Raw genomic sequence first — 112389 nt, 5'->3', positions numbered from 1 at the left:
CCCTAGCCGATCAGCCGCGCGGGGAAAACTCATATCTGGCCAAGCCGGAGGCGGGGCGATAGGGTCCGGCGGAACAACGCCCGGAGGTCTTTTATGAGCGCGCCCGTCTCGATTGAATTCGTTGCCGTCGATTTTGAAACCCTGAAGGCAACGGAGGGTCGGATTGCGGTTCTTCTCGCCCCGGAAGGAGCGCTTGGCACCGTCGCGCGGCGGCTCGACCGGCAGATGAAAGGTGCGTTGGTTCGGGCGACGGAAAGCAAGGCCTGGGGCAAGCTGAAGCCGGGGCAAGCGATGGACCTTGCCTATCCAGCCGGGATCAGTGCCGAAGCGGTGCAGCTTGTGAAACTGCCGAAGAAGGCCACCGTGGAAGAGGCGCGCAAGGCGGGGGGCGCGATCGGCAAGGCGCTCGGCGAATCCGGGGTGACGGTTCTGGCGGCCGGGCAGACGAAGGCGGCCGATGTCGCGATGGGCGTTGCGCTTCGCTCGTATACGTTCGCCAACTATCTCAGCGAAAGGAACAGCGACCGGGGTGCAGTCACCGTGATGGCCGACAAGCCGGTGGATGCCGGTGCGGCCTTCGCGCCGATGGCCGCCGTGGCGGATGCGGTCTGTTTTACCCGCGATCTGGTCAATGAACCCGCGAACGTGCTGACCACGACCGACTTTGCCAACCGACTGGTGGAGATGAAGACGCTTGGGCTTGAGGTCGAGGTGCTGGAGGAGAAGGACCTCGAAAAGCTCGGGATGCGGGCGCTTCTGGGCGTGGGTCAGGGTTCGGAAAGCCCTTCCAAGGTCGTCGTGATGCAGTGGAAGGGCGGCGAGAAGGGCGAGGCGCCCTTTGCGTTTGTCGGCAAGGGCGTGGTCTTCGATACCGGCGGCATCTCGATCAAGCCCGCGGCGGGCATGGAAGAGATGACGATGGACATGGGCGGCGCGGGCGTCGTGTCGGGCGTTATGCGGGCGCTCGCGCTCAGGAAGGCCAAGGCCAACGTCGTCGGCCTCGTGGGGCTCGTCGAAAACATGCCCGACGGCAAGGCGCAGCGGCCGGGCGACATCGTGAAGTCGATGAAGGGCGATACGATCGAGGTGGTGAACACGGATGCCGAGGGGCGGCTGGTTCTGGCCGATGTCCTTTGGTATGCACAGGACCGGTTTAAGCCCACCGGCATGATCAACCTCGCCACGCTGACAGGTGCGATCATCATTGCGCTGGGGCATGAGAATGCCGGGGTCTTTTCGAATGACGACAAGCTGGCGGGCGCGCTTCTGAAAGCGGCGCAGGCCGAGGGCGAGGGCGCCTGGCGGATGCCGATGGGGCCGGGCTATGACGAGTTGATCAAGACCCGGCTGGCCGACATCAAGAATACCGGCGGGCGGCCTGCGGGGTCGATTACCGCGGCGCAGTTCCTCAAGCGGTTCGTGAAGGACGAGACCCCGTGGTGTCATATCGACATCGCGGGCGTGGCGCTGCCGCCGAAGGAAACAGCACTTGCGCCCAAGGGCGCGTCCGGCTGGGGGGTGATGACGCTCGACCGGCTGGTGCGCGACATGCTGGAAGGCTGATGGGCAACGCGCTCTTCTACCACCTCACGCGATCACCGCTTGAGGCGACTTTGCCGATGTTGCTGACCAAGTCGCTTCAGGCCGGCTGGCATGTGGTGGTTCGGGGGCGCGATGCGGGGCGGCTCGACTGGCTCGACCAGAAGCTGTGGGCCGGGCCGGAAGAGGGGTTTTTGCCGCATGGGATTGCGGGCGGCAAACACGATGCATTGCAGCCGATCCTCTTGACGACCGGGACCGAGGCGCCAAACGGCGCGGCCTGTCTGATGGTTATCGACGGGGCCGAGGTTGATCCAACGGAATGCGCAAGGCTGGAACGGGTCTGCATTCTCTTTGACGGCAACGACCCCGCGGCGCTCGACCATGCGCGCGGCCAGTGGAAGGCGCTGACCGGCGCCGGGGTCGTCGCGCAATACTGGAGCGAAGAGGACGGTCGCTGGCAGAAGAAGGCGGAAAGCGGCCCGCAGAAGGCGTGATTTTTTCTGCCGTGGGCGGTGGTCAGAAAACCTTAGCGCACTCGGACCTTGGTTGGTGGCGGCGGCGAAACCTTCAGCGTGTGTTCCGCATCGGTGGCGTGACAAAGCCTTCTCAATAGATCAGCGATTCCACCACTCAGAGGGTGTGTGGTTTTCCGCACCTTCATTGATCTCCTTGTGCGAAGTTCCGCACGCGCATTTGAAGGCGCTACGTCGATATGATTTTAAGTTGTTGTAAATAATCATAAAAATGCCGTCTTTCCTCAAAAGTAACAAATCGTTGATTGTGGGGTCGCCGATCGCTTTTCTGTCTGTGAGCGTCACGTGCTGTGACGTGCCAGTTCATAAAGACGACGGGAGGTTACCAATGAAAACTCTGACGACCACGATGACCGCGATCGCGCTTGCGTTGTCCGCCGGCGCCGCTGTTGCCAGCGCAGGCTGCGACGAGGGCGAGATCGTGATGAAATTTGCCCACGTGACGAACTCCGACAAACACCCGAAGGGTATTGCCGCTTCGCTCTTCGCTGAGCGCGTGAATGCCGAGATGGACGGCACCGCCTGCATGGAGGTCTACCCGAACTCCACTCTGTACGATGATGATCAGGTTCTGGAAGCGATGCTTCAGGGTGACGTCCAGTTCGCCGCACCGTCGCTGTCGAAATTCGAAGCTTTCACCAAGCAGTTCCAGATTTTTGACCTGCCGTTCATGTTCAAGGACATCAAGGCGGTCGATGCGTTCCAGGCGTCCGAGACCGGTACGGCGATGAAGGACTCGATGGTCCGTCGAGGACTGCAGGGTCTGGAATTCTGGCATAACGGCCTGAAGCAGATGTCCGCTAACAAGCCGCTTCTGCTGCCGACCGACATGTCCGGACTGAAGATCCGCGTTCAGCCCTCTGACGTGATTGTGGCGCAGATGGAGGCGCTTGGTGCCTCGCCCCAGCCGATGGCCTTCGCCGAGGTTTATGGCGCACTGCAGACGGGCGTTGTCGATGGGCAGGAGAACACCTGGTCGAACATCTATGGCCAGAAGTTTTATGAAGTTCAGGACGGTACAACCGAAACCAATCACGGTGTGCTCGATTACCTCGTTGTCGCCTCGGTCGACTGGCTCGAAAGCCTCGACCCGGCGGTGAAGGATCAGGTCGTGACCATCCTCGCCGAAGTGACTGCCGAGCGGAACGCGGCTGTGAACCAGGTCGATGCCGAGGCCCGACAGGCGATCCTCGACAATGGCGGCGTGATCGTCGAACTGACCGACGAACAGCGTCAGGCCTGGGTCGACGCCATGAAGCCGGTCTGGGATCAGTTCGCCGACGGCATCGGGCAGGACAATATCGACGCGGCGCAGTCGTTCAACACCGGCAGCTGAGCCAATATCACCACGGTGATCCGGTAACGTGGGCCCGGCCGTAAAGGCCGGGCCCGACTAAAAAGGGGGGGAGGAAATGAGCGGAAAATATGAACCCGCGACGCCGCTGGGCCGCGTCGTAAATGAATTCGAGGAGACCGTGATCGCGGTGATCCTCGGTCTGATGACGGTCATCACATTCGTCAACGTCATTCTGCGCTATGTCTTCAACTCCTCCCTGATCTGGGGGCTGGAACTGACCTCGGCGCTTTTCGCCTGGCTTGTGCTCTTCGGCATGTCCTATGCGGTAAAGGTGACGGCTCATCTTGGCGTGGATGCGGTGATCAACATCCTGCCTCATCGCGGGCGTCGTATCCTCGCGCTGGCCGCGGCGGTCTGCTGCCTTGCTTACGCCTTCCTGCTGATGAAGGGGGCCTGGGATTACTGGGCGCCGTTCGGCGGGTTTGAACAGACCGGCGGGCGCTGGTTCCCCGAAGGCTTCATCAAGACCCGCGATCAGGCCTGGTATGAGACCGAGCAGATTCCGATGCCGGAATGGCTCAGGTTCATCGAGCCGATCTTCAATCAGGGCGAAGCCTACGAAAAGCTGCCGCGCTTTATTCCCTATGCGATGCTGCCGCTTGGCTGTGCATTGCTGCTGTTCCGCCTGATCCAGGCCACCTGGGGCATCGTCACCGGTACGCGCGAAAGCCTGATCGTCAGCCACGAAGCCGAGGACGCCGTCGACGATGTCCGCCACATGAACTACGAGGAGTGAGATAAATGGAAGTCGTCCTTCTCTTTTTCATGGTGATCGGATTCATGCTGATCGGCGTGCCGATCGCCATTTCGCTTGGCCTGTCGTCGACCCTGTTCCTCCTGTGGTTCTCCGACACCTCGCTCGCCTCGATCGCGCAGACGCTTTACAACGCGATGGAGGGGCATTCGACGCTGCTGGCGATCCCGTTCTTCATACTCGCCTCAAGCTTCATGTCGACGGGCGGCGTGGCGAAACGGATCATCCGCTTTTCCATCGCCTGCGTCGGCCACCTGCCGGGCGGTCTGGCGATCGCCGGTGTCTTCGCGTGCATGCTCTTTGCCGCGCTGTCGGGGTCGAGCCCGGCAACCGTGGTTGCCATCGGTTCCATCGTCATCGCGGCGATGCGGCAGGTCGGCTATTCCAAGGATTTTGCCGCAGGCGTGATTTGTAATGCCGGTACGCTCGGTATCCTCATCCCGCCCTCGATCGTCATGGTCGTTTATGCGTCCGCAACCGACGTCTCGGTCGGCCGCATGTTCCTTGCCGGCGTCTTCCCGGGGCTGCTTGCGGGCGGCATGCTGATGGCCACGATCCTGATCTGGGCCATCTGGAAGAACCTGCCGAAAGGCGAGTGGCTTGGCTGGGGTGAAATCCTGGAAAGCTTCGGCGAGGCGTTCTGGGGCCTGATGCTGATCGTCATCATCATGGTCGGTCTTTACGGTATCCCGGGCATCACCGCGGCGATCTTCACACCGACCGAAGCGGCCGCCGTCGCCTCTGTCTGGGCCTTCATCGTCGCAACCTTCATCTACCGCGACATGGGTCCGCTCTCACGCGACGGCAGGAACCTGACGCTGATCCAGAAGCCCATCGCGCTGGTCACCGCCTTCATCCACCGCGATACCAAGGCGACGCTCTTTGAGGCAGGGAAGCTGACCGTCACGCTGATGTTCATCATCGCCAACGCGCTGATCCTGAAGCATGTGCTGACCGATGAGCAGATCCCGCAACAGATTGCGGCGGCAATGCTCGATGCGGGTTTTGGCAAGATCGTGTTCCTGATCATCGTCAACGTGATCCTGCTGATCGGTGGCCAGTTCATGGAACCTTCGGGGCTGATCCTGATCGTGGCGCCGCTGGTCTTCCCGATCGCGATCTCGCTGGGCGTCGATCCGATCCATCTCGGCATCATCATGGTGGTGAACATGGAAATCGGCATGATCACCCCGCCGGTTGGCCTCAACCTCTTCGTGACCTCTGGCGTTGCGGGCATGTCCATGATGCGGGTCGTGAAGGCGGCGGCACCCTTCCTGGCCGTGCTCTTCGTCTTCCTGATCATCGTGACCTATGTGCCGGTCCTGTCCACATGGTTGCCGACACAGGTCATGGGGCCCGAGACGATCATCAAGTAGCGGCGGGTCGGAAAAGTTTTGTTTCAAAACTTTTCCGGGGAAGGATTTTGAACCAAAATCCTTCCCGTCCGGCGTGCTAGCCTAACCCTGCTGCCGGGTCAGACGGCTCGACAGCAGGTCGCCGGTTTCCGACAGGATCGGATAGGCGATCATGGTGAAGGCCGAGTTGACCTGTTTCAGCGCCCTCAGCGTTTCCTGATGGATGTTCGAGGTTTCGATGCTTTCCGTCAGGCCCTGTTTCAGGCGGTCGAGATGAGAGCGTTGAAGTCTTTGCTCCATGTCGCGGACGCGGTCCTTCTCCTCGACCAGCGCCCGGGCGGCATCGGGGTTCATCGTCATCAGCACATTGAGCCCCGACTGCGCGTTTGACAGGACCCGGTCGTGGAAATCGCGGATCTCCTTCCAGCCGGTTTCCGAGAAGGCGCTGCCGCTCTGGTCGCGGCGGCGGGCCAGCGCCAGCATCACATCGGAGATCGTATTGCCCGCGCTTTCAAGGTTCACGGCCATATCTGCAAGCTCCAGGCTCTTCTGCGTTGCCTCCTCGCCATCCGCAGTCCTGTGCAGCTTGGCAAGATAGAGCTTGATCGCGATATGCATCTTGTCGAGCTCGGTTTCCTTGGCACGGATCGCACTGGCCGCCGTATCGTCCCATTCATCATAAAGCCCGATGACGGACCGCAGCATCGCCTCAACCCCTTCGCCCATCTGCAGGATCTCACGTGTGGCGCAGGCCAAAGCCCGGTCGGGTTGCGTCAGTGCGGCGGGGTCGAGCGCGCTGATACGCGTCAGGTTCGACGATTGCGCAGGCGCTGTAATCCAGCGTGAGACAAGGGCCAGTACCGGGCGCGTCACCGGCAGGGCGATCAGGAGTAGCGCGAGATTGAATGCAAGATGCAGGTTGATGACCTGCCGTGCGGGCGTGGCTCCGAGATAGTCGAACGGCAGGGCAAATGCGGAGAGCGCGAAAAGCGCGAGCGCGGCGCCGCCACCCCTGAGCGCGAGATTGGCCACAATGACCCGGCGCGCCTCAATCTCGGCCCCGAGTGTCAGAACATAGGCGATGATCGCGCCGCCGAGATTGGCGCCGAGCACCATCGCCACCCCTGCCGTGACCGGCAGGACGCCCTGCGCCGCCAGCGTGACGAAGAGGAGGACGGCGGCGACCGACGAATGCACCGCCCAGGCGAAGAGCGCGCCGATGGCGAAGGCCGTAACAGGATCGCCGCCCAGATAGGTCATCGCGGTGACGAGCCCCTTGCTGTCGCGCAGCGGTTCGGTCGCGTCCCGAATCATGGTGAGCGAGACGAAGATCAGCGCGAGCCCGATCAGCACCCGGCCTGCCATTCGGTAGTCCCGGCTTTGCGATTTCAGGAACATCGCCACGCCCGCGACCAGAAGCACGGGTACGAACCAGTCGGCCCGCGTGAGCAGGATCTGCGCCACGATGGCCGAGCCGAGATCGGCGCCAAGCAGGATCGCCAGGCCCGCCGCTGCCGCCAGCGTGCCTGCGGCGACAAAGTTCGAGGTAAGAATCGCGACCGCTGTCGAGCTTTGCAGGACAATGGCCGCGCCTGTTCCCGACAGCGCCGCGACCATCCGCCGCTCCGCCCCCTGCCGCAGAAGCCGTCTCAGCGGCACGGACCAGCCGCGCTCCACCCCCGTCCGCACCAGCCGCACGGCCCAGATCAGGAGCGCGGCCGCACCCGCGACATGCAGAAGGAAGAGGAGCGGGGAGGATTCTGACAAGATTATTTCCTTTGTTTTGCTCGAGTCTCAATTTTTACGAAACTGTCATGAAACTGTTACATAAGCTGGCGGGGCAAGTCGATGCCCGCTGAAAGGGTACGTGCTGTTGGTGAAGAATATGGTGTCTTGCCGTGAGTGTTCCCGGCACATTGGCTGGCTATGACGCGTCAAGGATCGTTTTTGCGATCAGGGCAGGAACGTCCGGATGGGTGCCAATCGGATCAAGCAGGTGTCCGGTGAAGCCTGCGGTTTCTAGGGCTTCGGGGATGTCGCCGATCACATGGCCCCAACGGGCAACGAAAAGCGGCAGGCAGAGCGCCTTATCGCCCGCACCTCGTGCCGCGTGGGCGAGCGAAGGCTCTTCTTCGATGAAACCGGTTCGGACCCTAGCGAACACTGATTCAGCGGCGAACGTGTGTTCGATGGCTCGCGCGGCTTCGGCCGGGTAGTTGCTGCGGCCGGAACCGTGCGCGGCGAGGATCAGCGTGGTGTCCGCCTCGGCCCAGCCTCGCTCCGCGGTCGCCCTGCGGGCGGCTTGCAACGAAAGGACTTGCGTTTTGGTCAGAAGCCCGAAGGGCGTCAGAACAGAAAGCTCTTCATGCCCGGCCTCGGAGAGGCGTTTTGGCAGGAGCGTGCGGATGAACCACCCGTCAGCCATAAAGAACGGAAAAATTATTGGATTATCAAGCGTGTCGAGTGCGATCTTCAGAGCGTCTGGAGCCGCGAGTGTTGCTGCGCTGACTTGCCAGTCAGGAAGATAACTGGCGACGGACTTGGCAAGCCGGGCCATGTCGGCCTCAGCCGGGTCGGGGTCGGAAGGTTGGCCATGGGCCACGATGAGGGCGGATCGGGTCATGGGCAAACCCTAGCGGGGTTCACGGCGATGGCAATGCTTCCCGCGCTAAAGCGACGGATTTCAGGATCGCGTGGCAACTTGCTCCGGGCACGAGTTCAAGCGCCGCGACCGACCGCATCGTGATCCGCGCGGCAAGGGCGGTTCCGCCGCAATCGAGGCCGATATGGGCGGAGGCAGCGCCGACGGGGACCACTGAGGTGACGGTGGCAGGCAAGATATTCAGGGCCGAAAGACCCACGGGCCGGTCGCGCGAAAGCATAACGTCGCGCGCGCGAATGATTAGCCGCACTTCGGCGCCGTCCGGCCCGACCCGTCCTGGCGAAAGGATGGTGCCGCCGGAGAAATGCAGTTCGCAAAGCCCGTCATGGCTCATGCCCGCAACACGGGCGGTGATCAGGCCGCCCGGTTCTTCGCCGGGCTGGTCCGGGGTTGCGGCGAGGTGGGGCAGGATCGTGCCGGCCGGGCCGTGACCCGTGACGCGACCCTCTGCAAGGGTCAGGATCTGAGTGGCAAGCCGGGTCACCTCTGCGAGCGAATGGCTGACATAGAGGATCGGTACATTTGCTTCGTCGCGCAAGCTCTCGATAAACGGCAGTATTTCGTTTCTACGTGCCTGATCGAGTGCCGTGACGGGTTCGTCCATCAGCACCAGACGCGGCGCGGTCAGAAGCGCGCGTGCCAGTGCCACGCGCTGCGCCTCTCCGCCTGACAGGGTCTCCGGGCGCCGGGAGAGGAGCGGATCGAGGGCGAACCGCTCGACCATCCCGGCCACGGCGCCCATCTGCCCGGCGCGTCGTGCGGCATAGGCAAGGTTGCCCGCCACGTCGAGATGGTCGAAGAGCCGGGGTTGCTGGAACACGGTCGCTACGCGTCGGTGATAAGGTGGCGTGAAGTGGCGGCCCTGCTGCCAGACTTCGTCACCGAACCGCATTTCTCCGATTCCGCGTTCGAAACCGGCGATGAGGCGCAGCAGCGTGGTCTTTCCAGCACCGCTTGGTCCGAAGATCGCGGTGAGGCCGGACAACGGCAGTCGTTCATCAATTTCAATTTTTAAATCATCGCGTTGCAGCGCGACATTGATAACCAGCTCTTTCATGCGTGCCGCCTTCCGTTCAGCGCATAGAGTGCGAGCAGGATGAGGAAGGAAAGGCCAAGCAGCAGGCCCGACAGGCGATGCGCGCCGGCATAGTCGAGCGTCTCGACCTTCTCATAGATCGCGATTGAGATGACGCGGGTTTCGCCGGGGATATTGCCCCCCACCATCAGGACGACGCCGAATTCGCCCAATGTATGGGCAAAGGTGAGAACAGCGGCGGTCAGGTAGCCCCTGAGCGACAGGGGTGCGGCGACCGTCAGGAAGGCGTCAAGCGGCCGTGCGCCGAGGCTGGCCGCCGCCTCCAGCGGCGCGGGGCCTAGCTGGGTAAATGCGGATTGCAAAGGCTGGACGGTGAAGGGGAGCGAGTAGAGGAGCGAGGCGAGGACGAGGCCGGTGAAGGAGAATGTCAGCGTCGTGCCGGTGACGTTCAGCCAGAACTGACCAAGCGGGGCGGTGGGGTTGAAGGCGATGAGCAGGTAGAAACCAAGGACAGTCGGCGGCAGCACCAGCGGCAGGGCGGTCACGGCCTCGATCACGGGAGCGAGGCGCGAGCGGGTGCGGGCGAGCCACCAGGCCAATGGCGTGCCGAGGATCAGCAGCAGCACGGTCACGATGGCCGCAAGCCGTAGCGTAAGCCAGAGAGGGCCGAGATCCGTCATTCGTCTGCCTCATAGCCGTGACGGCGGATGATGGCCCTTGCAATGTCACCCCGCAGCCAGTCGAGGAAGGCGCGGGCGGCTTGGTTGTCGGTTCCATGGGCCAGCAGGATGGCGTCCTGCAGGATCGGGTCGTGCAGGTCTTGTGGGACCGGCCATGACCTGCCGGTTGCGGGCAGCGCGGAGGCAGCGATGAAGCCGATATCGGCCGCGCCGGAGGCGGTCAGGGCATAGGCTTGGCCGATGTTTTCTCCGGTCACGATTTTGTCCCAGACGATCGTCGAAATATTGAATTTTTCAATAGCCTGCATCGCGGCCTTGCCATAGGGCGCAAGGGCAGGATTAGCGATTGCGACATGGCGGGCCGCTTCGATTGCGGCGGCGGGGTCCGAAAGGTCGCGGGCAGGATCGGCAGACCAGAGAAGAAGTGCGCCGGTTGCATAGGTGAAGCGTGTTTCGGCCAGTGCTTGGCCGGTAGACGCCAACCGCATAGGCGTTTCGGTATCGGCAGAGAGAAACGCGTCAAAGGGCGCGCCGTTTGCGATCTGGGCGGCGAGCTTGCCCGTGGCCCCGGCGGTCAGGCGGATTTTGTGCCCCGTCTTAGCTGTGAAGGCCTCGGAAAGCTCCTCGGCAGCCGGACGGAAATTGGTGGCGACCGCGACCAAAGCCGATTCCGCCCGCGCGGCGGCGGTGACAAGGCAGAGGGCGAGGGTCAGGATCAGGCGCATGCGGTTCCGTTATATCCCGACGGAGATAACGGGGTCTTTGCGCGTCTTGCAAGCGTTATTTCCGGTCGGGAATATCGGTCAGTTGCATCAGTTGTGCGATTTCGGCCTCGGTCGCACTGACGGCATTGGCCTGCATCCGCCGGTAAAGCCGCAGTACCGCGTGGCCGGTTTCCGTCAGTTCCGCGCCGCCATGTCCGGCGCCGCCCCGGCTTGAGGCGACAAGCGGTTCGCGGAACATGCCGTTCAGCACCTCCACAAGACCCCAGGCGCGCTTGTAGCTCATCTTCATCCGTTTGCCCGCGGCAGAGATGGAGCCGGTTTCGGCGATGCCTTCCAGGAGGTCGGCCTTGCCGGGGCCGAGCCATTCGCCGCCCCTGAGCGTCAGGCGAAGTTTGAGTTCGGGATGGTCCTTGCCAGCCATCACAGCACCGGCGGGCGCTGAGACGGCCAATCGGTCGCGCGGTGATAGGCATGGCCCATGGCGAGGATCCTTGCGTCAGAGCCGGTTGGGCCAAACAATTGTACGCCCATGGGCAGGCTGTTTGCCCCGAACCCGGCGGGAATGGACAGGCAGGGCAGGCCGATCAGGCTGACGGGAATGACGATCTCCATCCAGCGATGATAGCTGTCCATTTGCCGTCCGGCCACATCACGCGGCCAGGTCCAGTCAGTTGGGAAGGGCCAGACCTGAGCGGATGGCAAAGCAAGTGCATCGAAGCGGTCGAAGAGGCGCGCCGCGGCGGCATACCAGCGCGAGCGGATTTCGCTGGCGCGGAAGAGATCGGCGGTCGTCCGGGTCAGACCGGTTTCGATTTCCCAGAGCGTTTCGGGCTTGGTCAGGGCACGTTTTTCCGGGTCCTCCAGCAAGTCGCGCTTGGCATGGGCGTTGATGGCAGAGCGGAGCACCGTCCAGCTTTCCCAAAGCTCCTCGGCAGGCAAGGGTGCCTGAATGGGTTCTACCCTTGCTCCGAGATCTTCAAAGACAGACAGCGCGGTGCGGCAGAGATATTGAATGCCATCCTCGACCGGATAGGCTCCGTCCCAGTCGCCAAGCCAGCCGATCCGCTTGCCCTTGATGTCGGTATCAAGGAGCGAAGAATAGGCTTCTGCCGCGCGCCCGAGCGGTGTTTCGGGGTAGGGACCTGCCAGGATTTCAAGGAAATGCGCGATATCCTCGGGGCTGCGCGCCATCGGGCCGTCGGTCGTGATGGTGTTGATGAACGTGTCGCCGACGGCGTCCTGCGGCACCAGCCCCCAGGTCGGACGAAAGCCGTAGACATTGCAGAAGGCGGCCGGATTGCGCAGAGAGCCCATCGTATCGGAACCATCGGCCACCGGCACCAACCGCGCTGCAAGCGCCGCCGCAGCGCCGCCGGAGGAGCCACCGGCGGTACGGGTCGGGTCATAGGGATTTCGGGTGACGCCTTGGACGGGATTGTAGCTGTGCGACCCATGTCCCCATTCCGGCGTGTTGGTCTTGCCGATGAAGATCGCACCCGTAGCCCGCATCCGTGCAGCGATGAGGTCGTCGGCCTCGGGCACGAAATCGGCGTGCAGGGGGGAGCCGTAGGTCGTCCGAAGCCCCTTCGTCGCGACAACGTCCTTCACTGCCAGCGGCATTCCGTGCAGCCAGCCGCGCCGGGGCGACCGGTCGGCCGCGTCGGCCTCGGCCAGCAGATCCGCAGCGGGGCGGAGCGAAATGATGGCGTTCAGGCCGGGATTTACCGTGGCGATACGGTCGAGATAGGCTTCCATCACGGCCCGGGCGGTCCAGGTAGCCGAGGCCATCCGGCGCGAAAGCTCCGCTGCGGAAACAGCGCATATGTCCATGTCGACCTCACGACCTTTTCCGACGCAGAACTAGCCTGCGCAAAGCGACCGGTCCAGCGGCGTCGGCGTCGCGTTTCCTCCGGTGCAAAAATCTTCGAAAGATTTTGCCAAGAAAACTTGAATTTTCTTGGCCCTGCCTCTGAACGGGGCACTTCGGGCGCGCCAGCCCTTGCAGCCCCCGGAACGCGCTACTAAGACTCGGTCAAGGTTCCATACGTAAGCATGGGATCAGGGAACAGCGAGAGGCGGACGAGCATGAAAGACCCATTGGACATCTACATGAACACCCTCGTTCCGATGGTGGTCGAACAGACCTCGCGCGGGGAACGGGCCTATGACATCTTTTCGCGGCTGCTGAAGGAACGGATCATCTTCCTCTCCGGCCCTGTCCATGACGGCATGTCGACGCTGATCTGCGCCCAGCTTCTGTTCCTTGAGGCGGAAAATCCGTCGAAGGAAATCGCGATGTATATCAACTCACCGGGCGGCGTGGTGACATCGGGTTTGTCGATCTACGACACGATGCAATACATCCGGCCGAAAGTGTCGACGCTGGTGATCGGTCAGGCCGCGTCGATGGGTTCGCTTCTCCTCACAGCGGGCGAGAAGGGCATGCGGTTCTCGCTGCCGAACAGCCGCGTCATGGTGCACCAGCCCTCGGGCGGCTATCAGGGCCAGGCGACGGACATCATGATCCACGCGCAGGAGACCCAGAAGCTCAAGGACCGCCTGAACGAGATCTATCACAAGCATACCGGCCAGGCGGTCAAGAAGGTCGAGGCGGCGCTGGAGCGCGACAATTTCATGTCGCCGGAAGAGGCCAAGGATTGGGGCCTGATCGACGAGATTCTCTCGGCGCGGACGGGGGATGACGAAAAGAAGTGATGCCTGGTACCTGAATCCGTGATCCGGGTCGGGTATTTTGGCATTGTGATGACCCCATGGCTGCCCTAATCTTGTCCAAAAGGGCAGCCAATAAGACGACAAACGCGAGTTAACAGGCCGCAGAGGGTGACGATGGCGAACAATTCAGGCAGCGACAGCAAGAACACGCTCTACTGCTCTTTCTGCGGAAAGTCGCAGCATGAGGTGCGCAAGCTGATTGCCGGCCCGACCGTGTTCATCTGCGACGAATGCGTCGAGCTGTGCATGGACATCATCCGCGAGGAAACGAAGTCCACCGGGCTCAAATCCTCCGATGGCGTGCCGACGCCGCGCGACATCTGCAAGGTACTGGATGACTACGTGATCGGGCAGGTCCATGCCAAGCGTGTTCTGTCGGTCGCGGTTCACAACCATTACAAGCGCCTGAACCATGCGGCGAAATCGGCCGATATCGAACTGGCAAAGTCGAACATCCTGCTGATCGGGCCGACCGGCTGCGGCAAGACCCTGCTGGCGCAGACTTTGGCCCGTATCCTCGATGTGCCCTTCACCATGGCCGATGCGACGACGCTTACCGAAGCCGGCTATGTCGGCGAGGATGTCGAGAACATCATCCTGAAGCTACTTCAGGCGTCGGAATACAATGTCGAACGCGCGCAGCGCGGCATCGTCTATATCGACGAGGTCGACAAGATCACCCGCAAGTCCGACAACCCCTCGATCACCCGCGACGTGTCGGGCGAGGGCGTGCAGCAGGCGCTTCTGAAGATCATGGAAGGCACGGTTGCGTCGGTTCCGCCGCAGGGCGGGCGCAAGCATCCGCAGCAGGAGTTTCTGCAGGTCGACACAACCAATATCCTCTTCATCTGCGGCGGCGCTTTTGCCGGTCTCGACCGGATCATCGCGCAGCGCGGCAAGGGGTCGGCCATCGGGTTCGGTGCCGAGGTCAAATCCCCCGATGACCGCAATGTCGGCGAATTGTTCAAAGAGCTGGAGCCCGAAGACCTCCTGAAATTCGGTCTGATCCCGGAATTTGTCGGTCGTCTGCCCGTGCTCGCGACGCTGGAGGATCTGGACGAGGACGCGCTTGTCACGATCCTGACCGAGCCGAAGAACGCGCTGGTCAAGCAATACCAGCGGCTTTTCGACATCGAAGGCGTAAAGCTGACCTTTACCGCCGACGCGCTCTCGGCCATCGCCAAACGTGCAATCAAGCGCAAGACCGGCGCGCGGGGCCTGCGTTCGATCATGGAAGATATCCTCTTGGATACCATGTTCGAACTGCCCGGCATGACCTCGGTCGAGGAAGTGGTGGTCAACGAAGAGGCGGTTGACTCGGGCGCGAAGCCGCTTCTGATCCATGCCGACACCAAGGGCGAAAAGACCGCGACGGCGGGGTGAGATATCGCGCCGTTTCGTCCCACCGCTCCGGCCTTCTTTAAACTCCCTTTCAGGCCTTGCAACTGGTGAAACAGTAGCCGGGTCGGCGCTCGCCCGGCGCGCTTCGCGCTTGATTCCGGGCGAACGGACGGATTGTTAAGTTTCTGTTCGTTTCCCGCCTATTCGACTCCCCACTGGGTCGGTCTTGTCTCTGGACCTCGCCATCCCCTGCGTTATAAGGGGGCAGGACTGCCCGGAGGTTGCCGATGAAATTCCTGCTGCGCCTTTTGACCTGGTGGAATGGCCAGACGCTGGGAACCCAGCTGTTCACCGCCCGCAAGGGGGTGAAGGTCGGCGAGGATGCCGAGGGTAACTGCTTTTATGAAACCCGTGACCGCAAGCGCCGCTGGGTGATCTATAACGGCGAATGCGAGGCATCGCGGATCAGCCCCGACTGGCATGGCTGGCTGCATTTCACCTGGAATGAGCCGCCGACCAAGGCTGCACTGCCCCACAAGTCCTGGGAAAAGCCGCATGAGGCCAATCTGACCGGCACGGCGCTCGCCTATGCGCCCGCCGGGTCCATCCGTCACGCGGCCCCCGCCGACCGGCGGGATTATGAGGCGTGGAGCCCGGAATAGTGGCCGAGAATGTCACAGAGGTTCTGACCGGTGCGGGCGTTCTGGCTGCGGCGCTTGGTTTTCTTGTTTACGCGTCCGAGGGCGGCGGGCTTTCGCGCGCGACCGACAGCTATGACCTGACGGCCAGCTTCCGATCGGTCGAGGGCGTGACCGTGGGTACCGATGTGCGGCTGGCGGGAGTCAAGGTCGGCACTGTCACCTCGCTTGCTCTCAATCCGCAAACCTTCTTCGCCGACGCGACCTTTACCGTCGCGAACGGTGTTGAGATCCCCGATGACAGCACCGCGATCATCGCTTCCGAGGGGCTTTTGGGGGGGGCGTTCCTCGAACTGCAGCCGGGCGGCAGCCCGCTGAACCTCGCCTCAGGCGCCGAGGTGGAAAACACTCAGGGTGCTGTCAGCGTCATCGCGCTGATGATGAAATTCGCCGGTGGCGGCGATGACACAGGCGCAGGGACAGACGCGCCATGAAATCCCTGTTGGTGGTGGCTTCCATGCTGGCCCTTTCCGGCGGGGCGTTTGCTCAGGATGTCGAAAGCGCACCGGGTGCACTCTTGCGTGGCCTCGACAAGGTCGCCGGGACGACGACCGATCTCGACCTTGGCGTTGGTCAGACCGCAGAGTTCGGTCGCCTGAGTGTGACGCTGGGGGACTGCCGCTACCCGGTAGCTGACCCATTCTCGAACGCCTATGCTTTCGTGACCATCGCCGACGCAAAATCGGGCGCGGTGGCGTTCGATGGCTGGATGGTCGCCTCCAGCCCGGCGCTCTCGGCAATGGATGATCCGCGTTATGACGTCTGGGTCATGCGCTGCAGCATCCCCTCGGCCGAAGGATCTGAGACGGCACAATAGTCCGCTTCACGTTCAAGCGCGTCAGCCAGCCTTGCTCTGTATTCGGCGCGCGGGATCTCGATGCCGCCCAGCGAGGAGAGATGCGGAGTCAGGAACTGGGTGTCAAAGAGCGTGAAGCCACCCTGACGCAGCCGGTCGACCAGATAGGCAAGCGCGATCTTGGAGGCATTGGTGCGTCTCGAAAACATGCTCTCGCCGAAATAGGCCGCGCCGAGCGTGATGCCGAAAACGCCTCCTGTCAGTTCCCCTTGCTGCCAGACCTCCAGCGAATGCGCGTGTCCCATATCGTGCAAACGGTCATAAAGATCAAAGAGCGGGGCATTGATCCAGGTTTCCTCTCGGTCGGCGCAGGCGCGTATGACGGCGGAGAAGGCGGAATCTATTCGTATTGAATAGTCCTTGCGCAGGATGGCGCGGCGTAGCGACCGTGAAACATGAAAACCGTCGAGGGGAATGACACCGCGCAGCCGCGGATCGACCCAATGCAGGTCTTCTGAGTCACGGCCGTCGGCCATCGGAAAGATGCCATGCGCATAACCCGACAGCATCACTTCGGGCGTCAGCATGGCCACCCCGTGCGGCCATTCCTGCCGATTAGCCGAATTCCTTCGCCAGCCACTTTTCCAGCCAGTGGATGGAGTAATTGCCGCTCTGGATGTCGGGCTCCTGCAAAAGCGCGTGGAAGAGCGGGATCGTGGTGTCGATCCCGTCCACGATCAGTTCGCTGAGCGCGCGGCGCAGCCGGGCCAAAGCCTCGGGCCGGTCGCGGCCATGGACGATCAGCTTGCCGATCAGGCTGTCGTAATAGGGCGGGATGGAGTAGCCGTCATAGAGCGCAGAATCCATCCGCACGCCAAGGCCGCCCGGTGCGTGGTATTGGGTGATCTTGCCCGGGCAAGGCGAGAAGTTCGGCAGTTTCTCGGCATTGATCCGGACCTCGATCGCATGGCCGTTCACCACCAGGTCGTTCTGCGTGAACGACATCGGCAGGCCTTCGGCGACGCGAATCTGTTCACGGACGAGGTCGACACCGAAAATCGCCTCGGTGACGGGATGTTCGACCTGAAGGCGGGTGTTCATTTCGATGAAATAGAACTCGCCATCTTCGAACAGGAACTCGATCGTGCCCGCACCGATATAGTTTATCTTGGCCACGGCATTGGCGCAGATCGCGCCAATCTCGGCGCGCTGTTCGGGGGTGATCACAGGGCCGGGTGCCTCTTCGAACACCTTCTGGTGGCGGCGCTGAAGCGAGCAGTCGCGTTCGCCCAGATGCACGGCCTGACCCTTGCCGTCGCCGAAGACCTGAATCTCGATATGGCGCGGCTTTTGCAGGTATTTCTCGATATAGACTTCGTCATTGCCAAAGGCGGCCTTGGCCTCCGACCGGGCGGTGCGGAAGGCGATCTCCAGCCCGTCTTCGTCCTTCGCCACCTTCATGCCGCGTCCGCCACCGCCAGCGGTCGCCTTTATGATGACAGGATAGCCGATCTCCTTGGCGACCTTCTTTGCAGCCGCCGTGTCGGGCACACCGCCATCCGAGCCGGGAACGACCGGAATCCCAAGCTGCTTTGCGGTTTCCTTGGCCGTGATCTTGTCGCCCATGATGCGGATATGTTCCGCGGTCGGGCCGATGAAGGTGATCCCGTGATCCTCGAGCGCCTGAACGAAATTGGCGTTTTCGGATAGGAAGCCGTAGCCGGGATGGATGGCCTGCGCGCCGGTGATCTCGCAGGCCGAGATGATGGCGGGGATCGAGAGGTAGCTTTGCGACGACGCGTTCGGGCCGATGCAGACGCTTTCGTCTGCCATCCGCACATGCATCGCGTCGGAATCGGCGGTGGAGTGCACCGCGACAGAACGGATGCCCATCTCGCGGCAGGCGCGGATGACGCGGAGCGCGATCTCGCCCCGGTTGGCGATCAGGATTTTTTCGAACATCGCGCCCTCACTCGATGATGAGCAGCGGCGCGCCGTATTCGACGGGGCTGCCATCCTCGACGAGGATGCGCTTTACGGTCCCGGCGCGCGGCGCGGGGATATGGTTCATCGTCTTCATCGCCTCGACGATCATCACGGTCTGGCCTTCCTTGACGGCGGCGCCGATGGTGATGAACGGGTCCGCGCCCGGTTCGGGCGAGAGATAGGCGGTGCCGACCATGGGCGAGGTGACCGCGCCCGGATGGCTTGCCGGATCGGCGGGCGCCGAGGAGGCGGGTGCAGCGGCCGGGGCGGCAGCAGGGGCCGCAGGTGCGGCGGCCGGGGCTGCCATCTGCGTAGGCGCAGCCGGTGCCGCGGCCTGAGCCGCGTATTTGGAGACCGTAACGTTCAGCCGGTCATTGTCGCCATATTCGCGTTTCACGCTGATCTCGGCGAGGTTCTTGGTGTTCAGAAGTTCCGCAAGCGCCTCGATGAAGGCCACGTCGCTGTCATGGGATGGTTTTGTCATCGATGTCCTCGATCGGTCCTGTCCGGGGGCCCGTCTTTACCTCGCGGGCCTTGTTCTCTGGCGGTTATACGCGGTTGGGCGGGCGGTGGAAAGCGCGACTTTCCCGTCTGCATGACGCAGGTTCTGGCGCGCAAGGTGGGTTTAAACCCATTTTACTTATGGGAAAAACGGCCGATGCAATCCAAAAAATTTACCAGTTGATAAAAAAATGATTCGGTGGCAGCCTTTTTAACAAGAACGGATCAGGGAGGCCGTCGATGACGAACAGCCAGCTTACCCCCGGCATTGCCGCCGGGCGACTTGGGGCGGGGGACTATGCCCGTAACTTCGATGATATCGCGCCGCGCTACGATGCGCATGAGGCGCGGGTGGCGGCGGATCGCTGCTACTTCTGCCATGATGCGCCCTGCATGACGGCCTGTCCGACCTCGATCGACATCCCCTTGTTCATCCGCCAGATCGCGACCGGCACGCCCGAGGCGGCGGCAAAGACGATCTTTTCCCAGAACATCCTTGGCGGCATGTGCGCCCGCGTCTGCCCGACCGAGCAGCTGTGCGAAGAGGTCTGCGTGCGCGAGGTGGCCGAGGGCAAGCCTGTGGAGATTGGCCGCCTGCAGCGTTTTGCCACCGATACTCTGATGGAGAAGGGCGTCCATCCCTTCGCGCGAGGCAAGGCGACGGGTAAGCGCATCGCCGTTGTGGGTGCTGGACCTGCAGGTCTTTCGGCGGCGCACCGCCTTGCGATGAAGGGGCATGACGTTACCATCTTTGATCCGCGTCCCAAGGCTGGTGGCCTGAACGAATACGGCATCGCCAGCTACAAATCGCCGGGCGGGTTTGCGCAGGCCGAGGTTGACTGGCTTCTGAAGATCGGCGGGATCACCGTCCAGAACGGCAAGGCGCTCGGGTCGGGGCTGACGCTTGACGGGCTGAAGAAGGATCACGATGCGGTCGTGTTGGCCATCGGCCTTGCCGGGGTGAACGCTTTGCGGGCTGAGGGTGAGGGCCTGAAGAACGTCCTCTCCGCCGTGGATTTCATCGCCGAGCTGCGCCAGCAGCCGGACAAGGCGAAACTGCCGATTGGCCGCGATGTAGTGGTGATTGGTGGCGGCATGACGGCAGTCGATGCCGCCGTGCAGTCGAAACTGCTGGGCGCTGAGAACGTCACCATCGTCTACCGGCGCGGGCCGGAGCGAATGAGCGCCTCGGAACATGAACAGGAACACGCGACCTCGGTCGGGGTGCGTATCATCCACCATGCGGCCCCCGTCCGGGTCATCGGCAACGGTGCTGCGCAGGAGATTGAGTTCGCCTATACCGAGGACAGCGCCGACGGGCTGAAGCAGAAGGACGAAACCTTCCGCCTGAAGGCCGATCAGGTGATGAAGGCGATCGGCCAGACGCTTGAGGGCGTGCCCGAGGGGCTGAAGGTCGAAGGCGGCAAGATCGCCGTCACCGGCGCGGGCCGGACGTCGGTCACAGGTGTCTGGGCGGCTGGCGACTGCGCATCGGGCGGCGAGGACCTGACCGTTACGGCGGTGGCCGAGGGCCGTGATGCGGCTGAAGACATTCATGCAAGCCTGATGGGCTAGGGAGGCACCAATGGCTGATCTGACAAGCAACTTCATCGGGATCAAATCCCCAAACCCGTTCTGGCTGGCTTCGGCACCGCCGACGGACAAGGAATACAATGTCCGCCGCGCCTTTGAGGCGGGCTGGGGCGGGGTCGTGTGGAAAACGCTCGGCTCTGAAGGTCCGCCGGTCGTCAACGTCAACGGACCCCGATATGGCGTTGTCTATGGCGCCGACCGACGGGTTTTGGGCATCAACAATATCGAACTCATTACCGACCGGCCGCTGGAGGTAAACCTGCGCGAGATCAAGTCGGTGAAGCGTGACTATCCCGACCGGGCACTGATCATCTCGCTCATGGTGCCCTGTGACGAGGAAAGCTGGAAGGATATCCTGAAACGCATCGAGGATACTGGCGCGGACGGGGTGGAACTCAACTTCGGCTGCCCGCATGGCATGGCCGAACGCGGCATGGGCTCCGCCGTTGGGCAGGTCCCGGAATATATCGAGATGGTGACGCGTTGGGTAAAGAAGTACTCCCGCATGCCCTGCATCGTGAAGCTGACCCCCAATATCACCGATATCCGCAAACCGGCGGAGGCCGCCAAGCGCGGCGGGGCGGATGCGGTTTCGCTTATCAACACCGTCAACTCGATCACGTCCGTCAATCTCGATAGCTTCGCGCCTGAACCGACGATCGACGGCAAGGGCAGTCATGGCGGTTATTGCGGCCCGGCGGTCAAACCCATTGCGCTCAATATGGTGGCCGAGATCGCGCGGACGCCGGATCTGGCGGGCCTGCCGATCTCGGGCATCGGCGGGGTGACGACATGGCGCGACGCGGCGGAGTTCATGGCGCTTGGCGCGGGTAATGTTCAGGTCTGCACTGCCGCCATGACCTATGGGTTCAAAATCGTGCAGGAGATGATCTCGGGCCTGTCGCAATACATGGATGAGAAGGGCTTTGCCTCGACCGCCGATATTGTCGGCCGCGCGGTGCCGAATGTCACCGACTGGCAGTATCTGAACCTCAACTACGTCACCAAAGCCGAGATCAATCAGGATCTCTGCATCAAATGCGGCCGTTGCTATGCGGCCTGCGAGGACACGTCACATCAGGCCATCGCGATGGGCGATGACCGGACTTTCTCGGTCAAGGACGAGGAATGCGTGGCCTGCAATCTCTGCGTCGATGTCTGCCCGGTCGAAAACTGCATCACCATGCGCGAGCTTGCGAAGGGTGAGGTTGACGCCCGCACCGGCAAGAAGGTTGGTGACTATGCCAACTGGACGACCCATCCGAACAACCCCGCCGCGCAGGCGGCTGAGTGAGGGGTCAGCGGATCAGGTCCAGCCGAGGGTCTGCGAGGGCGGGAAGCCCGGAATAAGGTCCGGTGCCGGTCTTGTCCGGCACCGGTTGGCTGTCGGGCCCTTCCGCTGATCGGCCCGCAATGGAACCGGCGTCCAACGTGTCATGGTCCGAGCGTACCTCAGACAGGTCCGTTGCAGTCTTGGTGGTCTTCGAGCGGCGACGCTCCGCTTGGGCTTCCAGAACATTCGCCTCGAAAGCGGGTGGCGGACCTGTCGGCCGGTCGGTGTCCGGCTGCGGCGGCACCACGACGGGGTGGCGCGTCTGTGCGTCGGACTGCGAGTGACGGTTTTTCGTGTCGTTGCCGATATTACCTGAATCCGCCGGGGCGATGACCCGCTTCGCGGCCGTCTGCTGCGGTAAACGCATCATGGCCGTCGCGACAGCGGGCGGCGGTATGAGCGCGGGCCAGTCCGTCATCGTCCAGCTCCTAAAACGGAGCCCCCACGGGACGAGCCTGCCACGAAACCGTTAATTCAAGTTGAATCGCCGAACCTTCCTTCGGCTGTTCACCGGATGGTGCGTTGACCTCTGGCAGAGGGGGATGTTTTCTGTACCCGCACCGAAAGGATTCCAATGCGCACCATCGTCATCGCCCTCCTATTTGCCTTGCCTGCCCACGCCGCCGGGTGGGAGATGCGGGATGGCGATGAGCCGCTCGGCACGACCGATGTCACCGCGTTTCTCATGGAAAATGAGGTGCGGTTCTACGATGGTGGCCAATCCGAATACGGCCCGGACGGGGCCTATGCCTATATCTACGAAGGCGGCGACCGGGCCGAGGGGCATTACCGGATCGAAGCCGATGGCGCGGTCTGCGTCGATTTCGTCAACGGATTTTCGCGCTGCGATCTTTATGTCCGCAATGGTCAGCGGGTGCTGCTGATCGACCAGAATGGCAACCGGTATCCGCTGCGCTGAGCTATCTCAGCGCCGCCGTGCCTGCCGCACCATCGACGCGGTATAGACCACAAGCGCCGCCCAGATCAGCGGAAAGGCGATGGCCCTTGCGGTTCCGAACGGCTCATCGAAGACGAAGACGGCGGTCAGGAAGATCATCGTCGGCGCGATGTACTGCATGATCGCGATGGTTGAGAGCCGCAGCAGCTTTGCCCCGTTGGCATAAAGGATGAGGGGCACCGCCGTCACCAGACCGCAGCCGACAAGCATCCATGTATCGAAGGCCACACCTTCCATGAAATGACCCGTTCCGTTTCGCGCCAGCCAGATCGCGTAGACGAGCGCCGGAGGCGTCAGCAGCAGCACTTCCAGCATGAAGCCCTGATTGGGACCGATGGGCAGTTTTTTCTTGAAAAACGCATAATAGCCCCAGGTCAGGGTCAGTGCCAGCGCCACCACGGGCAGCCGTCCCGCCTCCCATGTCAGGATCGCGACGGCAAGGGCCGCGAGGCCGATGGCGAACCATTGGGAGGGCGCCAGACGTTCGCGCAAGAGAACCGCGCCAAGAAAAATCGAGAAAAGCGGGTTGATGTAATAGCCAAGCGCCGCATCCAGCGCATGGCCCGAGCCGATGGCCCAGACATAGATGCCCCAGTTGATCGAAATAAGCGCCGCCGTCACCACCGCCATCCCGAGCATACGCGGTGTCCGAAGCGCCCGCGCCAGATCGGCTGTCCGCCCTGTTGCAATCAGGATCACCCCTGCGACTGGCACCGACCAGAGCACCCGGTGTGCGATGACCTCCACCGGCGGGACATGGGCAAGCGCTTTCATATAGAGCGGCAGGAAACCCCAGAGGAGATAGGCCGAGAGCGCGAAGAAGAACCCCGGCAGGGTGTCGCCGGTCGTGGGTTTCGAGGGCGCAAGGTCGGTCATGGCCGGTCCGGTCTGATATGTTGCGAATGCCTGAAACCCAGTAACCGATCGGTCCGGCAAGGGCCACGCCGGGATTGTGACGGGTACATTGACCCGGGCGATTTACACCCGGCGTTGCAAGTAGTCGCGGGTAAAGGCCGCGTAGCCTTCCGCCGTGACCTTCAAGTCCTCTCGCATCAGACCGTGCAGCTCTGGCAGGTGGTGAAACGGCACCGCCGGATAGACGTGATGCTCGACATGGTAGGGCATGTTCCAGGCCAGGAACCGCACGATGCGGTTGGTGAAGGTCGTCCGCGTGTTTTCGAACATGTTCGTGACAAAGGGGCAGTCGCCGTGTTCGGCCAGAAGATAGAGCCGGAGAAACGGCTGGCCCAGAAGGACCGGGACGATCCAGACCCAAAGCAGCAGGGGCGACCAGATCAGTGAGAATGCCGCCAACGCATAGAACGCCAGCAGAACCCGCGCCTCGCGCTCCATCCGGGGCAGGGCGCGTTCTGAAAGATAGCGCGCGCGTTCGCGCCGTGCCGCCAGACGCAGGATCAGCGCGGTATTAGCACTCCAGACCGGCAGGCCGGATATATGAATCAACCAGCCGTGCAGATTTTCGGGCTTGGATCCGTCCAGTTCAGGGTCTTCGCCCGGGATATTGGTGAAACGGTGGTGGGCGAGGTGAAAAGCCCGGAACCACTCAAAGGGCAGGAATACAAGAAGGCCGCAGGCCCGGCCTACCCAGTCGTTCAGCCAGACTGCGCGAAAGGGTGTTCGGTGGGTGCATTCATGTTCAAGTGTGAAGAGGAAGATCAGGACGATACCCTGCAATGGCAGCAGCAGACCCCAATAGGGCACGCGCATCGCGATGAGAGTGCCGAATACAAAGATCAGCGAAGCGTGACCGGCGAGATGCGCGAGGCCCGCTCGGTCGCTTGTGGCGGTCAGCCGCGCTTTGACCGGCGCGGGCAGGGATGTGAGAAAGGACTTGTGATCTTTCATGCACGCAGCATTGCCGGGGATATAGAGCGCGACAAGAGCGTTAAACTGTCGGCGACACGTTCACTGACCGGTCGGCTTACTCGTTCGGACCGTCATCGCCATAGCGGGCGTCGTCGTCGTATTCATCCTCTCCCTCGGGCAGGTATTTGCCCGACAGCCGGATTGACTGGTCGTCATGGCGTGGATCCATCACGACGTCGGAGGGCAGTTCACCCGCGAGCCATTCGCGAATCTCTTCGCGTGCGTCGCCCGTCTCCTGTTCGGTCAACTCGGCGATGTAGAGGATGAAGGCGCGCTGGTCGCCGTCGATCTCATCCAGTTCGGCCTCATCGGCATCGGGCCATTTGTCGATGATCGCCTCGTAGAAGGCGGACCAGTTTTCCTGAACATGATGCCATTTCATCGTGCGACCTCCGGTATTTCCGGGGCCCAGTCTGCACCCGTTCGCTCAGGCAGAAAAGAGCCGGGGCAAAGAAAATGCGGCGATCACAGCGCCCACGATCTGGGCAGCGATATAGGCGGCGATATGGGTCGGATCGATCCCAGCGAAGGTGTCGGTGAAGCCGCGTGCGATGGTGACGGCGGGGTTGGCGAAACTTGTCGAGGCGGTGAACCAATAGGCCCCGGCGATATAGGCGCCCACGAGCGCAGGCACCTGCGCAGGTGCCTGTTTGAGTCCGCCCATAATCGCGAAAAGAAGGCCGAAGGTCGCGACGATTTCGGCGATCCAGAGGCCGGTACCGTTACGGGCGGTCGTGGAGGCCTGAATGATGTCTTGCGCAAACATCGCATGGGTGATCCAGACCCCGGCGATCCCGGCGAGGATCTGCGTGATCACGTAAGCCAGCGCCATTGCCGGCGTGATCTGCCGCATCAGCGTGAAGGCGATCGTGACGGCAGGATTGAAATGCGCCCCTGAAACCGGGCCGAGCGCGGTGATCAGCACGTAGAGCGCGAAACCGGTCGCGGTTGAATTGGCCATAAGCGCCAGCGCCACGTTCCCGTCCGCAAGCGTCTCGGCCATGATGCCCGATCCGACGACGGCGATCAGCAGAAAGGCGGTGCCGATGGCCTCGGCGGCAAGACGGCGCAGCATTCAGGACGCTCCGATTAACCGCAGGGTTCTGCCAAGCTGTTCAGGCTCCATCGTTTCAAATGGCAGCTTGAGAAGCGCGCGCGCATAGGCCCGCAGTTGCGAATAGGCCTCTTCGAACGCACGAGGTTGGTCATCGGCAGCTGCAGCGGCCGGGTCCTCGACGCCCCAATGGGCGCGAATGGGTGTGCCGGGCCACATCGGGCAGGCCTCTGCCGCCGCAGAGCCGCAAACGGTGATAACCGCATCCATGGCCGGAGCGTCGGGGCCCGAAAACTCATCCCAGGATTTTGATCGCAGGCCGGTTGTCGACAGTCCCTTTCGGGAAAGCAGCGCCAGGGTTTCGGGGTGAATATCGCCCTTCGGCTGCGATCCGGCCGAAAACGCCTTTATCCGGCCATTGGATTCGGCGTTCAGGATCACTTCGAGAAGAACCGACCGGGCAGAGTTGCCGGTGCAAAGGACGAGAATGTTCATTGGTGTTTCCTGACGCTGGTAATCGCGCACGCGATACACACTGAGTGTAACGGGATTACGACGGGCGCGCGCCGGATCAGAACCAGCTTTGCACGGTGCGCGCGCCGCCCGAGACGTCGTCGCCGACACCCGCGACGGTGTTGCAGCCCGCCAGAGCGGTCAGCAGCGCGACAAGGACCAGTTTCTTCATGCTCTTATTCCTCATACCACCATGTTTCAGGCTGAAAGCCCGGCCAGTCCCCGTATAGCGGAATTCGGTCCGGGTAGTGAAGATGCGAGGAATGGGCAATGCGCGAGACGCGCGAGAACCAAACCGGGATGACATAGCGCCCCGCCGTCAGCACACGGTCGAGCGCCTGCGTGGCGGCGATAAAGTCTTCCTGACTGCGGCTTTCGACCATGGACTTGATCATCGCCTCGGCTGCGGGCGAGTTCATGCCCATCCAGTTGCGGCTGCCGGGTTCGGTGACACCCTTGGCACCCCAATAGAGGAATTGCTCGTTGCCGGGCGACAACGACAGTGCGCGGGTGTACCAGGCCATGCCGAATTCGTAGTTGTTGGTGCGCTCCTTGTACTGGGCGCTATCGACCGTGGTTACGGTCGGGAAGATGCCGAGGTTCTTCAGGGCCTCGACATAGATATCGGCGATGGACTGGGTTTCCGTCGCGCCCGAGGCCAGCAAGAGTTCAAAGGTGAAGGGTGTACCCTCGGCGTTTGCGAGCGTTCCGTTCTGAACGGTCCAGCCCGCCTCCTCCAGAAGCTTCGTCGCTTTCCTGAGATTGCCGCGATCGACGGCGCGCTCGGCATTGCCGTCGGGCAGGGCATAACCCTCGATCGTGCCCGGGGGCAGGTCGGCGGCGAAGGGGGCGAGGAGTTCGGCCACCTTGCCCGTGGCCGGACCAGTGCCCATGGCAAGGACCGAATTCGAGAAATAGGACGTGATGCGCGGTTCGGTTCCGCCGTTCAGGGTCTGGTTGATGAATTCGAAATTGAAGGCCAGAAGCATCGCCTCGCGCACCCGCCAGTCGGCAAAGACGGGTTCGCGCGTGTTCATGACGAAACCGGTTATGCCCGAGGGGCGCTGGTTTTCGATCTCGGACTTCACCACCTCGCCCGACTGGATCGATGCGAAATCGTAATGGCTGGCCCATTTCGCGGAGTTGGTCTCGCGATGGCTGGAGGTTTCGCCGCCGGTGAAGGCCTGAAACACCACGTCGCCATCGCCGAAATAGTCGTAACGGATCTCGTCGAAATTATGCTGGCCCCGGTTGAAGGCCAGATCCTTGCCCCAGTAGTCGGGATTTCGTTTGAAGGTTATGTAACGACCCGGCTCGAACCCGGCGACCACATAGGGGCCGGTACCGGTCGGCACGTCGAGCGCGGCATCCTCGAAGGTCTTCCCCTCCCACTGCGCTTTTTTCAGGATCGGGCGCATGCCCATCAGCAGGGCCAGTTCCCGATCCTCGGTGTTGAAGGTGAAGCGGATGGTCCGATCGCCGGTCTGCTCCATCTTCGCGACCTTCGCCCATGCGGTCTGGTAGCGGGGATGGCCCTTGGTTCCCAAGGTCTCATAGCTCCACATCACGTCGTCGATGGTCACGGGAGAGCCGTCGGAGAAACGCGCCTCGGGCCGGAGTGTGAATTCGACCCATGTCCGCGCCTCATCCGTCTCAACCGATTCGGCGAGAAGGCCATAAAGCGTAAAGGGTTCGTCGATCGAGCGGCCCATCAGGCTCTCGACCGTATGCAGCCCAAGGCCCCAGGGAGCGGTGCCTTTCAGGATGTAGGGATTGAGGGAATCGAAGCCGCCCGGTTCACCGAAGACGATGCGCCCGCCCTTTGGCGCGTCCGGATTAGAGTAAGGCAAAGACACAAAATCAGGTGGCAGGGCAGGGCGCCCATACATAGCTATGCCATGCTGCGGCTCGGCAAAGGCGGATGGCGGCGTAAGGACCAATACGGCGGCGAAGGTGATCCAATGCAGCCATTTGAACAAAACCGGTCTCATTTCGTAGACAATCCCCGCTGCCCGTTCTTCGTTGGCGGCGAAGCTAGCCGGGCTTTCCTGCCTTTTCAAACTTTTAGCTTGGCCAGTGGCGGTGAACCGCGTATAAAGTACGCACTGCTCGATAGGTTTCTTGCCTGTATGAAACCTGCCTCAATAACTTAACGCCCGCTTCGTGCGGGCGTTTTTTTTCTTGGGTTTTCGGCGGTTCGGCGAAGCCTTGCCCGTGACGCGGGAATCACCCTGTTCTTTGCTGTCGCAGCATGTAGTCTTGCCGCGACGCAACAACCTACGGGGCCAATCATGCAGCTGAAGGGTAAGACCGCCATCGTTACCGGATCAAACTCCGGCATCGGTCTTGGTGTCGCGCGGGAACTGGCGCGGGCCGGGGCGGATGTGGTGCTGAACTCGTTCACCGACCGGGATGAAGACCATGCACTGGCGGCCAGGCTGGCGAAGGAATTCGATGTCCGTGCGCGCTACATCAAGGCCGACATGTCGGATGGTGATGAATGCAGGGCGCTGATCGCGGCTGCAGGGAATTGCGATATCCTCGTCAACAATGCCGGGATCCAACACGTGGCCCCGGTCGACGAATTTCCGGCCGCGAAGTGGAATGCGATCATCGCGATCAACCTCTCGTCGGCCTTCCATACCACGGCAGCCGCCCTGCCGATGATGCGGGCGGCGGGCTGGGGGCGCATCGTCAATATCGCCTCGGCCCACGGATTGACGGCTTCGCCCTACAAATCCGCTTATATTGCCGCCAAGCACGGGGTTGTGGGTCTGTCCAAGACCGTGGCGCTGGAGACAGCGGGGCAGGGGATCACCTGCAACGCGATCTGCCCCGGCTATGTCCTGACAGCTCTGGTCGAGGCGCAGATCCCCGACCAGATGAAAGTGCATAACATGGATCGCGATACGGTGATCCGCGAGGTGATGTTGCAGCGCCAGCCGTCCAAGCAGTTCGCGACGGTGGAAGAGATCGGCGGCACGACCGTGTTCCTGTGTTCGAAGGCCGCAGCACAGATCACCGGCACGACCATTTCGGTCGATGGGGGGTGGACCGCGCTCTGATCCGGCTTCGCCCCGGCTAATGCCGGGCCGACCCGCCGGAGGCGCTGCCCGTCGTCCATTGGTTCTTGAACCAATGGCGCACCAATTGACGACCCCCGGAGTATTTCGGCCAAGAAGAAGGGAAATGGCGTCGCGATGTCTGTCAGACGGATCAATCTTGCTTTGCAGGGTGGCGGGGCGCACGGGGCGTTTACCTGGGGCGTGCTCGATCGGCTGTTGGAGGACGAAACGATCGAGATTGCCGGGATATCGGGAACCTCGGCCGGGGCGCTGAACGGAGCCGCGTTGAAGGCAGGGCTGGCCATGGGCGGGCGGCAGGCCGCGCGGGAGAACCTCGACTGGCTCTGGGCGCAGGTGGGCGCGGTCGGCGATATGCGGCTGGCGGGCTGGTTCCGGGCGTTTCTGCCTGCGGCCAACGTCTGGGAACAGGTGACTGATCGGTTCGTTCCGTTTTCTCCCGCCGAGACCTTCACGCGGCTGTTCAGCCCCTATGATTACGGTCCCTTCTACAGCAATCCGCTGGAACGGGTCGTTGAACAGTTTCGCTTCGACCTCGTCTGCGGTGCGTTCGGCCCGGCGCTTTTCGTCGCCGCGACGAATGTGAGGACTGGCAAGATTCGGGTGTTTTCTGGCGCAGAGATTTCCACCGCGTCGATCCTCGCCTCGGTCTGCCTGCCGACTATTTTTCAGGCGGTGGACTTGCCGGACCCGGAGACGGGGCGGGTGGAGGCTTATTGGGACGGCGGCTATACTGGTAATCCCGCGATCTTCCCGCTCTACGCGTCGGATCTGCCGGACGACACCGTGGTGGTCAGCATCAATCCCCGGCAGCGCGAGGATCTGCCGAGGTCAGCGCAGGATATCCTCGACCGGATCAACGAGATCAGCTTTAACTCATCGCTTCTTAGCGAGTTGCGTGCAATCCGCTTTGCCAAGCGGCTTATCGCAGAGGGGCGAGTGAAGAAAGGCGCGATGAAGGACGTGCTGCTGCATATCATCGCAGACGACGGTTTGATGAACCGGCTGAATGCGCGCAGCAAGCTTGCGCCCCATCCGGGTCTCCTGTGGGAACTCAAGGCAGCGGGTCGGGCAGCGGCTGAGTATTTCCTCGAGTGCCATGGTGACAAGTTGAACCGCGAGTCCAGTGCCGATCCCGGGATCCTCATCGCCTGAGACGGTTACTGTCCTTGGGGCGGCGGCGCCTTGTCCTTGCCGTTGGGATAGACCAGCCCCGCCGAGATGACGAGTTTCGCGGCGTCCTCGACCGTCATGTCAAGGAATTTCACGTCGCGCTTGGGCAGGTAGAGCAGGAAGCCCGAGGTCGGGTTCGGCGTCGTCGGCAGGAAGACGGTCATCACCTCGTCATCGGGCAGCTTCGCCAGCACTTCGCCCTTGGCGGCGGTGGAGACGAAGCCGATGGCCCAGATACCCGGCCTCGGATATTCTATAAGACAGGCCTTGTCGAACTTGGACTCCGTCTGGCTAAGCACCGTTTCGGCGACCTGCTTCACACCGGAATAGATGGAGCGGACAACCGGCATACGGTCGACAAGGCTTTCCGCCCAGCCGATCAGCGAACGGCCCATCAGGCCCTTGGCGACCCAGCCGACAAAGACGGTGAAGATGAGCGCGAGGATGACGCCGATGCCACGCAGGTTGATCTCGTAGTCGATACCGAAAAACGTATAAAGGATACGGTCCGGTTGATACTTGTCCGGAACGAAGGGCAGAACCCAGCCGTCGATCCAACCGGTTACGGACCAGATCAGCCAGAGCGTGAACCCGATGGGTGCGATCACGACGAGGCCGGTCAGGAAATTCGCGCGGAACCGCGCGAGCAGGCCACGCCTGCGCGGCGGCTGGATCATGCCGTGTTCGTGTCCGTCTTTGTCCGCGCTCATGGTTCCTGTCCCCGTGCCCACGCGAATGTAGGGGCTTCGCACCCTGCCGACAATGGGGGTCAGGTGGCGCGGGCGATTTCGGCTGCGATGGCCGCGCCGAGGCGGGCATTGTTTAAAACAAGGGCGATGTTGGCCTTGAGCGAGCGGCCTTCGGTCAGTTCAAAGATGCGCGCCAGAAGGAACGGTGTCACCGCCTTGGCGGCAATGCCCTGCGCTTCGGCTTCCCTGAGCGCGGTCTCGATGACCGGTGTTATCTGATCTCGATCGATTTCATCCGGCTCAGGGATCGGGTTGGCGATCAGTTGCCCACCGTTGAGTCCGAGCCTTGCGCGCATCAGGTGGGCGCTGGCGATCTCTGCGGCGCTGTTCATACGTAAGGGAGCGGCAAGCCCGGAGAATCGCGACCAGAAGGCCGGGAAATCATCCTGCCCGTAGGCGATGACCGGCACGCCGAGGGTTTCCAGCACTTCCAGCGTGTTAGGCAGGTCGAGGATCGCCTTGGCGCCAGCAGCGACAACGCTGACCGGGGTGCGGGCCAGTTCGTGAAGATCGGCTGAAATGTCGAAGCTGGTTTCGGCCCCGCGATGCACCCCGCCGATGCCGCCCGTGGCGAAGACGTGGATGCCTGCCAGATGTGCCGCGATCATCGTCGCGGCGACGGTTGTGGCCCCCGTCCGGCCCTGCGCGAGGCAGGCGGCGATGTCGGCACGGGAGAGTTTCATCACGTCGCTGGCCTGCGCCAGTCGATTGAGTTCATCCGGGGTCAGGCCGATATGCAGCTTGCCCGCCATCACCGCGATGGTCGCGGGCACAGCACCATGGGCGCGGATTTCGGCCTCTACCCGTTGCGCCGTTTCCAAATTCTGCGGGTATGGCATGCCGTGGGTAATGATTGTCGATTCGAGCGCGACAATGGGGGCGCCATCCGCGCGGACTTCGGTCACTTCGGGTGAGAAGGCGAGGGGCAGGTCGGTCACGATCCGATGTCTCCGGACACATAATGGGCGGCCGCATCCAACGCGGCGCGCAGCGCGTCCTCGCGGCTATGGCCCTGGGTTTCGGCGACGATATGGGCCGCCATGAAGGTGTCGCCCGCGCCGGTGACGCGAGTGACGAGTACAGGGCGCGGATCGGCGGTGACGATGCCGTCCGCAGTGCCGTCGGCTGTGGTCCGGCCGCCATTCGTGACCAAAACCCGCGCTGCGCCCCGGTCGATCAGCGCTTCGGCCGCCTCGGGCGCGGTGTCAAAGCGTCGGTGACAAAGCAAACCGGCTTCTTCGAGATTGACATAGAGCGTCGCGTTCCGGACCGGCAGGAGCGGCAAGAGCCGTTCGGCCTTGCCGGGAGAGGCGGGGGCGATGCGCAGATCGGCAGCGGCAAAGGCTTCCGACCGGGCGATGTCGGCCAAAAGCCCGGTGGTGAGGTTGCCGTCAAGCGCGATGGGCCCGGACCAGGGCGCGGTTTTGCCGCCAAGCGTGCCGTTCATAAGAGGGCGTAGGATCTTGTCTCCCGCCGCTTCCAGCGAATGGGCGTCGGCAATCGCCGCGATCAGCCCGTTACCGCCCTCGACCGCCATATAGCGGTCGGTCGGCAGATCGTCGGAGCGGTAGATGTGATCGATCACCAGCCCCATCCGGGCGCAGGCGGCGACCAGTTCGTCGCCCTCGGGATCGCGGCCGATGGCCGTCAGGAGCGCGGGACGCAGCCCGAAGCGGCCGAGCGTCATCGCGATGTTCATCGCCACACCGCCGGGCAGGCGGGTGATCCGGCCCGGCACATCGGCGCCCGCGCCCATATGGGCAGGCGTGCGGCCGATGATGTCCCACAGGACCGAGCCGATGCAAAGGATGTCGGGGCGGTTTGTCATTCCCGTCCTTTGCCGCGAAAGCCCGGACACTGCAAGCCGGGCGTGACGTCAGGCGCGCAGCGAGTAGCGGTCAGGCTCTTCAAAGACGTCAAGAACAACCGTACCTGCCACGATCCGCGCGGAGTGAGTGGCGCCCGAGGGGATCGAATAGGTCTCTCCAGGGCGGTACGAGCGGGTGTGGCCTTCGATGGTCAATTCAATCTTGCCCTGAAGCACCGTGCCCCATTGGGCCTTGTGGAAATGGGCGGGCAGATCGACCGTCTTGTGAAACGTGAAGAACACGGCCAGCCCGTCGTCAGAGCGGATCACGTTGGTGGAAACCACGTCGTCCGGAAAGGGGATATCGATAGCCGGAAGGTTGCGCATGAATTCGGCGATTGGCATCGCGGGCTCCTCTCTGGGGCGAAAAAGATGATATGCATAGTGTCGATGGCATAGTCGCAATGCAACTCGAGGAGGCAGCCGTGCCGCGCTTCAATGGGTTTTCCCCGGAGACCTTTTCATTTCTCTCCGACCTGAAGGAGAATAACAGACGCAGCTGGTTCGAAGCCAATCGCGATCGCTATGAGGCACATTGGAAAGCGCCCGCGCTGGCATTCATCGAGGCACTCGGGCCCGGCATGGCGGCGATGGAGCCGGGCATGAAGGCCGAGGCGAAGCTCAACGGGTCACTGCGCCGGATCAACCGTGATGTTCGGTTTTCGGCTGACAAGTCACCGTATGAACCGATGGTGCACCTGATCTTCTGGCCCGGGGAGCATCCCAATCGGGGCGCTGGATTCCACTTCGTGCTGAATGCCGATGGTGTTGGCTATGGTGCAGGACGCTGGAGCTTCGACAGACCGGTGCTTGGGCGCTATCGCGAGCGGCTCACGAACCCGGCTGACCGTGAGGCGCTTCTGGCGGCGCTGGGGCAGGCGGCCTCGGTCGGATGCCATCTGGACGAGCCGCATCTGAAGAAGCTGCCGAAGGGTTTTGAACCCGCGCCCGAATGGGATTACCTCCTGCGCTACAAGGGTATAGTCGCCCGAACGATGGAGGGGCGGCTCATGCCGGACTGGATCGGCACGGAGAAGGCCATTGACGAGGTTCTGGACCGCACCCGCGCACTGATGCCGCTGATCGGCTGGCTCCACGCGCTTTAGTGTGCCAGGCGTTACTGCCAGCGCGATCGCGGAATGCGGACGGTTCCGCAGGGGCTTGCGCCCGGGCGATTTCCGAACTATACGCGCGCCACTTCACAGGCGAGGCTTGGGCCCTCGGGGGAGACATCCCCGAATGGTCCGCCGGTTGGGAGAGATCCCTGATTGGCTTCGCCGAGGCGCAAACCGGAAAGGAACATGGACATGGCGCTCCCTGAATTTTCTATGCGTCAGCTTCTGGAAGCTGGCGTTCACTACGGCCACCAGACCCAGCGCTGGAACCCGCGGATGGGCGAATACATCTACGGCGACCGCAACGGCATTCACATCATCGATCTGACGCAGACCGTCCCGATGCTGGACGCGGCACTGAACGTGATCCGTGAAACCGTCGCCAAGAACGGCCGAATCCTCTTCGTCGGAACCAAGCGTCAGGCCCAGAAGCCGATCGCCGAAGCCGCCGAGAAATGCGCACAGTATTACATGAACCACCGCTGGCTTGGCGGTACGCTGACCAACTGGAAAACCGTTTCCCAGTCGATCAGCCGTCTGAAGAACATCGACGAGGTTCTGGGTTCGGGTGCCGAAGGCCTGACCAAGAAAGAACGCCTTGGCATGGAACGCGAGCAGGCAAAACTTCAGGCCTCGCTCGGCGGTATCCGCGAGATGGGTGGCGTGCCCGATCTTCTCTTCGTTCTCGACGTGAACAAGGAAGACCTCGCCATTCTTGAAGCCAAGAAATTGGGTATCCCGGTCGTGGCCGTCGTCGACACCAACTGCTCGCCGGAAGGTGTGGACTACATCATCCCGGGCAACGACGACGCCGCCCGCGCCATCGCGCTTTACTGCGACCTCGTCAGCCGCGCCGCGCTCGACGGCATGACGGCCCAGATGGGCGCTGCCGGTATCGACCTTGGCGCGCTCGACGAAGCGCCGGCCGAGGAAGCTGTGGCTGAAGAAGCCGCCGAAGCCTGAGGCGAGAGCAGGGGTTACACCCCTGTTGTCACATGACTTTCATCGGGCGGGGGTAGGCCCCGCCTGATCCGTTGATAAATCTTCGAAGGAGAGCCGACATGGCTATCACCGCACAAATGGTGAAAGAACTGCGCGAATCCACCGGCGCGGGCATGATGGACGCCAAGAAGGCGCTGACCGAGGTCAATGGCGACATGGACGCCGCCGTTGACTGGCTGCGCACCAAGGGTCTTGCCAAGGCCGCCAAGAAATCCGGCCGCGTTGCTGCCGAAGGCCTCGTCGGCGTTGCCGTCGCGGGCGGCAAGGGTGTTGCCGTTGAAGTGAACTCGGAAACCGACTTCGTTGCAAAGAACGAAGAGTTTCAGTCGATGGTGTCGTCGATCGCCAATGCGGCGCTCAGCGCCTCGGACCTCGATGCGCTGAAGGTGACCGAAGTTGATGGCGCAACGGTCGACGAGAAGGTGACCGCCGCCATCGCCAAGATCGGCGAGAACATGACGCTGCGCCGGATGGTTTCGGTCACGGGCGACTCGGTCGTGTCCTACGTCCACAACGCGGCGGCCGAAGGCATGGGCAAGATCGGCGTGCTGGTCGGCCTGAAAGGCGCGGATTCGGGCATCGGCAAGCAGATTGCGATGCACATCGCCGCGACCTCGCCTGCCTCTTTGTCTGAAGCCGACCTCGACCCGGCACTGGTCGAGCGCGAAAAGGCTGTTCTGACGGAGCAGGCGCGCGAGTCGGGCAAGCCCGATGCGGTCATCGAGAAGATGATCGTCGGCCGGATGGCGAAGTTCTTCGAGGAGGTCACCCTTCTCGGCCAGAAATTCGTGATCAACCCGGATGTGACCGTCGCTCAGGCTGCCAAAGATGCCGGCGTCGAGATCACTGGTTTCGCCCGCGTTGCTGTGGGTGAGGGGATCGAGAAGGAAAAGGAAGACTTCGCAGCCGAAGTCGCCAAGACCCGCGGCGCCTGAGCCGAAATCGCATTATTGGAAAAGGCCGGGGATACCCCCGGCCTTTTCTTTTGCAAGACGGAATGCGTACGCGTATCAGCCCGATGCGTCTCACTGCGCGGCGACGGGTTCCAGTACCGTGATCCCTGTAGCAGCGGCCCGGGCCAGTTCAGGGTCAAGGGACATCGGCACATATTCCCCACGCCGCCACAGCACGCTCAGGTCGTCATAATGACGCGAGAGCGGATGGCCCGACTGGCCCGTCGATATGATGAATACCGAGCTGTCGGGATCGGCGAAATCATAGACCCCGCGATAGCCTGCGCCGTTGACGTTCTGAAAGGGGTCCGGTCCGGTGCCGGCCGTTAGGCCACGGTCGAGCGTATGGTCGCCGCCGCTGGTTGATTGCCGGATATTGACGAACCAGTTCAGCACCGGCGTTCGTCCGAGCACAGGATGATCATGCGTTGCCTGATGGGCGTCGCCCCAGCGCCAGCTTTCCACATTCGGCCCGTAGCGCTCAGACAATTCCAGAAGGGCGTCATCAAGCGACATTCGCGCGATGTCCGTGCAGCTTTCCGTGGACGCCGACTGCATCACGTCGCACCAGCGCGCTGCGCCGTCGATATCGCGGAAGACCCGTTCGATGAACAGCGGTTCGACATGGGTGAAGGCGTCGGCCAGAGGGCCAAGCTCGTCCTGGATCAAACGGTTCTGCAACGCCCGTACCCAAGCCGCATAGATCAGCGGTTCGGGCAGATGCTCGTTCATGTCGCCGTCCCATTCGGCCAGTATTTCCAATGCACGCTGGCGTAGCCGCTCGGGCGTGCCAGCCGGCGCCGCCTCGCCTGTAAACCAAAGATCGGCGGCAATCAGCGGTAGGATTGTACGCGCGGCGGGTGAGACTGTGTCGAGCTGAGCGGCGATAAAGCTTTCGCGGCTATGGACTTCGCGTTCCTGCATCAGCCGGGTCCAGCGCTGCACCCGCTGGGTGTCGCCCCAGTTGAAACTCACATGGCGGGGGAAGGGGCGGTCAACGGTTTTGTTGTTGGTATTGCCGACAATACCGCCCGACGGGTTAACAAAGCGGGGATTTGAAGCATAGGGCAGATAGCCCTGCCACCGGTTCTGCACCATCCAGCCGAGCGACGGCAAACGACCCTGTCCGTTCATGCCCTCGTTGCGCGCCGGCATCTTGCCGAACATCACCATTGCGACGCCGTCCTGGTCGGCCATGGTCACGTTCATCGCCGGGGCGACATAGTCCTTACCGATGGCGATGCCTTCGGCCACCGAGCGGGCCTGCATCAGCCGGATCGCGGCGCTCATCGTCGTATCGGCGGGGTCAAGCGCCGTCCAGCTCAGCGCTGCGACGTGGTTGCGCGGTGTGATCGTATCGAGGTCCATGTGGCTGCCGGGCAGGATCGGGCCGTTATCGCTCCAGCGCAATGTGACGGTGATCGGCGCGGCATCCTTGATCTCGATGATCGTTTTCCGGTTCTCGAAGGTCTTCCACCCTTCAGGCGTGCGGTAGCGCTCGGTGTCGGCAGGGTTTAGCTCTTCCAGATGGATGTCCTGATCATCCATCCATGCCGCGCTGATCCCCCAGCCAAGGTTTGCATTCCGGCCGGTCAGGATTGCGGGAATGCCGGGGATGGTCGCGCCGATCACCCCGCCCGATTCCAGGTCCAGCCGGGCCAGATACCACAGAGAGGGAGCGGAAAAGTCGAAATGCGGGTCATTGGCCAGAAGCGACCCTCCCGCCGCCGACCGGTCAGGTGCCGCGGCCCAGGCATTTGAAGCACCGGAAAACACCGGTTCCTTCAGGGGAGAGAGGGGGTCGGTCATCGGGCTGATCGCCGCGTAGGACCGCTTTACACCTGGCACGAGGCTGGCATAGGGCGGCAGCGCAGCTACGCCGTCACCCGGTACGTCTGGCAGCAGGTCCTGCGCCCAGTCGCTGGACAAGAGCGATAGCCTTGCGCGCAATATCTCGGCTCGGGCCTGCGCTGTGGCCCTGAACGCCATGAGTTTCAGGATCGCGATGGAATCGGCAGGTTGCCAATAGGCGATTTCGTTCGAGAAGAGGAAAAGTTCCGGGGCGCCGCGCCCCTTGGCCTCCTCGTTCACGATGCTGATCCAGGCATTGACGCCGCGCGAATAGGCCTCGAGCGCCGCCAGCGTCTCGTCGTCTTGCGCGGCAAGCGAATGGCTCGCCAGACCGTTGAGATCAAAGCGGCGCATCAATTCATCGGTCTTCGCGGTGCGGGTGCCGAACACCTCCGACAACCGCCCCTGCGCTGTCCGACGCTGCACGATCATCTGCCAGAGCCGATCCTGTGCATGGGCAAAGCCCAGCGCGAAATACACGTCCCCGTCGGTCGTGCCGAAAATATGCGGCACATCGGCAGTGTCGCGCACGATTTCGATCCTGTCAGAGATATCGTCGAGACGGAAATCCTCGTCATAGTCGGGCAACGACCTTGCCGCGAAATAATAGGCGAGCGTGACCACACCCACGGACAGGAGCAAGAGTCCCGTGAATATCCGCAAGAGCCAACGAAACGCGGTAAGCATGACACTCCGAAAGGACAGGCAGGTCCGGCGCGCCCGCAGACGCCGGAGCTCGCAACCGGTTGACGGCACGGGCAGGGCGGTTAACTAGGGCAGAACGGGCCGAACCGCAATGATCTTGGGAGGATAGGATGGCGAAGCTGGCATTTCTTGGCTTGGGTGTGATGGGCTTTCCGATGGCCGGCCATCTGGCAGCGAAAGGTCATGATGTAGCGGTCTATAACCGCACGGCTGCAAAAGCCGCGTCATGGGTGGAAAAGCATGGCGGCCGGGCGGCCGCGACCCCGGCCGAAGCGGCGCGCGGGGCAGAGTTCGTGATGGCCTGCGTCGGCAATGACGACGACCTACGCTCGGTTTGCCTCGGCCCCGACAGTGCGTTTGCCGGGATGGAAAAGGGATCCGTCTTCGTCGATCACACCACGGTTTCGGCGGCCGTTACCCGTGAACTCGCCGCCGCTGCGGCAAAAGACGGGATCGGTTATGTCGATGCGCCAGTCTCCGGCGGTCAGGCCGGCGCGGAAAATGGTGTTCTCTCGGTCATGTGCGGCGGCGATCAGGCGAGCTATGACCGGGCCGAGCCAGTGATTGCGGCCTATTCCCGTATCTGCCGCCGCCTCGGCGATACGGGCGCGGGCCAGCTCGCCAAGATGGTCAACCAGATCTGCATTGCCGGACTTGTCCAGGGCCTTTCCGAAGGGCTGCATTTCGCGGAGAAGGCCGGGCTTGATATTGAGGAACTCGTCGAGGTGATCAGCCAGGGGGCTGCCGGGTCCTGGCAGATGGTCAACCGCCACAAGACCATGAAGGACGGCAAGTTCGATTACGGTTTCGCAGTAGACTGGATGCGCAAGGATCTTGGCATCTGCCTCGCCACCGCCGAGGAGAACGGCGCCAGCCTGCCGGTCACGGCGCTGGTCGACCAGTTCTACAAGGATGTCCAGAAGATGGGTGGCGGCCGCTGGGATACGTCGAGCCTTTTTGCCCGGCTCCGCAAGCTCGGATAAGCCTCCTCGGCGGGTCGGCCCGCCCCCGGGCGGGTCGGAACCGGCTCAGGGAATGATGCGGCTGTACTTCGTGCCGTTCAGTGTCGCGCCCGCGATGAAACCCGACTGGCCGAAGACATAGGCCACGACGGGCGACAAGGTGGTTGTCGTCTCGATCCCGGCTGCGGCGCCGCCATCGGGCAGCGCGTAGACGATGTCGGTGCCTGCGGCCCAGCCATCGGCTGCGCGGAATTTGGACAGAGCCTCCGGCGTGCGAAACACCAGTACATGCGAGTACTGCTGGGCGCCGATCTGCAAGCCCCAGCTCGCCTGTGTCGCCGAGTAGTAGTCCACCGTCACATCGTTGATCCGGAGCGCGCCGCGCCCGTAAGCCCCGCCGAAGCCAAAACCCGCCTCGGTCACGACCGGCATGTAGAGAACACCGGCCGCATTTGCGATTTCGGCTGTGGCGCCCGGAAAATTCGCGCGCACGTAATCGCGCGTCGCGTCGACCCGAGCATCGAGGCGCGCGCCGCCCTGACCACCGACGCCGTTGCCGCACGCGGCAAGTCCCAGCACCGCGCCGCCCGATAGGATGATGTTGCGACGGGAAAGTCCGTTCATGTTACTGCTCCGCTCTCAACTGCCTATGCCGACCTTGTCTGGCCGGTTCACTACCATCTATAGGGCAGAATACCCGCCATGTCATTAAGTGTTGTGCCGGGGCACGAGAAGATGAGCGTGCTTCAGCCAGCCAAGGCCCGTGCCGCATCGGGGGCGAAATAGGTCAAAATCCCGTCGCAGCCTGCGCGTCGGAAGGCCAGAAGGCTTTCCAGCATTACCTCCTCCTTCACCCATCCATTCAGGATCGCACCCTTAAGCATCGCGTATTCGCCCGAGACCTGATAGGCGTAGGTCGGCACACCGAACGCATTTTTCACATCGCGGCAGATGTCGAGGTATGGCATGCCCGGCTTGACCATCACCATATCCGCACCTTCGGAAAGGTCGCGGGCAACCAACCGCAGCGCCTCGTCCCGATTGGCCGGGTTCATCTGATAGGTCTTCTTGTCACCCTTGAGCGCACCCGAAGCACCGACCGCGTCGCGGAACGGACCGTAGAAGGCACTCGCAAATTTCGCCGCATAAGAGAGGATCGTCACATCCTTGTGGCCGTCGGCCTCCAGCGCCCGGCGCATCGCACCGATGCGGCCATCCATCATGTCCGAAGGACCAAGGATATCGGCCCCCGCCTCGGCCTGCGCCAGCGCCATCCTGACCAACGCCTCGATCGTCTCGTCGTTCAGGATCACTCCGTCGCGCACCAGCCCGTCATGGCCATTGGCGTTGTAGGGGTCGAGTGCGACGTCGGTCATCACCGCGATCTCGGGCACGGCAGCCTTGATCGCCCGCACGGCGCGGTTCGATAGGTTTTCAGGGTTCCAGGCCTCTTCGCAGGTTTCGGTCTTCAATGCGGGATCGGTATACGGAAACAGGCAGATTGCCGGAATTCCAAGCTTTGCCGCCTCCTCGGCGGCGCGTACCGTGCCCTCGACGGTCAGGCGTGACACGCCAGGCATCGAGGCCACCGGTGCATCCGCCCCGGCGACATCGGTCACGAAGAGCGGCCAGATCAGGTCCTTTACGCTCAGGCGGTGTTCAGCCACAAGGTCTCGCAATGCTTGCGTCCGTCGCAGGCGGCGGAAACGGGCGGCGGGAAAGCTCGCATCTGTCGGGGTCATGGCAATCGCTCTTTCGTCAACTTAACAAGCGGTTCGCACGGATCGGGATACATCTCAAGGGTGGAAACCGTCGCAGGGCGGCGATAGCATCGGCGACGGCAGAAGGGCGAGGGGCAGGAATTGGATTGGACGCGGCTGATTTTGGACCTTATTGACCTGAGGTCGTTTTCCAATCTGTGGTACTGGATCGCACTGGCCGTTACCTGGTCAACTGCGTCGCACTGGGTGCTCGGGGTGCCCTATGACATGGTGCTGCGTGCCCGGCGTGTTGGTGGGCAGGCGGAAACTGACCTCGAAGACCTCGTCCGTATCAATGTCAACCGCATTCTTTATATTGTAGCTGAGGCGGGTTTGTTCCTGATGATCCTTTTGTCATTCACCCTTACCACGCTGGCGCTTTTGGGGTTTGTCTACAAGGTGGAGTTCTGCCAGGCCCTGTTCCTGATCGGCGCGCCCATGACCCTGGTCGCCTTCATGACCGTCATGACGGCACGGCACATCGACAAAAACGGCGACCGGGGTGAAGTCCTGCGGCGGCGGTTGTCACTTCACAGACTGGCTGTTCAGGTGCTCGGCATGATCTCGATCTTCGTCACCGCGATCTGGGGGATGCTTCAGAATTTCAACATCTCGGTCCTGCCCGGTTGACACCGGCCATGGGGCGGATAGGTGAAGGCGGATGACAATGCCCGCCCATATCACTTTAACCGGCGCCCCCGAGGGTTATGACGCCCGACTCCTCGCCGCGGAGTTGGCCAAAGGCGTGTCTGTCTGCCACATCGCCCGCGATGACAAGCGGATGGAGGCAATGCGGGCAGCTTTGGCCTTCTTTGCGCCCGATGCGTTGGTGCTGACCTTTCCGGCATGGGATTGCCTGCCTTACGACCGGGTTTCGCCGAATGCCGATACTTCGGCCACCCGCATGGCAACGCTAGCCGCGCTGACACAGGGTCTTCCGGGTCCGTTCATCCTGCTGACCACACTGAATGCAGCCACGCAGAAGCTGCCCGCGCGCGAGGTGTTGCAAGCGTCCGCTTTCACCGCACGGGTAGGTCAACGGATCAACGAAGGTGCTCTGCGCGACTTCCTTGTTCGTATGGGGTTCAGCCAGAGCCCCACTGTGACCGAACCCGGTGATTATGCGATCCGGGGCGGCATCATCGACATCTATCCGCCGGGCGAGGGCGGTCCGGTCCGGCTTGATCTTTTCGGTGATGTGCTGGACGGCGCGCGGCGTTTCGACCCGGCAACGCAAAGGACGACCGAGAAACTGACGGTTGTGGAACTTGCGCCGGTCTCCGAGGTCATCCTGGACGAGGCGTCGATCACCCGGTTCCGCCAGAATTACCGGATCGAATTCGGCGCTGCTGGCACCGACGATCCCTTGTACGAGGCCGTCAGCGCAGGCCGCAAACATGCGGGCATGGAACACTGGTTGCCCTTCTTCCACGAGCGGCTTGAGACGCTCTTTGACTACCTGCCCGGCGCCTCGGTCATGCTGGACGATCAGATCACGCCTGCCCGCGATGCACGGTGGGTCGGGATTGCGGATCAATACGATACGCGTCTGGAGGCCATGAAGCGTAGGGACCGGCTGGATTCGGTCTATAAACCCGCGGCGCCGGGGCTGCTTTACCTTGATGATAGCGCATGGGATGCGGCGCTTGGCGGGCACCGCGTGATCCAGCTGGTGGAGTTGCCGCAGGCCACAGGGCCTGGCGTTCTGGATGCGGGCGGGCGCATCGGTCGGAATTTCGCGCCCGAACGCCAGCTTGAGAATGTCAATCTTTTTAGTGCGCTGGCGGACCACCTGAATGCACGCCGTGCCGACGGGCAGGTTGTCGTCGCATCGTATTCCGAAGGCGCGCGGGAGCGTTTGAAAGGCTTGCTGGAGGATGAGGAGGTCCATGGGGCCAAACTCATCCGTGATTTCCGCGATGTTCCCGAAGGTAAGGGCGGGCTTTTCCTTGTCGTCTGGGCGCTCGAACACGGGTTCGAGGGCAAGGGCCTGACCGTCATTTCCGAACAGGACGTTCTGGGAGACCGGCTGATCCGGGGCGCAAAGAAAAAGCGCAAGGCCGAAAACTTCCTGACCGAGGCGCAATCGCTGTCACCCGGCGATCTCGTGGTCCATGTCGACCACGGAGTCGGCCGCTACACTGGGCTTGAAACCATTCTGGCGCTCGGCGCGCCGCATGATTGCGTGGCGCTGGAATATGCGGGCGGCGACCGGCTGTTCCTGCCGGTCGAGAATATCGAACTCCTCAGCCGTTACGGCCATGAAGAGGGCCTTCTGGACAAACTCGGCGGCGGGGCCTGGCAGGCCAAGAAGGCCAAGCTCAAGGAACGCATCCGCCAGATCGCCGAACGGCTGATGCGGGTCGCTGCTGAACGGCTTCTGCGCAAAGCGCCGATCCTTGAGGCGCCGCACCATGAATGGGACGCGTTTTCGGCCCGCTTTCCCTATCAGGAAACCGACGATCAGCTTTCAGCGATCGACGAGGTGGTGGACGATCTGGCCGAAGGTCGGCCGATGGATCGGCTGATTGTCGGCGATGTCGGCTTCGGCAAGACCGAGGTCGCGATGCGCGCCGCGTTCATCGCGGCGATGTCGGGCGTACAGGTCGCCGTGATCGCGCCGACGACACTGCTCGCGCGGCAGCATTTCAAGACCTTCTCCGAACGCTTCCGAGGCACGGCGATCACGGTCCGGCCCTTGTCCCGCTTTGTCTCCGCCCGCGACGCACAGGCCACACGCGAAGGGCTGGCCGAGGGTACGGTAGATATTGTCATCGGCACCCATGCGGTTCTGGCCAAACAGGTGAAGTTCCGCAATCTCGGTCTGCTGGTCATAGACGAGGAACAGCATTTCGGCGTCACCCACAAGGAACGCCTGAAGGAGATGCGATCCGAGATCCATGTCCTGACACTGACCGCCACACCGATCCCGCGGACACTTCAACTTTCGCTCACAGGTGTCCGTGATCTTTCGATAATCGGCACTCCGCCAGTCGACCGTCTAGCGATCCGCACCTATGTCAGCGAGTTCGACTCAGTCACTATTCGCGAGGCGCTTCTGCGCGAACGGTACCGGGGCGGGCAGTCCTTCTATGTCGTCCCGCGCATCAAGGATCTGCCCGAGATCGAAGACTTCCTGAAGACCAATGTCCCTGAGGTCTCCTATGTCATCGCCCATGGTCAGATGGCGGCGGGCGATCTCGACGAACGCATGAACGCCTTCTATGACGGCCAGTATGATGTCCTCTTGGCGACCACCATCGTCGAAAGCGGTCTGGATATCCCGACGGCGAACACGATGGTCATCCACCGCGCCGATATGTTCGGGCTCGCGCAGCTCTATCAGATCCGGGGCCGGGTGGGGCGATCGAAGCTGCGCGCCTACTGCTACCTGACCACCAAGCCCCGCACGCCGCTGACACCGAATGCGCAGAAGCGGCTGCGCCTTCTGGGCAGCCTCGACAGCCTCGGCGCGGGATTCTCGCTGGCCAGCCAGGACCTCGACCTGCGGGGTGCCGGTAACATTCTGGGCGAGGAGCAATCCGGCCACATCAACGAGGTCGGCTATGAACTCTACCAGGCGATGCTGGAAGAGACGATTGCCCGGATCAAGGCGGGTGATATTGCGACGCCGACCGAGGATGACGGCCAGTGGTCGCCGCAGATCAATCTCGGCGTGCCCGTGATGATCCCAGAAAGCTACGTCCCGGACCTTGACGTTCGGCTCGGCCTTTACCGGCGCCTGTCGTCGCTGACGACGAAGGTCGAACTGGAAGGGTTTGCGGCCGAACTGATCGACCGTTTCGGGCCGGTGCCGAAAGAGGTGAATACTCTCTTGCTGGTGATGCGGATCAAGGCGATGTGCCGCCGTGCCCATATCGGACGGCTTGATGCAGGGCCGAAGGGTGCGACGATCCAGTTTCACATGGATAAATTCCCGTCCCCCAGCGGGTTGGTCGATTATCTTCAGGCGCAGAATGGTCTTGCGAAGATCAAGGACAACAAGGTCATCGTGCGCCGCGACTGGGCCAAGGACAGCGACAAGGTCAAGGGCGCATACGCCATCGCCCGCGATCTGGCGGAGAAAGCGAAAGTTGTGGCCGCAAAGTAATCGAAAGGCGGTGACCCGGGGATTGGGCCACCGCCTTTCTGGCCAAAGGGCAGGGACAGACCCCGGCCGTTGGCCCGGTTACCAGACACACCCGTCGACATCGCACCAATAGCCGACGCTGCAAGACATCACTAGCTAACCACCTGGCGCGATACGTGACGACATGCCACGAACCTGACCCGAGTATTGTGATACCCCACCGGACCTTTTGCGGCGTCACAAGAACACCGCCGGATTTAGGATTGAGTTATCGCTGCTGGCTAAACAATCGCGCTCCGATGTTATCCGATAACATCCGCACGCGGGACCAGCCGCATCAGGAGAAGGGCCGTCAGCGAACAACCCAAAACCCCGGCCATCAGCGGCACTGGTGTGCCATCAAAAGCCAATCCGATTGGCACCGCGACAAGAACGGAAAGAACCGTTGCCAATGCCGCCACGATGGAGCTCGCCATGCCGGCGATATGGCCCATCGGTTCCAGTGCCAGCGCGTTGAGATTGCCGATGGTCAGGCCGATCATGAAGAAAACTGTTATTGTCCAGTAAAGATAGAACCAGAAGTTCATGTAATCCGGAACGAGACCAAACATGAAAATCGCCAGAATGACGGTGGAATTCGCAACCTGTGCAGCAAAGGTCGCCTTTACCATGAACCGCATGCCGAGATGGGGGACCAACCGCGCATTCAAAAGGCTCGCCGTGCCAGCAATGAGCGCGATCACCGCGAACCATTTCGGGAAACCCTCTGCCCGGCCAAAACTCTGGTCGAAGACCTGCTGGGTTGACGAGAGCGTCGTGAAGAGTGACGCGAAGGCCAGCGTCTGGACCAAAGTTACCGACATGACCAACCGATGGGTCAGCACCTCCCGCGCGGCCTCAATTAGCGCGGTGGAGGAGAATGGGCGGCGATTACTGACCGGTAAGGTTTCGGCCTGACGCAGCATAAACCATGTCATCGAAATCGCGACGAAAAGGACGAAGGCGATGAAGATTCCGCGCCAGCCGAACCCGTCGATGATGAACGCACCAAAAAGCGGCGCCACGGCGGGCACCAGCGTGAAGACCATCATCACGAAAGAGACGAGCCGCGCCATGTCGCGGCCCGCATAAAGATCACGGATCAGGGCCACTCCGGCGATGCGGGGCCCGGCAACACCAAGCCCCTGCAACAGTCGTGCCGCAAGAACCAGTTCCAGCGTCGGCGCAGCCCAGGCCAGCACCGCGCCGATGGAATAGAGCACTGCGCCCCCAAGGATCACCGCCCGCCGCCCGAACGTGTCCGACAGGGGGCCGGTCACGAAGGTGCCGATGCCCATGCCCAGAACAAAGCTGGTGATGATCAGCTGCGCCCGGTTCGGCGAGTCCGGTGTCAGTTCGGCCGCAATTTCCGGCATCGCGGGCAACATTGCATCAATCGAGAATGCCGTCATCGCGAACAGCATCGCCAGAAGAGCGACAAACTCGATGGTGGGCAGGCGGCGGATAGCAGCGGTGTCGGGAATGGCCGTCATCGCTCCGCGTCCCGCTGCATCTCCGCGATGCGATCTGTCAGTTCCTCGATGATCTTGCCCCAGGTCTCGGTCGGTTGCGCCCCCTGAAGCACATGCTGGTTGGCGATGACGAAGCACGGCACGCCGGTCACACCCCGCTCGCGGGCATGGGCATCGCGGGCGCGGATATCCTCCACATCGCCGTCACCATCCAGCAGGCGGCGCATCATGGCGCGGTCCAGCCCAACCTCTCCGGCGATATCGGCCAATACATCGGCGTCGCCTACGTCGCGCCCGTCACGCCAGAGCGCGCGGAAAAGCGCCGCAACCATCGGCGTCTGCCGCCCCTCCAGCCCCGCCCAGTGGATCAGCCGGTGCGCGTCGAGCGTATTTGGCGTTTTGGCAATCTTTTCGAGGTTCAGCTCGACCCCCGCCTTTTCGGCATGTTGGATCAACGGCATGTAGGCGCGCACCGCGCCCTCCTTGCCGCCGAATTTTGCCTCCATATAGGCGCGGCGGTCCATGCCTTCCTTCGGCATTTCCGGGTTCAGCTGAAAAGGATGCCATTCGATGGTGAAGGGATGATCGGCATGCGCCTCCAGCGCCCGGTCGAGATAGGCCTTGCCGACATAGCACCAGGGGCAGGCGATATCTGATAGAATATCAAGCCGGATCATCGGGTTTCCTTCCATTCTTCACGTAAAGCGCGCCGGTTGATCTTGCCGTTCGGCGTCACCGGTATGGCATCGCGGCGGATATAGAGGCGGGGTTGCTTGTAACGCGCAAGGCAGGTTTCAGCATGGGGGATGAGCGCGTTTTCCTCGGCCTCGCCCGTGTAGAAAAGCGCGATGACCGAGGTATCGGCCCTGACCGGCACTTCCACCGCCGCGCTGGCGGCCACGCCGGGATGCGCGTTCATTGCCGCCTCTATCTCTGACGGCAACACCCGGAATCCGCCCGCATTGATCATGTCATCGGCGCGGCCAAGCGTAGAGATCGCGCCGTCATCGGCCATTTCCACCATGTCGCCGGTCTGAAACCAGTCGCCTTCGGGTAGCACGATCACATCACCCTCAAGCGTACCGAGAAAGAGGCCCGGATCGGAGCGATGGACGGAGAGGATGCCGGGCCCTCCGCGCGGTACCGGACTGCCGTCCGCTCCAAGAACCGCGATACGTCGGCCCGGCTGGGCGTAACCCGTGGTGCCGTCCGGAGCGGGACGGGCAGGCGACGAGGACAGGAAGGTCGAGCATTCCGACATCCCCATCGCCTCATGCAGGTCAGTGCCGGTTGCCGCGCGCCATGCATCGCGCGTTGCGGGCGACAGCTTCTCGCCCGCCGACAGTCCGTGGCGCAGGCGGGGCAGTGACACTGGCTTCCCAGATTTGAGGATCTTTCGGTAAACACCTGGAACGGCTGCAAAAATCGTTGCATCAAACCGTTTCGCGAGCAAAGGAAGCATCTCTGTCGTCACGCCTTCGGCCGGGATCAGGGCGGTGGCCCCTGCGACCCATGGATCGAAAAGGCCTGTGCCAAGCGTATAGGTCCAGTTGAGCGCGCCCGCATGCATCAGACGGTCTTCGGGCCCGATCCCGGTCCAGCCCGCCGCCATCATGCCGCGCGCCCAGACCGCACGGTGGGCATGGGCAACAGCGCGTGGCGTTCCCGAAGTGCCGGAGGTGAAGACGACGTAGGCCAGCCGGTCTGGGTCCCCCATGACATAGTCTGCGGGCGGCAGCGCCTCATAGCCCCGCAGCACCTCCTCTGCGAGAACGGGGCAGACCGGATCATCGGGAAGCGCGATGCCTGCGCCCGCGACGATCAGCGCCGGGCGGACGGTCTGGCACAACCGCGTGACCTCACTAGTGGTCAGACCGGCGGCCGTGGGCACTGGGATCAGCCCCGCTGTCACCGCACCCAGAAAGGCCAGAGGGAAAGCTACGCCATTGCCCAGGCGCAGCATCACCCGGTTGCCCGGGGCCAGACCTGCCTGCCCCAAACCCGTCGCTACTCCGCGCACGGCGGCCTCCAACCGCCCGTAGCTCCAGCGTTCCGCCCCGTCCGCCCGTACGATCTGCAAGGCAATATGGTCTGATCGCCCACTTGCGCGCGCCAGAACGTGTTGCGCCAGATTGAAGGGTGCGGGGCAGGCTGCAAAGGGCTGGGGATCGGTCACGGACAGCATGGCCCTTCGCTACGCCCTGGGCCCGGGCGTTGCAAGCGGTGGTGGAATGGCGTTAATGCAGAACCATGTCTTCCGGGATGAACAGATGAGCGATATCGACCCAACCGGCATCATCCGCATCGCCCGCGCCGACGGGGCCGGCACGGAGCGGGCAGAGCCCCTCAATCTGGGTCTGAGGGTGCGCGAACTGCGCAAGGAACGCGGCTGGACGCTGGAACAGGCGGCAGGGCAGGCGGGGCTTGCGCGCTCAACGCTGTCGAAGATCGAAAACGGTCAGATGTCACCCACTTACGAGGCGCTGAAGAAGCTCGCCGAGGGGCTGGCAATCTCGGTTCCGCAGCTTTTTACGCCGCCATCCAAGGGGCAGGTTTCCGGCCGGATGGCAGTGACGAAATCGGGTGAGGGGCAGGCCCATGCGACCGCGACCTACGAACACCGGCTTCTGGCCGGTGCGCTCAGGGCCAAGCAGATGCTGCCCTATACGGCCCGCATCCGGGCCCGCTCAGTTGAGGAATTCGACGGCTGGGTTCGCCATGACGGGGAAGAGTTCCTTTATGTGCTGACCGGCGTCGCGCGGCTTTACACCGAGTTCTACGAACCCGTCGATCTCCGTCGCGGCGACAGCGCCTATTACGACGCCTCGATGGGCCATAACGTAATTTCGCTGAGCCCTGAGGATGCGACGATCCTTTGGGTGACAAGCCTGATGTAAACGGTTGAAGGATTTCATATGCGCGTGACGACACGCCCGATTGAGGGGCAGAAGCCGGGAACCTCGGGTCTTCGCAAGAAGACGAAGGTATTCATGTCCAAAGGTTATCTGAAAAACTTCATCCAGTCGATCTTTGACGCAACCGGGGGTGCTGAGGGCAAGACCTATGTGCTGGGGGGCGACGGGCGCTATTTCAACGTCGAGGCTGCCCAGACGATCCTGAAGATGGCGGCCGCCAACGGCGCGAAACGGGTGATCGTCGGGCAGGGCGCGCTTCTCTCCACGCCCGCCGCCTCGCATCTGATCCGGCGGAATGGCGCCGATGGCGGCATAATCCTATCGGCCTCCCACAATCCCGGCGGGCCGGATGCGGACTTCGGGGTGAAGTTCAATGGCCCGAATGGAGGGCCAGCCTCTGAGGCGGTGACCGAGGCGATCTTTGCCCGCAGCGGTGAGATTGATGCCTATTGCATCGCGGATGAGCGGGACATTGATCTGTCTAAGATCGGCATGCAACATATTGGTTGCATGGAGGTTTTCATCATCGATCCGGTGGCGGATTATGCCAGGCTGATGGAAAGCCTTTTCGACTTCCCGAAGATCCGCGCGATGTTCGCAGGCGGCTTTCGCATGCGCTTTGATGCGATGTGCGCGGTGACCGGACCCTATGCGAAGGAAATCCTCGAAGGGCGGCTCGGGGCCGCGCCGGGAACGGTTGTCCATGCCGAGCCTTTGCCCGATTTCGGCGGCATGCATCCCGACCCGAACCCGACCTGGGCGCATGAGCTGATGGATGAGATGTTCGGGGCAGACGCCCCGGATTTCGGCGCGGCCTCGGACGGGGACGGGGACCGCAACATGGTCGTGGGGCAGGGGATTTATGTCTCTCCCTCAGACAGTCTCGCGGTTCTGGCCGCGAACGCCCATCTCGCGCCGGGATATCGTGCGGGCCTGAAAGGGGTGGCGCGGTCGATGCCGACCTCCTGCGCCGCTGACCGCGTGGCGGAGGCTCTGGGGATCGGCGCCTATGAAACGCCGACGGGCTGGAAGTTTTTCGGCAACCTCCTCGATGCGGGCCGGGCGACGCTTTGCGGCGAGGAAAGCTTTGGCACCGGATCGGATCATGTACGGGAGAAGGACGGGCTCTGGGCCGTGCTTCTATGGCTGAACATCCTTGCCGAACGCAAGGAAAGCGTTGGGGAAATTCTGAAGGCGCATTGGCGGAAATTCGGGCGCAACTACTATTCCCGCCACGACTACGAGGCGCTTCCGGTCGAGGTGGCGAACGAGGTTATGGACGGGCTGCGCGCCCGGTTGCCCGGCCTGCCGGGAACGGATCTTGCGGGCCGGACGATCAGCTCGGCGGACGACTTCGCCTATGCAGATCCGGTCGATGGTTCGACGTCAGAGCGGCAGGGGCTACGCGTGGTGTTCGGAGACGGATCGCGGATCGTCCTGCGCCTCTCCGGCACCGGGACCGAAGGGGCCACGCTGCGGCTTTATCTTGAACGTTATGCGGCCGGGCCGGACGGGCTGGATCAGGAGGTGCAGGCGGCGCTTGCGCCGATGATCCGGGCTGCGGAGGAGCTTGCCGGAATTCGGGCCGTGACCGGGCGCGAGGGGCCGGATGTCGTGACCTGAGGCAAGGCCGGGGGTTTCACCCCCGGACCCCCAGAGTATTTTCGGACAGAAAGTGGACGCTTTACCCCCGCAGGCGGCGCCCGTCCGCGTCGAAGGCATAGGCATGGGACGGGTCGTAGCCAAGCGTGATTGGCTGGCCGACGCGCTGGTCGTGCTGGCCGAAGAGCCGGACGGTCACGATGTCGCCCGCCTCGGTGCCGACAAGCAGGTTGGTGTCGCCGCCGAGCCGTTCGACATGGGTGACGGTGCCCTTGATCCGGCCATCGGGCAAAACACGTAGATGTTCCGGGCGGATGCCGAGCGTGGCGCCCTTGGCACCAAGCGGGCCGGCGGGCAGGAAATTCATCGAGGGCGCGCCGAGGAAGCCCGCGACGAACTGGTTGTCAGGATCGTTATAGAGTTGCATGGGAGAGCCGACCTGCTCCACCCGCCCGTCGCGCAGGACCACGATGCGGTCGGCGAGCGTCATCGCCTCGGTCTGGTCATGGGTGACGTAGATCATGCTCGCCCCAAGTTCGCGGTGGAGCCGCGCGATTTCCACGCGGGTTGCCATGCGCAGGGCGGCGTCGAGGTTCGAGAGCGGCTCGTCAAAAAGGAACAGTTCGGGCTTGCGCACGATGGCGCGACCAATAGCGACACGCTGGCGCTGTCCGCCGGAAAGCTCGGCGGGGCGGCGTTTGAGGTAGTCCTCAAGCGACAGCATCTTCGCGGCCATGGCGATGCGCTCTTCGATGGTGGCCTTCGTCTCGCCCGCCTGTTTCAACCCGAGCGCCATGTTCCCCGTCACATCGAGATGGGGGTAGAGCGCGTAGGACTGGAACACCATCGCGATGCCGCGCTTGGCAGGTGGCGTGGCGGTGACATCGCGTCCGCCGATGCTGATCGTACCCGATGTCGCGTCCTCCAGCCCGGCAATGACCCTGAGCAACGTGGATTTGCCGCAGCCGGAGGGACCGACAAAGACAATGAATTCGCCTTCCGTGACCTCCAGATCGATGTCCTTGAGGACATGAACCTGACCGAAGGATTTGTTGATCTTCTCAAGCTTCAATGCGGTCATCTTGTCATCCTACAGGTCGATGGCCTTGCCGGTGCGGATGCTTTCATCCGCTGCAAGGCAAATGGCGAGGGAGGCGACGGCGTCCTCCATATGGCGGGTCAGGTCAATGTCTTCGGCGATGGCGCCGAGGACAAAGGCCTGTTCGGCATCGCAGAGCGCCTGATGGTCAGGCTCTCCGGGGAAGTCGATATCGGTATCGGGTTGGTCCGCCCGGTGGATGCGCAAGCTGCCGACCTTGGTATGGCCTTCCACACTGTCGCTCTCGGGATGCATGCCCGAGAGGATAGAGACGGCACCATTGGGGCTGATCACATCCTTCACGAAATAGGCGACTTCGGACATCATCGGGCCCCAGCCAGCCTCGTACCAACCGACCGATCCATCGGTAAAGATCACCTGAAACTGGCCATAATTGTACATGTCGGGCGCGATCTCATCCGAGAGGCGCAGGCCCATGCCATGCACGCGGACGGGTTTCGCATCGGTGATCTGGCACATCACATCGACATAGTGGACGCCGCAATCGACGATCGGCGGCGTCGTCTGCATCAGTGCCTTGTGCACCTCCCATGTCGGGCCGGTGGATTGCTGGTTGAGGTTGAGACGGAAAACGTAAGGTCCGCCGAGTTTCCGCGCCTCGGCGATCAGGCGCTGCCAGGACGGATGGTGGCGCAGGATATAGCCGACCACAAGCTTGCGGCCCGTGGCCGTCGCGCAGTCGACCACACGGCGCGCATCGGCGACAGTTGTCGCCAGCGGCTTTTCGACAAAGACATGCGCCCCCGCCTCCATCGCCGCCACCGCGTATTCCGCATGGGTATCGGAATAGGTCGCGATGACGGCGAGGTCGGGTGTGGTGGCGGCAAGGGCGCGCGCGAAATCGTCAAAGACGGGGTAGGCGGCAAGGTCGGGGTGGTCGCAGGTGCCGGAGCGGTTCACGAGGCCCACGATCTCGGCTCCCGGATGGTGGTGATGGGCCAGAGCATGGGAAAGTCCCATATTACCGAGACCTGCGATCAGAACCCTCATTTCACCGCCCCCGAGGTGATGCCGCGGATCAGCTGGCGCGAGAAGATGACGTATAGCAACAGCACCGGAAGGATGGCGAGCGACAGGGCCGACAGGACCGCATTCCAGTCGGTCACGAACTGGCCGATGAAAACCTGGCTGCCAAGCGTCAGCGTCTTGGTCTCTTCCCCCGGCGCCAGGATCAGCGGGAACCAGAGGTCGTTCCAGATCGGGATCATGTTGAAGACCGCGACAGTTGCCATCGCGGGCCGCACAAGCGGCAGCACCAGTTTGAAGAAGATCGCATATTCGCTCATCCCGTCGATACGTCCCGCATTCTTCAGGTCATCCGAGACCTGGCGCATGAATTCCGAAAGGATGAAGACCGCAAGTGGCAGGCCCTGCGCCGTATAGACGAGGATCAGCGCCCAGAGTGTGTTCACAAGCCCCGTCTGCACCATCAGTTCAAGGATCGCGACGGTGCCGATCCGGATCGGGATCATGATGCCGAGGGCGAGGTAGAGCCCCATCAGCGTATTGCCCTTGAACCGGTACTCGGCCAGCGCGAAGGCCGCCATCGCCCCGAAGAGAAGGATGAAGAACAGCGACGCCACCGTGACGATGAAGGAGTTTTGGAAATAGAGGAAAAAATCCCCCTGCTTCATCACCGTCTGGTAGCCGATCATCGAAAAACTGTCGGATGAGGGCAGGGCCAGCGGTTCGCGAAAGATCGCCTTCCGCGTCTTGAACGAGTTGATCAGGATCACCACGACCGGGAAGAGCGCGATGACGGTCCAGGTGATCAGCGCGGCATGGGCGGCGAAGGAATTGAGCGGGTTTTGGCGGGCCTTGTTCATGATCTCCCCCTCAGAACTGGTAGCGCCGCATGCGCGTCTGGATGGCGAAGAGATAGAGGCAGACACCGGCAAGGATGATGGCGAACATGGCGGTCGCGATGGCTGAGCCCATATGCGGGTCACCCAGCTGCAACTGAAAACCAAAGAAGGTGCGGTACAGGAAGGTGCCAAGGATATCGGTTGAATAATCCGGCCCCGCCAGCGCGCCCTGTGCGGCATAGATCAGGTCGAAGGCGTTGAAATTGCCGACGAAGGTCAGGATGGAGATGATGCCGATCGAGGGCAGAATGAGAGGCAGCTTGATCTTCCAGAAGGCTGACGCGCCGGTAATGCCGTCGATCTCGCCGGCCTCCAGCACCTCTTCGGGGATCGAGAGGAGTGCTGCATAGATCAGCATCATCGGGATGCCGACAAACTGCCAGACCGAGATCAGCGCCAGCGTCGTCAGCGCGTATTCCTCTTTCCCGAGCCATGGGGCAAACAGCGCCTTCAGCCCGACCGCATCCAGCATTCCGGGCGCGATACCCCAGATGGGTGACAGGATCAGCTTCCAGGCGAATCCGACGATGACGAAGGACAGGATCGTCGGGATGAAGATCGCCGAGCGGTAGAGTGCGGCAAAACGCAGGCGCGGATGCGAGAGGATCGCCGCCAATGCCACGCCGATCGGGTTCTGGATCAGCATATGGACGATGAAGAACCAGAAATTGTTGCCAAGCGCGTTCCAGAAGCTCTGCGACCAGCGCGGATCGCCAAAGAGCGTCGTGAAATTCGCGAGGCCCGAAAAGACGCGCCCCTCTTCACCCGATGTGTAAAGCGCCAGCCTCAGCGTGTTGAACAGCGGCCAGATCATAACCGCCGTATAGACAAGGACGGCCGGCGCCAGAAACACCGCGATATGAAGCCGCGACCTCGAAGCCATGGCGCCCTCCTTCCTTCTTCTGTTCAGAAATACTCTCGGGTGGTCCGGGGGGCAGAAGGCCCCCCGGCGGGTCGGCCCGGCGTCAGCCGGGACGAAACCGGTTACTGTTGCGGCGCATACCAGGAGGCGAGGCCATCCTGCAGCCGCTGACTGGCATCTTCCGGGGTCTCGGTGCCCTTGATCACGTTGACGCTCGCGTTCCAGGTTTCGGTCTCAAGGTTCGGCGTGCCGCGCGACAGAATCTGGTAGGTCGAGCGGATCGTCGAATGGCATTTGTCCCGCCAGGAGACGAATTCCTGTGCCAGCGGGTCCTCCATCGCGACCGGCGCCGAGTTCAGCGAGAAGAAGCCCGGCAGGGCGTTGGCGTAGAGCGTCGCGAATTCGGCCGAGCCGACCCAGTTCAGGAAGGTTCGCGCCGCGTCGGCATTCGGGCTCGCGGCATTCAGGCCGATGGCGATGTCGGTGTGGTCGGAGATGTAGCATTCGTCACCGGCATTCTGGACCGGCGGATAAAAGGCGCCCATCTCGAAATCGACCAAGCTGTTGAAACCCGAGATTTCCCACGAACCCGCCGGATAGATCGCCGCACGGCCAAGGGTGAACAGGTTCTGGCTGTCGGGATAGGTCTGCGCCTCATATCCGTCGCCGAGATAAGCGCCCCATTTTGCCAGTTGCCGGTAGGGCGCGACCCAGGCCTCGTCGGTCAGCTTCTGCTCACCCTTGATCAGCGCCAGTCGGCCTTCCTCGCCCTTCCAGTAGTTCGGGCCGATATTGTTGTAGCCCATGGTCGCGGCTTCCCACTGGTCGTTGGTGCCCATCGCCATCGGGATGTAGGTGCCGTCTTCCTTGATCTTGTCGAGGGCGGCGAAGAAGTCGGCCTCGGTCGCCGGAACCTCGATCCCGAGCTCTGCGAAGGCGTCCTTGTTATAGATGAAACCGTGGATGACCGAGGCCATCGGGACACAGAACGTTGCCGATCCGTCATCGGTCTGCCAGGCGGATTTTGCGACGTCAGAGAAGTTCGCCATCGCCTCAAGGTCGGAAAGATCGGCCAGCTTGCCGCCGTCAAAAAGTGCGAGCGAGGCGTCGAAAGGCCGGCAGGTGATCAGGTCGCCCGCGGTGCCCGCGTCGAGCTTGGAGTTCAGCGCGGCGTTGTATTCTGCGGGTGCAGAGGGGGTGAACTGGACCTTGATGCCGGGATTGGCGGCCTCGAAGGCCGGGATGATCTTGTCTTGCCAGATCGACAGGTCATCATTGCGCCAGCTTTCAATGGTCAGCGTCACGTCCTGCGCATTGGCCGCGAAGGCCGAGCCGAGGACCGTGGTGGCCAACAGGAGGCCGGTCAGTTTCTTCGGTGTCATTGCTCACTCCCTTGGTTGGTCTGGATTGTCCGGCCCTGGATGCCGGTTTCGGTGGCCCGCGCGAGCGCCGCGCGGAGGTTGTTGTCGCTTGTCATCAATAGTCTGGCTGCCTCATCGGGGTTCGCTCCCTTGGCAATCAGAACGGCGGGTTTCACCGCGCCACCCGCTGCGGCCAGCGCCCGGGTCGCGGTATCGGCATCAACCCTGGCGATTTTCATCACCATCGCCTGCGCGCGGGCGCGCAGCTTGGCATTGTCGGCCACAAGGCCGACCATCATCCCATCGTGGACTTGGCCCAGCCTGATGCCCATCAGCGTCGACATAAGGTTCAACGCGACCTTCTGCGCCGTTCCGGCACCCATCCTTGTGGACCCGGCAATTACTTCGGGCGGCGTCGGCAGGCAGACCGCGACGTCTGCATGTCCGAAGATCGGTGCACCGGGGTTGTTGGCAACGGCAATGATCTTCGCGCCTTTCGCCCTGGCGGCGATCGCCACTGCGACAGGGTAGGGGGTGCTGCCAGACGCCGTAACGGCGATGACTGCGTCTCCCTTCCGGATCGCCACAGCGGCTTTCTCGGCTTCCTTGGTATCGTCTTCTGTCGCGCCGGGCATATTTGCATCTGTCGGAAGGCCACCGGCCATCAGAAGCAGGATGCTTTCGGGAGGGATGCCGTAGGTTCCGGGCAGTTCGATACCATCGGCATTCGCCATCAGGGCAGAAGAGCCCGCGCCGGCATAGATAAGACGATGGCCTGTGCGGATCGCCTCCGCCATTATCTCGGCGCCGGCCTCGAGTCCTGGCAGTGCACTGTGTACGGCATCGACTGCGGCTCTTTGCGCGATCAACAGCACATCAAGAACCTCCTGCCCCGGACGGACATCAAGGCCTTTGGCGGCTTTATGAAGTCGCTCAGTGGCAGCTGACGGCATCGAATCCTCCTCGCTCGAATAAGAATACCTATTTAATACCTTTTGTCCAATATTTTCTTGCTCGGCCTCTATTGGCCTTATCGTAGCGCCAGTTTTTGCCTTCTGGTTTTCAATAATGGCTTTCTTTTAGCGTATAGGTATTATAATGGTATCTTTATGATGCGAGACGACTCAATCATGGTTGGCCTTGATGGCGGCGGCACATCCAGCCGCGCCGCGCTGATATTCAAGCGCGGGGGGCGGCGGGTCGAGGTGACCGGCGGTCCGGCCAATGTGTCTGACTTCGTTGGTGCGATCGCAAGGGTCGGCGACCTGCTAAACCGCCTCGCAGACACGGCCGGGCTTTCCGCAGACGGCCTTGCAGGTGCGATTGCTCATGTCGGTCTTGCGGGCGTCATGGATGCGGCGATGGCCGACAGGGTTGCCAGCGCGTTGCCGTTCAGGCGCGTGGCGGTGACCGACGATCAGCCGACGATGATTGCAGGCGCTTTGGGAGATCGGGACGGGGCGGTTGCGGCGATTGGTACTGGGTCATTCATCGGCCGACAGAATGCTGGCGTCATCCGTGTTCTGGGTGGCTGGGGCTTTCTGCTCGGTGATCAGGCGTCAGGCGCCTGGCTCGGCCGACAGCTTCTGCAAGAAACATTGCTGGCCGGTGATGGAATGACGCCTCACAGCCCGCTCACTGAGGCGATGTATGAGCGATTTGACAGCGGGCCCGGTATCATCGCGTTCGCCCTGTCTTCCAGCCCGGTCGATTTCGCAGCGTTCGCGCCAGAGATCGTGACTGCGGCCAAGGGTGGAGATGCCGTTGCTATCCGCCTGATGCGGGAGGGTGCGACTTATATCGAATCCGCCCTCACCACGCTTGGGCTGACCGAGGGCGAGGCGATCTGCATGACGGGCGGGCTTGGCCCGGCCTATGCCGATTGGATTGACTCCGGGCTCGCTTCGCGGATCCGCGCGGCTGAAGGAACTGCGCTGGACGGCGCTTTGCTTCTAGCGTCCCGGCTGGCTGAGGGGGGCACATGAAGATCAGCGAATTTCTCGATCCTGAGCATTGGCTGAACCCCGCGAACGGGCCGCTCTATGTCCAGCTTCGCAAGCGGATCGAGGCCGGCATCGCGTCGGGTTTTCTTGCCCCCGACATGCCCCTGCCGCCCGAGCGTGAAATCGCGGCCATCTCCGATCTGTCGCGGGTGACGGTGCGCAAGGCCATCGCCGAACTCGTGGACCGAGGGTTGGTCCTGCAACGGCAGGGATCGGGCTCGTTCGTCGCCTCGGCGCGGCCCCGGGTGGAGCAGTCGTTGTCACGGCTGACCTCGTTTTCCGAGGATATGGCGCGGCGGGGTTACCGGTCTGAAATGGACTGGCTGGAGCGCGGCCTCTTTCTGCCCACGGTCGAAGAGGTCGATACGCTGGGACTTGCCCAAGGTGATCAGGTCGCACGTCTCGCGCGCCTGAGACGTGCCGACGGGCGACCGATGGCCATTGAACGCGCGTCGCTGCCAACCGCGATTCTGCCCAATCCGCTGGTCGTGACCCGATCGCTTTATGAGGTTCTGGGCGAAGCCGGGCTGCGCCCGGTGCGGGCGGTCCAGAAGATTTCTGCTATCAATCTCTGTGCCGCAGATGCTGAGTTGCTGGGCGTGCAGCCGATGGCAGCAGGGCTCAGAATCGAACGCGTCTCATACTTGCCCGACGACCGCGTCGTCGAGTTCACCAAATCCATCTATCGCGGCGATGCCTATGATTTCGTTGCCGAAATGCGCATACCGGAGGCCTGATATGACAACTTCACAAAGTTTGATGCGCAAAGAGATTCGTGAGATTCCTGATGCCGTCGCCCGGCTTCTGGACAAGGGCGGGGCGGCGATCCGGGAAGCAGCCAAGGCCGCGCGCAGCCTCGACCCATCCTATATTGCCACGGTTGCGCGGGGATCCTCGGATCATGCCTGCACCTATCTGAAATACGTGGCCGAGTTGACGCTGGGCCTGCCGGTTGCCTCCATCGGTCCTTCGGTCGCCTCGATCTACCGGGCTCCGCTGAAACTCGGCGGCAGCCTTTGCCTGTCGGTTTCGCAATCGGGCAAGAGTCCAGACATCGTCGAACTGGCGCGCGTCGCGCGGGCGGGGGGGGCGTTGACGGTCGCTGTAACCAATGACGCTTCCTCGCCGCTGGCCGCCGCCAGCGATCAGGTCCTGGACATTCAGGCCGGGCCGGAGCTTTCGGTGGCCGCGACCAAGACATTCGTCACTTCAGCTGTGGCGGGGCTGGCTCTGATTGCAGAATGGCACGGGGACGCTGAGCTGAGCGCCGCCATCACGAACCTGCCGTCGCAACTGGACAAGGCAGCGCGGGTTGACTGGTCCAACCTTGGCGGGCGTCTTGCCCATGCCGCCTCGCTCTATACATTGGGCCGGGGTCCAAGTTACGCCATGTCAGGCGAGGCCGCGCTCAAGTTCAAGGAAACCTGCCAGATTCATGCCGAGAACTATTCCTCGGCGGAGGTCCTGCATGGACCGGTTTCCATCGTGTCGCAGAATTTCCCGGTTCTGGCCTTCGCTGCGGCCGATGCGGCTGAGGACGCCGTTGTCGAGGTCGCCGATGCGATCGCAGGGAAGGGGGCGACGGTCTTTGTCACATCTGACCGTGTCACGAAAGCCCGCCAGTTGCCCTTCGTCCGAACGGACCACCCGCTGACCGATCCGCTTGCGCTGATCGTTTCTTTCTACGCGATGGTGGAAGAGGTCGCGCTGGCCCGTGGCATCGACCCCGACCGGCCGCGTCACCTCAACAAAGTCACCGAGACGGTCTGATGAATACGCTTTTCACAGGCGCGGATGTCTTCGATGGGGCGCGGTCGGGTCCCGGATCACTGCTGGTCAAGGATGGCCGGATCGCGGCAATGCTGCCGCCCGATGCCAAGGTCGATGGCGCCGAAACGGTTAAACTCGACGGAGGGGTTCTGGCACCGGGATTTGTCGACCTGCAACTGAATGGCGGCGGCGGCGTCATGTTCAACGATGCGCCGAACGTGAAGACCCTGACGCGCATCGCCGCTGCACATGCTTCGCTCGGATCGCTGACAATCCTACCAACTCTGATCACAGACACGCCGGATCAAACCCGCGCAGCGGTCGAGGCGGTCGAAGCAGCGATTGCGGCAGGTGTTGGGGGGATTGCCGGACTTCATCTTGAAGGTCCGCATCTGAGCATCGCGCGCAAAGGTGCGCACGACCCGTCGCTGATCCGACCGATGGGTGAGGGCGATCTGGCGTTCCTCTGCGATGCCGCCCGACGCTTACCCCGGCTGATGGTGACCTTGGCGCCGGAATCGGTGACCGACGATCAAATCGCTACTTTGAGCGGCGTCGGTATTATCGTGTCGCTCGGCCATACCGATGCCGGGTTTGATCGCTGCGTCTCCGCCGCTAAATCCGGTGCACGTCTCGCCACCCATCTTTTCAACGCGATGAGCCAGCTCGGCAATCGCGAACCGGGTCTTGTCGGTGCGGTCTTGGCGACGGGTGCATTGGATGCGGGCATGATCGCGGATGGCATTCATGTCCATCCTGAGGTCATGCGCGCGGCTTTGCGGGCCAAGACGGGGCCGGGGGAGATATTCCTTGTGACCGACGCGATGGCGCCTGCAGGTTCGAACATCTCGCAGTTCAGCCTCAACGGCCGAGAGATACGTCGAGAGGACGGGCGCCTGATGCTGGCGGATGGCACACTCGCCGGTGCGGATCTTTCAATGGCCCGGGCGATCCGCGTGATCTGCAACGATGTCGGGCTGCCGCGTGACCGCGCCTTGGCAATGGCCACGTCCGTTCCTGCGCGCGTTTTGGGTTTGATTGGCAGTTGCGGCATGTTGGCGGCAGGGCGGGACGCGGATTTTGTGCACCTTACCGGATCGCTCGAATTACAAGGTGTCTGGCAAAAAGGGCAACCGATTGGAGTTAAGTCAGGTTAGCACAATTATCCGATAATCGGTATTATGTAATTTAAACGCATACGGAGTTTGCCTTCCCGCTGGTATCGCCCGGCCTTTGCCATTAGATGAAACCAGACAGCAAACCCGGAGCCTGCCCCCATGACCTTTGACCGCAAGATCAAGATCGCCCCATCGATCCTGTCCGCAGATTTCGCCAACTTTGGCCAGGAAATCCAGGCGATTGAAGATCAAGGCTGCGACTGGGTTCATGTCGATGTGATGGACGGCCATTTCGTGCCGAACCTGACGTTCGGTCCCGCGACCTGCAAGGCAATCCGGCCGCATATTAAAACGGTCATGGACGTGCATCTGATGATCGCGCCGGTCGATCCCTATATCGACGCCTTTGCCGAGGCTGGCGCAGACATTATCACCGCCCATATCGAGGCTGGACCACACATTCACCGTACGCTGCAAGCCATTCGGGCCACAGAAAAAAAAGCCGGTCTTGCAATCAATCCCGGCACCCCGGCCGAGGCGTTGGCACCAGTTCTCGATCTCGTCGATCTCGTTTGCGTCATGACTGTCAATCCGGGGTTTGGCGGACAAAAATTCATTCACCCTCAAATAGATAAGGTGCGTTCTTTGCGTGCCATGATCGGCGACCGCCCGATCCACATAGAAATCGACGGCGGCATCACGCCGGAAACCGCGCCGCTTGTTGCTGCGGCCGGTGCCGACGTGCTGGTCGCGGGCTCAGGCGTTTTCTCGGGTGGGTCCGTTGCGAAACCCGAAGTCTATGGCAAGAATATCGCCGCAATCCGTGCCGCCGCCGAGGCCGCACAGTAAGGAGACGACCATGGCCGTATCCCCGCCCGTCTGCGATTTTGGCTGGAAAGCGCCGGATTTCACGCTGCCCGGCACCGATGACCGTAACTGGTCGCTTGGCGATGTCGCAGGTCCGAACGGCACGCTGATCATGTTCATCTGCAACCATTGCCCCTATGTGCAGTCGGTCATCGACCGGATCGTGCGCGACGCGAAGGCATTGCAGGCGCTCGGCATTGGCGTTGCGGCAATATCTTCCAACGATCCCGTTGCTTATCCGCAGGACGGCTTTGACGCGATGAAGGCGGAGGCGGTTAAACACGGCTTTACCTTCCCTTACCTCTTCGATGAAAGCCAGTTTGTTGCAAAGGTTTACGACGCGATCTGTACACCAGATTTTTTCGGCTTCAACGCGGCGCTGGAACTGCAATATCGCGGCCGCCTCGATGCGTCGGGCCGTCAGGCGGCGGGTCCCGATGTGAAGCGCGAGCTGTTCGAGGCGATGAAACAGGTGGCCGAAACCGGCAAGGGGCCGGTGGATCAGGTCGCCTCGATGGGCTGTTCGATCAAATGGAAGGCGGCGTGAGCCCCCTGCCCTCGCTGATCTTCGATCTCGATGGAACGCTGATCGACAGTGTGCCAGACCTCATGGCGGCAGTGAACCGAATGCTGGTTGCTGAGGGAAGGCAGACGATGGGTCGCGCCGACGTTCAGTCCTATGTCGGCGATGGCGCACCAACTTTGGTACGCCGGGTGATGGCCGCCCGCAGTCTTTCGCCGGAGCGTCATGCCGAGTTGACCGACGGGCTTGTCTCTGACTACACCGCGCGGTCCTCAGAACTGACGCGTGTCTACCCGAATGTTACCAATGCGCTTGCAGCGCTCCGGCAGCGCGGCCATCCATTGGGTATCTGCACCAACAAGCCCGGCGCGGCGACCAAAGCGGTTCTGGAAGCACTCAGTCTCGATGGCTACTTCGATGCTGTCGTTGCAGGTGACAGCTTGCCCGAGAAAAAGCCCCACCCTGCCCCGCTTCAGGCCGCGGCTTCTGCGCTCGGCTCGACTGCGATCTATATCGGTGACAGCGAGGTCGACGCCCGGACGGCGGAGGCCGCCAACCTGCCCTTTCTCCTCTATTCGGAAGGGTATCTGAGAGTGCCCTTGGAAGAAATCAGGGTTACCCACGTGTTTCGGAACTTCGCCGAACTTCCGGACATTGTTGCCCGAATGTCCTGCCGGGCGTAACGTGGTCCCTGTGCTGGCGCATGTCCCGACGGATTTCACATTCAATAGTTGAAATGTGTTATCCGCTCCATATATCGCAATAAGAAAAGGCGGGAGATCGGAATGACGGCTGAGAAACCTGAAGTGACGGGGTTCTTCGACGACGCAACGAATACGGTGACGTTCCTTGTGAAAGACCCCGGCAGCAATGCCTGCGCAATCGTGGATTCGGTCCTGGATTTCGACTACGCATCAGGGCGCACCGACACACGCTCAGCCGACCAGATCATTGCCCATGTCCGGGATCAGGGCCTGTCGGTTGCATGGATCCTTGAAACCCATGTTCACGCCGATCATCTTTCCGCCGCGCCCTATATTCAGGAACGGCTCGGCGGCAAGATCGGAATCGGTGAAAAAATCACCGTTGTTCAGGACACGTTCGGTAAGGTCTTCAACGAAGGCACCGAGTTTCAGCGCGATGGCAGTCAGTTTGATCGGCTGTTTGCCGAGGGAGATGCTTTCGAAATCGGCGCGCTGACCGCCCGCGTGCTGCACACACCCGGCCATACACCTGCCTGCCTGACGTATGTGATCGGCGATGCCGCTTTCGTCGGTGACACGCTCTTCATGCCCGATTTCGGAACGGCGCGGTGCGATTTTCCCGGTGGCTCGGCAGAGACGCTCTATCACTCGATCCAAAAGATCCTCAGTCTTCCCGATGAAACCCGGATTTTTGTCGGACACGACTACAAGGCGCCGGGCCGCGACGAATTCGCCTGGGAAACGACCGTGGCGGAGGAAAAGGCGCGCAATGTGCATATCGGCGGCGGTCGGACATCGGCTGATTTCGTCGAGATGCGCGAGGCGCGCGACAAGTCACTGGCCATGCCGAAACTCATTATCCCATCCTTGCAGGTCAACATGAGGGCGGGCCAGATGCCGCCGCCGGAAGAGGATGGAAAGACGTATTTGAAGGTTCCGGTTAACGGCCTTTGAAGTGATCTCGGCCGCACCAATGTGGGTAAGGCCTCGAAATCTATGCACACCAGGCGCAGACAGGCCCTATCCTGCAACCTTATCACGAAATCGTGAAAGGCTGCATCGCTCTGGCAGGGACACCAGCAGAGCCGACACCCGTTGCAAATTGAACGGAATAGGGTGCCTAATTTTTTGCCGGTAGAGCGGGCTCAGCCATTAGCCTCGGCACACTTTAAAACAGGAACAGCAGAACACGCCTGAAGCTGCGGAGTCCTGCGACCGATAGAGCCATTATTGATCGCGATGTGACTTTTGGCTTTCGAGTATCTGCCGACCGATCGTACGGAGTTTCCTCTAAGAAGCTGAATCCGTTAGGTAATCTTTGGATTTTTTGGAAAACGGCGTGCCGCATGATGGGCGTTTTTATGTGGGTGTCTAAACAGGCGCCTGCCCAATACATGACAATGGCACGCAAGTTGTTGGTGCCGTTTATCGCTCTGGCCGGTGTCAAAAGGCACAATTCGACCTCTGGCCTCGCACCTTAAGATGCTTCGGGTTCAACGGTCATGCGACCACGCATGCATCGGAAACGTTCCGAGTATTGACCAATAGCCTTCGCCACCCCTGCTCTGCTTCGGAGCAGAACGATTGGCCCCCTCGACAGGTCCCGAATGGCATGGCAAAAAGACGCTGGGGATAGTGCTATGACATTGTTATCGCTGACGGCCATTCGCGGTTTCAGCCGCGTGAGTTCTATCTGGTTGTATTGGCTGGTGCGGTGCATTGAACATGCGTCGTCCATCCATTTGCGCGTTGGGAAAGCACGGTTACAGCGATGAACAGACATACCCCCCTTGTCGTCCATCTCGAACGCGTCATAGAGGCGACGTCGATCGAAGAGATCTGGTCTTTGCACTTGGAAAAGATGGCAGAGTACGGGTTTGACCGTCTCCTTTATGGCTTTACGCGCTTTCGGACGTCGAATTCCTTCGGCAATGCCGAAGATTTACTTGTTCTGTCGAACCATGAGCAGGCCTATTTGGATGAGTTCGTGCAAAGCGGAATCTACAACCATGCTCCGATGGTCAAATGGGCTGCGGTGAATGAAGGGGCGTGTTCCTGGCGGTTGATCGAGGAACTGGTGAATTCGGGGGCAATGACCCCGACAGAACGCAAGATCTTGGAATTAAACAAGAGATATGATGTTCGCTGCGGCTATTCGATCAGTTTTCGTGACGTTTCTGTTCGCGCCAAGGGGGCGATCGGTCTGTGTGGTCGTCGGGATCTGCGCCAGAATGACATTGAGAAAGTCTGGGCCGAACACGGACGAGAGATTACTGTCATCAATAACGTCACGCATCTGCGTATTACCGCGATGCCCTTTGCCTCATCTCGGCGGGCTTTGACGCCACGACAGCGGGAAGCCTTGGAATGGGTGGGCGACGGGAAGACGATGCAGGATATAGCCACGATCATGGGATTAACGCCGGCGACCGTTGAAAAGCACCTGCGCCTCGCGCGCGAGGCACTGAATGTCGATACGACCGCACAAGCCGTTCTCAAGGCTTCTTTCCAAAATCAGATCTTTATTTTCCCCGGATAGGAAACAATTTTTGAAATTGTATTCTCTGCGGAAACAGACCGTTCCCGTAGTCTTTGGTGTCAACAGTATCTCTCTGAAATCATTTATAACTTCATGTTCTTGAATTGGTATGGATTCCCTTACTTCCCCGACGTCAGTCTTGGGCGCATTATGATGTTGTTCCGTGAGTGGTGGCATTAGCCAGGAACAGCGCCCCGGACCAGCCCGCAGCTTTGTGGGGGAAAGGGGAGCCCGGGAAACCGGACGCCGGGCCTGCTGGGAGCATTCTCCTTCTGGCAGGTCTGGCACTAGAGACGCGCCCTGTCCTCATCCCCAACAGGTGCTGGCGCGATTTCGGGCGGTGTGTCGCGGCAAGCGACACACCGCCCTTTTGTGTCATTGCTACACGCAATGATTGTTCCGGCTAGAAATGTTAAACCTGCACCCAATGGTCACCAAAGACTGTGTTCAGGGTTCCGTAGGGAAGATATTAAGAACCCTAACCCAGCGCGTAGCCCGCGCCGCGAACCGTGCGGATCGGGTCCTCTCCACCATGGGCGCAGAGCGCCTTGCGCAGCCGGCCGACATGGACGTCGACGGTGCGGGTGTCGACATAGATATCGCGTCCCCAGACCCGGTCCAGCAGTTGATCACGAGGCCAGACCCGGCCCGGTTTTTCCATGAAGGTCGTGAGAAGCCGGAACTCGGTCGGACCAAGTTTCAGGGCCTGCCCCGCGCGGTGGACCTTGTGCGTTTCCGGATCGAGCGTGATGTCCTCGAACTCAAGTACTTCTCCGACGCTTGATGGCCGCGTCCGTCGAAGCTGTGTACGGACCCGGGCCATCAGTTCGACGACCGAATAGGGCTTGACCATGTAGTCATCCGCCCCGGTCTCCAGACCGCGCACGAGGTCGACCTCTTCCGAACGCGCCGACAGCATGATGATCGGCACACCCTTGGTTTCCGGCTTGGATTTCAGGCGACGACAGACCTCGATTCCGGAGACATTCGGCAGCATCCAGTCGAGAACGATCAGGTCGGGTGTCTCTTCGGCGACCAGCAATAGCGCCTCCTCGCCATTGTCGGCCTGGGCCACCCGGAACCCTTCGGCCTCAAGGTTGTAGGTCAGGACTTCCCGCTGTGCGGGTTCATCCTCGACCACCAATACACTTGGGGCCGGCATCTCAGGCGTCCTCCACACCGATTGACGTCACGCTATCAGCCTTCGGCCGTTGTTCCCCGGGCAATTCACCGGTGACAAGATAGATCACCTGTTCTGCCACGGTCGTCGCATGATCGCCCATGCGTTCGACATTCTTGGCAATGAAATGCAGATGCATACAGGCCGTGATGTTGCGCGGATCCTCCATCATATGGGTCAGGAACTCGCGGAAGAGCGCATTGTACATCTGATCGACCTCGCGGTCGCGGTTGCGCACATCCTCGGCAAGTGCCGCATCGCGGGTGTTGTAGGCGTCGAGCGCGTCCGAGATCATCTGCACCACAGCCTTTGACATGCGCCGGAGCGACCCGCCCGCCCCGCTGATTGCTGTCATCTGGCCAAGCACGTTCGACCGCTTGGCCATGTTCTTGGCATAGTCGCCGACCCGCTCAAGACTCGCGGTGATCTTCAGGACCGACAGGACGGTGCGCAGGTCCGAGGCCGCCGGCGCGCGCAGCGCGATCAAACGCGCGGCTTCTTCGTTGATCTTTTCTTCCAGTGCGTCGATGGCCTTGTCCCCGGCGCGCACCTTGCCGGCCAGTTCTTCGTCGCGCGTCTCCAATGCTTCGGCGGCATCGAGGATCGCGGCTTCGACCATGCCGCCCATCTTCATAACCATCGCCTGGATAGCCTCCAGATCGCGGTCGAAGGCGCGCAGGATATGTTGTTCGTTCATGTCGCTCTCCTCAGCCGATCCGGCCGGTAATGTAGCTTTCAGTGCGCGGATCACGCGGGTTGGTGAAGATCTGCCCGGTCTCGCCGAACTCGACCAGATTGCCGAGATGGAAGAATGCGGTCTTCCGACTGACGCGGGCAGCCTGTTGCATCGAATGGGTGACGATGACGACGGCAAAGCGCGAGCGCAGTTCGTCGATCAGTTCCTCCACTTGCGCGGTTGCGATCGGGTCGAGCGCCGAACAGGGTTCGTCCATCAAGAGGACCTCGGGCGAGGTCGCGACGGCGCGCGCGATGCAAAGCCGCTGCTGCTGTCCGCCGGAAAGCCCGGTGCCCGGCGCGTTCAGGCGGTCCTTGACCTCACCCCAGAGAGCTGCACGGCGCAGCGATTTCTCGACAATCTCGTCCAGTTCGGCCTTGCTGCGCGCCAATCCATGGATGCGGGGACCGTAGGCGACGTTGTCATAGATCGATTTCGGAAACGGGTTCGGTTTCTGGAACACCATGCCGACCTTGGCGCGCAGTTGCACCGGATCGACCCGCTTGTCGTAGATGTCTTCGCCGTCGAGCGTGATCTTGCCCTCCACCCGGCAGATGTCGATCGTATCGTTCATCCGGTTGAGGCAACGCAGGAAGGTCGACTTGCCGCAGCCCGACGGGCCGATGAAGGCGGTCACGGTGCGGTCGGCGATGTCGACATCCACATCCTTGATGGCGTGGTTGTCGCCGTAATAGACCTGCACGCCCTTGGCGGCGATCTTGATTTCCGCCGTTGCGGTGGTGTCGTCTGTCTGTCGCATGACGTTCATTTTGGCAGTCTCCGCCATTTTTACCAGCGCCGTTCAAATTTACGCCGCAGAAGGATCGCGACGGCGTTCATGGCGAGAAGGAAGATGAGAAGGACGATGATCGCGCCTGAGGCCCGTTCAACAAAGGCCGGGTCAGCGCGCTGGGTCCAGTTGTAGACCTGCACCGGCAGCGCGGCGGCGGGATCGAAGAGACCTTCGGGCGGTGCAGCCGGGAAATCGCGCACGAAGGCCACCATACCGATCAGAAGGAGCGGCGCCGTTTCACCGAGCGCCTGCGCGAGGCCGATGATCGTGCCGGTCAGGATGCCGGGCGCGGCTAGGGGCAGGACATGGTGGAACACGGTCTGCATTTTGGAGGCGCCGATTCCAAGGGCTGCGTCACGGATTGAGGGCGGGACCGCCTTGATGGCAGCCCGGGTCGAAATAATGATCGTGGGCAGCGTCATCAGCGTGAGCACAAGCCCGCCGACGATCGGTGCCGATTGCGGAAGACCTGCGAAGTTGATGAAAATCGCGAGGCCGAGGATGCCGAAGACAATCGACGGTACCGCCGCGAGGTTGGAGATATTGACCTCGATCAGATCGGTCCAGCGGTTCTTCGGCGCGAATTCCTCAAGATAGATCGAAGCGGCAACACCGATGGGCAGCGCGAGCACCAGCACCACGATCATCATGTAGGCCGACCCCAGGATCGCGACACCCAGCCCGGCCGCTTCGGGTCTGAGTTCGGACGCGTCGGCGGCTGTGATGAAGGACCAGTTGAACGACTTGCCGATGAGGCCCCGTTCCATCATTTCGTCCGTCAGGCGAAGCTGGTTGACCGAAACGTTGCTGTCCCGTTCCGCACTTTCCATGGAAACCCGGCCCTTGAGATAGCCGTCGATCCGCCCGTTGGCGAGTACCTTGAGACTGACGGTCTGGCCGATGAGTTCGGGATTGGCCAACACTCTGTTGCGGACCTGCGCGGCGGCATCGTCTGAGATCATGTCCTTGATGTCAGAGGCGGCGAGGCCCTCGATAGCGAGGCCCTGATCCTCGATCAACTGTGTCAGGCTGTTCAAAAGCAATTTCGAGTAGCCGATCGTGGTGACCTTTTTCAGATCGTCGGCATCCCGATTTCCCTTCTTGTCAAGAACATCGGCGTCGAGTGTCACCGGCATATTGATGAAGGTCTGGCGAAAGGCGCTAAGGCCGTTGCCCAGCACCGAAGCGAGCAGGATCACGAGCGCCATCATGGCAATTCCGATGGCGGCTTGTCCGTAAATACGGAACCGCCGCTCGGCCGTGTTGCGCCTGCGAGTGCGCTGGTCCTGGCTGAAGAGCGATCCGGAGCGCGGTGTCGAATGGACGGCAGCGTTGGTCATTCGTACTGCTCCCGGTATTTGCGCACGACGTAGAGCGCGATGACGTTGAGGCCGAGTGTGAAAATGAACAGCATCAAGCCGAGCGCGAAGGCCACCAACGTCTCTGGAGAGGCAAATTCGGTGTCTCCGGTGAGCTGGCTCACGATTTTCACGGTAATAGTCGTCATCGCTTCCAGCGGATTGAGGCTGAGTTTTGCCGCCGCGCCTGCCCCCATCACAACAATCATCGTTTCACCGATGGCGCGGCTCGCAGCCAGCAGAATCGCACCAACGATCCCGGGAAGAGCGGCCGGCAGGATCACCTGACGCACCGTCTCGGAATGGGTCGCGCCTAGTCCGAAAGACCCATCTCGCATCGATTGCGGTACGGCGTTGATAATGTCGTCAGAAAGCGATGAGACGAACGGGATGAGCATGATCCCCATCACGAGACCTGCCGTCAGGACGGAGGAAGAGGAGGACCCCAGCCCGAACGGTTGCGCGAAATAGTCGCGCAGGAACGGACCGACTGTGATCAGCGCGAAGAGACCGTAGACGATGGTCGGGATGCCCGCGAGGATTTCGATCGCGGGCTTTACTACCGAACGGACCCGTTTCGACGCGTACTCCGACAGATAGATCGCGCTCATTAGGCCGACCGGCACCGCGAAGAGAAGTGCCACAAAAGAGACGTAGAGCGTACCCCAGAGCAATGGCCAGATGCCAAGATCAGAGCCACCGCGGAACTGCGGGTTCCAGGTTAGGCTGAACAGGAAGTCCGATACTGGATATAGCCGAAAGAAGTGGAGGGATTCGACCACCAGCGAGGCGACGATGCCAAAGGTCGTCAGAACAGCGACGCAGGAACAGGCGATGAACAGGAGTTTTACGAAACCTTCTGACACATTTCTCGCGCGGAAATCGGCAGTGATTCGTGCAATCGAGTAGACGAACCCGGCCAGTGCGAGCGCAATCGCGGAAACCGACAGCATGATTTGACCGGTATTGGTCATCTGGCGGTAACGCTTGGACGCCTCGAATACGTTTGGCTGAATGTCAGAGGCCAGCGCAACCCCGACACCGCCTAGCCGAGAGCGCAGGTCGCCGAGATCGGCGCCCATGTTCGCGATCTCGTCCTCGCTCAAGCCGCCTTCGCCGGCAATAATGTTCAGACCGCCTGCGACACGGCGCACGTCGCTCATAACAAGGTCGCGGCTGCCGCCTTGGGGTATATCCGCCTCCACGATCAAACCGCTCACGCGGGATTCGATAATGATCGGCTGCACCAACAGCCAAATACCGACAAGCAACAGAGCCGGTACGGCGACGAACAAAAATACCGACTGCCCGTGGTATCCCGCGAGGGAATGAAGGCTGCGTGTATCGCCGCCTGACGCACTCTTTGCGCGCCGAATCCCAAAGACGTAACCGACGGCAGCGAGACCGAGAATGATCGCAAGCAACAGCCCAATGCTCATCGAGGTATCCAGTCCGCAAATGAGAGGCGCGGGTGGCAGTCTCGTGCCGCCACCCGCAGTATTCAGATCAGTTCAGCGGTGCCATCGGGGTGCCAGTTGCAACCATTTCCTGCGTCGCCGCCAGTTCCGGGTCGGAGACGAGGCCATAAGCCGCCAGCGGGCCGTCCGGACCAGCCATGTCGTCCGAGACGAAGAAGTCGATGTATTCCTGCAGACCCGGGATCACGCCGAGATGTGCCTTCTTGACGTAGAAGTAGAGCGGGCGGGAGACCGGATAGTCACCAGCGGCGATCGATTCGACCGTCGGGACCACACCATTCATCGTTGCAACGCGCAGCTTGTCGGTGTTGTTCTGGTAGAAAGACAGACCGAACACGCCGATGGCGTTCTTGTTGGCATCGATCCGCGCGAGCGTTTCGGTGTAGTCGCCGTCAATGTCAACGGACACACCGTCGGTGCGAAGTGCCATACACTTTTCTTCCGCAGCATCTTCATCACCGCCAGCCGCAGTCTTAAAGGCCTCGTAAGCACCGGTCTCTTCGCAACCGGCGAGGATCACCTTCTCGTCGAACACTTCGCGCGTGCCGTGCTTGGTGCCCGGAACGAAGGCGAGGATGTCCTGCGCGGGCAGGTCGCCGTTGACGTCAGCCCAGGTCTTGTTCGGGTTGGCGACGATTGCGCCGTCGACGACCACTTCCGCAGCCAGCGCGCTGAACCAGTCAGCCGGGGTGTAGGCGAATTCAGGGCCGTTCAGATCAGAGGCAAAAACGATGCCGTCGTAACCGATACGGACTTCCATGATCTCGGTAACACCATTGGTGTTGCAAAGATCGATGTCCGACTGCTTGATCCGCGACGACGAGTTGGCGATGTCGATGGTGTTCTCGCCCAGGCCTTCACACATCTTCTTGCGGCCGGCACCCGAACCGCCACCTTCCACGACCGGCGTCGGGAAGTCGAAGTTCTCGCCAAAGGCTTCGGCGACGATGGTCGCGTAGGGCAGAACGGTGGAGGACCCAGCAATCTGGATCTGGTCGCGGGCCTGGGCCGCACCGGCAGCGGCGGCGAGCGCGAGGGCCGAGGTGGCGAGCTTCACGGTTGTCATTGCATACTCCTGCAAGTCGGGTTCTGGCCGCCCCCTGGCGACCTTGGCCGCTCTCTAGTCCCGAGCCGCTATGCTTTTGTGACACTTACGTAACGGTTTCATGACAGCGCCATTGGGCAGTGACGAGGTCCGGAACCATTTCATGTCAGTTCTTCGGGAGTATGACGATGAATCTGCTGCCCTTTCCCGGTTCGCTTTCGATCTTGAGACGTCCCCGGTGGCGGTTGACGATATGTTTTACAATCGCGAGTCCAAGGCCGGTTCCGCCCTTTTCGCGGCTGCGATGGGTGTCGACGCGGTAAAACCGTTCAGTGAGTCGCGGCAGATGCAGCGGATCGATTCCCTCGCCACGGTCGACAACCTCCACCTGCACGGCAGGTCCTTTCAGGACCGGCTCGCGCTCAATCTCGGAAACCCGGACGGTAACCTCCTTTCCGGATCCGCCGTATTTCATCGCGTTCTCGACGAGGTTGTGAAAGACCTGCGTCAACTGATCACCATCACCCGGCAGATTGACGAGATCAATGTCGGCCTGCAGCGTAAGTACGATGCCGGCGGCTTTCGCGGTTTCCTGATGCGTTACCAAGGCCGCGCGCAGAAGGCCGACAATGTCCACCGGCTTGGCTGGCCGCCGCCGCTCTTCTGCCTCTACCCGGCTCAGTGACAGAAGATCGTTGACCAGACGGATCATTCGCCCCGCCTCACGCTCCATGATACCGAGGAACCGGTCGCGGGCGCCGGGATCATCGCGGGCCGCGCCGCGCAGGGTTTCGATAAAGCCGACCAGGGCGGTCAGGGGCGTGCGCAGTTCATGACTGACATTGGCGACGAAATCGCGACGCATGGCGACAGCCTGTTCAAGCGCAGTCAGATCCTCGAAGGCGACGAGAACGCCGGGACTGCCCTCGAGTGCGACCGGCGAGTAGGTCACAGAAAGGTGGGTATCCTGCGCCTTGCCCGACAGAGTGATCCGCGCCGTCCGGTTGCCCTGACCGCTCAGGCATTCCTCCAGCCCGGTCAGGAAGGACGGGTGTCGAAGGAACGCGCTGCAATTGCGGCCCTCTACCTCCGAACCGAACAGATCGGCCGCAGCCCGGTTTGCAACCCTCACCCGCTGATCGGTGCCAACGAGCATCAGCGGCATCGGAACCGCTTCAAGAAAATCCCTCGCAAGGCTTGCCTGCATGCCAATGCTCCGTGAAAGGGCAGCGAACACAGAGGAACCTGCGATAGCAAATATTAAAAGTAAATCTGCCGGTTGCGCGACTTTTCTCTGACCGCTTCGTCTGCTAAAGTTTTAGTAGTGCCAAATTCCACGTCATAGCGCCGTCCAACACGTCTTCCGTTGACGGGCTTGGTTTCACAATGAAGGCCGATCATGTCGCGCGCCAAGAGCGATCCGATGCAGACATCCTGCGCGGAACCCTTGCCTGTGTATGAGAATGCAGATGACCGCCCTCTGCATGTTGTTGCAGTCGATCTTCCACCGCGATTGATCGACTTGATCCGCGAAACGGCCAATACCACTGTGGAAACCGTTGGTTTCAATGATGTCGATCTGCGTTTGCTCGCGCGCACCACACCCGATATCTTTGTCGGACGGCTCTTCGAAAGCCGGTGGGATATTCTTGATTTGGCTGATCTGTTGGTCCGGCTGGGTTTCGGCGGACGCCTTTATGCTGTGACGCCTCGCCTGCCCGACGCCGGGAAAGTTATTTCGGAAGTCCGCCGTCACAGCCCGGAGATTCAGATTGATCTCATCGTACTGGACGGGACTGACTGACCGTTTCAGACCGGCTTCAGTCCAGCGCGGAACCGGGTCGCATTGGACCGGTAATGTGCGGCAGAGGCCAGAAGCCGTGCTCGGGCGCCGTCGTCGAGTTCCCGCACGACCTTGCCCGGCGCCCCCATCACGAGGCTGCCATCCGGAATTTCCTTGCCCTCGGTGATCAGAGCATTTGCCCCAATCAGGCACCCCTTGCCGATCTTTGCGCCGTTCAGAACGGTCGCCCCCATGCCGATCAGGCTGCCCTCGCCAATGGTACAGCCATGCAGCATCGCCTTGTGGCCGATGGTGCAATCCGCGCCTATGGTCAGGGGAAATCCCATATCCGTGTGCAGAACACAGTTTTCCTGAATGTTGGAGCCGCGCCCCACCCGGATTTCCTCATTGTCGCCACGCAACGTCGAGCCGAACCAGACATTCGCCCCCGCCTCCAGCACCACTTTGCCGATTACGTTGGCATCGGGGGCAACCCAGGCGTCCTCGGCTATTTCGGGGACGATGCCTTCAAGCGCATAGATCATCTCTTGTCGAACTCCGCATTGAGGCCACGCACGAATTCTGTCAGGCTTGGTTGCCGGTCTGCCTTCGCGCGTTCAGCCTTGAGGATGGTTTTCAATTCTTCCTCCGCAACGTCCAGATCGCGGTTGATGATGACATAGTCGTATTCGCCCCAGTGGCTGATCTCATCCCGACTTTTGGCCATACGGCCTGCGATGACCTCGTCACTGTCCTGGGCGCGGTTGCGCAGGCGTGCCTCTAGATCTGCGATCGACGGCGGCAGGATGAAGATCGACACGACATCCTTGGCAAGCGACGACCGGCGGATCTGCTGGCCACCCTGCCAGTCGATGTCAAACAGCGTGTCACGCCCCTCTTCCATGGCCTGTTCAACCGGCCCTTTGGGCGAGCCGTAAAAGTTGCCGAAAACCTCGGCATGTTCCAACATCTCGCCCGCTGCGACCATCGCCTCAAACGCGTCGCGCGACCGGAAATAGTAATCCTTGCCGTCCACTTCGCCGTTGCGTGGCTTGCGGGTCGTGGCCGAGACGGAAAACCGCAGCGTCGGGTCCCATTGCATCAGCCGTTTTGCCAGCGACGACTTGCCCGCACCCGAGGGCGAGGACAGGATGATCAGCAAGCCCTTGCGTTTCATTTTCATTCCACGTTCTGAACCTGTTCCCGCATCTGGTCGATGACGGTCTTGAGGTCAAGCCCGATCCGGGTCAGCCCCGCATTGCCGGACTTTGAACAGAGCGTATTCGCCTCACGCATGAATTCCTGCATGAGAAAATCGAACTTGCGGCCGACGGCACCATGTTCCACGAGAAGCTTGCGGGCGGCGTCAATATGGGCGGAAAGCCGGTCAAGCTCCTCCGTCACATCAGCCTTAACGGCCATGACGGCGAGTTCCTGCGCGATGCGGGCCGGGTCGGCCTCCGCTGCACCGGCGAGTACCCGGGCAAGGTTCTCACGCAGCATCCGCTCCATCTCGGGTCGGCGCGCTTCGGCGGCGGCCTTTGCCTCGGCCGCCAGAGCCTCGATCCGAGAAATCTGGGCGCTGATCACCTCGCCGAGCGCCCTGCCCTCAGCCGCGCGCATGGCCGCGAAATCGGCCAGTAGTCGGGTCAGGTCGTTCAGCAGAGCCTTGAGAAGCGGTCCCGTCTCTTCCGCATCGCCCCCCTGATCGGTGACGCCACGCAGGGACAGAATCTCTGCGGCGCTAGGCTTTGCCAGTTCCAATCCAGCCGCTTCTGCCCGAGCCCGTACCGTGGTCAGCGCGGTCAGAACCGCGTCGAGCCCTGCGGTGTTGACGCGCAGCGCCTCGCTGCCCGTCTCGCGCGCCAGTTTCAATGACAGCGTGATGTTGCCGCGACCGGCCACTTTGGCGACGGCGGCGCGCACGGCGGGCTCCAGCCCATCGATCCAGTCGGGCAACCGCAGCCGCAGGTCCAATCCCTTGCCGTTGACCGATCGGACGTCCCACGTCCAGCCGAATCCCTCACCCTCTCCGCGGCGCGTGGCGAAACCCGTCATCGAAACCAGACTTGCATTTACCATTTAAGACTTTTGCGCCTCCGTTTGCCGCTGGATCGGGTATATTAAGAATTGAGTAATCATTCTGCTCGTAGAGTTAACAAAAGCTGACCATTGCGACAACGCGATGGTGGGTCGGGGACTTTGTGCGCAGACGACCGGTCGCCGCGGTCGAGGGGTGAAATCGTTTGCCGGATATGGCGTTTCTGGCATTGTGAAAGCTGTCGGTCATGAGATTCCAGTACCTCTCGGAGATTCGCGCCTATTGGGAAGCGCTGCGTGACGGGCGTGAGGTTCCGTTCCGGTCTGAGATTGACCCGCGCGGGATCGAACGTGCCCTTGAATATGCCTTTGTTCTGGAACGGATCGCGCCGCAAGTTGCCCGCTTCAGGCTGGCGGGCATGCATCTGAACGACCTGATGGGCATGGAAGTGCGTGGCATGCCGCTGACCGCTCTCTTTACGCCGAAATCACGAACAGAGGTGTCAGACATCCTTCAGGTCGTGTTTGGCGGGCCGAAAACGGCGGAATTGACTCTGAGGGCAGAGACCGGGTTTGGCAAACCCGAGATGCATGCGAAACTCCTGATCCTGCCGCTGAAGAGCGATCTTGGGGATATCAGCCGTGCGTTGGGATGTTTTATGGCCGAGGGTCCGATCGGGCGGGCCCCGCGCCGGTTCGATCTGAACGAATGTACGGTCAGCCCGATTGTCACCTCACCGCAAAAACACCGGTATCCCCTTCGCCATCCGCTTCCAGATGGATTCGCGGAAGCACCGGAGCCCTACTGTGGCGGCATGCCAAGGGTGATACGGAGCCGAGGGCATCTGAAACTGGTGGTGTCGCAGTAACCAAAAAGAAAGGGCGGCCCTGCCGGACCGCCCTTTATCGGATCAGTAACGAGTGACTGCGGCGGGCTACATGCCCGCCGCTTTTTGCATTGCCCGGCGGCCCTGAAGTTCCTCGGCCACGAGGAAGGCCAGTTCCAGCGATTGCGACGCATTGAGGCGCGGGTCGCAGGCCGTGTGATACCGGTCCGACAGATCCTCATCCGTTACAGCGCGGACACCGCCGGTGCACTCGGTCACATCCTTGCCGGTCATCTCGAAATGCACGCCACCAGGGATCGTGCCTTCGGCCTTGTGAACCGCAAAGAACTCATGCACCTCGCGCAGCACGCTCTCGAACGGTCGGGTCTTGTAACCCGAGGCCGCCTTGATCGTATTGCCGTGCATCGGATCGCAGGTCCAGACAACCTTTGCTCCCTCTTCCTCAACGGTCCGGATCAGGCGCGGCAGATGATCGCCGACCTTTCCGGCGCCGAAGCGGGCGATGAGCGTGAGCCGTCCCGCCTCGTTGTCCGGGTTGAGCTTGTTCAGCAGGATCTTCAGGTCGTCAGTGGTCATCGACGGCCCGCATTTCAGGCCGACCGGGTTCTGCACTCCGCGCGCGAACTCGACATGGGCGCCATCGGGCTGCCGGGTGCGGTCGCCGATCCAGATCATGTGGCCCGAGCCTGCGACTGGCAGGCCCGTGGTCGAATCTATGCGGCAAAGCGCCTCTTCGTATTCAAGAAGCAGCGCCTCGTGGCTGGTGTAGAAATCGACCGTCGCCATCGCATGAACGGTGTCTGAGGTAACCCCAGCGGCCGCCATGAAATCCATCGCGTCCTGGATGCGTGTCGCGACTTCGCGGTATTTCTTCGCCTCGTCCTCATCGGTGAACCCTGAGATCCAGCTCTGAACCCGGTGCATGTCCGCGAATCCGCCCGTCGAGAAGGCGCGGAGCAGGTTCAGCGAGGCCGCAGCCTGGGTATAGGCCTGCAACATCCGCGCAGGATCGGGCACACGGGCATCCGCCGTGAAGTCGAAGCCGTTGATGATGTCGCCCCGATAGGATGGCAGTTCGATGCCGCCGATCGTCTCCATCGGGGCCGAGCGCGGTTTGGCGAACTGACCGGCCACGCGACCAATTTTCACGACCGGAAGTTTGGCACCCCAGGTCAGCACGATGGCCATCTGAAGGATGACTTTAAACGTATCGCGGATATTGTCGGCAGAGAATTCCGAGAAGCTTTCGGCGCAGTCGCCGCCCTGCAGCAGGAACGCCCTGCCCTCGGCCACTTCGCCCAACGTCCGCTTGAGCTTTCGCGTCTCTCCCGCGAAAACCAGCGGCGGCATCTTGGCCAGCTGAGCCTCGACCGCCTGCACGGCCGAAAGGTCGGGATAATCCGGCATCTGCACCCGCGGCTTCACGCGCCAATCGGATTTTTTCCAGCCCTTCGACATCTCAACCTCCTCGCAGGCTTTAGCGATAACGGGCGGCTTATACGCGATGCGCACCGACCCTTGCAAACCGATATCCCCGCAAATGCAACTTGCGGGCGGACAAAAAATAGTGCTTTTGTCCGTAAAACGACAGAATGGGGTCGGATAATGGTGGTCGGTCCCACTAAGGGCACAAAAGAAGCTGGTGGAACACCGAAACAAAGAAGGTTTGTATTCGTCCTTCTTGACCAGTTCACCATGCTTTGCTTCGCCTGTGCCATCGAACCTCTGCGCATCGCAAACCGGGTCATGGGCAAGACCGCCTATACGTGGCTTCTGGCTGGCGAGAACGGCTCCGAAGTGCGCTGTTCGAATGGCGCCGCCTTCAAGCTCGACATGGGACTCGAGGAGGTCAACCGCGAGGATACAGTCCTCGTCTGTGGCGGCATCGATGTCCAACTTGCCACCACCAAGGCAGTCGTCAACTGGCTGAGACGCGAGGCGAGGCGTGGCGTCGCTATCGGCGGGCTCTGCACAGCGGCTTATTCGCTGGCCAAGGCCGGGCTTCTAGATGGAAAGCGTGCGACGATTCACTGGGAAAACCAGGATAGTTTTCTTGAGGAATTCGACGAGGTGAAGCTGACCAAGTCGGTTTTCGTCGTAGATGGCAACCGGATCTCCACCGCAGGAGGCACGGCCTCGATCGACCTTATGCTGAAACTCATCGCCGATGATCATGGTGAGGATGTAGCCAACGCCGTGGCCGACCAGCTCATCTACTCCTCTATCCGCACCGACCAGGACACTCAGCGCCTGTCGATCCCGACCCGGATCGGCGTCCGGCATCCGAAGCTTTCGCAGGTCATCCAGATGATGGAGCAGAACATCGAGGACCCGATCAGCCCCGCCGATCTTGCCGAAGATGTCGGCATGTCGACGCGACAGCTTGAACGTCTGTTCCGTCGATACCTGAACCGAAGCCCCAAGCGTTACTACATGGAACTACGTCTGCAGAAAGCCCGCAACCTGCTGATGCAGACCGATATGAGCGTGATCAACGTGGCGCTGGCCTGCGGCTTTGCCAGCCCCTCGCATTTCTCGAAATGCTACCGGGCGCATTATCAGACGACGCCGTACCGCGAACGCGGGTCGCATGGCACATCGGCCATCATTACGCCGCGCCTGTCGTTCTGACTGATCCGTTCGGTAAAATGTGACAAATCACCGGTTTGGGCGGCACTTTGCCAGATCAAAGCGAAGCTTTGCCAGAGCCCGTTCAGAATCGTTGATTTTGCCCGAAAACGCCGCGTAAACCGAAGCCAACCTGACGCCGGGAGTGGCTTTTCTTTTCCGACAGCCCACTCTAACGTGCCGTCAGGACAAAGGTCCAACTATGGGAGTAATGAAATGAAAAAAATCCTGACCGCCACCGCGATCGCCGCGTTGACCGCGGGCGCCGCCGGTGCCGAAGACATCAAGATCGGCACGATCCTTGGTTTCACCGGCCCGCTGGAATCGATCACCCCGGCGATGGGTGCCGGCGCGGAACTGGCGATGAAGGAAGTGACCGACTCGGGCAAGCTGCTGGGTGGGTCCACCGTGACTTCGATCCGTGGCGACTCGACCTGCGTCGACGCCGCTGCTGCAACTGCCGCCGCCGAGCGTTTGGTGACGACCGACAAGGTCTCTGCGATCATGGGGGCCGACTGTTCGGGCGTGACCGGCGCGATCCTTGCAAACGTCGCCGTGCCGAACGGTATCGTGATGATTTCGCCTTCGGCCACTTCGCCCGGCCTTTCGACGGCCGAGGACAACGGTCTGTTCTTCCGTACAGCGCCGTCCGATGCGCGTCAGGGTGAAATTGTTCGTGACATCCTGAAGGAGAAGGGTGTTTCGTCGATTGCCATCACGTACACCAACAACGACTATGGCAAAGGTCTGGCCGAAGCGATCCAGCGCAACTGGGAAGAGGCCGGCGGCACGGTGACCATTTCGTCTGCGCATGAGGACGGCAAGGCGGATTACTCGGCTGAAGTCGGCGCGCTGGCCTCTGCTGGCGGTGACGTGCTGGTGGTTGCGGGCTATGTCGATCAGGGCGGCTCTGGCATTACCCGCGCGGCGCTCGATACCGGCGCATTCTCGACCTTCTATTTCCCCGACGGGATGGTTGGTGAGAAACTTAACGAGAACTTCGGCGCCGAGATCAACGGCTCCTATGGCGCCTATCCGGGCACCGACAGCGCCGGTGCCGGCATCTTCCAGGAAATGGCGGCGGCCGCTGGGTTCGAGGGTACAGGCCCCTTTGCACCGGAAAGCTACGACGCGGCAGCACTGATCATGTTGTCGATGGCGGCAGCAAATTCGTCCAACTCGGCTGATTTCGCCGGCAAGGTCATGGACATCGCCAACGCACCGGGTACCGAGATCTTCCCGGGTGAACTGGGCAAGGCGCTCGACCTGATCGCTGCCGGTGAGGACATTGACTATGTCGGCGCCTCGGCGGTGGAACTGATCGGACCGGGTGAATCGGCTGGCAACTACCGCGAGATCGAGTTCAAGGACGGCAAGTACGAAACCGTCAAGTTCCGCTGATATCAGTGACACGAACAGGCAGCCCGGCACGTCCGGGCTGCTTTTCCATATAAAGAAGAACAACTTCCCGACTGCAACGACGGTCCGGCGAAGATGGGGGAAACGCATGATCATCGTCGAGGATCTGCACAAGCATTTCGGCGGCTTTCAGGCCGTCAGCGGCGCTTCCATGGAGATCGCCAAAGGCTCGATCACCGGGTTGATCGGACCGAACGGGGCCGGGAAATCCACGCTTTTCAACGTCATAGCCGGGGTCTACCAACCGACTTCGGGCAAGGTGATCATGGATGGCGAGGACATCACCGGCCTGCCGCCGCACGACCTCTTTCACAAGGGCCTCCTGCGCACCTTCCAGATCGCGCACGAGTTTTCCTCGATGACAGTGCGCGAGAACCTGATGATGGTACCCGCCGGACAATCGGGCGAGATTTTGTGGAATACCTGGTTCCATCGCGGCCGAATCCGCGAGGAAGAAGCAGAGCTTGCGAAGAAGGCCGATGATGTCCTCGACTTTCTCACGATTTCCCATTTGGCCGATGAACGGGCAGGCAATCTGTCGGGCGGTCAGAAAAAACTTCTCGAACTTGGCCGCACGATGATGGTCGAAGCCAAGATCGTATTCCTAGACGAGGTTGGCGCGGGCGTGAACCGCACGCTCCTGAATACGATCGGCGACGCGATCGTCCGTTTGAACAAGGAACGCGGCTATACGTTCTGCGTGATCGAACACGACATGGATTTCATCGGCCGCCTCTGCGACCCGGTCATCGTCATGGCCGAGGGCAAAGTGCTGGCCAAGGGTTCCGCAGACAGCATCATGCAGAACGAAGCAGTGATCGAGGCCTATCTGGGCCGTGGTCTCAAGAACAAGGTCAAGGCGGAGGCCGGAGCATGAGCAAGACCTCCAACCCCTATCAGGACGACCGCGGCAACAAGGACCGCTCGATCACCAAGGACGGCGGCGGGACGTTGGATCTGCCGAAATCTAAAGGGGCCGCCCGCCCTGCCCCCGGTGGCCCGTTCCTGGCAGCCGAGAACATGACCGGCGGCTATGGTGCTGCAGACATCCTGCATGACTGCACGCTCACGGTCGAAAAAGGCCAGATCGCGGTCATCGTCGGGCCGAACGGCGCGGGCAAGTCGACCGCGATGAAGGCGGTCTTCGGCATGCTGAACCTGCGCGGCGGTCATGTGAAGCTCGACGGTGAGGACATCACCGCGCTATCCCCGCAGGATCGGGTGGCCAAGGGTATGGGGTTCGTGCCGCAGGTCAATAACGTCTTCCCGTCGATGAGCGTTGAAGAAAACCTCGAAATGGGCGCCTTCATCCGCAACGACGACTTCAAGGGCACGATGGAACAGGTTTTTGACCTCTTCCCGATCCTGAAGGACAAGCGCCGCCAACCTGCCGGGGAACTGTCCGGTGGCCAGCGCCAGCAAGTCGCCGTCGGCCGGGCGCTCATGACGAAGCCGAAGCTTCTGATGCTCGACGAGCCGACCGCTGGTGTCTCCCCGATCGTCATGGACGAACTTTTCGACAGGATCATCGAAGTCGCCCGCACCGGCATTTCGATCCTCATGGTCGAACAAAACGCCCGTCAGGCGTTGGAGATCGCCGATATGGGCTATGTTCTGGTGCAGGGTGCCAACCGTTACACGGATACCGGCGAAGCGCTGCTTGCAGACCCGGAGGTGCGGCGGACCTTCTTGGGTGGATAGGTACCCCTGCGGCTGGAACAATTGTACGTGCGAATTGGGCAATGCCCGGGTTTCGACACTGTGTGCATAAGGCGGTTGCAAAGCACTTGATCATATCGACAGCCGAACAGCCTTTTATTGCCGATCGCGTTGCGTCTCTGCCGCATAACTTACGCAGGCAATCTGTATGTGGCGCTATCTGATTGTGGAGTGACATGAACGGAGACCGCGCCTGGCAACGAGAGTATCTGCCTGAGCGATTCTCTTTTTACCCTTTTTTCTAGGGATTCTTCTCTTGGTTGCGTCACGCTGCGCCGGCTCCCCTGAGCAATGATGTTTGAACGCGAACAATCTTGAACCACGCGGCTGAAACGTTCGCTCTTCATGGTTAACCGCGCATTAAGCTCAAGTTCACGACAAATTCCGGACGAATTTCATGATCATATTCATGCCTGACCATGTTCGGTCGTGGAGTGTGTGTAATGAGAGTTCTGGTTTCGACGATTGCCCTGCTACTGCCAACTACGGCCCTGGCAGGCGATCTGGTGTTCAACTGCGGCGCGCCCGACGCCGCCCATCCCGAAATGGTTGCCCAATTGACCAAGTACTATGGCGAAAAACGGGGCCACATCATAGTTGGTGACGATGTGGTGCCTGCTGAGGTCTATTCTGGCCTCGGAACGCTGACTTTCTTGTACATTGGTGAGGGCTATGCACTGCACTATAGCGTTCATCCCCAAAAAGGGACCTATGACTACTCGCGTTCGGGCAGCATGAGTGGTTTTGGTCGCGGGACCTGCAAACAGATCTCAGGTTAGGTCTGTCGCGCGGCCTCGCCATTTGGCGGGGTGAATAGAATGGTGGTGGCACAGTGTTGAACCCGCCCCGGGCTTGGCCCGGTGGCGGGTTCACTTTTTGCAGCGTGGAAAGACGTCTCCGGCCGAGCCGCGATTTCGATTCGGCGAAGTCCAGATCAAAGATTGAGCATAGCGGACGGCCACGTATGCGAATTGTTCGACGGTTCAGCGACCTTTTCGGTTTCGCAACAATGATAGCTGCGTAGCATTGATGGTGCTGGTTTGGGAAACGGCAGCGCAACTCGCTCACGATCCGGACAAAGTCCAGCCTCATTAACCATCTAGAGCCGCCAAGAAACATTTTTGGAGCCTCTCATGAAAGCCCTTGTCATCGCCGCACTGTTGCTGCCGTCCACCAGTTTTGCAGCTGATCTCGTGTTCGACTGCGGCACTCCGGACGAAGCCGCGCCGGAACTTGGCGCGCAGCTCATCAAGTTTGATGGGCAGGATAAAGGTGCAATCAGGATCGGCGGCAGCGAGAAAGAGGCTATGGTTCTTAACGGCCTTAATACGCTGACCTTTCTGCATGTCGGTGACGGTTTCACGATGCAGTACGCGGTTCATACCGAAGAAGGGTTTTACGACTACTCGGCTTCAGGCAGCATGCGCGGCGACAAGCGTGGCGACTGCGTGAAATCGGCCGGTTGAGATTTGAACGGATATCGCCCTCAGTTTTGGAAACAATCTGGCGGCGACGTTCGCGTTGTTCGGCCCAGCGGCCCAATACCCAACCACATACGGATTCTGAACACACTACAGCCGTATTGGGTCACTAGTTGCGGTCGAGTGGATTCGGCAGGAGTGATCAAGTCATGAAGGTTTTCAGTCTTGTCTGGGCAATGGCATTCACACTTCCGTTCAGCGTCAGCGCGAGCGAAATTGCCTTTGACTGCCGGATCGAAAACGCCGGGCCCCCCGAAATGAATGTGAGGCTGACACAACCGGAGGACGCGTCCGTTGGCACGATCGTCTTCGCGGATCAGCGGCTCGAGGCGCTGATCTATGACGGTGACGACAGCAAGACGTTTCTCTTCCTAGGTGACGACTATTCCCTAAACTACACGGTCAACACCTCGACCGGCGGCTATGAGTTCTTTGCGGATGGCAGCCGCGCGGCGGAAGGGACAGGCATTTGCGTAACCGTGAGCGAACCGACCCTGAGCGCTGACGGCTCGTCCATGGGCAGCTGATCCGCCCTGCCCTTTCCGCACCTGTCTTTCCCTGGCGGTCGACATAATCCTACACGGAAGAACGCCTTTAATAATGGGCTTTCCTGCATGCGCTTGCCAATTGCGGTGGGTTGCAGAGACCTGCGGTTGTGGTATTCCAGTATCAAAGAAAGAAGAGGGCGAAATCATCGCCCGGCGAGGGGAGATTCATGGACATTCTGAATGCGCTCGTTGCGCTTTTGAACTTCGTCGTCATCCCGGCGACATCTTATGGCGCACAGCTTGCGCTCGGGGCTCTCGGGGTTACGCTGATCTACGGAATTCTCAGGTTTTCCAATTTCGCCCACGGCGACACGATGGCTTTCGGGACGGGCATGGTGATCCTCTTCACCTGGTGGTTCCAGTCCATGGGCATCCATTTTGGTCCCCTTCCTACCGCCCTACTCGCCCTGCCTTTCGGCATTGCCTTGACCGCGGGGCTGGTGCTGGCGACCGATAAGACGGTTTATCAATTCTACCGCAGGCAAAAAGCCGCGCCGGTGATCCTCGTCATCGTCTCGATGGGCGTCATGTTCGTGATGAACGGGATCACCCGCTTCATCATTGGCGTCGATGAGATCCGTTTTGCCGATGGCGGCCGTTTCCTTGTGAATGCGAACGATTTCAAGAAGTCGACAGGGCTTGCGGAGGGGCTTGCCTTCAAGTCAACACAGGCGCTGACCATCGTAACGGCCGTGGTTGTCGTGGCGCTTCTCTTCTGGTTTCTCAACAAGACCCGCACCGGCAAATCGATGCGCGCCTATTCCGACAACGAGGATCTGGCGCTGTTGTCTGGCATCAACCCCGAGCGTGTCGTGAAAGTCACCTGGATCATTGCCGCCGGTCTCGCGACCATTGCCGGCACGCTCTACGGTCTGGATAAATCCTTTAAGGCTTTCAACTACTTCCAGCTTCTTCTTCCGATTTTTGCCTCGGCAATTGTCGGCGGTCTTGGCAGCCCCATCGGCGCCATCGCGGGCGGGTTCCTGATCGCGTTTTCCGAGGTCGGCTTTACCTATGCCTGGAAGAAGGTTGCGACCTATGTTCTACCGGACAGCCTCGCGCCTGACGGTCTCGCCCAACTTCTCTCGACCGACTACAAGTTCGCGGTGTCCTTCGCGATCCTGATCGTGGTCCTGCTCTTTAAGCCCACGGGCCTCTTCAAGGGGAAAGCGGTATGAACATGCGCAACATCCTTCTTTTCGCTTTCGTCGCCTTCCTCATTGTCTTCGAAGGTATGACCGCCAGTTGGAACACGGCGCTCGGCATCCTCAATATGGGACTGATCTCGGCCATTCTGGCGCTCGGCGTGAACATGCAATGGGGCTATGCGGGGCTCTTCAACGTCGGCATCGTTGGCTTCGTGGCGCTTGGCGGTCTGGCGCCTGTGCTGATCGCCACTCCGCCGGTGACCGAGGTCTGGACCGCTGGTGGCGGGTTTCGCCTGATCCTCGCGTTGCTGATGGGCGTTGCGATCATCGCGCTTGCCATCGCGCTCAATCACCGGCTCAAGGGGCGTCAGCGCGTGTTGGCGCTTTTGGTGACCCTGATCGGTGGCTTCTTCCTGTTCCGGGCAGTCTTTGATCCGGCAGTCGAAGTGGTCGAGGCGTTCAAGCCGGCAACATACTCGAACCTCGGCGGGCTTGGTCTGCCGGTCCTTCTGGCCTGGCCCGTTGGCGGGCTTCTTGCCGCTGGTGCTGCCTGGGTGATTGGCAAAACAGCACTTGGCCTCCGCTCCGACTATCTCGCCATCGCTACGCTTGGCATCGGCGAGATTATTATTGCCGTTATGAAGAACGAGGACTGGCTGGCCCGTGGGGTCAAGAACGTCATCTCCATTCCCCGTCCCGTGCCATACGAGGTCGATCTTCAGAACAGCACGAGCTTCGTCGAACGCGCCGCAAGCTTCGGCACCGACCCGGTGACGGCCTCGACCATCGTGGTGAAGCTGCTTTATGCCGCGCTCTTCACCGTCATCCTGCTCGCGCTCATTTGGGCGTCCGAAAAGGCGCTGAACTCGCCATGGGGCCGGATGATGCGGGCGATCCGCGACAATGAGGTCGCGGCCGAGGCGATGGGCAAGGACGTGACCCGGCGCCACCTGCAGATCTTCATCCTCGGTTCAGCCGTCTGCGGCCTTGCAGGCGCGATGATCGTCACGCTCGACAGCCAGCTGACGCCGGGCACCTACAATCCCCTGCGCTTCACCTTCCTTATCTGGGTCATGGTGATCGTCGGCGGGTCGGGCAACAACTGGGGCGCGGTTCTGGGTGGTTTTCTGATCTGGTTCCTCTGGATCAAGGTCGAACCCTGGGGCAACGGGTTGATGGACTTCATCACCTCTGGCATGGCCGATGGCGCAATCAAGAGCCACCTTCAGGACAGCGCCGCCCATATGCGGCTTCTGACCATGGGGCTGGTATTGCTTCTGGTGCTGCGGTTCAGCCCGCGCGGACTTATTCCGGAGCGCTGAACGCCACGCAGATTAAACCGATTGAGGCCGGGGAAATCCGGCCTCAATCGTTTGGTGACGCGCCATCGCTTTCAAACGACAATTTCTGTCGTTTGCCGACATGCCGCACGGCGTGTTCCGCCGATGATCTGAGAAAATTCCTCGGGAGGCGAAAATGAAGACCCAGGCACAGGTTGTGGTCATCGGCGGTGGCGTTGTCGGATGCTCGGTGCTCTATCACCTGACGAAATACGGCTGGAAGGATGTGATGCTGATCGAAAGATCGACACTCACCTCTGGTTCCACCTGGCACGCAGCCGGTGGTTTCCACACATTGAACGGCGACACCAATATGGCCGCCCTGCAGGGTTATACGATCCAGCTTTACAAAGAACTTGAGAAGATCACCGGCATGTCCTGCGGTCTGCACCATGTCGGCGGTATCACGCTGGCCGACAATCAGGCGCGGTTCGAGATGCTGAAGGCGGAACGCGCAAAGCACCGCTATATGGGACTTCATACCGAACTTTTCGGCCCCGAAGAGATCGAAAAGTACACTGATGGCCTTGTGAATACCAAGGGCATTGTTGGTGCTCTTTATGATCCCCTCGACGGCCATCTTGACCCGTCCGGTACCACCCATGCCTATGCCCGCGCGGCGAAGATGGGCGGTGCGGAGATCGTCGAACACAACCGCGTGCTGGAGACCAATCCCCGCGCGGATGGCACGTGGGACGTGGTAACTGAAAAAGGCACCGTCCACGCTGAACATGTCGTTAACGCCGGTGGCCTCTGGGCGCGTGAAGTGGGCGCGATGGCGGGCGTTTACTTCCCGCTTCTGCCGATGGCGCACCAGTATCTCGTCACCGACGAGATCCCCGAAATCATGGACATCCTGAATTCGGGCCGCGAATTTCCGCATGTCATGGACCCCGGCGGCGAAAGCTATCTGCGTCAGGAAGGCCGCGGCCTCTGCATCGGCTTTTATGAAAAGCCCTGTGAAGGTTGGTCGTTGGATGGCACACCCTGGACTTTCGGGCACGAGCTTCTGCCCGACAACCTCGACAAGATCGAGGATTCCGTGGCCTTCGCGTACAAGCGGTTCCCCGTGCTTGAGAAGGCCGGCGTTAAAAATGTCATCCATGGCCCCTTCACCTTCGCCCCGGACGGCAACCCCCTCATTGGACCAGTGCCGGGTCTCAGGAATTACTGGTCTGCCTGTGCGGTCATGGCGGGCTTCTCTCAGGGCGGCGGCATGGGCAAATCGCTCGCCGAATGGATGATCCACGGCGAAACCGAGGTCGACCCGCGGGGCTTCGACGTCGCCCGCTTCGGCAAGTGGACGACACCAGGCTACACCGTCCCGAAAGTGATCGAGAACTACCAGATGCGGTTTTCGGTCAGCTATCCGAACGAGGAACGCCCCGCCGCCCGGCCCTTCCGCACAACGCCGATGTACGACATCTTCGACGGAATGGGCGCCGTATGGGGCCAGCAATATGGGCTGGAGGTCGTCAACTACTTCGCCCTGCCTGGCGAACCGCGTTATGAAACGCCATCGTTTAAGCGGTCCAACGCATGGGAGGCAACGGCGGCGGAAGTCCGCGCGGTGCGTGAGGCGGTTGGCATTAACGAAGTGCAGAACTTCGGCAAGTTCCGCGTGAAGGGCCCGAATGCCCGCAAATGGCTTGATCGGATCATGGCGGGCGCGATCCCGAAACAGGGCCGACTGTCCCTGACCCCGATGCTAAGCCCCAAAGGCAAGATCATTGGCGATTTTACCGTGACCTGCCTCAGCGAGACCGAATTCCAGATCACCGGCAGTTATGGTGCGCAGGATCAGCATCTGCGCTGGTTTGAGAAGAACCTCGAAGACGGTGTCACGGTCGAAAACGTCTCGGACCGTATGACCGGCTTCCAGATTGCGGGTCCGAACGCGCGGGAACTTCTCTCTCGCGTTACCCGGTCAGACGTCTCGGCGGAGGCGTTCAAATTCATGGACGCGAAGCGCATGACCATCGGCATGGCGGACTGCCTCGTGCAGCGCGTGAGTTACACCGGTGACCTCGGTTATGAAATCTTCACCGATTTCATGAGTCAGCGGTCGCTCTGGCACACGCTCTGGGCTGCCGGTCAGGACCTTGGCCTGCGTCCCTTCGGCATGCGGGCGATGATGTCGCTGCGCCTCGACAAGCTCTTCGGGTCCTGGGCGCGTGAATTCAGCCCCGATTACTTCCCTGGGGAAACCGGCATCGACCGCTTTATCCGCTGGAACAAGGAATCTGACTGGATTGGCAAAGCCCCGGCAACGAAAGAAAAGGCAGCGGGTCCAAAGCGTAAACTGTGCGCCTTCATCGTTGATGCAAAGGATGCCGATGTTGTTGCCTATGAGCCGATCTGGATCGCGGGCAAGGTCGTGGGCTTCTGCACCTCGGGTGGATATTCGCACTGGACTGGGCAATCCGTGGCGCAGGGATTTGTGCCGACGGAAATGGTCCGCTCCGGGCTGGAAGCCGAGATCGAGATCCTCGGTGAAATGCGAAAGGCTCGGCTGGTCGAGGGCCCGCTTTGGGATGCCGATAGCGCAAGAATGCGAGGCTAATATGCCTGTCCGGTTAACGCATTGACCTTGCGTTAACCGGTACTCCCCTCGTAAAAATGTTTGTGCACTTGTTTGGATCAAGTGTTCTTTGAGTTTTTTGGGGGCGACGTCATGCCCGATCTTGCAATTCTCATTCCGGCTGCCGGTGCCTCGCGCAGGATGAGAGGGACAGACAAACTTCTCGAAGTGGTTGATGGCCAGCCGCAGCTGCGTCGTGCCACAAAAATGGCGATGGATACCGGTGCCAAGGTTTTGGTGACCCTGCCTGGTAGCGGCCCATTGCTTCCGGCCCGCCAGTCCGCGTTGTCGGGGCTGCGCGTTGCCCAGATTCTGGTTGATGACTGGCACGACGGAATGGCAGCGAGTCTGCGCGCAGGGGCAGTTCAGGCCGGGCTGGTGGAAGGCCTCATGATTCTGCTTCCCGACATGCCGGGCATTACCCGCGATGATCTCGAAGGTATGATCGCGGCATTCGCGACCGATCCGTCCCGCCCGCTGCGCGCAACAACGCAAGGCGGTCAGGCTGCTGGGCATCCCGTCATCTTCCCGCGTCATCTGATTCAGGAACTTACTGTCCTGACCGGGGATCGGGGGGGGCAAATCGTGCTTGAGGGGGAAGCGATCAGGGCCTACCCGCTTCCCGGAAACCGTGCCATCGAAGATCTGGATACACCGGAAGATTGGGCTGAATGGCGCCAGCGAACGGGACGGTGACGATCAGGCAACAAGTGTAAGCTGCGGTCGAACAGAAATCCCAATACGCGCCGCCGGATAGGCAAGCTGGCCGGCATCGGTGTCCAGTTCCGGGAATATCTTCAGGATTTCCTCACGCTGAGTTGAATGCAACCCCTCCAATGCCGCAGCCTCGGGTAGGAAGCTTTCAGACCAGCATCCGTTGGCCCAGACGATTTCATGCGCATCGAACATGATGTGATAGTAAGTCACGCCGTCCACATCGGCTTGAGCGGCCGTCAGAACCGACATCAAATCAATGGCGGCGGCAAGAATCTCGGTTTCGCCGCCAAGTTCCAAAGCATCGGCGCCGGTAAGAAGCAGCCGATGCTGCGGGCTGACCGTTAGGTCGCGCCGGGGAACGCCGGGAGCTACGGCATTTGCAGAAATGCGTATGGGACGAAGCTCGGGGAACTCGGCAAGGTCCGCCACATCGAACCGGCGCGCGCCGATCCAGCGTATCGGCTGATAGCCGTTGTCTCGCGTCAGAACCCGGTCTCCGACCCGAAGCTGCTCAATTGCGACGGGGCCCCGGTCAGTCGCGATTTCGGTCGCGCCGGTAAAGCAGGGTGTCATAGGTGCTTTTCGTACCGAGCTCACAATCGTTTTTCCACAAACATCCCCAGTTGCGCTGGTTCCGTCGTTCTGTCGTGAGCAAAGCCGCTAGTGGCGTAACCAGTATCTCTGACTCAACAGTTCAACGGCACCCCGCCGTTGGTCGATCTCTTAGGGATCAATTTGGACGCGATTGCGGCGTCGGCGGGGCTTTTTCACACCGCTGCATGAGAAAATAGGAGGCGGAAACGACTGCTCGCCTGTGGAATCAATAATGAGGGCAAACACATAAAATACGCCGTTAAAGATGAGCCGGACCGGCGTTTTATGAATTTGCTCCGCAATAGCGGGGTTTTGCTGTGCGCGAGGGGCGTCTCTACGCCGGATCAGTTCAGAAAGCGGCTGCTGCGACGCGGCGTTTGGCTGGGAAACGTGCCCGGACGGCGGGTCAGCTTGGCGGCGAGTTCCGGGAATATCTCCAGTATCTCGTTGCGCTGCGCGTTGCCAAGGCCGTTTGGATTGTTGTCGGTCGGCTGGAAACTTTCCATCCAGCAGCCATTCGCCATCAGCATCGTGCCCCGGTCACACATGGCGTGGATATAGGCCCCACCGAGGGACGAGACGTTCCGGATCGTTCGGTTATTGATAAGGTGCTTGGCGGCGACCAGCGCTTCATGCGCTTCAAGCCTCAGAACCGTTCGGTCGCCGGGCACCAGCAACCGCTGATTGGGGCTGACAATGACATCGCGTTCGGGCAACCCTTTGCCAAGACTTCCCTTTTCAATCAGAATCGGCCCGAGATGCCCAGCCGACGCAAGTTCGTTGTGATCGAACCGGCGTCGACCTACCCATTGAACTTCCTGCACCCCACGGTCGCGAGTAATGACTCGGTCGCCGGGACGCAGCTCTTCGATTGCGCGTTCGCCTGTTGGTGTGGCAATGAAGGTGCCGGGCGTAAAACTTGGCATTCTTAACTCTTTTACTCTTTCTTCACCCGATGAAGGGTCTCTTGGACTCGTTATGATTGTCGTCAGGGCGGCGCCGGAGACGCCGCCCCTGCCCGAGCAGCCCCTAGAAACGCGACGTGACCTTCTGCGCGTTTCCGCAAGCCGGCCGACGGGTGTTTGAAATGCAGGCAGCCCGAAATCTCATTCGATCAACGGACATGCCTGCGAGGAAGAACAGCAAACTGAAACAAATCATTACAATCAATGCCGGGTCACTCATCACCACCACCACATATTCCATCCTGATACTCGTACGCCTCCAGTCATCAGCGAGATCATCGCCATTTCGGAGGAAGGCCTGTCCGGCACGCTGCCAGAGCTTTGCCGCAGTACCGACCGCCAGTCGTGTTCCCCCAAACACGGCCGACGGACGGTTTCTGCTTTGCCACCACCATCACGCCCCCGACGTGTAAAAAGAGTAGAACCCGGGGCTCGTTGGCGAAAGGATAAATGTCAAAAATGAGGCAAAGCCGACTGACAGCTTCAGGTAAACATCCTCATCGAATGAGAGCCGCGAAGACGGCACTGGTTTGGATTGTATCTACAGGGGAAACGAGCGATGAAGTAACGGAAAAAGATTTAATTAATTGAAATTATTGCAAACTATACTTCACATCGGAAAACATTTGCCGCGTATCGTGCCTGCGGTTGCCATGCGACTGTACTTGAACACGAAACAATGGCGGAAAGCTCGTGCGGTGAAATTTCACAATTACGGCAAAAACGCGGCGCAGACTGTCTCGTTCGGTGCAGCCACCAATAGCCGCATTTTCGAGGCGATTGTCGCTATCTTCGGAAAGCGTGCGATCACACTCTCCCTGTCACGATTCGAATTCAGGTAAGGATGGTGCCCGAGGCGAGACTCGAACTCGCACGCCTTGCGGCGGCGGATTTTGAATCCGCTGCGTCTACCATTCCGCCACTCGGGCACGCACGGCGCGGTCTAGCCTGCCTATGCGCGTCTGACAAGCGCTTTGAGCAGTTTCAAAGCCGGTCGGTGGAGAACGTGTCACAGGCATCGATGTTACCCGACTTGTAACCCGTGGCGAACCAGCGCTGACGCTGCTCCGATGTGCCATGGGTAAAGGTATGGGGCATCGGCCGCTGCCCGGCATTGCGCTGCAGCGTATCGTCGCCGATTTGCTTGGCGGCATTCATCGCCTCGGCGATGTCGCCTTTTTCGATACTGCCGAAACGGGCGCCGGCGTGACGGGCCCAGACACCCGAGAAGCAATCGGCCTGAAGCTCAATCCTGACCGAGATCGCGTTTGACTGTGCCTGGCTTGCCTGCTGACGGATCTTGTTGGCTTCGCCGAGAATTCCAAGCTCGTCCTGAACGTGATGTGCGATTTCATGGGCGACAACATAGGCCGCGGCAAAGTCACCCTTTGCCCCAAGCTTGCGACCAAGCGTGACGAAGAAATCAGTGTCGAGGTAAGCCTTCTTGTCGATCGGGCAATAGAACGGCCCCGTTGCGCCGGACGCACCGCCGCACGGCGATCGCGTCGCCCCTTTGAAAAGCACGAGCGTCGCTGGTTCATACCGCTGACCCAGTTCCTGACGAAAGATGTCGGCCCAGATCTCTTCGGTATCGGCCAATGTGACCGAGACGAATTCACCGGCCTGACGATCCGCCTCGGTGATCTCGCCGCCGCCTGCCCCAGAGGTGCCGGGATCGTTCAGAAGCGGCGTCACGTCGATACCGAGGAAATAGCCGATGGCCAGAACAGCGATAAGACCGCCGAGGCCGAGTCCGCCTGCCGCGCGCCCCCCACTCATTCGCCGCCGGTCTTCGATATTGCTGCTGCCGCGCCGTCCACGCCATTTCATCGTCAATACCCCGCAGGAAACGATACTGCTGATGCGCAACGATAGCGTGCGGCCAACGGTTCCGAAAGCATGCGTCTTGCTTGACGGCGCGTCGTTGCCATGGCCTAAGGTGCGCAGGCAGTTTCAGGGCAGGCAGAATGATCCGAGCTTTGTATGACTGGACGATCCGCCTGGCGGATCATCCGAGGTCGCTTTGGGCGCTTGGCGCGGTGTCTTTCGTTGAAAGCTCGTTCTTTCCGATTCCGCCCGATGTCCTGATGATCCCGATGATCATTGCGCGCCCGTCGCGGGCCTGGCTGATCGCAACCGTTGCACTTGTGACATCGGTTCTTGGCGGGTTGTTCGGCTATTTCATTGGCGCGGTCCTGTGGGATGCCGTGGGGCAACCGATCCTTGAGTTCTATGGCAAGACGGACGCCGCCGCCGTCTTCGCCGAAAGGTTTAACCACTACGGTGCCTGGGCAGTGCTGATCGCGGGCATCACGCCCTTCCCCTTCAAGGTCATCACCATCGTTTCCGGCTGGACCGGATTGTCGCTGCCGGTTTTCGTCATCTCGGCCATCGTCGCCCGCGGGTTTCGGTTCTTCATCGTCGCGGCGCTTTTGTGGAAATTCGGCGCACCGATCCGTGATTTCATCGAACGGCGCCTTGGCCTTATGTTCACGTTGTTCATGGTGCTGCTGATCGGCGGCTTTGCTTTGGTGAAATACCTGTGACCCGGACCCGACTTTGCCTCTTAGCCGCCGCTGGCTCCGCCGCCCTCCTGCTGGGAGCGTTTTTCTTTCAGTGGCTGGGTTATGCGCCTTGCAAGCTCTGCTTGTGGCAGCGTTGGCCGCACGGCGCCGCAGTTGTTATCGGCGGTATCGCGCTCTTTTCCGGATGGCGATGGCTGCCGTTTGCGGGGGCCGCGGCGGCCACGCTGACGGGAGTGATCGGTATCTATCACACCGGTGTCGAGCAAGGCTGGTGGGAAGGTCCCACGACCTGCACGTCAGGCGGTGATCTGTCCGGATCGGCCGAAGATCTGCTAAACCAGATCATGGAGGCCCCGCTTATCCGCTGCGACGAGATTGCCTGGGCCTTTGCCGGACTGTCGATGGCGACGTGGAATGCGATCCTTTCCTTCGCACTCGCTGCGATCTGGATCGCGGCCGCCCGCAGGGCGAACGATTTTTAGAAAAATCGTCCCGGATTTCGTGACGAAATCCGGTGCCCCTTACCTCCGCCCCGCCCGTCTGGTCGTCAGCAGCAGGCTCGTCTCGCTGCCCGTGACACCGTCATAATTGCGCACCTTGGCCAATACGGCGTCGAGTTCTTCCAACGTCCGGGTGCCGATCTCGGCGATCAGATCCCAGCGCCCGTTCGTCGAATGCACGGCCGTCACCTCGGGTAAGCCAACCAACCGGGCGGTGATCCTTTCGGTCCCCCTACCCTCGATGGAGATCATCATCAGGCCCCGCACCGGCATCGCGCTGACGTCGCCACGGGTGACGACGGTGAATCCTTGAATTTCACCGCGACGCTGCAGTCGTTCCATCCGTGTGGTCACGGTTCCCCGCGCCAAGCCAAGTTGCGCAGCAAGGTCCGAGAGAGATGCCCTTCCGTCGCGCCGGAGGGCGGCAATCAGGGCCTGATCGGTTTCGTCCAGATCGTTCAATGAGGTTATCACTTTGTTCAAAGGTCTGTGCATCACGATCATAACATCTCTTTTCACTGACGCAATCTGGCAGAAAACTGTCGGATAACCGATTCCTGACGAATGGACCAACCTCATGAAATCGACCTGCATCCTGATCGGCGCTCCGATCGATACCGGCCAGAAGCGCGAAGGCTGCCTGATGGGGCCTGCCGCATACCGTGTGGCGGGGCTCGCCCGCAGCCTCGAAGAGCTTGGCCATCCGGTGATTGACCGCGGCGATGTCGCGTTGCCCGCCCTTTCGCCGGTAACGTGCAAGAACCCGGCAGTTCATCATCTGGCCGAGACAATCGGCTGGACCTCGGCGCTCGCGCAAGCAGCCGAGGCCGCGATGTCCGAAGGACTGCCGATCTTCCTTGGTGGCGATCATTCGCTGTCGCTTGGTTCTGTCGCTGGTGCCGCCGCCTATGCCGCGAAGGCCAGACGGCCGCTGTTCGTCCTCTGGCTGGATGCGCACAGCGACTATCACACGCCGCTGACAACACAATCCGGCAACCTTCACGGCACGCCAGTGGCCTATATCGCGGGGCGTGAGGGGTTCGACGCCTTCCCCCCCTTCCCGGCCCCGGTCCCGGCTGAACGAATCTGCCTTTACGGCATCCGCTCGGTTGACCGGGCCGAACATGCCGGGCTTCTGGAAACCGACATGACCGTCTGCGACATGCGCGTGCTGGATGAACGCGGCATCGTTGCCCCCCTGCGCGAATTTCTTGACAAGGTGCGCGCCGAAAACGGCCTGCTGCATGTCTCGCTCGATGTCGATTTCCTCGACCCCGATATCGCACCAGCCGTCGGCACCACCGTTCCGGGCGGCACCACCTTCCGTGAGGCGCATCTGGTGATGGAGCATCTGCACGAAAGCGGGCTTGTCACCTCGCTCGACCTGGTCGAGCTTAACCCCTTCCTCGATGAACGCGGGCGGACTGCGAAACTGATGGTGGAGCTTGTCGGCTCCCTCATGGGCCGCAAGGTCTTCGACCGCCCGACACGGAGTTTCGGATAATGTCCCTCAATATCGTTCCTTTTGTCAGCGTCGATAACATGATGAAGCTGGTTCTTCATCTAGGCCCCGAACGCGTGATGACCGAGATCGCCGCCTATATCGAGGCCGATTTCAAACGCTGGGAGAGCTTCGACAAGACCCCGCGCGTGGCCTCACATTCCGACGTCGGCGTGATCGAACTCATGCCCACCTCGGATGGTGAGATGTATGGGTTCAAATACGTGAACGGCCATCCGAAGAACACCAAGGAAGGGTTGCAGACCGTCACCGCCTTCGGCCTTCTGGCCGAAGTGGATACCGGTTACCCGATCCTCCTGACCGAGATGACGATCCTGACGGCGCTCCGCACCGCCGCCATGTCGGCGCTCGCGGCCAAGCATCTCGCGCCGAAGGGCGCAACCACGATGGCGATGATCGGCAACGGCGCGCAGGCTGAATTTCAGGCCCTGGCCTTCAAGGCGATCTGTGGTGTCAGCCACGTACGGCTCTACGACCTCGACCCTACCGCCACCGCCAAATGCAGCCGCAACCTTGCTGGCTCCGGCCTTCAGGTCACGTCCTGCAAAAGCGCGGAAGAGGCGATGGAGGGCGCGGGCATCATCACCACCTGCACCGCCGACAAGCAGCTCGCGACGATCCTGACCGACAACATGGTCGGCAGCGGCGTCCATATCAACGCGGTCGGCGGCGACTGCCCTGGCAAGACCGAACTGCACAAGGACATCCTGCTGCGATCGCAGATCTTCGTAGAATACCCGCCCCAGACGAGGATCGAAGGCGAGATCCAGCAACTGGACCCCGACCATCCGGTCACAGAACTCTGGCAGGTTATGACCGGCGCCGCCACGGGGCGCAGTGACCCGCGCCAGATCACGCTCTTCGATTCAGTCGGCTTCGCAATCGAGGATTTCTCGGCCCTGCGCTACATCCACGACCAGTTGGAGACCCTGCCCTACAGCGAACCGCTGGACATGATCGCTGATCCCGACGATCCACGCGATCTTTACGGCATGCTGCTCCGCGCGCAGGCAAAAGCAGCGTGATTTCATTTTCTGTCGAAAAATACTCTGGTGGTGGGGGGCTGGCCCCCGCTCCTGCCCTTGCGCCCTGCAAGAACTGGCGATAATTCCCGGCCATGACACATGCGCATCAACGTCTTCTGATCATCGACTTCGGCTCTCAGGTCACGCAGCTCATCGCGCGGCGACTTCGCGAGTTGAACGTCTATTGCGAGATTCATCCCTATAACCGGGTGGATGAGGCCTTTCTGAAGGATTTCGGCCCGAAGGCCGTGATCTTCTCCGGTGGCCCTTCCTCGGTCTTCGCCGAGGGCGCGCCGATGCCGCCCGAAGGTGTCTTTGATCTCGGCGTTCCGATCCTCGGCATATGTTACGGCCAGCAGGTGATGATGCACTGCCTTGGCGGCAAGGTGGAACGCGGCCACGGCACTGCCGAGTTTGGCCGCGCCTATGTGACCCCGAAGGACGCGAAGCTGCCGCTGCTCAACGGCTGGTTCGATGAGGGCCGCGAGCAGGTCTGGATGAGCCATGGCGATCATGTATCGAAGATCGCGCCGGGCTTTGAGGTCTACGGCACCTCGCCGAACGCGCCCTTCGCCATTACTGCCGATGTGTCGCGCAATTTCTACGCCGTGCAGTTCCATCCCGAAGTTCACCACACGCCCAAGGGCGCGAAGCTTTACGAAAACTTCGTGCGGCTCGCGGGCTTCACCGGCGACTGGACGATGGCCTCCTACAAGGACGACGCAATTGAAAAGATCCGCGCACAGGTTGGTGACAAGCGTGTGATCTGCGGCCTTTCGGGCGGGGTCGATTCATCCGTCGCCGCGATCCTCATCCATGAAGCCATCGGTGACCAGCTCACATGCGTCTTCGTCGATCATGGGCTTCTGCGCCTCAACGAGGCCGAAGAAGTCGTGACCATGTTCCGAGACAACTACAATATTCCGCTGGTTCACGCCGATGAGGCCGACCTCTTCCTCGGCGCGCTCGAAGGGGTCAGCGACCCCGAGGTCAAACGCAAGACCATTGGCAAGCTCTTCATCGACGTTTTCCAGCGCGAGGCGGGCAAGATCGAAGGCGCAGAGTTCCTGGCGCAGGGCACTCTTTATCCGGACGTGATAGAAAGTGTCAGCTTCTCGGGCGGGCCATCGGTCACAATCAAGTCGCACCACAATGTCGGCGGTCTGCCCGAAAAGATGGGGCTAAAGCTCGTTGAGCCACTGCGTGAACTCTTCAAGGATGAGGTCCGCGCATTGGGCCGCGAGCTTGGCCTGCCCGACAAGTTCATCGGCCGCCATCCCTTCCCCGGCCCCGGCCTCGCGATCCGCTGCCCGGGCGAGATCACCAAGGAAAAGCTCGACATTCTGCGGCAGGCCGATGCGGTCTATATCGACCAGATCCGCAAGCATGGGCTTTATGACGAGATCTGGCAGGCCTTCGCCGCGATCCTGCCTCTGAAGACCGTGGGCGTGATGGGCGACGGGCGCACCTATGACTATGCTCTGTCGCTGCGGGCCGTGACCAGCGTCGACGGCATGACCGCCGACTATTACCCCTTCACCCATGACTTCCTCGGCGAAACCGCAACACGGATCATCAATGAGGTGCAGGGGGTGAACCGGGTCATGTACGACGTCACCTCGAAGCCGCCCGGCACGATCGAAATGGAGTGACGGGCGGAAACCGGCATGTGTTAATCCTGTTGTCAGGGCTATCGCCCCTGTTTACGGTTTCCCATGCCCCGACTTTATCTTTCCGGTTTCCTGATCTGTCGAACGCTCGAAGAGGCTGACCGCGTCTCCGAGCATCTGCCGGATCATATCCGGCTTACCCGTGCCGAACCCGGCTGCCTGCGCTTCGAGGTTTTGCGGTCACATGCCGATCCCGTCAGATTTGCCGTAAGCGAGGCTTTTACCGACCGCGCTGCGTTTGAGGCGCATCAGGCCCGTGCCTCCGAAACGATTTGGGCAAAGGTGACGAAGGGTATTCCGCGCGAATACGAGATCAGGGAAGAAACCGACTAACTGCCGAGGATCGCCCGGACATAGCCCTTGGTTTCGCGGTAGGGCGGCACGCCGCCATATTTCTCCACCGCTTCCGGCCCGGCATTATAAGCCGCCAGCGCCAGTTTCCAGTCGCCGAACCGGTCATACATCATCCGCAGATACCGTGCCCCGCCGTTCAGATTGTCATGCGGGTCGTTCATGTTGACACCCATGCGCCGCGCTGTCGCGGGCATGAGCTGCGCCAGACCTGTCGCCCCTTTGTGCGAGACCGCTTTCGGGTTCCAGCCGGATTCCTGCTGGACAAGTCGCAGGAACAGATTCTCGGGTATGCCATGGCGTTGTGCGGCGGCCTTGGCTGCGTCGAGATAGAGCCCGCGGTAGCGACCGGAATAGTTCGGAATTGCCGCGGCGACCTCGATCGACTTTCCGTTCGGCGTAAGCCGCCCGGAGGACGAATACTGCGACGCGGCCCGCGTATCGAGGATCTGGGTCTGCTTGCGGAACATTGCCAGTCGCGAAGTCGTCGGCGCACCGGGTTTGACGAAGGTCAATCCTTCCGCCCTTGCAATGCCATCGCCCGCACAAAGGCCCGCGACGGCCAGCACTGCCAGCGTGATCTTGCGCATCAGCCCCTCGTCCACCTTTCAGCCGGCGCGACTATACCGAAAAAACCGCTTCTGGCCAGTCCTTACAGTGTCGCACCGTCTATGCGCGCGGAGATTGGGTGGCGGTGGTGAGCAATTCGCCGCCAAGAATTTCCTCGATCAGGAGATTGATCAGGTCGCCTCGCCCGCTTACCCCCGCCTTGCGGTAAATCGAATTGAGATGGGTTTTGACGGTCCCTTCGGCCGATCCGCGCATCTGCGCGATCTTGGCGATCGAACAGCCCTTGATGGTGAAACTGGCCACATCGGCTTCGGCCGGGGTCAGGCGCCAGTCCTCGAAATAGCCTTCCATGACTTCATGAAGCGCGCCGGAGGCCACGGACAACGCTCTGTCGGCATGCGCCTGACGGCGCAGCAGACGCACCAGATATGCACCCTCAAAAATGACGCCGGCCAACAGGCCCAGATTGGCAAGAACCTCCATCGCGAAATGCGGACGTAGGAGTTCGGCCCTTGGTTCCTCAAAGAAATCGATAATCAGATCGCCAAGAAAGAAGGCGACGCAAAACCCCTGAACGAGCATCAAAAGAATGATCGCCGCGCCCTTGGTTCGCGCCGGTGCGGGTGCCTTCGTCATCCGTTTTCCCCTGCTTACGGAATATTCTTGTATCCGGTCAGCATTGATTTCGGAAGATTGATCCCAAGCCTGCGGCTTTCGAAGACGACTGCGGCAATGTGGGCAACCACAGAAAACTCAGCCCAACTGACGGCGATTTCGTGGGCTTCCTCGACCCAGCCCACACCGAAAAAGGCGAGGGTGGTCATCATGTAGCCGCTGACCCCGATCACGATCATTGACGCCAGCAGGTTGTAGATCATCAAAGCGCCGAGCGGCGAGTGACCTTTATGGATGTGTCTGCGCCCGGTCGCCATTTCGCTGAGCTGTCCAAGAGAGGCCGGTACCGAAGGCGGAAAATCGGAAAAACGGGCATGGCGTGTACCGACGAAGCCCCAGAGGATGCGCACCGCGACTAGCCCCAGTATGGACAGGCCAATCACCTCGTGCGCTTTGCCCTCCGGGTCATTGAACAGGGCATTGGCAGTGAAACCTGCCACCAAGGACCAGTGGAATATCCGCACCAGCGGGTCCCAGACACGAACTGCTGCCATCATAGTGCCTCCTGCAACTTCGCCGGGCGGCGGCATTACGCCGCCCGGACTGCCTTGATCAGCTTTCTTCCTTGGTCTTCACGACTTTCAGGTCGGCATCGAGATAGAGCTCGTACATCTTGCCGTCCTTCACCGCATAGACCTCGATCATGCCGTCCTCGCTGTCGATCTTGCGCACTTCGTAGCCATCGGCCGTGAGCTGTTCGGTGATCTTGGCCTGCGTTACAGCATCGGGGGTGTCGCTGGCCGCTGAAGGAAGCGCGAGGCCGAGGCCGACGATGGCGGCAAGGGCGGTGGAGGTAAGTCTGGACATGGTCAACTCCTGTCACAGCCGCAGCGGGGGTGCCGCGACTTGCATGAGTAAGCTGGACTGCGGAATACCTTGTGGCCATTGAACCGAAGGCAGATAAACCATCTGCTGCGGCTCCTCTAACCAGAGTTATACGCGATAATCCGCCGGACCCCTCCCCAACCTATTAACGCTTTCTTAGCCATGAACGCTTTTCTTGGCGGTCGTCGAATGGTCTAACGGGGCAAACGAGAATCGCGGAGGAGGAACCCAGCATGGCGGGATCGGTGAATAAGGTCATTCTGATCGGAAATCTCGGGGCCGACCCCGAGGTTCGCGACTTTCCGAGCGGCGGAAAGGTCTGCAACCTGCGCGTCGCCACATCCGAAACCTGGCGCGATCGCAATTCCGGTGAACGCCGCGAACGGACCGAATGGCACCGTGTCGCGATCTATAATGAAAACCTCGTGCGGATCGCTCAGCAATACCTGAAAAAGGGCTCTAAGGTTTATCTTGAAGGTCAGTTGGAAACCCGCAAATGGCAGGATCAGTCAGGACAGGACCGGTATACCACGGAGATATCCTTGCGCCCTTATCGCGGCGAGCTGACGCTGCTGGACGGCCGTGATGGCGGAAGCGGCGGTAGCTACGATGATGATCGTGGCGGTTACGGCGGCGGATCGTCGGGTGGCTATGGCGGCGGCGGTCAGGGCGGCGGCTACGGTGGCGGATCGTCGGGAGGCGGCGGCAGCAGCCGGGCTGATCTCGACGACGAAATTCCTTTCTGATTGCCTGAAATGGACAGACACGACCGAGGGTGCGGCCATCTGGCTGCGCCGTTTGTGTCTGGAGGATAAGGATGCCACCATCATGGAAAAGGTCGAGATGCAGAGCTAATACTGCGTCGTAGATGAGTATGGATCGTAGGGTGGGTTTGAACCCAGCTTCTCTACCGGTTCATCGCCCTCGCAGCGCCTCTTCCAGCACCGACAGCACCACATCGCCGGGAACGTCGGACGTAACAAAAGCCTCGCCGATCCCACGGGCAAGGATGAAGCGCAGCTTGCCGTCCACGACTTTCTTGTCTTGCCCCATGAGCGCGACCAGCGCCTCTGCCCCCGGCAGATCCCCTGGAATATCGGCAAGATCGACCTTCATCCCCATCGCCTTCAGATGCGCCCGGACCCGGCTCGGCGCTTCCTGACTGCAGAGCCCCAGCCGCTGGCTTAGTTCAAAGGCCAAGGCGCAGCCGATCGCCACCCCTTCGCCATGCAACAGCCGGTCGGAATAGCCGGTCGCCTTTTCGAGGGCATGACAGAAGGTATGGCCTAGATTCAAAAGCGCGCGGTCGCCCTGCTCGGTCTCGTCCCGTTCGACGATGCGCGCCTTCATTTCGACCGACCGGCGCACCGCATATTGCCGTGCGCCGATATCACCTGCCGCAAGTGCGGGACCGTTCACCTCTAGCCAGTCGAAGAAAGCAGCGTCACCCAGCAACCCGTACTTCACCACTTCGCCGTAGCCCGAAAGGAAATCGCGGACCGGAAGCGTGCCCAGCACATCAATGTCGGCCAGAACCAGCGAGGGCTGGTGAAACGCGCCGATCAGGTTCTTGCCATGGATGGAGTTGATGCCGGTCTTGCCGCCCACGGAACTGTCGACCTGCGCCAGAAGCGACGTCGGAATCTGCACGAAGCGCACACCCCGGCGCAGGACCGCCGCCGCGAAACCCGCCAGATCGCCGATGACCCCACCGCCGAGCGCGATGACGATATCCCGACGCTCCACCTTCTCGGCCAGAAGCCAGTCGACGGCACGGGAAAACTGTTCCCACCCCTTCGTCGCCTCTCCGGCAGGCAGGGCGAGCGCGGTCATCGACACATGGCCAAGCCCCGCACGCAGGCTGTCGAGATGCAGGGACGAGACCGTTTCATCTGTCAGAACGGCAACACGACGGCGCGCCAGAAGGGGCGCAATCTCTTCCCCAGCCCGCGCGATAAGGCCCGTGCCGATGCGCACGTCATAGCTGCGGCTTCCCAGCGCCACATGCACCGTTTCCCGTTCCGTCTTCATTCCAACTCCAATACGTCCTGCCGTTCGGCCAGAGCGGCGATGACCTTGCGCGCCATGTCCTCGACCGAATAGTCGGGATGCGCCTCGACCACGATACCGGCCTCGGCATAGATTGGACTGCGCGCCTCCAGCAATGTGGCGAGGGTCTTTTTCGGATCGGAGGTGCGCAAGAGCGGCCGGGTATTCTTGTGCTTGACCCTTTGCCAAAGCAGTTCCAGATCAGCCTTCAGCCAGACCGCCACCCCACGCCTGGCGATGGCCGCGCGGTTGCCTTCAGCCAAAAATGCCCCACCGCCTGTCGACAGGATGCAAGGCGAGCCTGACAGCAACCGGTTCAGAACCTCGGATTCGCGGGCCCGGAAGAATGGCTCGCCGTCGCGGGCGAAGATTTCTGCCACGGTCATGTTCGCGGCGCGCTCGATTTCCTCGTCGGAGTCAAGAAAGGGAACCTCAAGCAGCCGCGCGAGGGCGTTTCCCACCGCAGTCTTGCCGGCCCCCATCATACCGATCAGAACGACAGTCTTTTTCAGGCGCCTTACCACGTTACACTTCCATTCCTGCCCGACGCACGCATGCACTAACGGATGCACCAGTGGCATGCTTCTGCCCAGTGCGAAACTTTCTGCCCTGAATGGCGTGAACTCGCCGAAAATGCCATATATAATCCGCGTATCCGTGCCGGTCAGTGAATTATGGGCCGGATGGGCAGAACGAACAGGGGCGACGGGCAGGCACGCGGGCAGCCCCCGACAACGACAGAAAACAAACGACGGCAGGACCAAATGCTCCGACTTCTGAAGCTGATCATCTTCTTGGCACTCGTCGCCTTCATCGGCCTGACGGGTTACGCCTACCTTGGCGACATGACACCCGACCGCGCCGAGATCAGCGAACCGGTTGAGTTGAATGTGGTCAAGTAGAGCCGGACTTCTTGCGCTGCTGCTATTTGGCGGCGCGACGGCGCTTGGTGCCGAAACCCATGACAGACCGCCTTTGTCGGCGATCGACTGGTTGTCGAAATCAGTGACCGGGCCGGCGGCGTCACTGCCGTCTACGACCAACGAACCCGCCGTTGCTATCGGCGCGGCGCCGCGCCCGATCACGGTCGCACCGATCGACGGGCTTTCGCTGGATGGTCTCGGCCTACTTTCGGTGTCGAAGACTGGTCTGCCGCGCGACCTCTGGGGCACGACTTCGTCAATCGATCTGGCCCGCATGATCCGGGCCGAGCGGATCGACACGCTGCCCGCGATCCAGTCACTGCTTTACACGTTACTACTGGCCGAGGTCGCTCCGCCGGCGGACTCGGATGGTCAGGGCGCGATTTTCCTGGCCCGTGTCGACAAGCTTCTAGATCTCGGTGCGCTAGATCCTGCTCTGGCACTCTTGGAGATGATCGAGAACCCGCAGCCGGAGCCCTTTCGGCGCTGGTTCGACGTGGCGCTTCTGACCGGCGAGGAAGACCGCGCCTGCGAGATGATGCGTGAGAACCCGCAGATCGCACCGACTTTTCCCGCTCGGGTCTTCTGTCTCGCACGGGGTGGTGACTGGAACGCGGCTGCGCTGTCGCTTCGTACCGGTGAGACGCTTGGCTATGTTGACGATGACATGGCGCGGTTGCTTGAGCGTTTTCTTGACCCGGAACTTGGCGACGGAGAGCCCGACCTGCCGATGCCGACGCGCCCTTCGCCGCTGGTTCTGCGGCTTATGGAGGCGATCGGCCAGCCCCTTCCAACGACCACCCTGCCTGTTGCCTTCGCACAATCCGACCTCCGCTCGAATTCAGGCTGGAAAACCCGACTTGAAGCCGCTGAGCGGTTGGCGAAGAACGGCGCGATCTCTCCCGCTCAACTTTGGGAGTTGTACAACGAACGGAAACCTGCTGCGTCAGGTGGCGTCTGGGATCGGGTCAGCGCGGTGCAGGACCTCTCCCGCGCACTGGACCGTCAGGACAAAGCCGCGGTGGCCGGCATTCTTCCGGTCATCTGGCGTCATATTCAGGCCCTGGAAATCGAGGTATCCTTTGCCAGCGAATACGGCCAGAAATTAGTCGACATGGGGCTTGAGGGCGAGGCCGGAGCGCTTGCCTTTCACATCGGCCTCCTGTCGGAAAACTACGAAAATGTTGCGCGACGCCGGACTTCCGATCATCCGCTGGACCGTTTCCTGGTCGGTCTCGCAACAGGATCGGTTGCCGGTCTAGATGCGCCTGACCAGATGGGGTCCGCGGTCAAGCTGGCCTTTAGTCAGGGCGTTCGTCCTTCGGCGAATTATTCCATGTTGCTCTCGGAAAAACGGCTGGGCGAGGCGCTGATATTGGCCATCGACCAGATTACCGAAGGCGCGCGCGGCGATTTGCGGGATGTCACCGACGGTCTGGTGCTTCTGCGTCATGTCGGGTTGGAAAGCACGGCGCGGCGGGCCGCGATCGAACTCATGCTTCTGGATCGGCGAGGCTAGCAATGGCCGGAATGGAAAGCTGGATTTCCGCCTTTCTCGACGCTCAAGCCGCCGAGTTGGGCGCGGCGCAGAACACGCTTCTCGGCTATGGTCGCGACCTTAAGGATTTCGCAGGCTGGCTGACGCGGCGTGGGCGAAGTTTTGAAAACGCCGAACGCGCCGACATCGAAGCTTATCTGGTTTCCTGTGATGCCGAAGGCCTGTCGCGGGCAACCCGTGCGCGTCGCCTGTCATCTATCCGACAACTCTTCCGTTTCGCCTATGAAGATGGCAGGCGCGCCGAAAATCCCGCGATCCAGATCACCGGGCCGGGCCGCGCCAAGAGCCTGCCAAAGATTCTGACCGAAGCCGAGGTCGAAGCACTTCTTGAAGCGACACGCAACTCCGGCCGCAATCCGGTCGAACAAGTACGCAATACCTGCCTGATGGAGTTGCTTTATGCCACGGGCATGCGGGTAAGCGAACTTGTGGGCCTGCCTGTCGCTGCCGCGCGTGGGGATCCGCGGATGTTGCTCGTCAGGGGCAAGGGCGGCAAGGAACGCATGGTGCCGCTTTCGACGCCGGCGCGCAACGCGCTTGCGGCGTGGCTGATCCTCCGCGATGAGGCTGAGGATTTGGCACGCCGCGAGGCGGGAACACCGCCGGGAAAGCACCTTTTCCCGGCGCGGGGCCGCGCGGGACACATGACGCGGCAGGCGTTCCACGGGCTTTTGAAGGATATCGCCATGTCGGCCGGTGTCGCGCCCGCACGGGTAACGCCGCATGTTCTGCGCCACGCGTTTGCGACCCATCTGCTTGCCGGAGGCGCCGACCTGCGTGCCATCCAGACCATGCTGGGCCATGCCGATATCTCGACGACCGAGATCTATACTCATGTGCTGGACGAACGCCTGAAAACCCTCGTTCTCGACCATCACCCGCTTGCCCGCGATGCCGAGTGACGCACAAACCGGGCCGGTTTGGCGCCAATCGACATAACACCTCCTGCCACGCATCTTGCAGCCTCGTCGTCGCGCCCCCATAACGGGTGCAACCAAAGGGAAATTCAAGAATGACCTCCGACGTGATCCTCGATAGCAGTTTCTGGCTGACAGCCGGGGCGATCCTCGTCCTGTTGCTCTTGTCGGCCTTCTTCTCGGGCTCCGAGACCGCGTTGACCGCGGCGTCGCGCGGCAAGCTTCGGGCGCAGGCCGACAAGGGCAATCGAGGCGCCGATGCCGCCCTGGGCGTCAAGGAAGACAGCGAAAAGCTGATCGGTGCGATCCTTCTGGGAAATAACGTCGCCAATATTTTGTCGGCCGCCCTTGCGACCGCGCTCTTTTCACGGCTCTTTGGCGCGAATGGCGTCGCCGTGGCGACGCTCGTGATGACGGCGCTCGTCCTCGTCTTTGCCGAGGTCTTGCCGAAAACCTACGCGATCACCGCGCCTGAGACCGCAGCATCCCGCGTTGCGCGACCGATCCGGCTTCTGATCCTCGTTCTCAGCCCCGTCGTGACGCTCGTGCGGGGCATTGTCCGGGCCCTCCTGATGCTCTTTGGCGTCCGTACAGATCCTGACAGCCACATCCTGTCGTTCCGCGACGAGATCGTCGGCGCACTGGCCATCGGTCATTCCGAAGGGGCGGTGCACAAAGAGGCGCGAGACCGCCTACTCGGCGCGCTCGACCTCAATGACCGAACCGTCGAAGAGATCATGCTCCACCGCAGCCAGATCATGATGATCGACGCCGATGCTGGGTCGGAACGCATCCTTTCAACCGTGCTTGCCTCACCCCACACCCGCCTGCCGCTTTACAAGGGCGAACGCGAAAACATCGTCGGTGTCATCCATTCAAAAGACCTGCTTCGCGCTGTCGAGAAGACGGTGCGCGGTGAAGACGGCAATCTGTCCTCGGTCCGTGACCTCGACATTATGTCCGTCGCGAAGCCCGCCTATTTCGTGCCCGAGACGACGCCGCTTGATGAACAGATGCGTGAGTTCCTGAAGCGCCGCACCCATTTCGCGCTCGTGGTCGATGAATACGGCGACCTGCGCGGGCTGCTCACGCTCGAGGACATCATCGAGGAGATCGTCGGCGAGATCACCGACGAGTTCGACATCGACGCCGAGCATCCGCTGAAAATGACCGAAGCTGGCGACTGCATTATCGACGGCGCAATGACGATCCGCGACCTCAATCGCGCGACGGACTGGTCGCTACCCGATGACGAGGCCAACACGATCGCCGGTCTCGTCATTCACGAGGCGCAGATGATCCCTGCCGAGGGGCAGGTCTTTTCCTTCCACGGTTTCAGATTCGAGGTCCTGACCCGCAAGGAGAACCGCATCACGCGGCTGAAGATCCGGCCGCTATAGGCGGGTGCGGCTTGGGAAATATGTGAGATCTGTCTATGCGCCGTGACTTCAGAAAAGGAACGACGCCGCGCGCATGTTATCGGGCACCGGCACGCCGAGGCGTTTGAGGATTGTCGGGGCAAGCTGACATTGTTCCAGAAGGGCATCGGGAGCCGGCCCCTCAGCCGAACCGAAGTAATAGAGCGCAAAGTCGCGTTGCATGTCCTCTGCACCTCCATGATGGCCGCGTTTTGACTGACCGTGATCGGCGGTGACGATCACCTCGTACCCGGCGTCCCGCCAGCGGCTAATATAGGGCGCAAGCTGCCCATCAAGTTTGAAGCAGGCCAGATCCATCTGGATACAGTCATGGGTGAAGCGGTGGCCCATGCTGTCGAGCGTGCAGGTGTGGAGCATACCGTAATCGATGCCATGCCGCTCGGCCAGCATGGTCAGCGTGGCGAAAAGGTCCGCATCGCAGGGCGTCATCTGGTTGTCGTGGCCGTAACCGGTCATCGTGTGAAAGCGGCCATGGCTGATCGGGCTTTGGCCCGGTTCGTCATATTCGATGTCGCGCACGGGGTCGAACGGGGACCGGTTGAAGAACTCCGACCAGAAGCTGTGGGCTACAGCACCGGTCTTGCCGCCCGCCTTCGTGACTTCCGAAAAAATGTCTGGCTCGGCAACGCGGAAGATCGACTCGTTTGAAGTGACTTCGTGAACCTGCGGTGTCACCCCGGTATGGATCGAGGCATAGCAGGAGGCCGAGGTCGAGGGCAGGACCGAACGCATGCGCCAGACCCGCGCGTCGCCTTCCTCCACCCAGCCTTCGAGATTGCCGAAGAACCCGCGCCAGTTGTCATAGGGCACGCCGTCAATGATGATTAGGAGGAGTTTGTTTTTCATATCAGAACCGGGATGGAATCAGCGATGGTCGCGCGGCACACGCTCTGTCAGGTCGCGGTCGAAGACAAGCCGGTCATCTTCCCACGCCTCCAGCCGGGCCGTTAGGTGGAAGTCGGTTTCATCCGACCACATCGCGCAGGTGGCTTCGGTTCTGAGCCGGACCCCGTCCCGCTCCACCACCTCGGTCCAATGCGTTTCTCCCCGCGCCGAGAGGGGATCGTCAGGATGAATGTCCCAGCGTTCCCGCGCGAGCGAACCGGTGATCAACCCGTGATCGAGGTTTTCCGCTTCGCCGAAATCGTCCTCGATGATCAGGCTGACGATGCCGGTCTGCCGGTCGGTCTCGTTGCGCCTGACATGGCTTCCCGCGCGGATCGTCCGCTGGCGCAGGGGTGCGGCGCCCTCTGGCGGTGGAAAGGTAACCTCATCCCCCTGCCCGCCCGGCCGCACGGGAAGATCCAGCGCGCCACCGGTCAGCGTCAGTGTCGTACGCTCTGGTGCGGGCCAGATCATTGGCCAATAGGACGACGATACGGAAAGGCGGAGCCGGTGCCCGTCCGGCAAGCGGTAGGCGATATGATCGAGGGTTAATGCAACCTCAATCTCTTGCCCCGGTTCGAGCGGCTCGGGATGCTCCATCGACCGTGCACGGTTGAGGTTAAGCACCCCCCATGTGATCCGCGTCGACGCCCCGTCGGGATGCAGGTGACAAAGCCGAACCGCAATCTGCGCAACGGGTTTGTCCGACGACAGGCGTAACCGCACAATGGGTGCCCCGACGATATCGCTCGCCTTGATCGGCGCGCTGTCGAAACAGGCCGACAAGGCATCGTCGCGGCGCTGATCGCCGGGCATCTCGGGCCCAAGCCAGATCGCACAATATTCGCCTCCTTCGGCCCCGCAATCCTCAGGGCTGGCCACGGTTGTCCTGAATGCGCCAGCCTTGCCCAGGCATCCCGGGCCAAGCGGCAATGTCTGCATCCGGATATTCGGCGCGGGCCACGACGGCTCGGCGATCCAACGCCCGGGCCGGTTGTCGTACCACGCGGCGGGTCGCACCCCGTCCATCAGATAAAGCCGCATCGCCGGGTCATCCTCGGCCCCGGTCGCCTCATCCTTCAGCCAGCGGTTCCACCAACGCAGGGCTTCCTGCAGGAAGCCGATACGCGGTTCGGGCACCGCGAAATGCGGGTATTTGTGCACCCATGGCCCGACGATGCCTTTCACGGGTGCGACGACGTTCCCGACAAGGGCGGGTACTGCGTTCTTGTAGGCATCTCCCCAGCCACCGACCGCAAGCACGGCGGCCTTGATGGCCGAAAAATCCTCGCACACGGATCCGTGTTTCCAATAGGCATCGCGGTTCTGGTGCCTGAGCCACAGAGTGGGCAGAAAGGGCTCGGCCTCCAGCCGCTCGCGCCACATCTGGAACCAGCCCTGCCGTAGCGCGGGATCGGGCGGGCGTGAGGAAAAGGCCCACATCGTCGCACCCCATCCTAGGTTTTCGTTCAAAAGGCAGCCGCCCTTGTAGTGGATATCGTCGGCGAAGCGGTCGACGGTCGAGCAGAGCGTGATGATCGCCTTCAAGGGTTCAGGTGCGAGCGCCGCAACCTGAAGTGAGTTGAACCCGCCCCAGCTGATCCCCATCATGCCGACCCGACCGTTCGACCAGCCCTGTGCGGCGATCCATTCGATCACCTCAACCGCATCGGCCAGTTCCTGCGGGCTGTATTCATCCGACATCAGCCCCTCACTGTCGCCGTTGCCGCGCATGTCGACGCGCAGGCAGGCGACCCCGTGACCTGCGAACCATGGATGGGTCAGCGCATCTCGCACCGTGGTTCCGTCGCGCTTGCGGTAGGGAAGATATTCGAGAACCGCCGGAAAGGGCCCGGCGCCTTCCGGCATCCAGACCCGCGCCGAAAGCCGCGTGCCATCGGAAAGGACGATGCCCAGATCAGGTTCTTCTCTTACGGCATAGGGATAAACGGTTGTCGTTGTCATTTCTCCTCCCTTTCTGGTCATCCTTGCGGTTTTCCCGCGCAACCGCCACGCCGGTCGCGGCATGTGGATGCCGTTTTCGGGCGCGACCCTTGGCACGAGGAATGCAAGCTTGCGCGCAACCAAACCCGCCAAGGAGAACACCGCATGGCCGACCGTCCCAACATCCTCATCCTGATGGTCGATCAGCTGAATGGCACGCTCTTTCCCGATGGTCCGGCCGACTGGCTGCACGCGCCCACGCTGAAGGCGCTGGCCGCCCGGTCGGTGCGGTTTCAGAACGCCTATACCGGCTCGCCGCTCTGCGCGCCGGGCCGCGCCTCGTTCATGTCAGGCCAACTGCCCTCGCGCACGCGGGTCTATGACAACGCGGCTGAGTTCGCCTCCGACATCCCGACCTACGCCCATCACCTGCGTCGGGCGGGTTACCAGACCTGCCTCTCGGGCAAGATGCATTTTGTCGGCCCCGACCAGTTACACGGCTT

At 61.3% G+C, this 112389-nt stretch carries 113 protein-coding genes and 1 tRNA gene (1 of these 114 cut by a window edge); 57 read left to right on the top strand and 57 right to left on the bottom strand.

The features are described from left to right. Positions 1-93 precede the first annotated feature (93 nt). From OEZ71_RS00800 to OEZ71_RS00780, 5 genes are all read left to right on the top strand, one after another. Positions 94-1563, top strand: coding sequence for a leucyl aminopeptidase (locus tag OEZ71_RS00800; RefSeq protein ID WP_263738031.1), 1470 nt, complete (start codon positions 94-96; stop codon positions 1561-1563). Then, positions 1563-2036 carry a DNA polymerase III subunit chi gene (locus OEZ71_RS00795; RefSeq protein WP_263738030.1) on the top strand — a complete coding sequence of 158 codons (474 nt, stop codon included), beginning with the start codon at positions 1563-1565 and terminating at the stop codon, positions 2034-2036. Before OEZ71_RS00800 ends, OEZ71_RS00795 begins: the two co-directional genes overlap by 1 nt. 367 nt (positions 2037-2403) lie before the next feature. After that, on the top strand, positions 2404-3411 hold the full coding sequence (locus OEZ71_RS00790; RefSeq protein ID WP_318527786.1) for a DctP family TRAP transporter solute-binding subunit: 1008 nt from the start codon (positions 2404-2406) through the stop codon (positions 3409-3411). A gap of 76 nt (positions 3412-3487) precedes the next feature. Beyond that, positions 3488-4168 carry a TRAP transporter small permease gene (locus tag OEZ71_RS00785; protein ID WP_263738029.1) on the top strand — a complete coding sequence of 227 codons (681 nt, stop codon included), beginning with the start codon at positions 3488-3490 and terminating at the stop codon, positions 4166-4168. A 5-nt stretch (positions 4169-4173) separates the two neighbouring features. Beyond that, complete coding sequence (locus OEZ71_RS00780) at positions 4174-5562, top strand: TRAP transporter large permease (protein WP_263738028.1); 1389 nt, start codon at positions 4174-4176, stop codon at positions 5560-5562. An 81-nt stretch (positions 5563-5643) separates the two neighbouring features. On the opposite strand, the gene OEZ71_RS00775 is transcribed toward OEZ71_RS00780, so the two are convergent. The 7 genes from OEZ71_RS00775 to OEZ71_RS00745 form a co-directional block, all read right to left on the bottom strand. Beyond that, entirely contained in the window at positions 5644-7308 is a 1665-nt protein-coding gene (locus tag OEZ71_RS00775) for a Na/Pi cotransporter family protein (protein ID WP_263738027.1), read from the bottom strand. A gap of 157 nt (positions 7309-7465) precedes the next feature. Next, complete coding sequence (locus tag OEZ71_RS00770; RefSeq protein WP_263738026.1) at positions 7466-8164, bottom strand: CbiX/SirB N-terminal domain-containing protein; 699 nt, start codon at positions 8162-8164, stop codon at positions 7466-7468. Positions 8165-8183: 19 nt separating this feature from the next. Then, positions 8184-9260, bottom strand: a complete 1077-nt coding sequence (gene modC, locus OEZ71_RS00765; protein WP_263738025.1) for a molybdenum ABC transporter ATP-binding protein — start codon at positions 9258-9260, stop codon at positions 8184-8186. Then, complete coding sequence (modB, locus tag OEZ71_RS00760; RefSeq protein WP_263738024.1) at positions 9257-9919, bottom strand: molybdate ABC transporter permease subunit; 663 nt, start codon at positions 9917-9919, stop codon at positions 9257-9259. The genes modC and modB overlap by 4 nt, the downstream gene beginning before the upstream one ends. Next, positions 9916-10644, bottom strand: coding sequence for a molybdate ABC transporter substrate-binding protein (gene modA / locus OEZ71_RS00755; protein ID WP_263738023.1), 729 nt, complete (start codon positions 10642-10644; stop codon positions 9916-9918). The genes modB and modA overlap by 4 nt, the downstream gene beginning before the upstream one ends. Positions 10645-10699: 55 nt before the next feature. After that, positions 10700-11065 carry a winged helix-turn-helix domain-containing protein gene (locus tag OEZ71_RS00750; RefSeq protein WP_263738022.1) on the bottom strand — a complete coding sequence of 122 codons (366 nt, stop codon included), beginning with the start codon at positions 11063-11065 and terminating at the stop codon, positions 10700-10702. Further along, positions 11065-12474 carry an amidase gene (locus tag OEZ71_RS00745; RefSeq protein WP_263738021.1) on the bottom strand — a complete coding sequence of 470 codons (1410 nt, stop codon included), beginning with the start codon at positions 12472-12474 and terminating at the stop codon, positions 11065-11067. The genes OEZ71_RS00750 and OEZ71_RS00745 overlap by 1 nt, the downstream gene beginning before the upstream one ends. Before the next feature lie 255 nt (positions 12475-12729). Here OEZ71_RS00745 and OEZ71_RS00740 point away from each other — a divergent pair, with 255 nt between their 5' ends. The 5 genes from OEZ71_RS00740 (at position 12730) to OEZ71_RS00720 (ending at position 16233) form a co-directional block, all read left to right on the top strand. Beyond that, positions 12730-13359: an ATP-dependent Clp protease proteolytic subunit gene (locus tag OEZ71_RS00740; protein WP_263738020.1), complete on the top strand. Its 630-nt coding sequence runs from the start codon at positions 12730-12732 to the stop codon at positions 13357-13359. A gap of 132 nt (positions 13360-13491) precedes the next feature. Beyond that, a complete protein-coding gene (gene clpX / locus OEZ71_RS00735; RefSeq protein WP_263738019.1) occupies positions 13492-14760 on the top strand; it encodes an ATP-dependent Clp protease ATP-binding subunit ClpX in 1269 nt (422 codons plus the stop codon). Positions 14761-15005: 245 nt separating this feature from the next. Then, a complete protein-coding gene (locus OEZ71_RS00730) occupies positions 15006-15380 on the top strand; it encodes an NADH:ubiquinone oxidoreductase subunit NDUFA12 (protein WP_263738018.1) in 375 nt (124 codons plus the stop codon). After that, the gene (mlaD, locus tag OEZ71_RS00725; protein ID WP_263738017.1) at positions 15380-15850 is read left to right on the top strand and encodes an outer membrane lipid asymmetry maintenance protein MlaD; all 471 of its coding nucleotides are present in this window, start codon (positions 15380-15382) and stop codon (positions 15848-15850) included. The genes OEZ71_RS00730 and mlaD overlap by 1 nt, the downstream gene beginning before the upstream one ends. After that, positions 15847-16233 carry a DUF2155 domain-containing protein gene (locus OEZ71_RS00720; protein WP_263738016.1) on the top strand — a complete coding sequence of 129 codons (387 nt, stop codon included), beginning with the start codon at positions 15847-15849 and terminating at the stop codon, positions 16231-16233. The genes mlaD and OEZ71_RS00720 overlap by 4 nt, the downstream gene beginning before the upstream one ends. Here the strand turns inward: OEZ71_RS00720 and aat are convergent. From aat to accB, 3 genes are read right to left on the bottom strand one after another with little or no spacing between them, the layout of a single operon-like run. Then, positions 16170-16799 carry a leucyl/phenylalanyl-tRNA--protein transferase gene (gene aat / locus OEZ71_RS00715; RefSeq protein ID WP_263738015.1) on the bottom strand — a complete coding sequence of 210 codons (630 nt, stop codon included), beginning with the start codon at positions 16797-16799 and terminating at the stop codon, positions 16170-16172. The two genes, OEZ71_RS00720 and aat, sit on opposite strands and share 64 nt — an antisense overlap. Before the next feature lie 28 nt (positions 16800-16827). Then, a complete protein-coding gene (accC, locus tag OEZ71_RS00710) occupies positions 16828-18174 on the bottom strand; it encodes an acetyl-CoA carboxylase biotin carboxylase subunit (protein WP_263738014.1) in 1347 nt (448 codons plus the stop codon). A gap of 7 nt (positions 18175-18181) precedes the next feature. Then, positions 18182-18682 carry an acetyl-CoA carboxylase biotin carboxyl carrier protein gene (gene accB, locus OEZ71_RS00705; protein WP_263738013.1) on the bottom strand — a complete coding sequence of 167 codons (501 nt, stop codon included), beginning with the start codon at positions 18680-18682 and terminating at the stop codon, positions 18182-18184. A 257-nt stretch (positions 18683-18939) separates the two neighbouring features. Between accB and OEZ71_RS00700 the strand changes: the two genes are divergently transcribed. After that, positions 18940-20274 carry an NAD(P)-dependent oxidoreductase gene (locus tag OEZ71_RS00700; protein ID WP_263738012.1) on the top strand — a complete coding sequence of 445 codons (1335 nt, stop codon included), beginning with the start codon at positions 18940-18942 and terminating at the stop codon, positions 20272-20274. Between the two features lie 10 nt (positions 20275-20284). Beyond that, the gene (gene preA, locus OEZ71_RS00695) at positions 20285-21586 is read left to right on the top strand and encodes an NAD-dependent dihydropyrimidine dehydrogenase subunit PreA (protein ID WP_263738011.1); all 1302 of its coding nucleotides are present in this window, start codon (positions 20285-20287) and stop codon (positions 21584-21586) included. 4 nt (positions 21587-21590) lie between these two features. On the opposite strand, the gene OEZ71_RS00690 is transcribed toward preA, so the two are convergent. Further along, complete coding sequence (locus OEZ71_RS00690; protein ID WP_263738010.1) at positions 21591-22043, bottom strand: hypothetical protein; 453 nt, start codon at positions 22041-22043, stop codon at positions 21591-21593. A 156-nt stretch (positions 22044-22199) separates the two neighbouring features. Here OEZ71_RS00690 and OEZ71_RS00685 point away from each other — a divergent pair, with 156 nt between their 5' ends. After that, a complete protein-coding gene (locus tag OEZ71_RS00685) occupies positions 22200-22544 on the top strand; it encodes a hypothetical protein (RefSeq protein ID WP_263738009.1) in 345 nt (114 codons plus the stop codon). Between the two features lie 6 nt (positions 22545-22550). On the opposite strand, the gene rarD is transcribed toward OEZ71_RS00685, so the two are convergent. The 6 genes from rarD to OEZ71_RS00655 form a co-directional block, all read right to left on the bottom strand. Beyond that, entirely contained in the window at positions 22551-23459 is a 909-nt protein-coding gene (gene rarD, locus OEZ71_RS00680; protein WP_263738008.1) for an EamA family transporter RarD, read from the bottom strand. 102 nt (positions 23460-23561) lie between these two features. Further along, positions 23562-24449: a fatty acid desaturase gene (locus OEZ71_RS00675; protein WP_263738007.1), complete on the bottom strand. Its 888-nt coding sequence runs from the start codon at positions 24447-24449 to the stop codon at positions 23562-23564. Between the two features lie 76 nt (positions 24450-24525). After that, the gene (locus OEZ71_RS00670; RefSeq protein ID WP_263738006.1) at positions 24526-24852 is read right to left on the bottom strand and encodes a hypothetical protein; all 327 of its coding nucleotides are present in this window, start codon (positions 24850-24852) and stop codon (positions 24526-24528) included. Positions 24853-24897: 45 nt separating this feature from the next. Beyond that, on the bottom strand, positions 24898-25545 hold the full coding sequence (locus OEZ71_RS00665) for an aquaporin (protein ID WP_263738005.1): 648 nt from the start codon (positions 25543-25545) through the stop codon (positions 24898-24900). Beyond that, a complete protein-coding gene (locus OEZ71_RS00660) occupies positions 25546-26019 on the bottom strand; it encodes an arsenate reductase ArsC (protein WP_263738004.1) in 474 nt (157 codons plus the stop codon). Between the two features lie 194 nt (positions 26020-26213). Further along, positions 26214-28028, bottom strand: coding sequence for an extracellular solute-binding protein (locus OEZ71_RS00655; protein ID WP_412175591.1), 1815 nt, complete (start codon positions 28026-28028; stop codon positions 26214-26216). A 300-nt stretch (positions 28029-28328) separates the two neighbouring features. Here OEZ71_RS00655 and OEZ71_RS00650 point away from each other — a divergent pair, with 300 nt between their 5' ends. Next, entirely contained in the window at positions 28329-29102 is a 774-nt protein-coding gene (locus OEZ71_RS00650) for a 3-hydroxybutyrate dehydrogenase (RefSeq protein ID WP_263738003.1), read from the top strand. A gap of 135 nt (positions 29103-29237) precedes the next feature. Next, entirely contained in the window at positions 29238-30275 is a 1038-nt protein-coding gene (locus OEZ71_RS00645) for a patatin-like phospholipase family protein (protein WP_263738002.1), read from the top strand. A gap of 5 nt (positions 30276-30280) precedes the next feature. On the opposite strand, the gene OEZ71_RS00640 is transcribed toward OEZ71_RS00645, so the two are convergent. The 4 genes from OEZ71_RS00640 to OEZ71_RS00625 are packed head-to-tail and all read right to left on the bottom strand — an operon-like array spanning position 30281 to position 33254. Then, positions 30281-31003: a DUF502 domain-containing protein gene (locus OEZ71_RS00640; protein ID WP_263738001.1), complete on the bottom strand. Its 723-nt coding sequence runs from the start codon at positions 31001-31003 to the stop codon at positions 30281-30283. A gap of 59 nt (positions 31004-31062) precedes the next feature. Next, complete coding sequence (locus OEZ71_RS00635) at positions 31063-31980, bottom strand: pseudouridine-5'-phosphate glycosidase (RefSeq protein WP_263738000.1); 918 nt, start codon at positions 31978-31980, stop codon at positions 31063-31065. Then, complete coding sequence (locus OEZ71_RS00630) at positions 31977-32870, bottom strand: PfkB family carbohydrate kinase (protein WP_263737999.1); 894 nt, start codon at positions 32868-32870, stop codon at positions 31977-31979. The genes OEZ71_RS00635 and OEZ71_RS00630 overlap by 4 nt, the downstream gene beginning before the upstream one ends. A gap of 48 nt (positions 32871-32918) precedes the next feature. Continuing rightward, entirely contained in the window at positions 32919-33254 is a 336-nt protein-coding gene (locus tag OEZ71_RS00625; RefSeq protein WP_263737998.1) for a cupin domain-containing protein, read from the bottom strand. An 80-nt stretch (positions 33255-33334) separates the two neighbouring features. On the opposite strand from OEZ71_RS00625, the gene OEZ71_RS00620 reads away from it, so the two are divergent. From OEZ71_RS00620 to tsf, 3 genes are all read left to right on the top strand, one after another. Next, a complete protein-coding gene (locus OEZ71_RS00620) occupies positions 33335-34015 on the top strand; it encodes a DUF2461 domain-containing protein (protein ID WP_263737997.1) in 681 nt (226 codons plus the stop codon). 195 nt (positions 34016-34210) lie between these two features. Next, the gene (rpsB, locus tag OEZ71_RS00615) at positions 34211-34987 is read left to right on the top strand and encodes a 30S ribosomal protein S2 (RefSeq protein ID WP_263737996.1); all 777 of its coding nucleotides are present in this window, start codon (positions 34211-34213) and stop codon (positions 34985-34987) included. Positions 34988-35085: 98 nt separating this feature from the next. Further along, positions 35086-35961 (top strand): translation elongation factor Ts, encoded by an 876-nt coding sequence (tsf, locus tag OEZ71_RS00610; protein WP_263737995.1) that lies wholly within the window; start codon positions 35086-35088, stop codon positions 35959-35961. 90 nt (positions 35962-36051) lie between these two features. On the opposite strand, the gene OEZ71_RS00605 is transcribed toward tsf, so the two are convergent. Continuing rightward, the gene (locus OEZ71_RS00605; RefSeq protein WP_263737994.1) at positions 36052-38517 is read right to left on the bottom strand and encodes a penicillin acylase family protein; all 2466 of its coding nucleotides are present in this window, start codon (positions 38515-38517) and stop codon (positions 36052-36054) included. A 128-nt stretch (positions 38518-38645) separates the two neighbouring features. Between OEZ71_RS00605 and OEZ71_RS00600 the strand changes: the two genes are divergently transcribed. Next, complete coding sequence (locus tag OEZ71_RS00600) at positions 38646-39518, top strand: NAD(P)-dependent oxidoreductase (RefSeq protein WP_263737993.1); 873 nt, start codon at positions 38646-38648, stop codon at positions 39516-39518. A gap of 45 nt (positions 39519-39563) precedes the next feature. On the opposite strand, the gene OEZ71_RS00595 is transcribed toward OEZ71_RS00600, so the two are convergent. After that, positions 39564-40121, bottom strand: coding sequence for a lipid-binding SYLF domain-containing protein (locus tag OEZ71_RS00595; RefSeq protein WP_263737992.1), 558 nt, complete (start codon positions 40119-40121; stop codon positions 39564-39566). A gap of 122 nt (positions 40122-40243) precedes the next feature. Next, the gene (gene hemB / locus OEZ71_RS00590) at positions 40244-41239 is read right to left on the bottom strand and encodes a porphobilinogen synthase (RefSeq protein ID WP_263737991.1); all 996 of its coding nucleotides are present in this window, start codon (positions 41237-41239) and stop codon (positions 40244-40246) included. 120 nt (positions 41240-41359) lie between these two features. On the opposite strand from hemB, the gene OEZ71_RS00585 reads away from it, so the two are divergent. Further along, positions 41360-41887, top strand: coding sequence for a component of SufBCD complex (locus OEZ71_RS00585; protein WP_263737990.1), 528 nt, complete (start codon positions 41360-41362; stop codon positions 41885-41887). A gap of 31 nt (positions 41888-41918) precedes the next feature. Next, a complete protein-coding gene (gene mfd / locus OEZ71_RS00580; RefSeq protein ID WP_263737989.1) occupies positions 41919-45368 on the top strand; it encodes a transcription-repair coupling factor in 3450 nt (1149 codons plus the stop codon). A 281-nt stretch (positions 45369-45649) separates the two neighbouring features. On the opposite strand, the gene OEZ71_RS00575 is transcribed toward mfd, so the two are convergent. From OEZ71_RS00575 to OEZ71_RS00565, 3 genes are read right to left on the bottom strand one after another with little or no spacing between them, the layout of a single operon-like run. Further along, positions 45650-46879: a multidrug effflux MFS transporter gene (locus OEZ71_RS00575; RefSeq protein ID WP_263737988.1), complete on the bottom strand. Its 1230-nt coding sequence runs from the start codon at positions 46877-46879 to the stop codon at positions 45650-45652. Beyond that, on the bottom strand, positions 46876-47535 hold the full coding sequence (locus OEZ71_RS00570; RefSeq protein WP_263737987.1) for a DsbA family oxidoreductase: 660 nt from the start codon (positions 47533-47535) through the stop codon (positions 46876-46878). Before OEZ71_RS00570 ends, OEZ71_RS00575 begins: the two co-directional genes overlap by 4 nt. Then, positions 47532-49043, bottom strand: a complete 1512-nt coding sequence (locus OEZ71_RS00565) for a class I adenylate-forming enzyme family protein (RefSeq protein ID WP_263737986.1) — start codon at positions 49041-49043, stop codon at positions 47532-47534. Before OEZ71_RS00565 ends, OEZ71_RS00570 begins: the two co-directional genes overlap by 4 nt. An 85-nt stretch (positions 49044-49128) precedes the next feature. On the opposite strand from OEZ71_RS00565, the gene OEZ71_RS00560 reads away from it, so the two are divergent. Both OEZ71_RS00560 and OEZ71_RS00555 read left to right on the top strand, forming a co-directional pair. After that, positions 49129-49755 carry a helix-turn-helix domain-containing protein gene (locus OEZ71_RS00560; RefSeq protein WP_263737985.1) on the top strand — a complete coding sequence of 209 codons (627 nt, stop codon included), beginning with the start codon at positions 49129-49131 and terminating at the stop codon, positions 49753-49755. 18 nt (positions 49756-49773) lie between these two features. Then, the gene (locus tag OEZ71_RS00555) at positions 49774-51396 is read left to right on the top strand and encodes an alpha-D-glucose phosphate-specific phosphoglucomutase (RefSeq protein ID WP_263737984.1); all 1623 of its coding nucleotides are present in this window, start codon (positions 49774-49776) and stop codon (positions 51394-51396) included. A gap of 61 nt (positions 51397-51457) precedes the next feature. Here the strand turns inward: OEZ71_RS00555 and OEZ71_RS00550 are convergent, their stop codons facing one another. From OEZ71_RS00550 to OEZ71_RS00525, 6 genes are all read right to left on the bottom strand, one after another. Next, positions 51458-52456, bottom strand: coding sequence for an ABC transporter ATP-binding protein (locus tag OEZ71_RS00550; RefSeq protein ID WP_263737983.1), 999 nt, complete (start codon positions 52454-52456; stop codon positions 51458-51460). Positions 52457-52465: 9 nt separating this feature from the next. Then, positions 52466-53485 carry a Gfo/Idh/MocA family protein gene (locus OEZ71_RS00545; protein ID WP_263737982.1) on the bottom strand — a complete coding sequence of 340 codons (1020 nt, stop codon included), beginning with the start codon at positions 53483-53485 and terminating at the stop codon, positions 52466-52468. Beyond that, positions 53482-54321: a carbohydrate ABC transporter permease gene (locus OEZ71_RS00540; protein WP_263737981.1), complete on the bottom strand. Its 840-nt coding sequence runs from the start codon at positions 54319-54321 to the stop codon at positions 53482-53484. The genes OEZ71_RS00545 and OEZ71_RS00540 overlap by 4 nt, the downstream gene beginning before the upstream one ends. A 10-nt stretch (positions 54322-54331) precedes the next feature. Next, a complete protein-coding gene (locus tag OEZ71_RS00535; RefSeq protein WP_263737980.1) occupies positions 54332-55243 on the bottom strand; it encodes a carbohydrate ABC transporter permease in 912 nt (303 codons plus the stop codon). A 101-nt stretch (positions 55244-55344) separates the two neighbouring features. Then, positions 55345-56604: an ABC transporter substrate-binding protein gene (locus OEZ71_RS00530; protein ID WP_263737979.1), complete on the bottom strand. Its 1260-nt coding sequence runs from the start codon at positions 56602-56604 to the stop codon at positions 55345-55347. Then, on the bottom strand, positions 56601-57536 hold the full coding sequence (locus OEZ71_RS00525; RefSeq protein WP_263737978.1) for an N-acetylmuramic acid 6-phosphate etherase: 936 nt from the start codon (positions 57534-57536) through the stop codon (positions 56601-56603). The genes OEZ71_RS00530 and OEZ71_RS00525 overlap by 4 nt, the downstream gene beginning before the upstream one ends. 159 nt (positions 57537-57695) lie before the next feature. Here OEZ71_RS00525 and OEZ71_RS00520 point away from each other — a divergent pair, with 159 nt between their 5' ends. The 9 genes from OEZ71_RS00520 to OEZ71_RS00480 all read left to right on the top strand — a co-directional run bounded on the left by OEZ71_RS00520 (position 57696) and on the right by OEZ71_RS00480 (position 66107). Then, positions 57696-58568: a glucosamine kinase nucleotide-binding domain-containing protein gene (locus OEZ71_RS00520; protein WP_263737977.1), complete on the top strand. Its 873-nt coding sequence runs from the start codon at positions 57696-57698 to the stop codon at positions 58566-58568. Further along, on the top strand, positions 58565-59323 hold the full coding sequence (locus OEZ71_RS00515; protein WP_263737976.1) for a GntR family transcriptional regulator: 759 nt from the start codon (positions 58565-58567) through the stop codon (positions 59321-59323). Before OEZ71_RS00520 ends, OEZ71_RS00515 begins: the two co-directional genes overlap by 4 nt. A 1-nt stretch (position 59324) precedes the next feature. Further along, positions 59325-60356 carry an SIS domain-containing protein gene (locus OEZ71_RS00510; RefSeq protein ID WP_263737975.1) on the top strand — a complete coding sequence of 344 codons (1032 nt, stop codon included), beginning with the start codon at positions 59325-59327 and terminating at the stop codon, positions 60354-60356. After that, positions 60356-61513 (top strand): N-acetylglucosamine-6-phosphate deacetylase, encoded by a 1158-nt coding sequence (gene nagA, locus OEZ71_RS00505; protein WP_263737974.1) that lies wholly within the window; start codon positions 60356-60358, stop codon positions 61511-61513. The genes OEZ71_RS00510 and nagA overlap by 1 nt, the downstream gene beginning before the upstream one ends. A 120-nt stretch (positions 61514-61633) precedes the next feature. Continuing rightward, positions 61634-62323 carry a ribulose-phosphate 3-epimerase gene (rpe, locus tag OEZ71_RS00500; protein WP_263737973.1) on the top strand — a complete coding sequence of 230 codons (690 nt, stop codon included), beginning with the start codon at positions 61634-61636 and terminating at the stop codon, positions 62321-62323. 10 nt (positions 62324-62333) lie between these two features. Then, positions 62334-62888: a thioredoxin family protein gene (locus OEZ71_RS00495; RefSeq protein ID WP_263737972.1), complete on the top strand. Its 555-nt coding sequence runs from the start codon at positions 62334-62336 to the stop codon at positions 62886-62888. Next, positions 62885-63547, top strand: coding sequence for a phosphoglycolate phosphatase (gene gph, locus OEZ71_RS00490; protein WP_263737971.1), 663 nt, complete (start codon positions 62885-62887; stop codon positions 63545-63547). The genes OEZ71_RS00495 and gph overlap by 4 nt, the downstream gene beginning before the upstream one ends. A 102-nt stretch (positions 63548-63649) precedes the next feature. After that, on the top strand, positions 63650-64522 hold the full coding sequence (locus tag OEZ71_RS00485) for an MBL fold metallo-hydrolase (RefSeq protein ID WP_263737970.1): 873 nt from the start codon (positions 63650-63652) through the stop codon (positions 64520-64522). 817 nt (positions 64523-65339) lie between these two features. Then, positions 65340-66107 carry a helix-turn-helix transcriptional regulator gene (locus tag OEZ71_RS00480; protein WP_263737969.1) on the top strand — a complete coding sequence of 256 codons (768 nt, stop codon included), beginning with the start codon at positions 65340-65342 and terminating at the stop codon, positions 66105-66107. Positions 66108-66585: 478 nt separating this feature from the next. On the opposite strand, the gene phoB is transcribed toward OEZ71_RS00480, so the two are convergent. From phoB to OEZ71_RS00445, 7 genes are all read right to left on the bottom strand, one after another. After that, complete coding sequence (gene phoB, locus OEZ71_RS00475; protein WP_263737968.1) at positions 66586-67269, bottom strand: phosphate regulon transcriptional regulator PhoB; 684 nt, start codon at positions 67267-67269, stop codon at positions 66586-66588. Between the two features lies 1 nt (position 67270). Next, the gene (phoU, locus tag OEZ71_RS00470; protein ID WP_263737967.1) at positions 67271-67984 is read right to left on the bottom strand and encodes a phosphate signaling complex protein PhoU; all 714 of its coding nucleotides are present in this window, start codon (positions 67982-67984) and stop codon (positions 67271-67273) included. Positions 67985-67994: 10 nt separating this feature from the next. Continuing rightward, positions 67995-68792, bottom strand: coding sequence for a phosphate ABC transporter ATP-binding protein PstB (gene pstB / locus OEZ71_RS00465; RefSeq protein WP_263737966.1), 798 nt, complete (start codon positions 68790-68792; stop codon positions 67995-67997). A gap of 20 nt (positions 68793-68812) precedes the next feature. Further along, positions 68813-70156: a phosphate ABC transporter permease PstA gene (gene pstA, locus OEZ71_RS00460; protein ID WP_263737965.1), complete on the bottom strand. Its 1344-nt coding sequence runs from the start codon at positions 70154-70156 to the stop codon at positions 68813-68815. Beyond that, on the bottom strand, positions 70153-71613 hold the full coding sequence (gene pstC / locus OEZ71_RS00455) for a phosphate ABC transporter permease subunit PstC (protein ID WP_263737964.1): 1461 nt from the start codon (positions 71611-71613) through the stop codon (positions 70153-70155). Before pstC ends, pstA begins: the two co-directional genes overlap by 4 nt. 67 nt (positions 71614-71680) lie before the next feature. Further along, positions 71681-72718, bottom strand: coding sequence for a substrate-binding domain-containing protein (locus OEZ71_RS00450; RefSeq protein ID WP_263737963.1), 1038 nt, complete (start codon positions 72716-72718; stop codon positions 71681-71683). A 145-nt stretch (positions 72719-72863) separates the two neighbouring features. Continuing rightward, a complete protein-coding gene (locus OEZ71_RS00445) occupies positions 72864-73904 on the bottom strand; it encodes a sensor histidine kinase (RefSeq protein ID WP_263737962.1) in 1041 nt (346 codons plus the stop codon). Between the two features lie 192 nt (positions 73905-74096). Here OEZ71_RS00445 and OEZ71_RS00440 point away from each other — a divergent pair, with 192 nt between their 5' ends. Further along, entirely contained in the window at positions 74097-74501 is a 405-nt protein-coding gene (locus OEZ71_RS00440; RefSeq protein WP_263737961.1) for a hypothetical protein, read from the top strand. A 5-nt stretch (positions 74502-74506) separates the two neighbouring features. Here the strand turns inward: OEZ71_RS00440 and OEZ71_RS00435 are convergent, their stop codons facing one another. The 3 genes from OEZ71_RS00435 to OEZ71_RS00425 are packed head-to-tail and all read right to left on the bottom strand — an operon-like array spanning position 74507 to position 76538. Then, on the bottom strand, positions 74507-75025 hold the full coding sequence (locus OEZ71_RS00435; RefSeq protein WP_263737960.1) for a gamma carbonic anhydrase family protein: 519 nt from the start codon (positions 75023-75025) through the stop codon (positions 74507-74509). Continuing rightward, positions 75022-75657: a guanylate kinase gene (gmk, locus tag OEZ71_RS00430; protein WP_263737959.1), complete on the bottom strand. Its 636-nt coding sequence runs from the start codon at positions 75655-75657 to the stop codon at positions 75022-75024. The genes OEZ71_RS00435 and gmk overlap by 4 nt, the downstream gene beginning before the upstream one ends. A 2-nt stretch (positions 75658-75659) precedes the next feature. Next, positions 75660-76538 carry a YicC/YloC family endoribonuclease gene (locus OEZ71_RS00425; RefSeq protein ID WP_263737958.1) on the bottom strand — a complete coding sequence of 293 codons (879 nt, stop codon included), beginning with the start codon at positions 76536-76538 and terminating at the stop codon, positions 75660-75662. 230 nt (positions 76539-76768) lie between these two features. Here OEZ71_RS00425 and OEZ71_RS00420 point away from each other — a divergent pair, with 230 nt between their 5' ends. Continuing rightward, entirely contained in the window at positions 76769-77389 is a 621-nt protein-coding gene (locus tag OEZ71_RS00420) for a PAS domain-containing protein (protein ID WP_263737957.1), read from the top strand. 66 nt (positions 77390-77455) lie between these two features. Here OEZ71_RS00420 and OEZ71_RS00415 read toward each other — a convergent pair whose 3' ends face one another. Next, positions 77456-78826, bottom strand: coding sequence for a class II 3-deoxy-7-phosphoheptulonate synthase (locus OEZ71_RS00415; protein ID WP_263737956.1), 1371 nt, complete (start codon positions 78824-78826; stop codon positions 77456-77458). 147 nt (positions 78827-78973) lie between these two features. Here OEZ71_RS00415 and OEZ71_RS00410 point away from each other — a divergent pair, with 147 nt between their 5' ends. The 11 genes from OEZ71_RS00410 to OEZ71_RS00360 all read left to right on the top strand — a co-directional run bounded on the left by OEZ71_RS00410 (position 78974) and on the right by OEZ71_RS00360 (position 90928). Continuing rightward, positions 78974-79999 (top strand): GlxA family transcriptional regulator, encoded by a 1026-nt coding sequence (locus OEZ71_RS00410; protein WP_263737955.1) that lies wholly within the window; start codon positions 78974-78976, stop codon positions 79997-79999. Positions 80000-80212: 213 nt separating this feature from the next. Beyond that, entirely contained in the window at positions 80213-81397 is a 1185-nt protein-coding gene (locus OEZ71_RS00405) for an ABC transporter substrate-binding protein (RefSeq protein ID WP_263737954.1), read from the top strand. Between the two features lie 106 nt (positions 81398-81503). Further along, positions 81504-82292, top strand: a complete 789-nt coding sequence (locus OEZ71_RS00400) for an ABC transporter ATP-binding protein (protein ID WP_263737953.1) — start codon at positions 81504-81506, stop codon at positions 82290-82292. Next, on the top strand, positions 82289-83116 hold the full coding sequence (locus OEZ71_RS00395) for an ABC transporter ATP-binding protein (protein ID WP_263737952.1): 828 nt from the start codon (positions 82289-82291) through the stop codon (positions 83114-83116). Before OEZ71_RS00400 ends, OEZ71_RS00395 begins: the two co-directional genes overlap by 4 nt. Before the next feature lie 461 nt (positions 83117-83577). Then, positions 83578-83913 (top strand): hypothetical protein, encoded by a 336-nt coding sequence (locus OEZ71_RS00390; protein ID WP_263737951.1) that lies wholly within the window; start codon positions 83578-83580, stop codon positions 83911-83913. Positions 83914-84267: 354 nt separating this feature from the next. Then, on the top strand, positions 84268-84600 hold the full coding sequence (locus tag OEZ71_RS00385; RefSeq protein ID WP_263737950.1) for a hypothetical protein: 333 nt from the start codon (positions 84268-84270) through the stop codon (positions 84598-84600). A gap of 191 nt (positions 84601-84791) precedes the next feature. Continuing rightward, complete coding sequence (locus OEZ71_RS00380; protein WP_263737949.1) at positions 84792-85142, top strand: hypothetical protein; 351 nt, start codon at positions 84792-84794, stop codon at positions 85140-85142. 188 nt (positions 85143-85330) lie between these two features. After that, complete coding sequence (locus OEZ71_RS00375; protein WP_263737948.1) at positions 85331-86341, top strand: branched-chain amino acid ABC transporter permease; 1011 nt, start codon at positions 85331-85333, stop codon at positions 86339-86341. After that, the gene (locus OEZ71_RS00370; protein ID WP_263737947.1) at positions 86338-87633 is read left to right on the top strand and encodes a branched-chain amino acid ABC transporter permease; all 1296 of its coding nucleotides are present in this window, start codon (positions 86338-86340) and stop codon (positions 87631-87633) included. Before OEZ71_RS00375 ends, OEZ71_RS00370 begins: the two co-directional genes overlap by 4 nt. Before the next feature lie 154 nt (positions 87634-87787). Then, positions 87788-90214: a GcvT family protein gene (locus tag OEZ71_RS00365; RefSeq protein WP_263737946.1), complete on the top strand. Its 2427-nt coding sequence runs from the start codon at positions 87788-87790 to the stop codon at positions 90212-90214. Positions 90215-90295: 81 nt separating this feature from the next. Further along, positions 90296-90928, top strand: coding sequence for a nucleotidyltransferase family protein (locus OEZ71_RS00360; RefSeq protein WP_318527805.1), 633 nt, complete (start codon positions 90296-90298; stop codon positions 90926-90928). Positions 90929-90931: 3 nt separating this feature from the next. Here the strand turns inward: OEZ71_RS00360 and OEZ71_RS00355 are convergent, their stop codons facing one another. The 4 genes from OEZ71_RS00355 to ypfJ all read right to left on the bottom strand — a co-directional run bounded on the left by OEZ71_RS00355 (position 90932) and on the right by ypfJ (position 94338). Beyond that, positions 90932-91522, bottom strand: a complete 591-nt coding sequence (locus OEZ71_RS00355) for a Hint domain-containing protein (protein WP_263737945.1) — start codon at positions 91520-91522, stop codon at positions 90932-90934. Positions 91523-91887: 365 nt separating this feature from the next. Further along, on the bottom strand, positions 91888-92469 hold the full coding sequence (locus OEZ71_RS00350) for a Hint domain-containing protein (protein WP_263737944.1): 582 nt from the start codon (positions 92467-92469) through the stop codon (positions 91888-91890). 884 nt (positions 92470-93353) lie between these two features. Then, positions 93354-93437, bottom strand: a tRNA-Leu gene (locus OEZ71_RS00345). Between the two features lie 55 nt (positions 93438-93492). Further along, on the bottom strand, positions 93493-94338 hold the full coding sequence (gene ypfJ, locus OEZ71_RS00340; protein ID WP_263737943.1) for a KPN_02809 family neutral zinc metallopeptidase: 846 nt from the start codon (positions 94336-94338) through the stop codon (positions 93493-93495). A 137-nt stretch (positions 94339-94475) separates the two neighbouring features. Between ypfJ and OEZ71_RS00335 the strand changes: the two genes are divergently transcribed. Both OEZ71_RS00335 and OEZ71_RS00330 read left to right on the top strand, forming a co-directional pair. Next, entirely contained in the window at positions 94476-95054 is a 579-nt protein-coding gene (locus OEZ71_RS00335) for a YqaA family protein (RefSeq protein ID WP_263737942.1), read from the top strand. Next, positions 95051-95515: a disulfide bond formation protein B gene (locus OEZ71_RS00330; RefSeq protein WP_263737941.1), complete on the top strand. Its 465-nt coding sequence runs from the start codon at positions 95051-95053 to the stop codon at positions 95513-95515. The genes OEZ71_RS00335 and OEZ71_RS00330 overlap by 4 nt, the downstream gene beginning before the upstream one ends. A 39-nt stretch (positions 95516-95554) precedes the next feature. Here the strand turns inward: OEZ71_RS00330 and OEZ71_RS00325 are convergent, their stop codons facing one another. Further along, on the bottom strand, positions 95555-95986 hold the full coding sequence (locus OEZ71_RS00325) for an Lrp/AsnC family transcriptional regulator (protein WP_263738963.1): 432 nt from the start codon (positions 95984-95986) through the stop codon (positions 95555-95557). 124 nt (positions 95987-96110) lie between these two features. On the opposite strand from OEZ71_RS00325, the gene rocF reads away from it, so the two are divergent. The 4 genes from rocF to OEZ71_RS00305 all read left to right on the top strand — a co-directional run bounded on the left by rocF (position 96111) and on the right by OEZ71_RS00305 (position 100083). Then, complete coding sequence (gene rocF, locus OEZ71_RS00320) at positions 96111-97037, top strand: arginase (protein WP_263737940.1); 927 nt, start codon at positions 96111-96113, stop codon at positions 97035-97037. Next, positions 97037-98080 carry an ornithine cyclodeaminase gene (locus OEZ71_RS00315; RefSeq protein ID WP_263737939.1) on the top strand — a complete coding sequence of 348 codons (1044 nt, stop codon included), beginning with the start codon at positions 97037-97039 and terminating at the stop codon, positions 98078-98080. The genes rocF and OEZ71_RS00315 overlap by 1 nt, the downstream gene beginning before the upstream one ends. Positions 98081-98172: 92 nt before the next feature. Then, complete coding sequence (gene guaA / locus OEZ71_RS00310) at positions 98173-99732, top strand: glutamine-hydrolyzing GMP synthase (protein ID WP_263737938.1); 1560 nt, start codon at positions 98173-98175, stop codon at positions 99730-99732. A 63-nt stretch (positions 99733-99795) separates the two neighbouring features. Continuing rightward, the gene (locus OEZ71_RS00305) at positions 99796-100083 is read left to right on the top strand and encodes a putative quinol monooxygenase (protein ID WP_263737937.1); all 288 of its coding nucleotides are present in this window, start codon (positions 99796-99798) and stop codon (positions 100081-100083) included. On the opposite strand, the gene OEZ71_RS00300 is transcribed toward OEZ71_RS00305, so the two are convergent. The 4 genes from OEZ71_RS00300 to OEZ71_RS00285 form a co-directional block, all read right to left on the bottom strand. Then, positions 100080-100691, bottom strand: coding sequence for a lytic transglycosylase domain-containing protein (locus OEZ71_RS00300; protein ID WP_263737936.1), 612 nt, complete (start codon positions 100689-100691; stop codon positions 100080-100082). The genes OEZ71_RS00305 and OEZ71_RS00300 overlap by 4 nt on opposite strands. A 79-nt stretch (positions 100692-100770) precedes the next feature. Next, the gene (locus tag OEZ71_RS00295) at positions 100771-101307 is read right to left on the bottom strand and encodes a helix-turn-helix transcriptional regulator (protein WP_263737935.1); all 537 of its coding nucleotides are present in this window, start codon (positions 101305-101307) and stop codon (positions 100771-100773) included. A gap of 14 nt (positions 101308-101321) precedes the next feature. Further along, on the bottom strand, positions 101322-101840 hold the full coding sequence (locus tag OEZ71_RS00290) for a cytochrome b/b6 domain-containing protein (RefSeq protein ID WP_263737934.1): 519 nt from the start codon (positions 101838-101840) through the stop codon (positions 101322-101324). Between the two features lie 58 nt (positions 101841-101898). Continuing rightward, a complete protein-coding gene (locus OEZ71_RS00285) occupies positions 101899-102153 on the bottom strand; it encodes a PepSY domain-containing protein (RefSeq protein ID WP_263737933.1) in 255 nt (84 codons plus the stop codon). A gap of 251 nt (positions 102154-102404) precedes the next feature. Here OEZ71_RS00285 and ssb point away from each other — a divergent pair, with 251 nt between their 5' ends. After that, on the top strand, positions 102405-102917 hold the full coding sequence (gene ssb, locus OEZ71_RS00280) for a single-stranded DNA-binding protein (RefSeq protein WP_263737932.1): 513 nt from the start codon (positions 102405-102407) through the stop codon (positions 102915-102917). A 169-nt stretch (positions 102918-103086) separates the two neighbouring features. Here the strand turns inward: ssb and aroB are convergent, their stop codons facing one another. Both aroB and OEZ71_RS00270 read right to left on the bottom strand, forming a co-directional pair. After that, positions 103087-104202: a 3-dehydroquinate synthase gene (gene aroB, locus OEZ71_RS00275; RefSeq protein ID WP_263737931.1), complete on the bottom strand. Its 1116-nt coding sequence runs from the start codon at positions 104200-104202 to the stop codon at positions 103087-103089. Continuing rightward, positions 104199-104744: a shikimate kinase gene (locus OEZ71_RS00270; RefSeq protein ID WP_263737930.1), complete on the bottom strand. Its 546-nt coding sequence runs from the start codon at positions 104742-104744 to the stop codon at positions 104199-104201. The genes aroB and OEZ71_RS00270 overlap by 4 nt, the downstream gene beginning before the upstream one ends. A 240-nt stretch (positions 104745-104984) precedes the next feature. On the opposite strand from OEZ71_RS00270, the gene OEZ71_RS00265 reads away from it, so the two are divergent. From OEZ71_RS00265 to OEZ71_RS00250, 4 genes are all read left to right on the top strand, one after another. Then, positions 104985-105122 carry a hypothetical protein gene (locus OEZ71_RS00265; RefSeq protein ID WP_263737929.1) on the top strand — a complete coding sequence of 46 codons (138 nt, stop codon included), beginning with the start codon at positions 104985-104987 and terminating at the stop codon, positions 105120-105122. Beyond that, entirely contained in the window at positions 105109-106662 is a 1554-nt protein-coding gene (locus OEZ71_RS00260) for a hypothetical protein (RefSeq protein ID WP_263737928.1), read from the top strand. Before OEZ71_RS00265 ends, OEZ71_RS00260 begins: the two co-directional genes overlap by 14 nt. A 2-nt stretch (positions 106663-106664) precedes the next feature. After that, the gene (locus OEZ71_RS00255; protein WP_263737927.1) at positions 106665-107603 is read left to right on the top strand and encodes a site-specific tyrosine recombinase XerD; all 939 of its coding nucleotides are present in this window, start codon (positions 106665-106667) and stop codon (positions 107601-107603) included. 110 nt (positions 107604-107713) lie between these two features. After that, complete coding sequence (locus tag OEZ71_RS00250) at positions 107714-109018, top strand: HlyC/CorC family transporter (RefSeq protein ID WP_263737926.1); 1305 nt, start codon at positions 107714-107716, stop codon at positions 109016-109018. A 48-nt stretch (positions 109019-109066) separates the two neighbouring features. Here the strand turns inward: OEZ71_RS00250 and OEZ71_RS00245 are convergent, their stop codons facing one another. After that, complete coding sequence (locus OEZ71_RS00245; RefSeq protein WP_263737925.1) at positions 109067-109903, bottom strand: alkaline phosphatase family protein; 837 nt, start codon at positions 109901-109903, stop codon at positions 109067-109069. Between the two features lie 18 nt (positions 109904-109921). After that, positions 109922-111907, bottom strand: coding sequence for a CocE/NonD family hydrolase (locus OEZ71_RS00240; protein ID WP_263737924.1), 1986 nt, complete (start codon positions 111905-111907; stop codon positions 109922-109924). A 144-nt stretch (positions 111908-112051) separates the two neighbouring features. On the opposite strand from OEZ71_RS00240, the gene betC reads away from it, so the two are divergent. Continuing rightward, a protein-coding gene (gene betC, locus OEZ71_RS00235) for a choline-sulfatase (RefSeq protein ID WP_263737923.1) crosses the window boundary here: on the top strand, positions 112052-112389 show its start. It continues 1174 nt past the right edge of the window; 338 of the gene's 1512 nt are visible here — the first part of the coding sequence; it begins with the start codon at positions 112052-112054; the stop codon falls past the right edge of the window.

It is taken from the genome of Albidovulum litorale (genome assembly GCF_025751495.1).
Taxonomy (GTDB): domain Bacteria; phylum Pseudomonadota; class Alphaproteobacteria; order Rhodobacterales; family Rhodobacteraceae; genus Albidovulum; species Albidovulum litorale.
Note: the sequence above shows the minus strand (reverse complement) of the source record. Positions and strands in the feature narration are given on the sequence as shown.

Bases quoted from the DNA above. Each gene is read 5' to 3' on its own strand.
- OEZ71_RS00315 (WP_263737939.1), top strand. From the start codon at position 97,037: ATGTCCCTCAATATCGTTCCTTTTGTCAGCGTCGATAACATGATGAAG.
- OEZ71_RS00265 (WP_263737929.1), top strand. From the start codon at position 104,985: ATGCTCCGACTTCTGAAGCTGATCATCTTCTTGGCACTCGTCGCCTTC.
- OEZ71_RS00300 (WP_263737936.1), bottom strand. From the start codon at position 100,691: ATGCGCAAGATCACGCTGGCAGTGCTGGCCGTCGCGGGCCTTTGTGCG.
- OEZ71_RS00385 (WP_263737950.1), top strand. From the start codon at position 84,268: ATGAAAGCCCTTGTCATCGCCGCACTGTTGCTGCCGTCCACCAGTTTT.
- OEZ71_RS00720 (WP_263738016.1), top strand. From the start codon at position 15,847: ATGAAATCCCTGTTGGTGGTGGCTTCCATGCTGGCCCTTTCCGGCGGG.
- OEZ71_RS00625 (WP_263737998.1), bottom strand. From the start codon at position 33,254: ATGCCAATCGCCGAATTCATGCGCAACCTTCCGGCTATCGATATCCCC.
- OEZ71_RS00595 (WP_263737992.1), bottom strand. From the start codon at position 40,121: ATGAACGGACTTTCCCGTCGCAACATCATCCTATCGGGCGGCGCGGTG.
- nagA (WP_263737974.1), top strand. From the start codon at position 60,356: ATGAATACGCTTTTCACAGGCGCGGATGTCTTCGATGGGGCGCGGTCG.
- accB (WP_263738013.1), bottom strand. From the start codon at position 18,682: ATGACAAAACCATCCCATGACAGCGACGTGGCCTTCATCGAGGCGCTT.
- OEZ71_RS00530 (WP_263737979.1), bottom strand. From the start codon at position 56,604: ATGACACCGAAGAAACTGACCGGCCTCCTGTTGGCCACCACGGTCCTC.
- OEZ71_RS00395 (WP_263737952.1), top strand. From the start codon at position 82,289: ATGAGCAAGACCTCCAACCCCTATCAGGACGACCGCGGCAACAAGGAC.
- OEZ71_RS00650 (WP_263738003.1), top strand. From the start codon at position 28,329: ATGCAGCTGAAGGGTAAGACCGCCATCGTTACCGGATCAAACTCCGGC.
- OEZ71_RS00410 (WP_263737955.1), top strand. From the start codon at position 78,974: ATGGTGGTCGGTCCCACTAAGGGCACAAAAGAAGCTGGTGGAACACCG.
- rpsB (WP_263737996.1), top strand. From the start codon at position 34,211: ATGGACATGGCGCTCCCTGAATTTTCTATGCGTCAGCTTCTGGAAGCT.
- OEZ71_RS00415 (WP_263737956.1), bottom strand. From the start codon at position 78,826: ATGTCGAAGGGCTGGAAAAAATCCGATTGGCGCGTGAAGCCGCGGGTG.
- OEZ71_RS00365 (WP_263737946.1), top strand. From the start codon at position 87,788: ATGAAGACCCAGGCACAGGTTGTGGTCATCGGCGGTGGCGTTGTCGGA.
- OEZ71_RS00800 (WP_263738031.1), top strand. From the start codon at position 94: ATGAGCGCGCCCGTCTCGATTGAATTCGTTGCCGTCGATTTTGAAACC.
- aroB (WP_263737931.1), bottom strand. From the start codon at position 104,202: ATGAAGACGGAACGGGAAACGGTGCATGTGGCGCTGGGAAGCCGCAGC.
- OEZ71_RS00665 (WP_263738005.1), bottom strand. From the start codon at position 25,545: ATGCTGCGCCGTCTTGCCGCCGAGGCCATCGGCACCGCCTTTCTGCTG.
- gmk (WP_263737959.1), bottom strand. From the start codon at position 75,657: ATGAAACGCAAGGGCTTGCTGATCATCCTGTCCTCGCCCTCGGGTGCG.
- OEZ71_RS00400 (WP_263737953.1), top strand. From the start codon at position 81,504: ATGATCATCGTCGAGGATCTGCACAAGCATTTCGGCGGCTTTCAGGCC.
- modB (WP_263738024.1), bottom strand. From the start codon at position 9,919: ATGACGGATCTCGGCCCTCTCTGGCTTACGCTACGGCTTGCGGCCATC.
- OEZ71_RS00250 (WP_263737926.1), top strand. From the start codon at position 107,714: ATGACCTCCGACGTGATCCTCGATAGCAGTTTCTGGCTGACAGCCGGG.
- rpe (WP_263737973.1), top strand. From the start codon at position 61,634: ATGACCTTTGACCGCAAGATCAAGATCGCCCCATCGATCCTGTCCGCA.
- OEZ71_RS00730 (WP_263738018.1), top strand. From the start codon at position 15,006: ATGAAATTCCTGCTGCGCCTTTTGACCTGGTGGAATGGCCAGACGCTG.
- OEZ71_RS00700 (WP_263738012.1), top strand. From the start codon at position 18,940: ATGACGAACAGCCAGCTTACCCCCGGCATTGCCGCCGGGCGACTTGGG.
- OEZ71_RS00420 (WP_263737957.1), top strand. From the start codon at position 76,769: ATGAGATTCCAGTACCTCTCGGAGATTCGCGCCTATTGGGAAGCGCTG.
- phoU (WP_263737967.1), bottom strand. From the start codon at position 67,984: ATGAACGAACAACATATCCTGCGCGCCTTCGACCGCGATCTGGAGGCT.
- OEZ71_RS00790 (WP_318527786.1), top strand. From the start codon at position 2,404: ATGAAAACTCTGACGACCACGATGACCGCGATCGCGCTTGCGTTGTCC.
- OEZ71_RS00795 (WP_263738030.1), top strand. From the start codon at position 1,563: ATGGGCAACGCGCTCTTCTACCACCTCACGCGATCACCGCTTGAGGCG.
- OEZ71_RS00305 (WP_263737937.1), top strand. From the start codon at position 99,796: ATGCCCCGACTTTATCTTTCCGGTTTCCTGATCTGTCGAACGCTCGAA.
- OEZ71_RS00605 (WP_263737994.1), bottom strand. From the start codon at position 38,517: ATGCTTACCGCGTTTCGTTGGCTCTTGCGGATATTCACGGGACTCTTG.
- pstB (WP_263737966.1), bottom strand. From the start codon at position 68,792: ATGAACGTCATGCGACAGACAGACGACACCACCGCAACGGCGGAAATC.
- OEZ71_RS00260 (WP_263737928.1), top strand. From the start codon at position 105,109: ATGTGGTCAAGTAGAGCCGGACTTCTTGCGCTGCTGCTATTTGGCGGC.
- OEZ71_RS00380 (WP_263737949.1), top strand. From the start codon at position 84,792: ATGGCATTCACACTTCCGTTCAGCGTCAGCGCGAGCGAAATTGCCTTT.
- OEZ71_RS00785 (WP_263738029.1), top strand. From the start codon at position 3,488: ATGAGCGGAAAATATGAACCCGCGACGCCGCTGGGCCGCGTCGTAAAT.
- OEZ71_RS00350 (WP_263737944.1), bottom strand. From the start codon at position 92,469: ATGCCAAGTTTTACGCCCGGCACCTTCATTGCCACACCAACAGGCGAA.
- hemB (WP_263737991.1), bottom strand. From the start codon at position 41,239: ATGACCCCGACAGATGCGAGCTTTCCCGCCGCCCGTTTCCGCCGCCTG.
- OEZ71_RS00630 (WP_263737999.1), bottom strand. From the start codon at position 32,870: ATGACAAACCGCCCCGACATCCTTTGCATCGGCTCGGTCCTGTGGGAC.
- pstA (WP_263737965.1), bottom strand. From the start codon at position 70,156: ATGACCAACGCTGCCGTCCATTCGACACCGCGCTCCGGATCGCTCTTC.
- OEZ71_RS00480 (WP_263737969.1), top strand. From the start codon at position 65,340: ATGAACAGACATACCCCCCTTGTCGTCCATCTCGAACGCGTCATAGAG.
- OEZ71_RS00570 (WP_263737987.1), bottom strand. From the start codon at position 47,535: ATGATCCGGCTTGATATTCTATCAGATATCGCCTGCCCCTGGTGCTAT.
- OEZ71_RS00750 (WP_263738022.1), bottom strand. From the start codon at position 11,065: ATGGCTGGCAAGGACCATCCCGAACTCAAACTTCGCCTGACGCTCAGG.
- OEZ71_RS00535 (WP_263737980.1), bottom strand. From the start codon at position 55,243: ATGGCTTCGAGGTCGCGGCTTCATATCGCGGTGTTTCTGGCGCCGGCC.
- OEZ71_RS00690 (WP_263738010.1), bottom strand. From the start codon at position 22,043: ATGACGGACTGGCCCGCGCTCATACCGCCGCCCGCTGTCGCGACGGCC.
- rocF (WP_263737940.1), top strand. From the start codon at position 96,111: ATGAAATCGACCTGCATCCTGATCGGCGCTCCGATCGATACCGGCCAG.
- OEZ71_RS00655 (WP_412175591.1), bottom strand. From the start codon at position 28,028: ATGAGACCGGTTTTGTTCAAATGGCTGCATTGGATCACCTTCGCCGCC.
- OEZ71_RS00640 (WP_263738001.1), bottom strand. From the start codon at position 31,003: ATGAGCGCGGACAAAGACGGACACGAACACGGCATGATCCAGCCGCCG.
- OEZ71_RS00545 (WP_263737982.1), bottom strand. From the start codon at position 53,485: ATGAGGGTTCTGATCGCAGGTCTCGGTAATATGGGACTTTCCCATGCT.
- OEZ71_RS00675 (WP_263738007.1), bottom strand. From the start codon at position 24,449: ATGAAAGATCACAAGTCCTTTCTCACATCCCTGCCCGCGCCGGTCAAA.
- OEZ71_RS00540 (WP_263737981.1), bottom strand. From the start codon at position 54,321: ATGAACAAGGCCCGCCAAAACCCGCTCAATTCCTTCGCCGCCCATGCC.
- OEZ71_RS00445 (WP_263737962.1), bottom strand. From the start codon at position 73,904: ATGCAGGCAAGCCTTGCGAGGGATTTTCTTGAAGCGGTTCCGATGCCG.
- modC (WP_263738025.1), bottom strand. From the start codon at position 9,260: ATGAAAGAGCTGGTTATCAATGTCGCGCTGCAACGCGATGATTTAAAA.
- OEZ71_RS00255 (WP_263737927.1), top strand. From the start codon at position 106,665: ATGGCCGGAATGGAAAGCTGGATTTCCGCCTTTCTCGACGCTCAAGCC.
- ssb (WP_263737932.1), top strand. From the start codon at position 102,405: ATGGCGGGATCGGTGAATAAGGTCATTCTGATCGGAAATCTCGGGGCC.
- OEZ71_RS00285 (WP_263737933.1), bottom strand. From the start codon at position 102,153: ATGTCCAGACTTACCTCCACCGCCCTTGCCGCCATCGTCGGCCTCGGC.
- modA (WP_263738023.1), bottom strand. From the start codon at position 10,644: ATGCGCCTGATCCTGACCCTCGCCCTCTGCCTTGTCACCGCCGCCGCG.
- OEZ71_RS00660 (WP_263738004.1), bottom strand. From the start codon at position 26,019: ATGAACATTCTCGTCCTTTGCACCGGCAACTCTGCCCGGTCGGTTCTT.
- OEZ71_RS00565 (WP_263737986.1), bottom strand. From the start codon at position 49,043: ATGCTGTCCGTGACCGATCCCCAGCCCTTTGCAGCCTGCCCCGCACCC.
- OEZ71_RS00295 (WP_263737935.1), bottom strand. From the start codon at position 101,307: ATGACGAAGGCACCCGCACCGGCGCGAACCAAGGGCGCGGCGATCATT.
- OEZ71_RS00525 (WP_263737978.1), bottom strand. From the start codon at position 57,536: ATGCCGTCAGCTGCCACTGAGCGACTTCATAAAGCCGCCAAAGGCCTT.
- OEZ71_RS00520 (WP_263737977.1), top strand. From the start codon at position 57,696: ATGCGAGACGACTCAATCATGGTTGGCCTTGATGGCGGCGGCACATCC.
- OEZ71_RS00745 (WP_263738021.1), bottom strand. From the start codon at position 12,474: ATGGACATATGCGCTGTTTCCGCAGCGGAGCTTTCGCGCCGGATGGCC.
- OEZ71_RS00780 (WP_263738028.1), top strand. From the start codon at position 4,174: ATGGAAGTCGTCCTTCTCTTTTTCATGGTGATCGGATTCATGCTGATC.
- OEZ71_RS00555 (WP_263737984.1), top strand. From the start codon at position 49,774: ATGCGCGTGACGACACGCCCGATTGAGGGGCAGAAGCCGGGAACCTCG.
- OEZ71_RS00740 (WP_263738020.1), top strand. From the start codon at position 12,730: ATGAAAGACCCATTGGACATCTACATGAACACCCTCGTTCCGATGGTG.
- OEZ71_RS00510 (WP_263737975.1), top strand. From the start codon at position 59,325: ATGACAACTTCACAAAGTTTGATGCGCAAAGAGATTCGTGAGATTCCT.
- OEZ71_RS00575 (WP_263737988.1), bottom strand. From the start codon at position 46,879: ATGACGGCCATTCCCGACACCGCTGCTATCCGCCGCCTGCCCACCATC.
- OEZ71_RS00425 (WP_263737958.1), bottom strand. From the start codon at position 76,538: ATGACGGGTTTCGCCACGCGCCGCGGAGAGGGTGAGGGATTCGGCTGG.
- OEZ71_RS00335 (WP_263737942.1), top strand. From the start codon at position 94,476: ATGATCCGAGCTTTGTATGACTGGACGATCCGCCTGGCGGATCATCCG.
- OEZ71_RS00440 (WP_263737961.1), top strand. From the start codon at position 74,097: ATGTCGCGCGCCAAGAGCGATCCGATGCAGACATCCTGCGCGGAACCC.
- tsf (WP_263737995.1), top strand. From the start codon at position 35,086: ATGGCTATCACCGCACAAATGGTGAAAGAACTGCGCGAATCCACCGGC.
- OEZ71_RS00495 (WP_263737972.1), top strand. From the start codon at position 62,334: ATGGCCGTATCCCCGCCCGTCTGCGATTTTGGCTGGAAAGCGCCGGAT.
- OEZ71_RS00435 (WP_263737960.1), bottom strand. From the start codon at position 75,025: ATGATCTATGCGCTTGAAGGCATCGTCCCCGAAATAGCCGAGGACGCC.
- OEZ71_RS00240 (WP_263737924.1), bottom strand. From the start codon at position 111,907: ATGACAACGACAACCGTTTATCCCTATGCCGTAAGAGAAGAACCTGAT.
- OEZ71_RS00550 (WP_263737983.1), bottom strand. From the start codon at position 52,456: ATGACCGCATTGAAGCTTGAGAAGATCAACAAATCCTTCGGTCAGGTT.
- aat (WP_263738015.1), bottom strand. From the start codon at position 16,799: ATGCTGACGCCCGAAGTGATGCTGTCGGGTTATGCGCATGGCATCTTT.
- OEZ71_RS00375 (WP_263737948.1), top strand. From the start codon at position 85,331: ATGGACATTCTGAATGCGCTCGTTGCGCTTTTGAACTTCGTCGTCATC.
- rarD (WP_263738008.1), bottom strand. From the start codon at position 23,459: ATGACCGACCTTGCGCCCTCGAAACCCACGACCGGCGACACCCTGCCG.
- accC (WP_263738014.1), bottom strand. From the start codon at position 18,174: ATGTTCGAAAAAATCCTGATCGCCAACCGGGGCGAGATCGCGCTCCGC.
- OEZ71_RS00685 (WP_263738009.1), top strand. From the start codon at position 22,200: ATGCGCACCATCGTCATCGCCCTCCTATTTGCCTTGCCTGCCCACGCC.
- ypfJ (WP_263737943.1), bottom strand. From the start codon at position 94,338: ATGAAATGGCGTGGACGGCGCGGCAGCAGCAATATCGAAGACCGGCGG.
- OEZ71_RS00405 (WP_263737954.1), top strand. From the start codon at position 80,213: ATGAAAAAAATCCTGACCGCCACCGCGATCGCCGCGTTGACCGCGGGC.
- pstC (WP_263737964.1), bottom strand. From the start codon at position 71,613: ATGAGCATTGGGCTGTTGCTTGCGATCATTCTCGGTCTCGCTGCCGTC.
- OEZ71_RS00670 (WP_263738006.1), bottom strand. From the start codon at position 24,852: ATGAAATGGCATCATGTTCAGGAAAACTGGTCCGCCTTCTACGAGGCG.
- OEZ71_RS00485 (WP_263737970.1), top strand. From the start codon at position 63,650: ATGACGGCTGAGAAACCTGAAGTGACGGGGTTCTTCGACGACGCAACG.
- OEZ71_RS00355 (WP_263737945.1), bottom strand. From the start codon at position 91,522: ATGACACCCTGCTTTACCGGCGCGACCGAAATCGCGACTGACCGGGGC.
- clpX (WP_263738019.1), top strand. From the start codon at position 13,492: ATGGCGAACAATTCAGGCAGCGACAGCAAGAACACGCTCTACTGCTCT.
- OEZ71_RS00370 (WP_263737947.1), top strand. From the start codon at position 86,338: ATGAACATGCGCAACATCCTTCTTTTCGCTTTCGTCGCCTTCCTCATT.
- OEZ71_RS00600 (WP_263737993.1), top strand. From the start codon at position 38,646: ATGGCGAAGCTGGCATTTCTTGGCTTGGGTGTGATGGGCTTTCCGATG.
- guaA (WP_263737938.1), top strand. From the start codon at position 98,173: ATGACACATGCGCATCAACGTCTTCTGATCATCGACTTCGGCTCTCAG.
- preA (WP_263738011.1), top strand. From the start codon at position 20,285: ATGGCTGATCTGACAAGCAACTTCATCGGGATCAAATCCCCAAACCCG.
- OEZ71_RS00770 (WP_263738026.1), bottom strand. From the start codon at position 8,164: ATGACCCGATCCGCCCTCATCGTGGCCCATGGCCAACCTTCCGACCCC.
- phoB (WP_263737968.1), bottom strand. From the start codon at position 67,269: ATGCCGGCCCCAAGTGTATTGGTGGTCGAGGATGAACCCGCACAGCGG.
- mfd (WP_263737989.1), top strand. From the start codon at position 41,919: ATGACAATGCCCGCCCATATCACTTTAACCGGCGCCCCCGAGGGTTAT.
- OEZ71_RS00290 (WP_263737934.1), bottom strand. From the start codon at position 101,840: ATGGCAGCAGTTCGTGTCTGGGACCCGCTGGTGCGGATATTCCACTGG.
- OEZ71_RS00645 (WP_263738002.1), top strand. From the start codon at position 29,238: ATGTCTGTCAGACGGATCAATCTTGCTTTGCAGGGTGGCGGGGCGCAC.
- OEZ71_RS00450 (WP_263737963.1), bottom strand. From the start codon at position 72,718: ATGACAACCGTGAAGCTCGCCACCTCGGCCCTCGCGCTCGCCGCCGCT.
- OEZ71_RS00515 (WP_263737976.1), top strand. From the start codon at position 58,565: ATGAAGATCAGCGAATTTCTCGATCCTGAGCATTGGCTGAACCCCGCG.
- OEZ71_RS00560 (WP_263737985.1), top strand. From the start codon at position 49,129: ATGAGCGATATCGACCCAACCGGCATCATCCGCATCGCCCGCGCCGAC.
- OEZ71_RS00245 (WP_263737925.1), bottom strand. From the start codon at position 109,903: ATGAAAAACAAACTCCTCCTAATCATCATTGACGGCGTGCCCTATGAC.
- OEZ71_RS00390 (WP_263737951.1), top strand. From the start codon at position 83,578: ATGAGAGTTCTGGTTTCGACGATTGCCCTGCTACTGCCAACTACGGCC.